The sequence below is a fragment of the Burkholderia sp. 22PA0099 genome (genome assembly GCF_047497165.1).
Taxonomy (GTDB): domain Bacteria; phylum Pseudomonadota; class Gammaproteobacteria; order Burkholderiales; family Burkholderiaceae; genus Burkholderia.
The window spans coordinates 2,860,608-2,975,950 of record NZ_CP163164.1 but is presented as its reverse complement, the minus strand read 5'-3'; the positions used below and the strand labels follow the sequence as shown (position 1 = coordinate 2,975,950).

At 67.0% G+C, this 115,343-nt stretch carries 77 protein-coding genes and 1 pseudogene (2 of these 78 cut by a window edge); 46 read left to right on the top strand and 32 right to left on the bottom strand.

Features of this window, described 5'->3' with window-relative positions; genetic code table 11:
* From shiA to AB4851_RS13065, 6 genes are all read left to right on the top strand, one after another.
* On the top strand, positions 1 to 1,134 hold the 3' portion of the coding sequence (gene shiA / locus AB4851_RS13090; protein ID WP_414439243.1) for a shikimate transporter. It extends 183 nt beyond the left edge of the window; the window shows 1,134 of its 1,317 coding nt (coding positions 184–1,317); its start codon lies beyond the left edge, outside the window; its stop codon occupies positions 1,132 to 1,134.
* Positions 1,135 to 1,219: 85 nt separating this feature from the next.
* Entirely contained in the window at positions 1,220 to 1,990 is a 771-nt protein-coding gene (locus AB4851_RS13085) for an IclR family transcriptional regulator C-terminal domain-containing protein (protein ID WP_414439244.1), read from the top strand.
* A gap of 65 nt (positions 1,991 to 2,055) precedes the next feature.
* Positions 2,056 to 3,540, top strand: a complete 1,485-nt coding sequence (locus tag AB4851_RS13080; protein ID WP_414447557.1) for a PLP-dependent aminotransferase family protein — start codon at positions 2,056 to 2,058, stop codon at positions 3,538 to 3,540.
* Between the two features lie 290 nt (positions 3,541 to 3,830).
* Entirely contained in the window at positions 3,831 to 4,859 is a 1,029-nt protein-coding gene (locus AB4851_RS13075) for a diguanylate cyclase domain-containing protein (protein WP_414447556.1), read from the top strand.
* A 152-nt stretch (positions 4,860 to 5,011) separates the two neighbouring features.
* Complete coding sequence (locus tag AB4851_RS13070; RefSeq protein ID WP_414447555.1) at positions 5,012 to 5,410, top strand: RebB family R body protein; 399 nt, start codon at positions 5,012 to 5,014, stop codon at positions 5,408 to 5,410.
* A 46-nt stretch (positions 5,411 to 5,456) separates the two neighbouring features.
* On the top strand, positions 5,457 to 6,497 hold the full coding sequence (locus tag AB4851_RS13065; protein ID WP_414447554.1) for a hypothetical protein: 1,041 nt from the start codon (positions 5,457 to 5,459) through the stop codon (positions 6,495 to 6,497).
* Between the two features lie 51 nt (positions 6,498 to 6,548).
* On the opposite strand, the gene pelG is transcribed toward AB4851_RS13065, so the two are convergent.
* The 7 genes from pelG to AB4851_RS13030 all read right to left on the bottom strand — a co-directional run bounded on the left by pelG (position 6,549) and on the right by AB4851_RS13030 (position 19,848).
* The gene (gene pelG, locus AB4851_RS13060; RefSeq protein ID WP_414439249.1) at positions 6,549 to 7,919 is read right to left on the bottom strand and encodes an exopolysaccharide Pel transporter PelG; all 1,371 of its coding nucleotides are present in this window, start codon (positions 7,917 to 7,919) and stop codon (positions 6,549 to 6,551) included.
* Between the two features lie 15 nt (positions 7,920 to 7,934).
* Positions 7,935 to 9,509: a GT4 family glycosyltransferase PelF gene (gene pelF / locus AB4851_RS13055; protein WP_414447553.1), complete on the bottom strand. Its 1,575-nt coding sequence runs from the start codon at positions 9,507 to 9,509 to the stop codon at positions 7,935 to 7,937.
* Positions 9,510 to 9,517: 8 nt separating this feature from the next.
* Positions 9,518 to 10,708, bottom strand: a complete 1,191-nt coding sequence (locus tag AB4851_RS13050; RefSeq protein WP_414447552.1) for a sugar ABC transporter permease — start codon at positions 10,706 to 10,708, stop codon at positions 9,518 to 9,520.
* A complete protein-coding gene (locus tag AB4851_RS13045) occupies positions 10,695 to 12,188 on the bottom strand; it encodes a PelD GGDEF domain-containing protein (protein ID WP_414447551.1) in 1,494 nt (497 codons plus the stop codon). The genes AB4851_RS13050 and AB4851_RS13045 overlap by 14 nt, the downstream gene beginning before the upstream one ends.
* Before the next feature lie 77 nt (positions 12,189 to 12,265).
* A complete protein-coding gene (locus tag AB4851_RS13040) occupies positions 12,266 to 12,817 on the bottom strand; it encodes a penicillin-binding protein activator LpoB (RefSeq protein WP_414439253.1) in 552 nt (183 codons plus the stop codon).
* A 22-nt stretch (positions 12,818 to 12,839) separates the two neighbouring features.
* On the bottom strand, positions 12,840 to 16,916 hold the full coding sequence (locus AB4851_RS13035) for a tetratricopeptide repeat protein (RefSeq protein ID WP_414447550.1): 4,077 nt from the start codon (positions 16,914 to 16,916) through the stop codon (positions 12,840 to 12,842).
* Entirely contained in the window at positions 16,891 to 19,848 is a 2,958-nt protein-coding gene (locus tag AB4851_RS13030; RefSeq protein ID WP_414447549.1) for a bifunctional glycoside hydrolase 114/ polysaccharide deacetylase family protein, read from the bottom strand. The genes AB4851_RS13035 and AB4851_RS13030 overlap by 26 nt, the downstream gene beginning before the upstream one ends.
* A gap of 501 nt (positions 19,849 to 20,349) precedes the next feature.
* Here AB4851_RS13030 and AB4851_RS13025 point away from each other — a divergent pair.
* Entirely contained in the window at positions 20,350 to 20,787 is a 438-nt protein-coding gene (locus tag AB4851_RS13025) for a carboxymuconolactone decarboxylase family protein (protein ID WP_414447548.1), read from the top strand.
* A 107-nt stretch (positions 20,788 to 20,894) separates the two neighbouring features.
* On the opposite strand, the gene AB4851_RS13020 is transcribed toward AB4851_RS13025, so the two are convergent.
* The gene (locus AB4851_RS13020; protein ID WP_414447547.1) at positions 20,895 to 21,842 is read right to left on the bottom strand and encodes an aldo/keto reductase; all 948 of its coding nucleotides are present in this window, start codon (positions 21,840 to 21,842) and stop codon (positions 20,895 to 20,897) included.
* Positions 21,843 to 22,277: 435 nt separating this feature from the next.
* Between AB4851_RS13020 and AB4851_RS13015 the strand changes: the two genes are divergently transcribed.
* Positions 22,278 to 23,765, top strand: coding sequence for a PLP-dependent aminotransferase family protein (locus tag AB4851_RS13015; protein WP_414447546.1), 1,488 nt, complete (start codon positions 22,278 to 22,280; stop codon positions 23,763 to 23,765).
* Positions 23,766 to 23,843: 78 nt separating this feature from the next.
* On the opposite strand, the gene AB4851_RS13010 is transcribed toward AB4851_RS13015, so the two are convergent.
* Complete coding sequence (locus AB4851_RS13010; protein WP_414447545.1) at positions 23,844 to 24,263, bottom strand: DUF1842 domain-containing protein; 420 nt, start codon at positions 24,261 to 24,263, stop codon at positions 23,844 to 23,846.
* A 318-nt stretch (positions 24,264 to 24,581) separates the two neighbouring features.
* Here AB4851_RS13010 and AB4851_RS13005 point away from each other — a divergent pair, with 318 nt between their 5' ends.
* On the top strand, positions 24,582 to 25,865 hold the full coding sequence (locus AB4851_RS13005; protein ID WP_414447544.1) for an acyl-CoA dehydrogenase family protein: 1,284 nt from the start codon (positions 24,582 to 24,584) through the stop codon (positions 25,863 to 25,865).
* Here the strand turns inward: AB4851_RS13005 and AB4851_RS13000 are convergent, their stop codons facing one another.
* The 5 genes from AB4851_RS13000 to AB4851_RS12980 all read right to left on the bottom strand — a co-directional run bounded on the left by AB4851_RS13000 (position 25,866) and on the right by AB4851_RS12980 (position 32,536).
* Complete coding sequence (locus AB4851_RS13000) at positions 25,866 to 26,414, bottom strand: hypothetical protein (RefSeq protein ID WP_414447543.1); 549 nt, start codon at positions 26,412 to 26,414, stop codon at positions 25,866 to 25,868. It abuts the gene before it with no gap.
* Positions 26,415 to 26,591: 177 nt separating this feature from the next.
* On the bottom strand, positions 26,592 to 29,105 hold the full coding sequence (locus tag AB4851_RS12995; protein WP_414447542.1) for an ATP-dependent DNA helicase: 2,514 nt from the start codon (positions 29,103 to 29,105) through the stop codon (positions 26,592 to 26,594).
* The gene (locus AB4851_RS12990) at positions 29,102 to 30,772 is read right to left on the bottom strand and encodes a VRR-NUC domain-containing protein (RefSeq protein WP_414447541.1); all 1,671 of its coding nucleotides are present in this window, start codon (positions 30,770 to 30,772) and stop codon (positions 29,102 to 29,104) included. The genes AB4851_RS12995 and AB4851_RS12990 overlap by 4 nt, the downstream gene beginning before the upstream one ends.
* Before the next feature lie 398 nt (positions 30,773 to 31,170).
* Entirely contained in the window at positions 31,171 to 31,938 is a 768-nt protein-coding gene (cobF, locus tag AB4851_RS12985; RefSeq protein WP_414447540.1) for a precorrin-6A synthase (deacetylating), read from the bottom strand.
* Positions 31,939 to 31,975: 37 nt separating this feature from the next.
* Positions 31,976 to 32,536 carry a hypothetical protein gene (locus AB4851_RS12980; protein WP_414447539.1) on the bottom strand — a complete coding sequence of 187 codons (561 nt, stop codon included), beginning with the start codon at positions 32,534 to 32,536 and terminating at the stop codon, positions 31,976 to 31,978.
* A gap of 208 nt (positions 32,537 to 32,744) precedes the next feature.
* Between AB4851_RS12980 and AB4851_RS12975 the strand changes: the two genes are divergently transcribed.
* Positions 32,745 to 33,224: a 2,4'-dihydroxyacetophenone dioxygenase family protein gene (locus AB4851_RS12975; RefSeq protein WP_414447538.1), complete on the top strand. Its 480-nt coding sequence runs from the start codon at positions 32,745 to 32,747 to the stop codon at positions 33,222 to 33,224.
* Positions 33,225 to 33,266: 42 nt separating this feature from the next.
* Here AB4851_RS12975 and AB4851_RS12970 read toward each other — a convergent pair whose 3' ends face one another.
* A complete protein-coding gene (locus tag AB4851_RS12970) occupies positions 33,267 to 34,913 on the bottom strand; it encodes an acyl-CoA synthetase (protein WP_414447537.1) in 1,647 nt (548 codons plus the stop codon).
* A gap of 352 nt (positions 34,914 to 35,265) precedes the next feature.
* On the opposite strand from AB4851_RS12970, the gene AB4851_RS12965 reads away from it, so the two are divergent.
* The 13 genes from AB4851_RS12965 (at position 35,266) to AB4851_RS12905 (ending at position 51,894) form a co-directional block, all read left to right on the top strand.
* Positions 35,266 to 38,508, top strand: a complete 3,243-nt coding sequence (locus AB4851_RS12965) for an efflux RND transporter permease subunit (protein ID WP_414447536.1) — start codon at positions 35,266 to 35,268, stop codon at positions 38,506 to 38,508.
* 31 nt (positions 38,509 to 38,539) lie between these two features.
* Positions 38,540 to 39,928 (top strand): efflux RND transporter periplasmic adaptor subunit, encoded by a 1,389-nt coding sequence (locus AB4851_RS12960; protein ID WP_414447535.1) that lies wholly within the window; start codon positions 38,540 to 38,542, stop codon positions 39,926 to 39,928.
* Between the two features lie 125 nt (positions 39,929 to 40,053).
* Positions 40,054 to 41,493, top strand: a complete 1,440-nt coding sequence (locus tag AB4851_RS12955) for an efflux transporter outer membrane subunit (protein WP_414449183.1) — start codon at positions 40,054 to 40,056, stop codon at positions 41,491 to 41,493.
* The gene (locus AB4851_RS12950; protein ID WP_414447534.1) at positions 41,490 to 42,185 is read left to right on the top strand and encodes a heavy metal response regulator transcription factor; all 696 of its coding nucleotides are present in this window, start codon (positions 41,490 to 41,492) and stop codon (positions 42,183 to 42,185) included. The genes AB4851_RS12955 and AB4851_RS12950 overlap by 4 nt, the downstream gene beginning before the upstream one ends.
* 8 nt (positions 42,186 to 42,193) lie before the next feature.
* A complete protein-coding gene (locus AB4851_RS12945) occupies positions 42,194 to 43,630 on the top strand; it encodes a heavy metal sensor histidine kinase (protein ID WP_414447533.1) in 1,437 nt (478 codons plus the stop codon).
* A gap of 535 nt (positions 43,631 to 44,165) precedes the next feature.
* Positions 44,166 to 44,531, top strand: coding sequence for a hypothetical protein (locus AB4851_RS12940; protein WP_414447532.1), 366 nt, complete (start codon positions 44,166 to 44,168; stop codon positions 44,529 to 44,531).
* Positions 44,532 to 44,570: 39 nt separating this feature from the next.
* Positions 44,571 to 45,062: a hypothetical protein gene (locus AB4851_RS12935; RefSeq protein WP_414447531.1), complete on the top strand. Its 492-nt coding sequence runs from the start codon at positions 44,571 to 44,573 to the stop codon at positions 45,060 to 45,062.
* Positions 45,059 to 45,724 carry a hypothetical protein gene (locus AB4851_RS12930; RefSeq protein WP_414447530.1) on the top strand — a complete coding sequence of 222 codons (666 nt, stop codon included), beginning with the start codon at positions 45,059 to 45,061 and terminating at the stop codon, positions 45,722 to 45,724. The genes AB4851_RS12935 and AB4851_RS12930 overlap by 4 nt, the downstream gene beginning before the upstream one ends.
* A 23-nt stretch (positions 45,725 to 45,747) precedes the next feature.
* On the top strand, positions 45,748 to 47,184 hold the full coding sequence (locus AB4851_RS12925; RefSeq protein WP_414447529.1) for a cell wall anchor protein: 1,437 nt from the start codon (positions 45,748 to 45,750) through the stop codon (positions 47,182 to 47,184).
* Positions 47,185 to 47,299: 115 nt separating this feature from the next.
* Positions 47,300 to 48,013, top strand: a complete 714-nt coding sequence (locus AB4851_RS12920; protein WP_414447528.1) for a C39 family peptidase — start codon at positions 47,300 to 47,302, stop codon at positions 48,011 to 48,013.
* A 6-nt stretch (positions 48,014 to 48,019) separates the two neighbouring features.
* Positions 48,020 to 48,850, top strand: a complete 831-nt coding sequence (locus AB4851_RS12915; RefSeq protein ID WP_414439279.1) for a peptidase C39 — start codon at positions 48,020 to 48,022, stop codon at positions 48,848 to 48,850.
* A 168-nt stretch (positions 48,851 to 49,018) separates the two neighbouring features.
* On the top strand, positions 49,019 to 50,422 hold the full coding sequence (locus tag AB4851_RS12910) for a hypothetical protein (protein ID WP_414447527.1): 1,404 nt from the start codon (positions 49,019 to 49,021) through the stop codon (positions 50,420 to 50,422).
* A gap of 20 nt (positions 50,423 to 50,442) precedes the next feature.
* Positions 50,443 to 51,894, top strand: a complete 1,452-nt coding sequence (locus AB4851_RS12905) for a sigma 54-interacting transcriptional regulator (RefSeq protein ID WP_414447526.1) — start codon at positions 50,443 to 50,445, stop codon at positions 51,892 to 51,894.
* A 260-nt stretch (positions 51,895 to 52,154) separates the two neighbouring features.
* Here AB4851_RS12905 and pcaQ read toward each other — a convergent pair whose 3' ends face one another.
* The gene (gene pcaQ / locus AB4851_RS12900) at positions 52,155 to 53,144 is read right to left on the bottom strand and encodes a pca operon transcription factor PcaQ (protein WP_414447525.1); all 990 of its coding nucleotides are present in this window, start codon (positions 53,142 to 53,144) and stop codon (positions 52,155 to 52,157) included.
* A 105-nt stretch (positions 53,145 to 53,249) separates the two neighbouring features.
* On the opposite strand from pcaQ, the gene pcaH reads away from it, so the two are divergent.
* Positions 53,250 to 53,954: a protocatechuate 3,4-dioxygenase subunit beta gene (pcaH, locus tag AB4851_RS12895; protein ID WP_414439282.1), complete on the top strand. Its 705-nt coding sequence runs from the start codon at positions 53,250 to 53,252 to the stop codon at positions 53,952 to 53,954.
* A gap of 2 nt (positions 53,955 to 53,956) precedes the next feature.
* Positions 53,957 to 54,547, top strand: coding sequence for a protocatechuate 3,4-dioxygenase subunit alpha (gene pcaG / locus AB4851_RS12890; RefSeq protein WP_414447524.1), 591 nt, complete (start codon positions 53,957 to 53,959; stop codon positions 54,545 to 54,547).
* 120 nt (positions 54,548 to 54,667) lie between these two features.
* Here the strand turns inward: pcaG and AB4851_RS12885 are convergent, their stop codons facing one another.
* A complete protein-coding gene (locus AB4851_RS12885) occupies positions 54,668 to 54,961 on the bottom strand; it encodes a hypothetical protein (RefSeq protein ID WP_414447523.1) in 294 nt (97 codons plus the stop codon).
* A 46-nt stretch (positions 54,962 to 55,007) separates the two neighbouring features.
* Positions 55,008 to 55,895, bottom strand: a complete 888-nt coding sequence (locus tag AB4851_RS12880; RefSeq protein WP_414447522.1) for a LysR family transcriptional regulator — start codon at positions 55,893 to 55,895, stop codon at positions 55,008 to 55,010.
* A 174-nt stretch (positions 55,896 to 56,069) separates the two neighbouring features.
* On the opposite strand from AB4851_RS12880, the gene AB4851_RS12875 reads away from it, so the two are divergent.
* The 3 genes and pseudogenes from AB4851_RS12875 to AB4851_RS12865 form a co-directional block, all read left to right on the top strand.
* Positions 56,070 to 57,602, top strand: a complete 1,533-nt coding sequence (locus tag AB4851_RS12875; protein WP_414447521.1) for an MFS transporter — start codon at positions 56,070 to 56,072, stop codon at positions 57,600 to 57,602.
* A complete protein-coding gene (locus AB4851_RS12870; RefSeq protein ID WP_414447520.1) occupies positions 57,599 to 57,877 on the top strand; it encodes a hypothetical protein in 279 nt (92 codons plus the stop codon). Before AB4851_RS12875 ends, AB4851_RS12870 begins: the two co-directional genes overlap by 4 nt.
* Before the next feature lie 41 nt (positions 57,878 to 57,918).
* Positions 57,919 to 58,011: pseudogene (locus tag AB4851_RS12865) on the top strand (LLM class flavin-dependent oxidoreductase); the annotation flags it as partial.
* Between the two features lie 182 nt (positions 58,012 to 58,193).
* Here AB4851_RS12865 and AB4851_RS12860 read toward each other — a convergent pair.
* Entirely contained in the window at positions 58,194 to 59,366 is a 1,173-nt protein-coding gene (locus tag AB4851_RS12860; RefSeq protein ID WP_414447519.1) for a serine hydrolase domain-containing protein, read from the bottom strand.
* A 177-nt stretch (positions 59,367 to 59,543) separates the two neighbouring features.
* Between AB4851_RS12860 and AB4851_RS12855 the strand changes: the two genes are divergently transcribed.
* The 3 genes from AB4851_RS12855 to AB4851_RS12845 all read left to right on the top strand — a co-directional run bounded on the left by AB4851_RS12855 (position 59,544) and on the right by AB4851_RS12845 (position 62,305).
* Positions 59,544 to 59,870, top strand: a complete 327-nt coding sequence (locus tag AB4851_RS12855; protein WP_414447518.1) for a hypothetical protein — start codon at positions 59,544 to 59,546, stop codon at positions 59,868 to 59,870.
* Positions 59,871 to 59,985: 115 nt separating this feature from the next.
* On the top strand, positions 59,986 to 61,593 hold the full coding sequence (locus AB4851_RS12850; RefSeq protein WP_414447517.1) for an NYN domain-containing protein: 1,608 nt from the start codon (positions 59,986 to 59,988) through the stop codon (positions 61,591 to 61,593).
* A 13-nt stretch (positions 61,594 to 61,606) separates the two neighbouring features.
* Entirely contained in the window at positions 61,607 to 62,305 is a 699-nt protein-coding gene (locus tag AB4851_RS12845) for a hypothetical protein (protein WP_414447516.1), read from the top strand.
* Between the two features lie 19 nt (positions 62,306 to 62,324).
* Here AB4851_RS12845 and AB4851_RS12840 read toward each other — a convergent pair whose 3' ends face one another.
* The 3 genes from AB4851_RS12840 to AB4851_RS12830 form a co-directional block, all read right to left on the bottom strand.
* On the bottom strand, positions 62,325 to 63,491 hold the full coding sequence (locus AB4851_RS12840) for a putative zinc-binding metallopeptidase (protein WP_414447515.1): 1,167 nt from the start codon (positions 63,489 to 63,491) through the stop codon (positions 62,325 to 62,327).
* Between the two features lie 66 nt (positions 63,492 to 63,557).
* Positions 63,558 to 64,781: a DUF2252 family protein gene (locus AB4851_RS12835; protein ID WP_414447514.1), complete on the bottom strand. Its 1,224-nt coding sequence runs from the start codon at positions 64,779 to 64,781 to the stop codon at positions 63,558 to 63,560.
* A 136-nt stretch (positions 64,782 to 64,917) separates the two neighbouring features.
* Positions 64,918 to 65,118, bottom strand: a complete 201-nt coding sequence (locus tag AB4851_RS12830) for a hypothetical protein (RefSeq protein ID WP_414447513.1) — start codon at positions 65,116 to 65,118, stop codon at positions 64,918 to 64,920.
* 81 nt (positions 65,119 to 65,199) lie between these two features.
* On the opposite strand from AB4851_RS12830, the gene AB4851_RS12825 reads away from it, so the two are divergent.
* The 5 genes from AB4851_RS12825 to AB4851_RS12805 are packed head-to-tail and all read left to right on the top strand — an operon-like array spanning position 65,200 to position 70,659.
* On the top strand, positions 65,200 to 65,643 hold the full coding sequence (locus tag AB4851_RS12825) for a MarR family winged helix-turn-helix transcriptional regulator (protein ID WP_414439290.1): 444 nt from the start codon (positions 65,200 to 65,202) through the stop codon (positions 65,641 to 65,643).
* Entirely contained in the window at positions 65,643 to 67,826 is a 2,184-nt protein-coding gene (locus AB4851_RS12820) for an FUSC family protein (protein ID WP_414447512.1), read from the top strand. The genes AB4851_RS12825 and AB4851_RS12820 overlap by 1 nt, the downstream gene beginning before the upstream one ends.
* Before the next feature lie 31 nt (positions 67,827 to 67,857).
* Complete coding sequence (locus AB4851_RS12815) at positions 67,858 to 68,070, top strand: DUF1656 domain-containing protein (RefSeq protein ID WP_414447511.1); 213 nt, start codon at positions 67,858 to 67,860, stop codon at positions 68,068 to 68,070.
* A 7-nt stretch (positions 68,071 to 68,077) separates the two neighbouring features.
* On the top strand, positions 68,078 to 69,154 hold the full coding sequence (locus AB4851_RS12810) for an efflux RND transporter periplasmic adaptor subunit (protein ID WP_414449182.1): 1,077 nt from the start codon (positions 68,078 to 68,080) through the stop codon (positions 69,152 to 69,154).
* Positions 69,151 to 70,659 carry an efflux transporter outer membrane subunit gene (locus tag AB4851_RS12805; protein ID WP_414447510.1) on the top strand — a complete coding sequence of 503 codons (1,509 nt, stop codon included), beginning with the start codon at positions 69,151 to 69,153 and terminating at the stop codon, positions 70,657 to 70,659. The genes AB4851_RS12810 and AB4851_RS12805 overlap by 4 nt, the downstream gene beginning before the upstream one ends.
* A gap of 45 nt (positions 70,660 to 70,704) precedes the next feature.
* Here the strand turns inward: AB4851_RS12805 and AB4851_RS12800 are convergent, their stop codons facing one another.
* The 7 genes from AB4851_RS12800 to AB4851_RS12770 form a co-directional block, all read right to left on the bottom strand.
* Complete coding sequence (locus AB4851_RS12800; protein WP_414447509.1) at positions 70,705 to 71,457, bottom strand: LuxR C-terminal-related transcriptional regulator; 753 nt, start codon at positions 71,455 to 71,457, stop codon at positions 70,705 to 70,707.
* A 337-nt stretch (positions 71,458 to 71,794) separates the two neighbouring features.
* Positions 71,795 to 72,700 (bottom strand): hypothetical protein, encoded by a 906-nt coding sequence (locus tag AB4851_RS12795; RefSeq protein ID WP_414447508.1) that lies wholly within the window; start codon positions 72,698 to 72,700, stop codon positions 71,795 to 71,797.
* A 68-nt stretch (positions 72,701 to 72,768) separates the two neighbouring features.
* Positions 72,769 to 74,211 carry a TolC family protein gene (locus AB4851_RS12790; protein WP_414447507.1) on the bottom strand — a complete coding sequence of 481 codons (1,443 nt, stop codon included), beginning with the start codon at positions 74,209 to 74,211 and terminating at the stop codon, positions 72,769 to 72,771.
* A 1-nt stretch (position 74,212) separates the two neighbouring features.
* Positions 74,213 to 75,466 carry an HlyD family type I secretion periplasmic adaptor subunit gene (locus AB4851_RS12785; RefSeq protein WP_414447506.1) on the bottom strand — a complete coding sequence of 418 codons (1,254 nt, stop codon included), beginning with the start codon at positions 75,464 to 75,466 and terminating at the stop codon, positions 74,213 to 74,215.
* Positions 75,463 to 77,790 (bottom strand): type I secretion system permease/ATPase, encoded by a 2,328-nt coding sequence (locus AB4851_RS12780; RefSeq protein WP_414447505.1) that lies wholly within the window; start codon positions 77,788 to 77,790, stop codon positions 75,463 to 75,465. Before AB4851_RS12780 ends, AB4851_RS12785 begins: the two co-directional genes overlap by 4 nt.
* Before the next feature lie 252 nt (positions 77,791 to 78,042).
* Positions 78,043 to 78,750 (bottom strand): OmpA family protein, encoded by a 708-nt coding sequence (locus tag AB4851_RS12775; protein WP_414447504.1) that lies wholly within the window; start codon positions 78,748 to 78,750, stop codon positions 78,043 to 78,045.
* Positions 78,751 to 78,905: 155 nt separating this feature from the next.
* Positions 78,906 to 94,706 carry a YadA-like family protein gene (locus AB4851_RS12770; protein WP_414447503.1) on the bottom strand — a complete coding sequence of 5,267 codons (15,801 nt, stop codon included), beginning with the start codon at positions 94,704 to 94,706 and terminating at the stop codon, positions 78,906 to 78,908.
* Positions 94,707 to 95,593: 887 nt separating this feature from the next.
* Between AB4851_RS12770 and AB4851_RS12765 the strand changes: the two genes are divergently transcribed.
* The 3 genes from AB4851_RS12765 to AB4851_RS12755 all read left to right on the top strand — a co-directional run bounded on the left by AB4851_RS12765 (position 95,594) and on the right by AB4851_RS12755 (position 98,489).
* On the top strand, positions 95,594 to 96,562 hold the full coding sequence (locus AB4851_RS12765; protein WP_414447502.1) for a helix-turn-helix transcriptional regulator: 969 nt from the start codon (positions 95,594 to 95,596) through the stop codon (positions 96,560 to 96,562).
* Between the two features lie 165 nt (positions 96,563 to 96,727).
* The gene (locus AB4851_RS12760) at positions 96,728 to 97,450 is read left to right on the top strand and encodes a fumarylacetoacetate hydrolase family protein (protein ID WP_414447501.1); all 723 of its coding nucleotides are present in this window, start codon (positions 96,728 to 96,730) and stop codon (positions 97,448 to 97,450) included.
* 169 nt (positions 97,451 to 97,619) lie between these two features.
* Positions 97,620 to 98,489, top strand: a complete 870-nt coding sequence (locus tag AB4851_RS12755) for a lysostaphin resistance A-like protein (RefSeq protein ID WP_414447500.1) — start codon at positions 97,620 to 97,622, stop codon at positions 98,487 to 98,489.
* 1 nt (position 98,490) lies between these two features.
* Here AB4851_RS12755 and AB4851_RS12750 read toward each other — a convergent pair whose 3' ends face one another.
* Positions 98,491 to 99,156, bottom strand: coding sequence for a MarC family protein (locus AB4851_RS12750; protein ID WP_414447499.1), 666 nt, complete (start codon positions 99,154 to 99,156; stop codon positions 98,491 to 98,493).
* A gap of 213 nt (positions 99,157 to 99,369) precedes the next feature.
* Between AB4851_RS12750 and AB4851_RS12745 the strand changes: the two genes are divergently transcribed.
* Positions 99,370 to 100,458: a calcium:proton antiporter gene (locus tag AB4851_RS12745; RefSeq protein ID WP_414447498.1), complete on the top strand. Its 1,089-nt coding sequence runs from the start codon at positions 99,370 to 99,372 to the stop codon at positions 100,456 to 100,458.
* Between the two features lie 52 nt (positions 100,459 to 100,510).
* Here the strand turns inward: AB4851_RS12745 and AB4851_RS12740 are convergent, their stop codons facing one another.
* Entirely contained in the window at positions 100,511 to 101,467 is a 957-nt protein-coding gene (locus tag AB4851_RS12740; protein WP_414447497.1) for a LysR family transcriptional regulator, read from the bottom strand.
* Between the two features lie 393 nt (positions 101,468 to 101,860).
* Between AB4851_RS12740 and AB4851_RS12735 the strand changes: the two genes are divergently transcribed.
* The 5 genes from AB4851_RS12735 (at position 101,861) to AB4851_RS12715 (ending at position 107,700) form a co-directional block, all read left to right on the top strand.
* Positions 101,861 to 103,003, top strand: a complete 1,143-nt coding sequence (locus AB4851_RS12735) for an HPP family protein (protein ID WP_414447496.1) — start codon at positions 101,861 to 101,863, stop codon at positions 103,001 to 103,003.
* A gap of 121 nt (positions 103,004 to 103,124) precedes the next feature.
* Complete coding sequence (locus tag AB4851_RS12730; RefSeq protein ID WP_414447495.1) at positions 103,125 to 103,538, top strand: MarR family winged helix-turn-helix transcriptional regulator; 414 nt, start codon at positions 103,125 to 103,127, stop codon at positions 103,536 to 103,538.
* A gap of 25 nt (positions 103,539 to 103,563) precedes the next feature.
* Complete coding sequence (locus AB4851_RS12725; RefSeq protein ID WP_414447494.1) at positions 103,564 to 105,348, top strand: chloride channel protein; 1,785 nt, start codon at positions 103,564 to 103,566, stop codon at positions 105,346 to 105,348.
* A 451-nt stretch (positions 105,349 to 105,799) separates the two neighbouring features.
* The gene (locus tag AB4851_RS12720) at positions 105,800 to 106,150 is read left to right on the top strand and encodes a hypothetical protein (protein ID WP_414447493.1); all 351 of its coding nucleotides are present in this window, start codon (positions 105,800 to 105,802) and stop codon (positions 106,148 to 106,150) included.
* Positions 106,151 to 106,398: 248 nt separating this feature from the next.
* Positions 106,399 to 107,700 carry a UDP-N-acetylglucosamine 1-carboxyvinyltransferase gene (locus AB4851_RS12715; RefSeq protein ID WP_414447492.1) on the top strand — a complete coding sequence of 434 codons (1,302 nt, stop codon included), beginning with the start codon at positions 106,399 to 106,401 and terminating at the stop codon, positions 107,698 to 107,700.
* A 128-nt stretch (positions 107,701 to 107,828) separates the two neighbouring features.
* Here the strand turns inward: AB4851_RS12715 and AB4851_RS12710 are convergent, their stop codons facing one another.
* Entirely contained in the window at positions 107,829 to 108,935 is a 1,107-nt protein-coding gene (locus AB4851_RS12710) for a porin (protein WP_414439310.1), read from the bottom strand.
* A 504-nt stretch (positions 108,936 to 109,439) separates the two neighbouring features.
* Here AB4851_RS12710 and AB4851_RS12705 point away from each other — a divergent pair.
* Positions 109,440 to 115,343, top strand: the 5' portion of a protein-coding gene (locus tag AB4851_RS12705) for an MG2 domain-containing protein (protein ID WP_414447491.1). Its footprint extends 207 nt past the window's final position; only the first 5,904 of its 6,111 coding nucleotides appear in the window; its start codon is at positions 109,440 to 109,442; its stop codon lies beyond the right edge, outside the window.

Genomic DNA, 115,343 nt, shown 5'->3' with positions numbered 1-115,343 from the left:
GGCACGCTCGCCGCGTTCGCCACGTTCGGCGTGGGCTTCCTGTTCCGCCCGCTCGGCGGCGTGGTGTTCGGCCACTACGGCGACCGGCTCGGCCGCAAGAAGATGCTGGTCATCACGGTGATGATGATGGGCCTGTCGACGGTGGCGATCGGCCTGCTGCCGACGTTCGCGTCGATCGGCTGGTGGGCGCCGGTGCTGCTGGTCGCGATGCGCGCGCTGCAAGGCTTCGCGGTGGGCGGCGAATGGGGCGGCGCGGCGCTGATGGCGGTGGAAAGTGCGCCGCAGAAGAAGAAGGCGTTCTACAGCAGCGGCGTGCAGGTCGGCTACGGCGTGGGGCTGGTGCTGGCCACCGGCATCGTGTCGATCCTGAGCCACACGCTCGGCGACGACGCGTTCCGCGCCTGGGGCTGGCGCATTCCGTTCCTGGCCAGCGTGGTGCTGGTGCTGATCGGCCTGTGGGTGCGCGCCAGCATGGACGAATCGCAGGAGTTCGTGCAGAAGGTCGAGAAGACCGGCCACAAGCTCAAGATGCCGGTGCTCGAGGCGCTGACGCGTCACCCGAAGGCGTTCCTGTTCATCATCGCGCTGCGCCTGGCCGAGCTGTTCACGATGTACATCGTGACCGCGTTCGCTTTGAGCTACTCCACCACCAACCTGCACATGTCGCGCGAGCTGTTCCTGAACATCGGCCTGCTGGTCGGCGCGATCAGTTGCGTGACGATCCCCTGCTTCGCCTGGCTCGCCGACCGCTTCGGCCTGCGCCGCATCTACATCATCGGCGCGCTGATCGGCCTGGCCGCCGCCGTGCCGTTCTTCGTGGCGCTGGAAGCGCGCTCGACGGTGTGGATCGTGATCTTCGCGGTAATGCTGGCGAACATCGCGCACGACATGGTGGTCAGCGTGCAGCAGCCGCTGTTCACCGAGCTGTTCGGCGCCGAATACCGCTACAGCGGCGCGGGCGTCGGCTACCAGTTCGCCAGCGTGGTGGGCGGCGGGTTCACGCCGTTCATCGCGGTGGGCCTGGTCAGCCTCGCGAGCGGCTCGTGGCACCTGGTGGCCGGCTATCTGGCGCTCGGCTGCCTGATCTCGGTGATCGTCGCGGCCCGGATGCGGATTGCACCGGCGGCGTCCTGAGGCGCCCGTCCGCCGGGCGGCGCGCGGTGCCATGCCTCGCGCCGCCGCCCGCTTCAGCCCGGCCTTCCGGCCCGTTTGACCTGCGATGAAGAAAACCCCACTCGACAAGCGCGACTGGATCGCCGGCCTCGAAAAAGGCCTGATGATCCTCGAAGCGTTCGACAGCGAACACGCGCGCATGACGCCCACCCAGGCGGCCGCGCGCACCGGCCTCACGCGCACCGCCGCGCGCCGCTATCTGCTCACGCTCGAATCGCTCGGCTACGTGTATACCGACGGCCGGCTCTACGGCCTCACGCCGCGCGTGCTGCGGGTGGGCTGGTCGTACTTCGATTCGGCGCGGCTGCCGCGCACCGTCCAGCCGTATCTACAGCAACTGAGCGCGACGCTCAACGAATCGGCCTACGTCAGCGTGCTCGACGACTGGGAACTGGTGGTGATCGCGCGCAACGGCGTGTCGCGCGTGATGACCACCGGTTTCGTGCTCGGCGCGCGCGTGCCGGCGCCGCTGGCCTCGGCCGGCGTGGTGCTGCTCGGCCACCGGCACACGCCCGAGGATGTGGCCGCGTGGCTCGACGCCACCGAGCTGCCGCCCTACACGCCGCACACGCTGACCAATAAAAGCCGCCTCCAGCAACTGATCGCGCAGGCGCGCGACGACGGCTACGCGCTGATCGAGCAGCAGTTGCAGGTGGGCGTGCGCGGCATCGCGGTGCCGCTGAAGAACCGCCAGGGCGAAGTCGTGGCGGCCTTGAGCACCAACATGCCGATCGGCAACGAAACACCCGAGGCGGCGCTCGCGCGCGCCTTGCCGCCGTTGCAGGAAACCGCGCTGGCGATGTTGAACGTGCTCTGAGCGCGCCGTCGCCGGCGGCAGGCGTGCCAGAATGTGCCGTCTCCCACCCCGCAGGACCGCCGCGCTTGGATCTCCAGCTCAGTCTCCACGGCCGTCGCGATCTCGCCGGCCAGCTCTACCGTCAACTGCACGCGGCGATCGTCGGCGGGCGGCTCGCGGCCGGCACGCGGCTGCCGTCCACGCGCGATCTCGCGCAGCAACTGGGCGTGTCGCGCAAGACCACGCTCGATGTCTACGAACGGCTCGCCAGCGAAGGCTATCTGGAGACGCGCGCCGGGCACGGCACGTTCGTCGCGTCGGGTTTCGCGCCGCCGGACGACGCGCTCGACGCACTCGATGCGCCCGACGCCAGGCGCGCCGCCCGCGATCCGCTTCCCGACCCCGCCGATCTCCCGCAGCTTCCCGCCCGCGCCCATGAAGTGTGGTCGCGCGTGCCCGTCGATCTGGCGATGCCGATCTCCACGCCGCCGCTCGCGTTCGATTTCCGTGGCGGCATCACCGACAAGACGCGCTTTCCGTGGGGCGACTGGCGGCGCTCGCTGAACCACGCGATCCGCGCGCAATCGCGCGGCAGCGGCGAATATCGCGACGCGGCCGGCGACCCGAACCTGCGCGTGGGGATCGCGCGCTACGTGGGCTTCAGCCGCGCGATCGCGTGCAGTTGGCAGGACGTGGTGGTGACCAACGGCGCGCAACAGGCGCTCGACCTGCTCGCGCGCACGCTGGTCGGCCCCGGCGACGTGGTGGCCGTCGAGGAGCCCGGCTATCCGCCCGCCCGCGCCGCGTTCGAGGCGCTCGGCGCCACGGTGATCGGCGTGCCGGTGGACGCGCAGGGGCTGATCGTCGAGCAACTGCCCGACGCGGCGCGCTTCGTCTACGCCACGCCGTCGCATCAGTTCCCGCTCGGCATGCCGATGAGCCTGGCGCGCCGCGTCGCGCTGCTCGACTGGGCGCGCCGCCGCGACGCGGTGGTGCTGGAGGACGACTACGACTGCGAATTCCGCTTTGACGGCCGCCCGCTCGAACCGCTCAAGAGCCTCGACCGCGACGGCCGCGTGGCCTATGTCGGCACGTTCTCGAAGACCTTGTTTCCCGAGTTGCGGATCGGCTATGCGATCGCGCCGCGCCCGCTGATCGCGCCGCTGCTGAAGGTCAAGCAGATCGCCGACTGGCATTCGGGCACGCTGATGCAGGCCGCGCTCGCGCACTTCATGCTCGACGGCGCGTTCGGCCGGCACCTGCGGCGCATGGCGCGCGAATACGCGTTGCGGCGCGCGCGCATCGCGGCCTGGCTCGACGGCGAACTCGCGCCGTGGTTCGCGCCGGTGGCGGCGTCGGCCGGCATCCACGTAGCCGCGCCGTTTCGCGCCGCGCTCGACGAGGCGCGCTTGCTGGCCGCCGCGCGCGAGGCGTCGATCGCGTTGATCGGGCTGTCGGCGTTCCACGCACACATCCCGGCCGTGCCGGGCGTGCTGTTCGGCTATGGCGGCATCGATGCGCCGCATATCGATACCGCGATGGCGACGCTCGCGCGGCTGGTGAAGGTCTGAAGCCAACGCTGAAAACCGCGCCCCATCGCCGCGTCCTGCCCTGACGAATACGCGCGCCGAGCGCGCCGAAACCCCGCAGCTTACAGCCCTCGCGCGACGCGCAAGGCAGGCGTAAGCCCGTCACACAAATTCACGCGCAGGCCCTCTCCCGGCCGCCGGAATTTGCTTTATCCTTGCGCGCAAGCGCGGCCCGGCCGGACCCGGCACGCGCGATCGAACCGGTTCAATCCGATGCCCGCGCGTCCCGAGCCCGAGCCGCCGCGCATGCGTCTTCCGTGCAGGACATCCCCGTGTCGCTCCAGCCCCCGTCTTTCGCTCCCTCCGCCGAAACCCTGCTCGAGATCGTTCGCTCGCAAACCGAGATCGCCAAGCTCGGCCTCGACCTCGGCGGCGTGATGGCCTATGTCGCCGAACGCGGCCGGCACCTGACGCACGCGCAAAGCGCCGTGGTCGAACTGGCCGAACAGGACGACATGGTCTATCGCGCCACCGCCGGCCTTGCGACCGACCTGCTGGGGATGCGCCTGAAGCGCGCCGGCAGCCTGTCGGGCCTGTGCGTGCAGACGGGCGAGATCCTGCGCTGCGACGATTCCGAACTCGACGAGCGCGTGGACCGCGAGGCCTGCCGCCGCGTCGGCCTGCGCTCGATGCTGGTCACGCCGCTGCGCCACCTCGATACGACGGTGGGCGTGCTCAAGGTGATGTCGCCGGAAATCGGCAAGTTCGGCGAGGCCGACATCCAGGTGCTGCAACTGATGTCGGAGCTGATCGCGGCCGCGATGTTCCACGCGGCGCGCAGCGAAACCAACGAGCTGTACGTGCGCGCCACCCACGACGCGCTGACCGGGCTGCCGAACCGCGCGCTGTTCTACGACCGTCTGCGCCAGGCCGTGCAACTGGCCCAGCATTCGGAAGGCGCGCTCGGCATCCTGAACCTCGACCTCGACGGCCTGAAGCCGATCAACGACCACTACGGCCATCGCGCCGGCGACGCGGCGATCCGCGAGGCGGCCGCGCGCATCGCGCGTTCGGTGCGGCGCTCGGATACGGTCGCGCGCGTGGGCGGCGACGAGTTCGGCGTGATCCTGCCCGGCATCGCCGGCCGCTCCGACGCGCAAAGCCAGAGCGAGCGGATGACCGAAATGGTGGCCGAGCCGTTCGAGTTCGAGGGGCAGCAGCTCGATCTCGGCGTGAGCGTCGGCATCGCGATCCTGCCCGAGGACGGCGTGGAAATGACCGGCCTGATCGACCGCGCCGATCAGGCGATGTACGCCACCAAGCGGCAACGCAAATCGGGCGGCGGCCAGGGCGAGCGCTGAACGCCGGGCCGCGCGGCGAAGCGCGGCGCGTCGTCATACGAATGCGGTGGCGCGCCGGCGGCGGCCGTGTCACCATCGCCGCACGATTGCGCAGCCGCGCGATCGCACGACAGCGACGATCCACCGTCCGGCCCCGCGCCAAAGGAGCGAGCATGGCATTCCCCACCGCCGTCAACAATCAGATCACCGACGCCGTCACGCAGGCCAACGTCAAGGTGCTCGGCGACGCGCCGGCCCTGGCGCTCGACAATTTGTCCCCCGCCACCTCGCAGGCGCTCTCCAACGCCATCCACAACGCCACCAGCGTGCCGAATGTGAACGTCAAGGTGCTCCGCGACCTGCATGGTGTGAGCCTGGACGATCTGTCGCCGGGCCAGTCGCAGGCGCTCTCGAACGCCGTGCATAACGCCACCACCGCGCAGCAACAGGGCAACGTAGTCGCCCAGGCCACCACCGTTCAGGGCGTGGTCACGCTCTACGCGCTCGATACGGCCTCACACGGCGTGGATACGCGCTACCTGCTCCTCGTGCATCCGACGCACGGCATCTGAACGCTCGCCCGCGCCTCAGCCCATCCTCTCATCGCAGGAACCCGACATGCCCCTGACTCTTGCCGGCCGCCGTATTCTCGACACCTCGAACCTGTCCGAGGCCGCACGGCTCACGCTCTCGCTCATCGAAGGCGGCACCGCCTGGTTCGCCTGGGCCGTGGCCGCGCCGAACGCGCGCTACGACTTCGCCGACGAAACCCAGCTCGTGGCCGCCGTGCAGCAAGGCCTGCATGCCGCGCCGCTGGCGCTGCTGCCCGCGCTGCGCCTGCTCGTGAATCCGATCAAGCTGCTGTCGCTGAGCGCCCACGACCTGCGCGTGCTGGCCGCTGGCGAAGCGTCCGGCGCGGCGCCCGAGGCGCTCGAGCGCGCCCGCGCGCTGCTCGACGCCCACCAGTTGCTCACGCAAGACGCGCTGGCCGCCGGCACCGATTTCCTCGCGCAACTGGGCGTGGACGGCGCGCCGCTGTTCCAGGCCGTCGATCTCGACGGCCGCCTCGCGCTGGCCGTGCTGGCCGGCATGGACGAAGTCGCCCGTCACCCCGAATTCGTGCAGCACGAGGCCGCCGCGTTCGCGGTGGCCAACGCGCGCACGGCGCTCGAATTCGCCGACCTGTTCCGCTTCTATCTGGATAGCACCGAGCGCCTCGGCAACCCGGCGGCCCATGCCGCGCAGCGCCGCGAGGCGGCTCAAGCGGCGCTCGACCACCTCTACCCGGCGCTGTTCGGCGCGCTCGACTGCCCGCAGGTGACCGGCCTGCCCGCGCCGTTCGAGGTGGCCCAGGTGGTGCGCAATTGGGTGGCGTCGGGCCGCGCGCTCGGCTTCGTGCGGCTCTCGCGCGGCGCGTTGCAGGTGGCGCGTCACGGCGGCTATCGCGGCGAACAGGGCGAGCAGGCGCAACAGCTCGTCGCGCGCTATCTGGCGGACGCGACGGCGTTTCTGATGGAATCGGAAGTGTCCAGCGGCGTGCTGGGCCAGGACGGCGGCACCTGCTCGTACCCGATCGGGCGCGACGGCCGCCATGCCGTGGTGCAACTGAGCCACGGCGGTCTGATCTCGCTGGCCACCTACCAGGCGGCCGGCGTCTGAACGGCAGGCGGTGTGCGGCGGCCGGGCGTCAGCCGCGCCGCCGCGCCATGCTCATTGCAGCATGAACGTTTCGTACTCCAGCGTTTCGAGCTTGCGGTCGAGCCAGTAGAGGCTCGCCAGCATCACCACGAACAGCGCGCCCGCGAAACCGTAGCCGTAGGTGGCCGGGTTCGCGTTCAGCGTGAACGCCGTCAGCAGCACGTTGAGCGCCACGAAGCCGCCCACCAGCCACATCACGATGCGCCGCTTGTCGAGGTAGAAGAACACGTTGAGGATGCCCATGAACACCACCTGCATGCTGGCGGCGATCACGTCGATATAGAGCAGCGGCAGGTACAGCGACGGGATGTGCAGCCACTGCAGCAACGTAGGCGCGGCGGCGAACAGGATCAGCGCGGCCATGCCCTGGATCTTCAGGATTTCCCACACGCCCTCGCGCAGCGCTTCCACCATCGCGCGCTGCATCCGCTCGATATGCTGGAGCGAGGCGCCCTCGCGCACGGCCTCGTAGAACGCGTCGTAGTACTCGACGAAATCGGTCTCGATGCGCAGCAGGAACACCGCCATGCCCGGGATGATCGCCAGGTACGCGAGGAACACCGGAATGTCGTAGATGATCGACGCGCGCAACGGCCCGATCACCGGCTGGCCGGTGCCCGCCGAGTACCAGAACATGAACTTGTCGATCCAGATGCCGAGGTTGTACAGGAACCCGATCAGCATCAGCGACGGGTAACGGTAGCGCTTCTCGAAGATCTCGAACGAGATGAAGCGGTCGCTGTCGAAATCGCGGTAGATCAGCCCGAGCAGGCCGCACAGCAGCAGCGTCTGGCCGATCACGAAGCCCGCCAGCAGGCCGCTCAGGCCGAAGCGTTCGAGCCCGAGCGCGGCCAGCGTGGTGACCGCATAGCCCACCGCGAACACCACGATGATCGCCACGTAGCGCTTCATGCCCGACAGAAAGATGGTGGCGATCCAGATGTTGCTCATCACCACGAAGCCGGCCAGCATCAGCATGCGGTAGCCGGCCGTCTGGCCGCCGAACGCGAACAGCGTGACCAGCGCGCCGATCACGGCCGAGGCGGCCGTCACCACCAGCATCACGGCGTGAAAGTTCGGCAGCACCAGGTCGCGGCGCTTCTCGAACAGGCGGTCCGACGTGAAGCGCGTGTACCAGAGCTGCAACGGCCCGGTCAGCACCAGCGATACCGCGATGAGATAGGTCACCGACACCTGGAACTGCGTGACGGCCCCCGTCGGCGTGACGAACGGCACGCTGAGCACGCCGATCAGCAAGATCCCGACGATCGACAGCACCCACGGCCCCGCGCCGATCAACCCCGCATAGGTATAGGCCTGCATCATGCCCGTCAGCGTGTTGCGACGGAGCATCTTGCGCAGTTCGAATCCGATTCCGGCCATGGTTCGCGGCCTCCTTCAGTGCATCGGGCAGGCCAGCGGCCCGCCCGCGGCCGGCTGCGCCGGCGCCGCGATCAGGCGCTGGTACAGCGTGCGGTACGAACCGATCATCTGGTCCTGCGTGTAATAGCGCTCGACGCGCGCCATCCCGGCGCGCTGCGCGGCGTGCCAGTTGTCGTCCTCGAACAGGTCGAGCGCGGCCTCGGCCAGCGCGCGCGGGTCGGCGATCTGCACCACGCGGCCCGCCGCGCCCAGCGCGGCATCCTCGCCGGGCAGGCCCTCGATCAACTGGCGGCACGAGCCGACATCGGTGGTCACCGACGGCACGCCCGCCGCGAAGCCTTCGAGCACCACCAGCGGCAATGCTTCGGAGATCGAACTGAGCACCAGCATCCCGCACTTCGGCAGCAGTTCGTCGATCTTCTGGAAGCCGAGGAACTTGACCTTGTCCTTCAGGCCCAGGCTGTCCACCAGCGCGCGGCATTCCTGCGCGTAGGCCAGATCCTCGTCTTCCGGGCCGGCGATCCATGCCTCGGCGTCCGGCATGCGGCGCAGCACGGTCAGCATCGCGCGAATGAAGGTCTTGATGTCCTTGATGGGCACCACGCGGCCGATCAGGCACAGCGTTTTCGGCACCGCGGCCGCGCGCTTCTCGCGCAGCGACGCGAGGCGCGCGAGGTTCACGCCGTTCGGGATCGTGCCGGTGCGTTCGGCCGGCGCGCCGTCGACGATCTGGCGCTGCCGGTTGCCTTCGTACAGCGCGATGATGTCGCTCGACGCGTCGTAGCACGCGCGGCCCAGCGCCTGGAAGAAGCGCACCCACAGATCGCGGAAATAGCCGACCTGCGACACGTCGCGCTCGAAGATGCTGCGGTTGTCGCGGATCCACTCGCTCTGGAACAGGTCGATCTTGCGTTCCTTGGTGTAGATGCCGTGTTCGGACACCAGCAGCGGGCGGCCCGTGCGGTAATGCGCGAGCGCGCCGAGAAAGCCGGCGTAACCGGTGGACACCGTATGCAGCACCTTGCCGGCAGGCAGCGCTTCGGCGATCCGCGCCAGTTGCCAGAGCGGCTTGTGCATGATCCGCACGGTCCAGAAGTAATCGACGAACGACGGATCGGTGCAGTGCTTGCGGTACTGGTCGGTCAGGTATTCCCAGGCTTCCTTCGAATACAGGAACGCGTCCTCGCTCAGTGCGCCGCCCGGCTTCAGGTCGGCCAGCATGTCCTTGAGCAGTTGCGCGCCCATCGTGCGCATCGCCGGGTTGCGCATGCTTTCGTGCAGCGCGGCCGAACGGGCGAACGCCTCGGGGTCGCCGCTCATCTTCTTGACCAGCGGCGGCGGCGCGAAATCGTAGAGGTAATGATTCTCCAGATGCACCACGTTGTCGGGCAGCGCGTAGTGCTGCCTGGTGTAGTCCTGCGGGCGGCTGCCGAGGAAGCACAACGCGAAGCTGTGCTCCGGGAACGCCCGGATCATCTGGTTGACCCAGCTCGACACGCCGCCGCTCACATACGGAAACGTGCCTTCGAGCAGCAGCAGCACGTCGGCGGAGGCGGCGCGCGGCAGCGCGGTCGGGGGCGGTGTCGTCATGGCTGAACTCATTCGCGGGAGGCGCTGACCGCAGCCGCGTCGGGCTCCGGCTGCCAGAAATCGAGGGCGGCCTGCAGCGTCGGCGTGACGGCGTGACGGTCCATCGCGCCGAGCAGGCCGTGCACGCGCACGAAATCGCGGCGCAGGTAGGCCGCTTCGGCCAGGTAAGGCAGCATCCGGTCGCGCGGGAAGCCGCTGTCGATGGCGCGTTCGAGCATCGCGTCGGCCGCGTCGAGGTCGCGCCGCAGCAGCGCGAGACGGCCGCGCAGGCGCCACAGCGCGGCGTCGCCCGGCGCGAGCGCCAGCGCGGCTTCGGCGAAGCGGTCGGCTTGCGCGATCGCGTTGTCGTACACGTCGCCCGTCACCAGTTGTTGATAGATCAGCTCGCCGTACAGCTCGGCCAGCGTCTTGAGGATGCGGGCGCGTTCGGTCGAATCGAGCGAGGCCGCGCCCGCGCCGTCGAGCGCGCTGCGCTCGGCCGTGATGCGCTGGGTCAGCGCCTTTTCCTTGCTTTCGAGGCTGCCGTAGGCCAGCAGGCGGATGTCGTCGAGCGGATCGGCGAGCATTTCCTGCAGGATCGGCGAGATCGTGCGCACCGGCAGCGATTGCATCGCCAGCAGCGCGGTCATGCGGAAATCCACGCTGGCATCCGCGTTGCGCAGTTCGGCCTTCAGGCGTGCGCCGCGTCCGTAGGACACCGAGCCGATCAGGTATTCGGCGAACTCCGGCTCTTCCACCGAGGTGACCGGCAGGTTGGTGCGATTGGCCGGCAGCACGCGCGCCAGCGCGAACGCGCCGAGCGCACAGACAATCCCGCCGAACGGCACCGCGAAATTGAAGAAGCCGAGCAGCACCACGCCCGGCCAGCGCGCCGGACGCAGCCGGCGCGGCAGCAGGCGCACCGAGCCGGCGGTGGCAAACACGGCCGCCACCAGCAGGATCAGCAGGCAGGTGACGAACAGCGGCGTGTTGACGCGCGAGGACGCGGCCACGGCGGCGGCGTCGGCCGGCAGCCCGCCGAGCCAGAGCGCCGACAGGTCGGGCACGCTGCGCAGGCTGGTCAGGCACGCATAGGCCTGCAGCGCGAGTGCGATCAGCAGCGCGATGACGGCCAGCAGCGCGCCGAGCGCACCGCCGTCGCGCCGCGCCGGGGCCGGGCCGGCCTCGCCGGCCGGGAGGCGCGGGTCAGCCGGCGACACCACAATGCTCCATCAGCTTGACCAGCGGACGCATCGGGTCCTGGGCCGGCACGTTCATCGAATACACCGCCACGTGCGCGCTCTCGAAATCCACACCGAACTGCGCGCGCAGGTTGTCCTCGATGCGCAGCAGATAGCCGTCCGCACCGCTGTTGCCCGACAGCGGCATCAGCGTCAGCACGGCGCGATGGCTCGGCGTGACGATTTCCCATTGCGAGTCGAGCGCGCGGCGCGTGCGCACCACGTGCTCGCACAGCGCGGCGCTGCGTTCGTCGTTCTCGAACACCAGCGTGACCACCGACGACAGCACGCGCGAATCGCGGCGCAAATGCACCAGCCGCGCATAGTCGAGCGCGAAACGGTGCGGACAGTCGGGGAACGCCGCCAGCATCTCGCGCGTGACTTCGGCATGGCGCACGCCGTCCGCGTAGAAGTTGCACAGCACCAGCAGGAACTGCAGGTTGTCGCGCGTCAGCGCCAGGAACGGCATGCGTTCGATCGCCACCAGCCCGACCGGCTCGCCCTTGACGTCGAGCAGCGGCACGCAGGCCAGATAGCGGCTGCCGATCGAGGCCGGCGTGGCGTGCGCCTGCGCGTCGACGTGCACCAGATGGCGCGTGTCGATCGCCTCGCGCACCAGCGGGTCGTGCACGTCGAGCGGTTGCGCGCCGCCCACCGAGGCCGCCACTTCGGCGGCCGGGCCGCCATGGCGCCAGGCGTGCACGCTAGCCACTTCGAGCTGCACCGCCTGCGCGGCCGAATCGAGGAAGGCCTGCGCGCCGCGCAGCGCCACGTCGCCCTGCTCCGGCGGCGTGGGCAACTGGTCGAACACCACCGTGCGCAGCCGCGCCAGCGAATCGCGCAGCGTGGCCGGACGACTCAGCAGATCCTGCTCCAGGCGCTCGTGCGAGAGCCGCAGCATGAACTGGTTGCGCGTCAGGATCGACAGGCGCTCCGACAGATAATCGTGTGCGATCCGGTTCTGCCGCAGCCGCGACATCCAGATATCGCCGAACTGGCCGGTCAGCAGCGTCAGGAAGAAGCCGCCGAAGAAGAAGCCGATCGGGAACGGCTTCACATGCGCGACGTCGCCCGCGAACACGGCCGACGCCCCGCCGGCCAGGGGCAGGCTTGGCGCCACCGGCACCGACGGATACAGCACGTACCAGGCCGCCAGCACCACGAAGCCCGACACCAGCCCGAATACCGAGCCGTAGCGCAGCGAGATGATCACCGGCACCAGCCAGATCCAGCCGAAGCCGGAGTGGATCAACAGCGGGTCCTCGGCCATGAATGCACGGCACAGGCCCACCGCAACCAGCGTGACCACCAGCGTCTCGATCAGCGCGACCACGCGCCGGCGCGTGCTGCCGTCCGGCGGCGCGATCAGCGTGTTCCACCATGCGGCCACGCCGGTCGAACGAACGGTGCGCGACTGCCGCGAACCGCCCGGGTCCGGTCCCCTTGCCTGCGTATTCATGCCCACCGCCTGATCGATGTCGATGTCGGATTCATCGCGCCTGCCTTCTGATTCGTCACGTCCGTGCTACCCCGGATTCAACGGGCGAGCGGCGAGAGCAGATCGCGCTCGAGCTTCTGCGCCACGCCCGACACGGCGTCGCGGCTCCAGCCGGTGCGGCTGCCGGTGCCGGTCCAGACGATCTTGCCGGTCTGCACGTCGATCACGTCGAAGCTCAGGCCGACGGCCGGTTCGCCGTCCACGCCCACCTTGTAGCGCCATTCGTTGACCGAGCCGGTCAGCGCGAAGCGGATGTTCTGCTGGCGCGCCCAGTTCAGCGCGTTCTGCTGCGCGTCCGGCTTGGCCGGATCGAACAGCGTTTCGTCGTCGCCGCCACCCGGATACGGCACCACGTTCTGGTAGCCGTAGGTGCGCAGCAGGCTTTGCGCGATCGAGCCCGCACGTTGGCCGGCCTGCGGCGTTTCCGTGTGGTTGGCGATCGGCAGGACGGTCCAGGCGTCGCCCTTGGACGCGGGCACTGCCGCGCTGCGGTCGACCACCGCGCAACCGCCAAGCGCGGCAACGGCGAGCGTGGCGGCGCAGACCAGCGCGGCCGCCCGGAAGCGCCGCGATGCGTGGTTCGTGTTCATGCGTTTCTCCTGAGAATTGCGTTCAATACAGCCAGCGATATCGCGCGCCGATTTCCTTGACGGACGTCGAACTGTTCGACGACGCCCCTTGATACAGCCCATACAGCAAAGCCTGATCCCCGCCGAACACGCTGCCGGCCAGGCCGACCTGGACCTGCCCCGTCCAGCCCGCGCGCGAATCGCGCACCGGCCCGGCCGAGAACATCGGCCGCCAGCCCTTCGCATAGTTCTCGTTCGGATCGTCGCCGAACGAGAACAGCAGCGCACCCTGCGTGAAGGTCTGCGGCATGAACGACGCGGCGGTGGCGGGCGAACCGTCCGGCAGGATCTGTGCGAGCCGGCCGCTGACCGCCGCATTGGCGGTGCTGTACTGGCCATGCGTGAACACCGCGCGGATCGTGTAATCAGGGTAGTCGGCCTTGATCTTGTAGCCGGCCGTCAACTCGACCAGATGGCCGTTGCCCAGGAAGGTGCGGTCCTGGCCGTGGAAGCGCGAGTATTCGTAGCGGCCGCTGCCGAACCAGTGCGGATCGAGCTGGTAGCTGAGGCCGACCGACGCCAGATCCTTGACGCCGCCCACCGTCAGTTGCGTGCTTTCGGTCGCGTCCTGGTTGTAGCCGACCGCGTAGCTCAGGGTCAGCTTCGAGTTCAGGCGCGTGCGGCCCTCGACGCGAGCGGTCGTGATGTTGCGCAGCGCCTCGCGGCGGCCGACCGTGACGGTTTCGTCGTCGTACTGGCCGGTGTGCTTGTACATCGCCTCCAGCACGCGGTCCTGGCTCGGGATGTTCGGCAGCGTCGACGAATCGGACGACTGCTCGCGCTGGCGATAGCCGAGCCGCACGCTCTGCGTGTCGGTCAGCCGCGCGCCGATCGAGGCGCGTTGCTCATTGAAGTGCAGCGCGCCCTGATTGCTGTAGCGCGTGGCGACTTCCACCGATTGCGCGCTCTTCATGGCCGTCTCGCGCAACTGCTGCTGCATCACGTCGTCGTTCGGCGTGTTGATCAGCGATTGATACGCGCTCGATTGCGCGTCGGTCAGGCGGCCCGTCAGCACCTGCGCGTCCACCCGGTTCTGGCGCGGGATCAGGTCGGGCAAGGTGTCGAGCAGACGGTTCAGCGTGTTGACGTCGCCGTCGTCGATCGCCAGTTGCGCCTCGGCGTACACCGGGCGGCTGTTGCGGTCGATGAACAGCTTGGTCAGCCAGGCGTGTTCGAGATCGGGCTCCTGCTGCGCCTGCGCCCACGACACGGCGGCCTCGCGCGCGATGGCCGACACCACGCGCTGCTCGCGGCGGATCGCCTGCTGCTTGACCGGCGGCAGCATCGCGAAATCGCCGAGTTGCGATTGATACGGCGTGCCCTGCTCGGCCTCGTCGCCGGCCGCGTCGGCGCGCAGCATCTGGATCAGCACGGCGCGCGACGCATCGCCGGTGCCGAACTGGGTGGTGAGCGAGACGAAGCGGCCCGCCAGATCCTCGCGCTCGGCGTCCGGCAGCGGCGCGGCCTGCGGATCGCGGCGGCGGCGCGCCAGTTCGATCCAGGTCGACTTGCGCAGTTGCCACGCCTCGTCGGCGCGGCCTTCCAGTTCGAGCGCATCGGCGAACGTGAGACGCCAGAGCGGGTCCTGACGGTTCGCGTCGGCCTGCTTGCGCAGGTAATGCAGCGCCTGGCGGCCATCGCCGAGCCGCAGCGCCGAGGCGATCATCGGCGGCCAGAGCGGCGCGTCCGTCTCGGCGCGGGTCGAGTAGCGGCGCATCGTGTCGCGCAATTGCGCCTCGGTGCCGCGGTCGTTCAGATACCAGAGCCAGGTGACCTGCGCTTCGGTGCTGTCCGGCGCGAGCGCCAGGGCGCGCTGCACGTCGCGCGCCACGTCGTCCTGGCGGCCGGCATCGCGCTCGTACTGCGCACGCGCCAGCAGGAACGGTGCCGATTGCTCGGCCACCGCCAGTTGCTCCGGGCTCAACGAGGCGAGCAGCGGGCCGATCCGGCCGCGCGCATGCGCGCGTTCGTAGTAATACAGCGCCTGCGTCAGCATCCGCACGTTGCCGGTCTGGCGATAGCCGAATTCGGCCAGCCGCGCGGCATCGATCGGCGAATCGTCGTAGAAGCCGATCATCGATTCGAGATCGTCGCGGTTGGCCTGGCCGCCCGCCAGCAGCGCGCGATAGCCCGCGCCGGTATCCCGTTGCTGCTGGGTGGTGGTGCCGAGCATCGCGTAAAAGCGCCAGAAATCCTGGTCAGCCGGCTTCGCGCTGGACTTGGCCGCATTCATCGCGGCAAGCGCCGCGTCGAAACGCGTGCGCGTGTAAAGCATGGTGGCGATCTTCAGCGCGTAGGCCGGGTTCGGGCCGTCGTCGCGTTCGAGATCCTGCCAGGTGCGCAGCGCCAGGTCGTCGTCGCCCTTGCGCTCGGCCACCCGGGCGTAGCGTTCGCGCACCAATTGGCCGATCGGCCCCTTGAAGCGCGCCTGCAGGAAGCGCAGCGCGCCGTCCGGGTCGGCGTTCAATTCGTAGGCGGTCACCGCGGCATCGATGCGCTTGATGTCGCCCGGCGCGACATCGGCCTGATACAGCGTCAGCGCCAGCATCGCGCGCTGGTCGTTGACGCCCGGCGCGAGGCGTGCCACCTGCTGCCAGGCACGCGCGTCGCCGCGCGACTGCGCGAGCGCGAGGTAGTTGGCCAACGCCACGTCGGGGTGGTGATTCCATTCCGCGACCTGCGCGAGCCGCTCGTGCCAGCTCGCCGAACCCGGATCGCGGGCCTGCGCCTGACGCGCCACGCGCTCGGCGCCGGCCACGTCGCCGGCGGCGAGGAACACGCGGTAGGCCAGATCGAAATCCGATTGGCCGGCCTTTTGCTGGACCTCCGGCTCGGCGGCTTGAGCCTGGCTCGCCTGTGTCGGGGCTGCGGCCTGCGAGGCAGGGGCCGAATCCGGCGCGATCGTGCCCGAGGCGACACGGCCGTTCGACGGCGCGGCGATCCGCACCAGATGGACGGTGTCGCCGGCACGCAGCGCCGCGTCGCGCAGGCTCGGCCGGGCGCGCGGCGCGGCCGGTTGCAGCCACGCGGCGCGCAACCAGGTGCCCTGCGCGTTGTGTTGTTCGACCAGCGTGCCCGCCGCGGCCAGTGCCCGTGCGTCGGCTTTCGCGCGCGCGCCGCGGCGGTCGGCCGGTACGGCATGCAGGCTCGCGGCCCGCACGTCGGGCGCCGCATGGCGCAAGCCCGGTGCGTCCGGGCGCCCGGCGTCGCCGAGCACCTGCAGCAGGCGCGTCACGTATTGCGCGGCGAGATCCGGCCGGCCGGCGGCCAGCGCTACGTTCGACAGGAAACGCAGCGTATCGGGATCGCTGGCGAGACTGCCGACATGCGCCTGGGCCGCGCTCATCGCGCCCTGCATGTCGTTGCCCGCCTGCAGCGCCTTGACGCCGGAGATGAAGGCGCTGCGGCGCGCGGCGCGCGTGGTGGCGCGCGCCTGTACCGTGAACCAGGCGTCGGCCGCCTCGCGGTAGTTCTGTCCGCCCAGCCGGGTGGCTGCGAGCTCGGCGAGCCACGCGTCGGCATGCGCCGTGTCGCGTTGCGCCAGTTGCGTGTAATAGCGACCGGCCAGCGCGTTGTCCCCGAGGCCGCGCGCCTGACGCGCAAGGGCCGTCAGGGCTTCGAGATCCCAAGGGTGGTCCACCGCCTGCGCAAGCAGCGCGTCGAGTTCGCGAATCCGCGCCGGCCGGGCCGGATCGTTCGGCTTCAGCGAATAGAGATTGCGCTGCGCGATCGAAATGCGGATCGCCAGGGCGTTCAGGCGTGCCGCTGCGTCGTGCGAGGCGTCGAGCCGGTCGATCATGCGCATCACGTCGGTGCTGCGGCCGCCGCGCAGGTACGCGCGCGTCAGCGCCGTCTGCACGTCGGCGTTGTTCGGTTCGATACGCAGCCAGGCTTCCAGGTACGCGATCGACAGGCTGTCCGTGCCGGCCAGCGCCGGCGCGTCGAGCTTGCCGCGCGGATAGGCGAGCAGCAGCATCGCGCCCACCAGCGCACCGACGGCGATAACGGCAGGCAGCGGGAAAAACCGCTGGCGGTCAGAGGTCGCAGGCGACGTCAACATGCAGGTTCGAAGGATCGGAGGAAACGGGTTGACGGGTCACGCGGCAGGCGCCTGCATTGGCGAGCCGGAACTGCGGCGCGATCAGCGAATGCAGGTCGAACGAGAAGCCGCGCGGCGTGCGCTCGAAGTGGTTCAGCACGCCGTTGGCGTCGGCCAGGTACGGCACGCGCGGCGCACGCGCGGCATCGATCACGCTGAAGCGCGCCTCGCTGCCCGTCAGGTGCACATAGGTGCCGCCGGGGCCGGGCGTGTAACCGGCCACGCCGGTGGCGGTACGCAAGTCGGGCGCCTTGCCGACCGGCAGCCGCACGGTACGCAGGCGGCCCGCGTCGCGCACCACCCAGGCGTCGCCGTCGCGCGCCACGCTCACGTCGAGCCAATCGAGCACCTTGCGCGCGTAATCGCTCGAAAACACCGGCGTGACGGGCTGCGCCAGCACGGTCTTGAAGATTTCCTGCAGCGCCTTCACGCCCGCGAGCTTGGTGCCCGAGAACATGTGGTAGTAGATGTCCATCGGCTTGAAGCGGATCGGCGCGTCGGTCAGCGCGAAGGTTTCGAGCACGCGATTGAAGCCGTAATACGGGCCGTGCCAGAGGTCGGTGTACAGCTCCTCGTTCTGGTTCGGCGCGAACACCTGGAAGTAGTCGTCCTTGTTCACGCCCAGCGGCGCGATGCCGGTCCAGCTCGGATAGGTCTTGGTGATCACGGTGTCGCCACCGTTCAGGTTCAGCACGCCGGCCCGATAGGCGGCCTTCAGCACCGGCGCGGGCACCTGGCAATCGCCGCTCCACAACACCATCTTCACCGGCTTGTTGGCGGGCGCGATCTTGCTGTCGATGTAGGAGATCGAGCCGCCGATTTCGCGATCGATGCTGAACTTGTAGCCGGGAATGTTGATCGACAGCCCGCTCGTGTTGTCCTGGTCGCCCGCGCCTTCGGCCGGCGCGTCGTCGTCCGACACGCCCAACCCCGTGACCCGCATCCATTGCAGCGGGTGCGTATAGGTATGGGTGGCCACCTCGACGTTCGGCAGCTCGAAAATCTTCCGGCCCAGCTCGCGCAGGTGCGCCGCGAACCCGCGGAACGGGCCGGCGTCGGTCACCTCGCCTTCGATCAGCGAGACGGTGGTCGGCATGCCGGAATCGCGCAGCAAGCGATACAGCGTGTCGCCCGAATAGGCCGGCAAGGCTTGCGTGTTCGGCATGTCGGGCGTCGAATACTCGGCGCGCGAGGCGAAGCCGTCGCCGTCGATATGCGACATCAGCAGGCGGCGGCCGTTTTCGGTGGTGGTGTCGGGCACCGGCATGTCGCTCGGCAGGCGCAGCGCGGCGCGCAGGAATTCGAGCGGCTGGGCGACCCAGCGCGCCTGATTGACGGCCGCCAGCGAATACACGCCGAACGGCCGCATCACGTAGCCGCCCCACGGCGTGATCGCCGCGCCGTCGATTTCGAAACGGCCCGAGCGCAGGCGCAGCAGCGAGCGGCTGTGCGGGCCGGCGCGCACCGCCGTGTAGTCGCGCGGATCGGGCGTCGGCTTCATCTCGAAGCCCATCAGCTTCGGATCGAACGATTCCACGTCGAGGCGGCCCTTGTCGGGCGCACCGTCCACCATCGTCAGGTCGAGCTTGGCGGCGAGCTTCCCGTCCATTTGCGTGCCGAACGACGTGAACACGGCGATCGGCATGTGCGCGTCCACCTGCGCTTCGAGCCAGGCGCGATAGGCCGCGCCACGCGGCACGTCGTTGTTGAGCCACAGCACGATGCCCGCGTAGCGGTCCGACAGCGGGCCGGCCGGCAGGTCGCCGCGTGCATCGACGTAATCGACCTGATAACCGAGATAGTTGAGCGGCATCGCCAGATAACGCACGCCCGGCGACACGTTGAGGTCCGTGCGCGGCGGCGGGTCCTGCAACACCAGAATGCGGCGACGCATCGGCTGGACCGCGCCCACGCCCATCGTCACGAGTGCGCCGTCGGTCACGTACGGCACCAGGCCATCGGCACGGATGCGATCGATCGAATCGCGCGCGCAGTTTTGGTCGCCCGGTGCGCAGTAGTCGATCGAGATCACCGGCAGCTTGTATTGCGAGCGGATCGTGCGAGCCTGGCCGAGCAGCCAGTCGCGATCGGCCTGCGGCACCGGCTGATAGCGCTGCTGCGCCTGGTTCCAGCCGTGATACAGCGATTCGAACGCCACCGCGTACACCTGGTCGTGCACTTGCGGCAGGATTTCGAAGCCGCGGTTCAGGATCAGCTTGACCGTGGGGTATTTCGCGCGGATCGCGCGGATCACGGCCACCATGCCGGCTTCCTGGCGCGCACGCGCCTCGGGCGTGGTGGCGGCGAGTTGATAGGAATCGAGCGTGTCGAGGAAGAAGCCGCGGTAGCCCTTCTCCCACAGCGGACGAATCACGCGATCGACGAAGAACGCCGGCCATTCGGGCTGGCTCTGGTCGATCACGCGCGAAGCCCAGGTGGCGTTGCTGCCGGCGAACCAGCTCTTCGGGATGTCCTTGTAGTAATCGCGCGACGGCAGCACTTCGCCCACGCTCGCGTAGGCGAACCATGTGGTGTGCGGCAGTGGGTGCATCAGCGGATCGAAGCCGCTATCGGGCTCGACCACGGCCGCATCGTAGGCGGACAGCAATTCGACGGGCGGGCGCTTGCCGTAGAACAGGGCAAACGACGGCTGCGCGCCGTTCGTGCCATTCATGCCGGCCGAAGCCCCCTGCTGCTCGGCGGCTTGAGACGCTTGCGGCGCCTGACTCGCGTCGTCGGCCAGCGCGACCGGCGCAACGGCCGCCGCCGAGGCCAACAGCGCAACCGCGCCGAGCCAGCGGCGGCAGGCCCGGGCAGCCTTGCGTGCCAGCAGGCCAAAAGCGGCGCGGTGGGTCGATACGCGGATATCGAAAGGGCGTCGGCGGTTCGTCATCGATTTCTGTGCGTCGAATGGCGGGCGATGGATCATGACACGCCACGACCGGACCGCCCCCTTTTTTAGATAGGCCGATTCTAGCCAAAGAATGTGTTAACGCAAATCCTTAGACTTGCAAACGTTACAGTCGCGACACAATGTTCGATGCGCTTTCGCTATTGATGCGAAACCTGTGTCAGTCGGGCGTTTTACAGCGATCAATTCACGAAAATGAATGCAATCTCCGCAATGGCATTTCGCACGACCGTTCTGCAACAACGTTTCGCAAAATCCACTATTCGGGATGAATCATTTCGATGAACGTGCCGCGCCGGTTTGGCAGCTTTCGTCCCTGCGGATGACACGATCCAGTCGATCGGGCAGATGGCATGGCGTCCGGCCGGCCTGTTTTAGTGGCTACCTGAAAATTCCAGAAATTGGACATTTTTCATAGCCACCGACACCTCTACTCTGTGTTCACCGCGCCACCACGCGCCCTCACCCAACACGGAGTTCACCATGTCGTCCCGCCTCGATTTCTACCAAGCCAACCCGCCCGCCATCAAGGCCATGCTCGCGCTCGAAGCGCATATCGAACGCTGCGCGCTCGACCACGCGCTGCTCGAACTGGTGCGCCTGCGGGCCTCGCAGATCAACGGCTGCGCCTATTGCGTGGACATGCACACCGCCGATGCGCGCAAGAACGGCGAAACCGAGCGCCGGCTCGCCACCGTGGTGGTCTGGCGCGAATCGCCGTTCTTCACCGAACGCGAGCGCGCCGCGCTCGAATGGACCGAGGCGCTGACGCTGGTGTCGCACGAGCATGTGCCCGACGCCGTCTGGCAGGCCGTGCGCCCGCATTTCAGCGACGCCGAACTGGTCGACCTGACGCTGCTGGTCGGCGCGATCAATGCGTGGAACCGTTTCGCGGTGGCGTTCCGCAAGCTGCCGGCCTGAGCGGCGACACGCCTATGTAAACAGGCGAGAAAAGCAGCGGCCCGGGCACATCGTGCACCGGGCCGCTTGGTGTTGCGCCGGCGGCAATGCCGGCGCGCATCGGGCGCTCAGGCGGCGCTGGCCTCGTCGAGCTGGCGTACGTCGTCGGCGCTCAGGTTCAGGCGGATCGCTTCGCCGAGCGCCTTCAGTTGATCGAGCGAAGTGGCACTGGCGATCGGCGCGGTGATGCTGGGCCGGGCGATCTGCCAGGCCAGCGCCACCGAGGCGGGCGTCGCGCCGTGCCGCTCGGCCACGGCGTCGAGCGCATCGAGAATCCGCAGGCCGCGCGGGTTCAGGTATTTATCGATGCGCGCGCCGCGCTTGCTCTTGCCGAAATCGGCCTGGCTGCGGTACTTGCCGCTTAGGAAGCCGCTGGCCAGCGCGTAATAGTTGACCACGCCGAGCTTCAGATCCTCGACGACCGGTTCGAGATCGCGTTCGTAATCGGCGCGGTCGTACAGGTTGTACTCGGGCTGGATCACCTGATAGGCCGGCAGGCCGTCGCGACGGCTGATCTCGGCCGCCTCGCGCAGCCGCGCGCCGCTGTAGTTCGACGCACCGATGATCCGCACCTTGCCCGCATCGACCAGCGTGCGGTACGCGCCCAGCGTTTCTTCCAGCGAGGCCGAATCGGCGAAATCGCGGTGCGAGAAATACAGGTCGATGTAATCGGTCTGGAGGCGGCGCAGCGAATCGTCGACGGCCTTCAGGATGTTCTCGCGCGACAGCCCGGCACGCGCTTCGAGCATGCCCACCTTGGTCGCAAGCACGAAGCGTTCGCGCTTGCCCGAACGCTTGAACCACTTGCCGAGGATCGTTTCCGATTCGCCGCCCTGGTTGCCGGGCACCCAGGCCGAATAGACGTCGGCGGTATCGATGAAGTTGATGCCCGTGTCTTCGAGCGCGTCGAGCAGCGAAAACGACGTGGCTTCGTCGGCGGTCCAGCCGAACACGTTGCCGCCGAACATCAGCGGCGACACCTGGATATCCGAACTGCCGAGCGAGCGGGTTGCCATAGCGGGTTTCCTCCGGGGGGATGTGGGACGCGCCGCGTGATGGGGGTGAAAGCGGCGCGAGGGATGTCGATGCGCGTCATGCTAGTGCGACGGATCGACGCGACCAACCGATTAAACCTGAAAAGGAAAGGGCTTGCGCTGGGAAGGGGTGGCACCTGGTTGGCGTTCGCCGGGTGTGGCTCGCGCGGGACGATGTGTTTCGGCTTGGTCGGCTTGGTCGGCTTGGTCGGCTTGGTCGGCTTGGGCGCGCTGCGCCGGTCGGACCATCGCCCTGGCCGTTCGGCCGACTGTTCGGCCATCGATCGATCCCCTACAATCGCCGTCCTGCCTTCCTTGCATCGAGCGCCCCGCCATGTTCCGACTTCCCGCCTCCCTCGCCCGCCGCCCGCCTCGCGCGCGCGCCGTGGGCCGTGCAGGCGGCGCGAGGCGCGCACGATGACGCGCCGCACCGGCACGGCCGCCCCCGGCACGCGCTACGAAGCGCTCGCGCACGCGCTGGCCGACGAAATCCGCTCGGGCAACGTGGCCGTGGGCGCACGGCTGCCGTCGCTGCGCCAGATCATCGCGCAGCACGGCGTCAGCCAGTCGACCGTGTTCCGCGCCTACTACCTGCTGGAAGAATGGGGCTTGATCCGCGCCCGCGAGCGCTCGGGCTATTTCGTCGCGCCGGGCGCGCGGCTGGCCGCCATCCCGGCCCAGGCAGCCCAGGCGACAGCCGATGCCGCGCATCCGCCGTCCACGCGGGTGGACATCAGCGAACTGGTGTTCTCCGTGCTCGACGCCGTCAAGCGCCCCGACATCGCGCCGCTCGGCTCGGCGTTCCCCTCCCCGGCGCTGTTCCCGCTGCCGCGCCTCGCCAAATCGCTGGCCAGCGCCGCGCGCGAGCTCGATCCGTGGAGCACCGTGGTCGATCTGCCGCCCGGCAACGAGGCCTTGCGCCGCCAGATCGCGCTGCGCTATCTCGGGCTCGGCATCGCGCAGCCGCTCGACGAGATCGTCGTGACCAACGGTGCGCTCGAAGCGCTGAACCTGTGCCTGATGGCCGTCACGCGCCCCGGCGACGTGGTGGCCGTGGAAGCGCCCGGCTTCTACGCCGCGTTGCAGGCGATCGAGCGGCTCGACCTGCGCGCCGTGGAGATTCCCGTCGATCCGGTCACGGGCCTCGATCTCGATGCATTGACCGAAGCGCTCGCGCGCCATCCGATCCGCGCCTGCTGGTTCATGACGAGCTTCCAGAACCCCACCGGGGCGCTGCTGGCCGAGGCGCGCAAGCGCGCGCTGGTGGAACTGCTGGCGCGCCATCAGGTGCCGCTGATCGAGGACGACGTGTACGGCGAGCTGTATTTCGGCCCGCGCGCGCCGCTGCCCGCGCGCGCGTTCGACCGGCACGGCCTCGTCATGCATTGCAGTTCGTTCTCGAAAACGCTCGCGCCCGGCTACCGCATCGGCTGGGCCTCGGCCGGGCGCTTCGCGGCGCGCGTGCAGCGCCTGAAGCTGATGACCACCCTCTCGGCCAGCATCCCCGTGCAGGCCGGCCTGGCCGATTACCTCGAACACGGCGGCTACGACCGCCATCTGCGCAAGCTGCGCGGCGCGCTCGAAACCCAGCTCGACGCGATGGCCCGCGCGATCGCACGCTGGCTGCCGCGCGAGGTGCGCTGGACCCGCCCGCAAGGCGGTTATTTCGTATGGATCGAATTACCGGACGAGATCGATGCGATGGCGCTGCATGCGCGTGCGCTGGCACTCGGCGTGGGTCTTGCGCCGGGGCCGATCTTTTCAGCCTCGCATGCGTTCGCGAATTGCATTCGCGTGAATTTCGGCCATCCGTGGAGCGATGAAATCGAACGGGCGATTCGCACGCTGGGGGAATTGCTGAATGATCCGGCGGTGCGGCGGGGCGAAACTAATTCGCGCGATTAATCGCCACGCCTTAAACACTTGAATAAATAAAACCCGCCCGATCATGTCGGGCGGGTTTATTACAAAATTAATACGTGCTCAGGCAGCGCGTTCGCTGTTTTGCAGCAGCCATTGCACGGCGACATCCTGATCTTCGATGCGATGCACGGTATCGCCGAGCACGTACGTGTAGGACGCCTTGCCGGTCTTGCCCCAGATGCCGTCGAGCTGGATCACCAGTTCCGTGACATGCGGCGCGCCCAGCAGCGGCGGAATCGCCGAGCCTTGCAGCGCGTACACCTGCTTGGCTTCGCCCAGGCCCAGCGCGTGCACCGAGCCATTGAACGCCGTTTCGTTATGCAGCGGCGGGTTGGTGGCCTGGGTCAGCACGCCGTGGCCGGTGACCTTGCTGCTGGTTTGCGGCACCGTGAGAATCGCCTTCAGCAGCAGGCCGCCCGGAAGGCCCAGCTTGCCGATCGTGAAATTGCCAGTGTGATTGAACGGATAGATTTCTGCCATGTCGTTCCCCATACGTGATTGAAAATACAGTTTTCATTATGTTTCTACATCTTCGAATGCATTCGAAGACGGCGCAAAATTAACATGCGGTTTTTCGGAGCGTCAATCACAAACTTACAATGTTTATTTTTATATCGAATCAGCGCCAGATAAGGCACCTAAGATTAATTAAAATGAAAACCAACGTGCCGCGCATTATTTTTATTGCCTCTTAGCTATCCTTCTTCATGGAATATCGATTCGCAAACTCGTTCGTTGCCAGTGGTATGCACGGCTTCGTATAACTTGATTTCGATCCACCAGCGAGGACAACACGCCATGCCGCACACCGCCGACCGCCCGACCCTCTCCACCGGCACCGATTACGACGCGCTCGCCGCGCGCTTTCGCCCCGTGTTCGCGCGCATCGCCGAAGGTGCCGCCGAGCGCGACCGAACCCGCACGCTCCCGGTCGAGCCGATCCGCTGGCTGCGCGAGGCGGCCTTCGGCTCGGTGCGCGTGCCCACTGACGCAGGCGGTTCGGGTGCGTCGCTGCCGCAACTGTTCCGGCTGCTGACCGAGCTGGCCGCCGCCGATTCGAACCTGCCGCAGGCGCTGCGCGGCCATTTCGCGTTCGTCGAGGATTGGCTCAACGCCGCGCCTGGCGAGGCGCGCGACGTCTGGCTGGCGCGTTTCGTCGCCGGCGAGCTGGCCGGCAACGCCTGGAGCGAGATCGGCGAAGCCGTGATCGGCGAGGCTGGCACCAAGGTGCACCGGCGCGACGGCGAATGGGTGGTGGACGGCGAGAAGTTCTACACCACCGGCAGCCTGTATGCGGACTGGATCGACGTCTACGCGCAGCGCGCCGAGGACGGCCTGCCGGTGATCGCGGCCGTGGCCGCCAAACAGCCCGGCGTCGAGATCGCCGACGACTGGGACGGCTTCGGCCAGCGCACCACCGCCAGCGGCACGGCGCGCTTCAAGGGCGCGCGCGTCGATCCGCACGGCTTGATCCCGTTCTCGCAGCGTTTCCGCTACCAGACCGCGTTCTACCAGTTGTTCCATCTGGCGACGCTGGCCGGCATCGCGCGCGCCGCCGAACGCGACACGGCGCGGCTGGTGCGCGAGCGCCGCCGCGTCTACAGCCACGGCGCGGCCGCGCGCGCCGCCGACGATCCGCAGATCCTTCAGGTGGTGGGCGAAGTGGCGTCGTGGGCCTACGCGGCCGAGGCGATCGCGGTGCGCGCGGCCGAACCGGCCCAGCGCGCCTACGAGTTGCACGACGGCGCGGATACGCCGGCCGAGCACGCAGCCAACGTCGACGCGGAACTGGAGTCGGCACAAGGCCAGGTGGTAATCAGCGAGCTGGCGCAGCGGGCCGGCTCGCATCTGTTCAACGCGCTCGGGGCGTCGGCCACGCGCGAAGCCGCCGCGCTCGACCGGCACTGGCGCAATGCGCGCACGGTGTCGTCACACAATCCGGTGATCTACAAGGCGCGGATCGTCGGGGATCGGTCGGTCAACGGCACGGAGCCGGTTTTCGTGTGGAAGATCGGGATCCCGGCGGAAGCGGCAGCAGCAGAGGGCCACGCAGGAAAGGCCGAGGAACACGCAACCGTCTGATCAGGGCCTTGCTGCCGTTGCGGCGTGTATCGGTGGGCGGCCGACAAGCATCTCCAGCCGCAGGATGGTGCCGTAAAGGTAGCTCACCCTGACCACTTCCCCTGCCCTGATCGGGCCGCCGTGCGAGGCGGTGTTGCTAAATCCGCCGGTCGGCTGGTAATCGGAATACGAAAAACACGTACCGTCGACGCAAAAACGTTCGAGTGCGTGCCCTCCGTATGGCATCGGCATAAATTCCGTGACCGGCCCTTCGACCTGCTGCACCTTGCCATGCGCGAGCGCACTGGCGAAAACCTGCTGACGCCGTTCGGCTGCATGATCATCCAGCAACACCATCACAGCGCACGCTGCCATCACGAACGGCGCGCACAGGGCAATCCATTCCTTCGGCGATGCAATCGAGATCGACTTGAGCCTCGGCCACAGCAGCGGCCGGGTGCGGTCCGTCAAATCGAAAAGCACCAGCAACAGGACCGAAGCGACGAGCACACCCGCAATCCAGGGAGCGAGCCAAACGCCGTTCGGCGCAGCAACTTCATATACCACCACGAACCGATCCGTCACAATGCGCTGCCCCCGTGCTCGGCACGATCTAATCCGGCAATCGCGATGATCAAATGGCCGGCATGTCTTTTTGTTCGGTGCACTCGGGTATCGACATCCTGCCTGCGCACCGCGGGCATATTGGAACACAGGTCGTCGCGATCGATGCCCCGCCGCGCCGCCTCAATCGATCCGCCACCATTTCGGCAGCAGCCGCTGCACCTCGCGCCGCCGATAACGGTCATCGATCAGGTGCACGACGCCCTCGTCGCGCTCGGTGCGGATCACGCGGCCGGCGGCTTGCACCACTTTCTGCACGCCCGGAAACAGATACATGTAGTCGTAGCCGCTGCCGAAGCGCGCATCGAGCGCGCGCCGCATCTGCTCGTTGACCGGGTTGACCTGCGGCAGCCCGAGCGTGGCGATGAACGCGCCGATCAGCTTGTCGCCCACCAGATCGATGCCTTCCGCGAACGCGCCGCCCAGCACGGCGAAGCCCACCCCCCGCCCGCCGTCGTGGAACCGCGCGAGAAACGCGTCGCGCGCGGCCTCGTCCATGCCGCGTTCCTGCATCCACACGGGCACGTCGGGATGGCGCTCGCGCATCAGTTCGACGACGCGCCGCAGGTAATCGAAGCTGCTCAGGAAGCCCAGATAGTTGCCGGGTCGCTCCGCGTATTGCCGCGCGATCAGTTCGACGATCGGCGCCAGCGAGCTGTCGCGGTCGCGCCAGCGCGTCGAGACATGCCCGGCCACGCGCACGGCCAGTTGCTCGGCGCGGAACGGCCCGTCGACGTCGAGCGACGGCGTGGCGTCCGGCAGCCCGAGCGTGTCGAGATAGAAATGGAACGGCGTCAGCGTGCCCGAGAACAGCACGGTGGCGCGCGCGAGCGCATGGCGCGGCGCGAGGAAATCGGCGGGAATCACGTTGCGCACGCACAGCACCGATTTGGCCTTGCCGCCACGCGAGCCGCGCACGCGCGCCGCCTCGCCCTCCACCAGCGTGGAATCGAAGATCGAATGGGTGTCGAACTGCTCGGCCAGATTGACGAAGTGCATCGCGTCGAACGCGAACTGCAGCACCTGCGGCTCGATCGACAGCGGCACGTCGGCCATCAGTTCGCTGACGCGGCCGATAAAGCGTTGCGCGGCCAGCAGCAGCGCCTGCGGCACCTTGTCGTGCACGAGGTAGCTTTCGGTCTGCTCGCGGTTCAGCGCGTTCCACTCGCGGTTCAGCCGTTCGAGCGGCGCGGCCAGCGCGGGCGTGGCGCGGCGCTTGGCGTCGGCCATGACGAACTGGTCGAGCGTCGCGCTGTACATGCCGCGCGCGCGGTCGAGCAGGTTGTGGGCCTCGTCGACCAGCACGCCGACCCGCCACTGATTCTGCACCGCCAGCGAGTGCAGCAGCGCGCTGCCGTCGTAGTAGTAGTTGTAGTCGCCGACGATCACGTCGCTCCAGCGCGCCAACTCTTGTGCGAGGTAGTACGGGCAGATGTCGTGGGCGAGCGCGACCTCGCGCACCGTCGCGCGGTCGAGCCGGTAGCGGGCCAGCGCGTCGGTGCGCGCGCCGTCGAGGCGGTCGAAGAAGCCGCGCGCGAGCGGGCACGATTCGCCGTGGCAGGCGCGGTCGGGGTGTTCGCAGGCCTTGTCGCGGGCGACCAGTTCGAGCGTGCGGAGCGGGAGGATGGGGGCTTCGGTGACGGTGGCTGCGGTTGCGGCGGCTGCGGCCTCCGGCCGGGATGCGGCTTCGGTCGCGGCCGGAGCATGCGCTTCGGCTTGTTTGACGGTTACGGTGGCTTGGGCTGCTTGGGCTGCTTCAGTGGCTTCGGCAGCTTCGGTGACTTCGGTGACTTCGGTGGCTTCAGCGGATTCAGCAGCTTCGGCCGCTTCACCGACCGAACCCGCCTGCACTGCCGCCGCCCGGTGCGCGCCGCGCAGCAGTTCCAGCGCGTCGAGCGCGAGCGCGCGGCCCGGCGTCTTGGCGGTCAGGAACAGCACGCGGTCGAGATAGCCGTCGCCGCACGCCCGCAGCATCGGGAACAGCGTGCCGACGGTCTTGCCGATGCCGGTGGGCGCCTGCGCGAGCAGCGCGCGGCCGTCGCGCGCCGCGCGATAGACGTCGGCCGCCAGCGCGCGCTGGCCGCTGCGAAACGCGCCGTGCGGAAACGGCAGCACGCGCAGCGCGGCGTCGCGCGCCTCGCGATGCGCAGCCTCGCTGGCGGCGAACACGGCGAAGCGCTCGCATTGCGATTCGAACCAGTCGCGCAGCGAATCCGCGCTGTGCGTCTCGGTCAGCACCGATTCGCGCTGCGAATCGACGTCGTAATAGACGATCGCCACCGTCAGGTTCGCCAGGTCGCGCATCTTGCAGAGCAGATGCCCGTAGACGCGCGCCTGCGCCCAATGCAGCGCGCGGTGGTTGGCCGGCATGCGGTTCAGGTCGCCGCGATAGGTCTTGATTTCCTCCAGACGGTTCAGCGCCGGATCGTAGCCGTCGGCGCGACCGCGCACGCTGACGCCGCCGTGCTCGCCGGTCAGCGCGATCTCGCGTTCGTAACCGTCGTCGCGACGCGACGTGACGATGCCGTGCCCGACGATGCCTTCCTGCGACGACGGAGCAGGCGTGAAACGCAGGTCGAGATCGCCGGCTTTCGCGGTGAACTCACACATCGCGCGCACGGCGACGGTGTAGTTCATGCGCAGCGCTCCTGCGCGGCGGGTTCGGCCCATTCGACGTCGATCACGCGCACCGGCACGCCGTGCGCGACGCAGTAGTCGAGCCAGCGGATCTGGTTGTCCTGGAGCCGGTCGCCCGGCCCTTTCACCTCGATCAGTTCGTAGCGGCGCTCGCCCGGCCAGAAGCGGATCAGGTCGGGCAGCCCGGAGCGGTTGATGCGCAGGTCGTCGAGCAGGCGCTCGAAACAGCGGCGCAGATGGCGCGGATCGATGCAGTCGAGCGCGAGCGCCAGCAGCGCGTCGTCGAGCGCGCCCCAGAACACGAACGGCGATTGCAGCCCGGCCTTCTCGCGATAGCGGCGCACGATGGTGTCGCGATACGCGCCGGTATCGAGTTCGGCCAGGCTCGCGTCGAGTTGCGCGGCGCGTCGCAACCGGAAATCGGGCGCGTGCAGATCGGCCGGGCCACGCTGGAACGGGTGAAAGAACGCGCCGGGCACGGCCGCGAACACCGCATCCCAGCACAGCAATCCGAACAACGAATTGATCAGCGTGTTCTCGACGTAATAAACGATCGCGCCGTCGCCGCTCAGGTGCGCGCCCACCGCCGTTTCGACCGAATGCGATCGGTCCGGCACCGCCAGCACCAGCGTCTCGCGTGCGGCCGGCGCGGCGGCCATTGCCCGCGCGCCGGGCCGGCCGGCACGCCGCAGCAGGCGAGGCATCATCCGCGCGATGCGCTGCCGCTCCTCCTCGTTTTCCGGTTGCGCGGCGGCCGTTTCGGCCAGCGCCAGCGCGTCGGCGTCGCGGCCGCAGCGCTCCAGCACGCGCACCTGGCGGTGGCGGCTGCCGGGCCACGCGCTCGCGCCGTAGGCCGCCAGCGCGCCGGCCCAATCCTCGCGACGCTCGCATGCGTTGCCGATCTGGTGCAGCAGCTTGGCGCGGCGCGTGCCGAGCCAGGGCTGCGGGCAATCGATCGCGTTGACGTGGCTTGTCAGCGTGTCGAGCGGCATGGCTTCGGGCCACACATCGAGCGCGTCGCGCAAGACGAACAGCGCGAGATACGCATCGACGTCGGCGCGTTGCTGGAACGCGCGCGAAGACGGCGCCAATTCGACACGTTCGTACTGGAACACGCCGAGATCGGCCAGCACGAATTCCGACCAGTCCTGATGGAGATTGCCGAAGAACATCAGCCGCAGCCGGTCGCACAGCGCGCCGACGCGCACTTCCAGCACGCGATCGCCGGTGGCGGGCAGCCAGGCCTCGAACGCCTGTTCGGCGCTGTGTTCAGCGCGTAGCGCGTCGAGCCATTCGGCCTTGCGCGCGCCCTTCGGCGCGGCGAAGCGCTGGCTCAGTTCCGGGCGCGTTGCAAGCGCGAACACGCCGTCGAGCGTCAACGCGGGCGCTGCGTCGACCCAGCCGAGCGCCACCAGCGGCGCGGCGGCGGCCGGCGTCGCGCCGATCTCGTCGTAGGCCAGCTTGCTTTCGCGGAAATACGGGCCGCTGCGCATCAGCATGCGCACGAGCAGCGCGCGCGATGGCTGCGGCAAGGCTGCGAATGCTTCCAGGAAGCCGAGTTCGGCGGCGTCGAACAGATCGTCGTAGCGGGCGGCAAGCCAGGCCAGGGCGCGCTCGAAATTGTCGAGGTAGTAGAAGGCGTACGGGGTGGGGACGACGGGGGGCACGGGGTTCGGGTGGAGCTTCGTGTCAGACGGTGCATCGGCTGCGGTGACGGCCAATAAGGGCTGGATCAGGGCATCCAGGCGGCCGAAGCACACAGCATAGCGTGCGGCCCAGATCCTGACACGCGATTCCTCGGTGCCGACCGTCGAGCCGTGAGCTTGCTATTTGTCACCGAATCGATGCACGTCATTCCGCCCGCGCCCGCACCGATTTGCTTAAAAATGAGCGCTGCCTGGCCCGTTACCGGATTTCGCCCGCGACATGGACGATTCACGCCGCCCGCTGCTTGCCGCCGCGGCTGACTCGGTGCCCCGGGCCGCGAGTCAGCGTCGTGGCCGAAGCTGTTCGCAGGCGGGGCAAGGAAAAATCGCCGGTTCAGCCGAGACGTGCGCCGCCCGCGTCAGTCCCCCGACGGCACGCGCCGCTTCAACAAATACGTATCCATGATCCACCCATGCCGCGCCCGCGCCTCGGCCCGCACCCGTACGATCTCGTCCTTCGTGTCGGCCAGCGGCCCCGCCAGCAAAATCTCATCCGGCGTACCAACATACGCGCCCCAATAAATATCCACCTCATCCTCCACCCGCTCGAACGCATTGCGCGCATCGAGCATCACCACCACGCTGTCCGCCTCCTCGGGCAAACGCGCCGGCAGCGTGCGGCCGTTGACGATCGCCACGCCGCGACCGATCTCGTTGAGCGGCACGCGGTGCCGCGCGGCCAGCGCCTGCACGCTGCTGATGCCGGGGATCACCTCGTAATCGATTTCGTGCCGGCCGCCCGCCGCGATCGCGCCGACGATCCGCATCGTGCTGTCGTAGAGCGCCGGGTCGCCCCACACGAGGAACGCGCCGCATTGGCCGTCGCGCAGTTCGTCGCCGATCAACCGCTCGAACAGTTGCTGCTTGTCGCGATTCAGCGCCGCGACCGCGTCGGCGTAGCTGTCGCCGTCCGGGCCGCGCTCGGGGCTGGCGGCCTCCACCACGCGATAACCGCCGTCGGGCCGATGGCGCGCCAGCATCGCGTGGCGCAGCGCAACCAGCGTCGCCTTGGCCGGGCCTTTGTCCATGACGAAGAACACGTCGGCGCGGCGCATCGCGTCGACGGCCTGCAAGGTCAGATGATCGGGATCGCCGCTGCCGATACCGATGACGAGAATGCGCTTCATGGGCGGCTCCGAAGTGGCTGAGGCGGAAACGCGCAGTCTAAACGGTCCGGGGCGCCGGTTTGCCGGCCGACGGCAGCGACACCGGCGAGCGGCGCTCGCGCGGCGCAACGAACTCGCGCGGGCCGGCCCCGGCCAGTTCGAAATAGACGGCCGCGCCGGCGCGCAGGTCGACGATGCGGAACGCACCCCACGGGTTGAAGACCACGCCGTGCGAGATCAGGTCGATCCGCTTCGAGCCGTCGCGGTAGCACAGCGTGGTAGCGTCGTGCAACTCGGGCACGGTCCAGCCGGCAAGGCCGGCGCGCGCCATCGCGGCGAGGATCGCGTCGCGCGCCGCATCGGCCGAATCGGGCAGCGGCGCGATGCGCGACAGCTCGGTGCGCAACCGCCCGAGCCGTTCGACCGTTTCGCCACGACGCGCCGTCACCGCGCCGCGCGGGCGATGGGTGTCGGCGGCCAACGTTTTCAGCGCGGCGATCCGGCCGCCCGGCGCGCCCGCAGCGTCAGCGCCGCGCGCTTGCGTCATGCTCGACGACGCACCGTCCGGCAAGGACGGCGCATCGGCGGCAGGCAGGCGAAGGGATGGGATTCGGGTCATCGGTCGGGCTGGCGCGGCAACGGCCGGCCGCGCCGACCACCGGCGGGCGGCATTGCCGCGTGCCCCTGTATAACGCCGAACGCGCCGCGAGGCGCCGGCCGATCCGAACCGGCAGCGCGCAGCACGAAGCGGCGGCGGCAACAGGAAGCGCAGCGCGGCCGCTCTGCGATAATCGCGGCTCCCGCTCTCCCTCCCCGTCGATACCGCCATGACCGAAGCCGCCGCCGCCTTGCCGCCGATCCACTGCCTGCAACACGACGACCTGCCGTGGCTGCCGATGGCCGACGCGCTGCCGGGCCTGGCGATCAAGTACCTCCATATCGATGCGGCCCGCGACGAGCTGACGGTGCTGCTGCGCATGCCGGTCGGCACGACGCTGCCGCGCCATCGTCACGAGGGCACGGTGTTCGTCTATACGCTGGAAGGCGAATGGCGCTACCGCGAATACGATTGGATCGCGCGCGCCGGCAGCACGGTGCTGGAGCCGGCCGGCTCGGTGCACACGCCGGAAACGGTCGCCTCGCCGACCGGCAACGTGATCACGTTCAACGTGATGCGCGGCGATCTGGTGCTGCTCGACGACGCGGGCCGCGACGTGGCCCGCGAGAACTGTCGCGTCGCGCTGCTGCGTCAGCGCCGCCATGCACGCACCGCGCCCGACGCGGCGGCGCCGTTCGTCACGCGCTGATCCGGCGCGGCGCGCCGCAACAGCCGGACACGCCGCCCGCGCTCAATCCCCCGCCACGTCGATCGCCGCATCCGAACGCAACTGCGTGCGCAACTGGAATTTCTGGATCTTGCCGGTCGAGGTTTTCGGCAGCTCGCCAAAACGCACCGCCTTCGGCATCTTGTAGCCGGCCAACAACGCGCGGCAATGCGCGAGGATCTCCTCCTCGGTGGCCGTCATGCCCTCGCGCAACTCGACGAACGCGCACGGCACCTCGCCCCATTTCGGATCGGGCAGCGCCACCACGGCCGCCACCGCCACGGCCGGATGCCGATACAGCACGTCCTCCAGCTCGATGCTCGAAATGTTCTCGCCGCCGGAAATGATGATGTCCTTGCGGCGATCCTTGATGCGGATATAGCCGTCCGGCATCAGCACGCCGAGATCGCCGGTATGGAACCAGCCGCCGGCGAACGCTTCGTCGGTGGCGCGCGGGTTCTTCAGATAGCCCTTCATGCAGATGTTGCCGCGAAACATGATCTCGCCGAGCGTCTCGCCGTCGGCCGGCACCGGCGTCATGGTGTCCGGATCGAGCACGGTCGCGCCGGCCTGCAGGTGGTAGCGCACGCCCTGGCGCGCCGTCAGGCGCGCCACCTCCTCGTCGGGCAACGCGGCCCAGCCGTCCTGCACGGCGCACACGGTGGCCGGCCCGTATACCTCGGTCAATCCGTATACATGGGTCAGTGCGAAGCCGATCGACTTCATCCGCGCGATCACGGCCGGCGCGGGCGCGGCGCCCGCCACCTGCGCCTGCACCACGTGATCGATGCCCGCGCGCCATTCGGCCGGCGCATTGGCCAGCGTGCTGTGCACGATCGGCGCGCCGCTGTAGTGGGTGACGCCCTCGCGGCGGATCAGGTCGAACACGGTGCGCGCGTCGAACTTGCGCAGGCAGACGTTGACGCCCGCGCGCGCCGCCACGGCCCACGGGAAGCACCAGCCGTTGCAATGGAACATCGGCAGCGTCCACAGGTAGATCGCGTGCTTGGGCATGTCCCATTCCAACAGATTGGACAGCGCGGCCAGATAGGCGCCGCGATGGTGATACACCACGCCCTTCGGATCGCCGGTGGTGCCCGACGTGTAGTTCAGCGCGATGGCGTCCCATTCGTCGGCAGGCGGTGACCACGGCGTGTTCGGGTCGCCGCCCGCGATGAACGCCTCGTAGTCGGTCGCGCCGGCGAAGCTGGCGGGGTCGGCCGGCATCGCGTCGGCCACGCTGACGATCCGCAGCCCCGGCAGCTCCTCGGCCGCGCGCCGCGCGACTTCGGCATATTCGGTATCGACGATCAGCAGCTTCGCCTCGCCATGACGCAGCACGAACAGCACCGACGCCGCGTCGAGCCGCGTGTTGATCGCGTTGAGCACCGCGCCGGTCATCGGCACGCCGAAGTGCGCGTCGAGCATCGGCGGGATGTTCGGCAACAGCGCGGCCACCGTGTCGCCGCGCCGGATGCCGGCCTGCGTCAGCGCGCCGGCCAGGCGGCGGGCGCGCGCATAGGCTTCGGCCCAGGTATAGCGCTGCGCGCCGTGCACCACGGCGAGCCGGTCGCCGTACACCTCGGCCGCGCGCGCGATGAAATCGGTCGGCGTGAGCGGCACGTAGTTCGCGTCGCGCCGGCCCAGCCCATCCTCGAACAACTGCGTCATGACTGCGTCTCCCGCGGGCTCGGCCCGCTCGTTATCGGCGATATCGGCCGGTTTCGAAATGTGTCAGGCTACTCGGCGCATTGTGGGGCGTCCGTCATGGAAACGACAGGCTCGCGCCAGACCAACCCACGTTATCCCTGAGATCGCTAACCCTGACCCCATGACCGCCGCCGCCCGCCCAGCCGCCACCCGCCTGCCCCACGGCCCCGCGCGGCCTGGCTGCCCGCCGATCGCGCCCGCCGCTTCCTGACAATTCAGCCATCCTGGCGTCAGGAAAGCGCCCCGGCCACCTGACTATCATCCAGTCCCGACCTTACACCCCACCCTCCGAGCCGCCCCCCCGCCTGCCTCCATGTGGATCGTCAATCTCGCGCTGCGCCGCCCGTACACGTTCATCGTGATGGCCATCATGATCCTGCTCGCGACGCCGCTGGCGCTGGTCAGGACGCCCACCGACGTGCTGCCCTCGATCGATATCCCGGTCATCAGCGTGATCTGGAATTACAGCGGCTTCTCGGCGCGCGACATGGCCGAGCGCATCACCTCGGTCCATGAACGCACGCTGACCACCACCGTCAGCAATATCGAGCACATCGAATCGCAGACGCTGCCCGGCATCGCCATCGTCAAGGTGTTCCTGCAACCGGGTGCGAATACCCAGACTGCGATCGCACAGACGGTCTCGTCGGCCCAGTCGATCGTGCGGCAGATGCCGCCCGGCGCCACGCCGCCGCTCGTGATCAGCTATTCGGCGTCGAGCATTCCGGTGCTGCAACTGGGGCTGTCGAGCTCGTCGCTGAGCGAGGAATCGCTGGCCGACATCGCGCTGAACTTCCTGCGCCCGCAACTGATCACGGTGCGCGGCGTGCAGATCCCCTATCCGTACGGCGGGCGCACCCGCGTGATCTCGGTCGACCTCGACATGCAGGCGCTGATGGCCAAGGGCCTGACGCCGTCCGACATCGTCAATGCGGTGGGGGTGCAGAACCTGATCCTGCCCACCGGCACCGCCAAGATCGGGCCGACCGAATATCGCGTCGGCACCAACGCCTCGCCCGACTCGGTGGCCGAGCTGAACCGCCTGCCGGTGCGCACCCAGAACGGCGCGACCATCTATCTGGCGGACGTGGCGCACGTGCGCGACGGCTTCTCGCCGCAAACCAACATCGTGCGCAAGGACGGCCAGCGCGGCGTGCTGGTGTCGATCATGAAGACGGGTGACGCGTCCACGCTGCAGGTGGTGAACGCGCTGAAGACGCTGCTGCCGAGCGTCGAGGCCACGCTGCCGGCCGACCTGAAGATCAGTTCGCTGTTCGATCAGTCGGTGTTCGTGAAGGCGGCGGTGCAGGGGGTGATCCACGAGGCGCTGATCGCGGCGCTGCTGACGGCGATGATGATCCTGCTGTTCCTCGGCAACTGGCGCAGCACGCTGATCATCGCGATCTCGATCCCGCTGTCGATCTTCACGTCGATCCTGGCGCTGGCCGCGCTGGGCCAGACCATCAACATCATGACGCTCGGCGGGCTGGCGCTCGCGGTCGGGATTCTGGTGGACGACGCCACAGTGACGATCGAGAACATCGAGCGCCACCTGCACCTGGGCACCGGGCTGCGCCAGGCGATCCTCGACGGCGCGGGCGAGATCGCGGTGCCGGCGCTGGTGTCCACGCTGTGCATCTGCATCGTGTTCGTGCCGATGTTCTTCCTGACCGGCGTGGCGCGCTACCTGTTCGTGCCGCTGGCCGAGGCGGTGGTGTTCGCGATGCTGGCCTCCTACGTGCTGTCGCGCACGCTGGTGCCGACCATGGCGATGCTGCTGTTCCGGCGCGACGCGGCCCATGCGCCGGCCGCGCACGGCGCCGATGGCGCCGATGGAGCCAACAGCGCCAACGCCACGGCCGCCGACGCGACGCATGCGCCGGCCCGCCGCCCGTCGCGTTTCGCGCGCATCCATCACGGCTTCGACCGCGCGTTCGAGCGCCTGCGCGCCGGCTATATCGTGCTGCTCGGCATGCTGATCGTGCGCCGCCGCGCGGCCGCCATCGCGTTCCTCGGCTTCTGCGTGCTGTCCACGGGCCTGATCTTCGTGCTGGGCCGCGATTTCTTCCCGAGCGTCGACGCCGGCAACATCCGCCTGCACATGCGCGCGCAAACGGGCATCCGCATCGAGGAAACCGCGCGGCTGGCCGATCAGGTCGAGAAGGTGGTGCGCGAGGTGGTGCCGGCCGACCAGCTCGAAACCATCGTCGACAACCTCGGCCTGCCGTCGAGCGGCATCAACCTGTCGTACAGCAACGCCGGCACGATCGGCACGCTGGACGGCGAGATCATGATCGCGCTGAAGGAAGGCCACCCGCCGGCGAACGGCTATGTCGAGACGCTGCGCCGCGTGCTGCCCGAGCGCTTCCCGGGCGTGGAGTTCTTCTTCCAGCCGTCCGACATCGTCACGCAGATCCTCAACTTCGGCCAGCCGGCCGCGATCGACGTGCAATTGCAGGGCAACGACACCAGCTCGAACATGGCGATCGCGAGCCGCCTGCTCAAGCGCGTGCGCACCGTGCCGGGCGCGGTGGACGCGCACATCCTGCAGCGCATCGACGAGCCGACGCTGACGGCCTACATGGATCGCACGCGGATGCAGGAGTTGAACCTGTCGGCGCAGAACGTCGCGCAGAACATGCTGATCTCGCTGGCCGGCACCTCGCAGACCACGCCGACGTTCTGGGTCAATCCGCAAACCGGCGTGCAATACCCGCTGACGATCCAGACGCCGCAATACCAGATCCACTCGGTCGGCGACCTGCTCAGTACGCCGATCGCGGCCTCGGGTGCGCCCGGCACGCCGTACCAGTTGCTGGCCAACCTGGCCGAGTTGAAGCGCGGCGTCGATCCGGCGGTGGTCACGCACTACAACATCCGTCCGGTGACGGACCTGTACGTCAGCGTGGACGGGCGCGACCTCGGCGGCGTGGCGTCCGACATCGACGGGATCGTCAGCGAGGCCCGCAAGACGCTGCCGCGCGGCACCACCATCACGCTGCGCGGCCAGGTGGACACCATGCGCAGCTCGTATTTCGGGCTCGGCGCGGGCGTGGCGATGGCGATCGTGCTGGTGTATCTGCTGATCGTCGTGAACTTCCAGTCGTGGATCGACCCGCTGATCATCATCAGCGCGATGCCGGCGGCGCTGGCGGGCATCGCCTGGATGCTGTTCGTGACGGGCACCCACCTGAGCGTGCCGGCGCTGACCGGCGCGATCATGACGGTGGGCGTGGCCACCGCGAACTCGATCCTGGTGGTGTCGTTCGCGCGGCAGCGGCTCGATGCCGGCGTGCCGGCGCTGTCGGCCGCGCTCGAGGCGGGCGCGACGCGAATCCGCCCGGTCATGATGACCGCGCTGGCCATGATCATCGGCATGATCCCGATGGCGCTCGGGCTGGGCGAAGGCGCGGAGCAGAACGCCCCGCTCGGCCGCGCCGTGATCGGCGGGCTGCTGTTCGCCACCGTTTCGACGCTGTTTTTCGTCCCGCTGGTGTTCGCGGGCGTGCATCATCGCCTGGCGAAACGGCGCGCGCATCGCGCCGAAGCGTCCTGACCCCTGGATTCGTTTTAGACCGGTTGAACTCATGGAAGAGAAACGTCATAGCGCCGTCGGGCTGCACGTCGAGGAATCGGGGCTGGACCTGCCCGCCCGCACCGCCGTGCGCCGGCGCACCAAGCTCGCGCTGATCGTGACCGGCGTGGTGCTGGCCGTGCTGGCGGCGCGCACGCTGGTGGCCGATTACTTCAATCACGGCAAGCTCGACAAGCTGGCCGAACAGAACGCGCGCCAGTACGTCATGGTGGTCACGCCGAGCCCGGCGACCGGCGACACGCGGCTGGCGCTGCCAGGCTCGCTGCGCGGCTATGTGGAAGCGCCGATCTACGCACGCGCGAGCGGCTACGTGGCGCGCTGGGACGTGGATATCGGCACGCATGTGAAGGCCGGCCAGGTGCTGGCCGAGCTCGATACGCCGGAAGTCGACCAGGAATTCGCGCAGGCGGTGGCGCAGCGCCAGCAGGTGCAATCGTCGCAGGCGCTGGCCCGCACCTCGTTCGACCGCGCGCAGCAACTGCGCCAGCGCGACGCCGTCTCGCAGCAGGAACTCGACGACCGCCAGGGCGCCTTCAATCAGGCCGTCGCGAACCTGGCCGCGGCCGAGGCGAACGTGCGCCGCCTGACCGAGCTGAAGGGCTTCCAGAAGATCGTCGCGCCGGTGGACGGGGTGGTCACGCAGCGCAATATCGACGTGGGCGACCTGATCAACGCGGGCAACAGCGGCACCGGGCGCGCGCTGTTCATGGTCACGCAGGCGGACCGGCTGCGGCTCTACGTGCGCGTGCCGCAAACCTACGCGCAGCAGATCAGGATCGGCCAGCACGTGGCCGTCACGCAAACCGAGCTGCCGGGCCAGACCTTCGACGGCACCGTCACGCACACCGCGCGCGCCATCGACGTGGCCACCCGCACGCTGCAGATCGAGATCACGCTGCCCAACCAGGACGGCCGCCTGCTGCCGGGCGCCTACGTAAAGGCGACGCTGCCGATGGCGGCGGTCGGCACGCTGACGGTGCCCGCCAACACGCTGCTGTTCCGCGCCGAAGGGCCGACGCTGGCCGTGGTGGACGCCAACGGCCGGGTCACGCTGCGGCCGGTGCGGATCGCCCGCACGCTCGGCAAGTCGCTGGAACTCGACGAAGGCATCGAGGCGGGTGATCGGATCGTGCTGAATCCGAGCGATTCGCTGGCGAACGGCGACTTGGTGGTGGTGAAGGGAACGGTGGCCGGGAGCGGCAAGGCGGCTTCGTCGGCGGCCGCCGGTTCGGGTGCTTCGGGTGCTTCGGGTGCTTCGGGTGCTTCGGGTGCTTCGGGTGCTTCGGGCGCTTCGGGTGCTTCCGGTGCTTCCGGTGCTTCCGGTGCTTCGAACGTTTCGGGCGTTTCGAATGCTGCGACTGCTTCAGGGGCCGGAGCGTGAACGCCGTGCTTCGCACTTCGGGCCGGCTCGCGCGCGTCGCATCGGCGCGTGCGCTGGATGGCGATTCGCCGCCATCGCCGCACAAGCGCCAACGGTTTTCAGCCCCCCTCGCCCGCCGCGCCGCCCTGACCGCCCTCGCCGCCACGTCCCCCCTGTGGCTGGCCGCCTGCACGGTCGGCCCCGATTACCATCGCCCGGCCGTCGACACGCCCGACACCTGGCAAACGCCGGCCGACGACACCTACTGGCAACGCGCCCGCCCGTCCCACGCGGCGCTCACGCCCGACTGGTGGACCGTGTTCGACGATTCGCTGCTGAACCAGCTCGAAACGCAGGCACTGGCCGCCAACCAGACGCTGGCCGCCGCCGCCGCCCACTACGCGCAGGCCCGCGCCACGCTGGCCTCGACCTCGGCCGCGCAACTGCCGGCGATCGGCCTGAACACCGGTGCGAGCCGTTCGCGGATCTCGGCCGACCGCCCGCTGACCAACTACGCGCAGACCAACCACTCGACGGTCCAGAACGACACGCAGTTCGGCGCCGCGGCCAGCTACGAACTCGACCTGTTCGGCCGCATCCGCCGCACCGTGGAGGCCGCGCAGGCCGGCGCCGAGCAATCCGCCGACGATCTCGCCAATGCCCGCCTCGTGCTGACGGCCGATCTCGCGACTGCCTACCTGTCGCTGCGCGAAACCGATGCCGAGATCGACGTCCTGAGCCGCTCGGTGGCGCTGCAGCAGAAAGCGCTCGATTTCGTCAGCGCGCAGCATGAACTGGGCGCGGTATCGGGGCTCGATCTGCTCCAGCAGCGCGCCCAGCTCGACGCGACGAAAACCCAGGCGCAACTGCTGCGCAACACGCGGCAACAATACGAGCACGCGATCGCCACGCTGACCGGCACGCCCGCACCGTCGTTCTCGATCGCGCCCCGCGTGCAGCCGCTGAACGCGCCCGCGCTGCCGCCGGGCCTGCCGAGCGAGGTGTTGCAGCGCCGGCCCGACGTGGCGTCGGCCGAGCGTGCGATGGCCGCCGCCAACGCGCAGATCGGCGTGGCGCGCGCCGCGTACTTTCCGCGCCTGACGCTGTCGCCCGACATCGGCTGGGAAGCCACCCGCTTCGCCAGCTTGTTCTCGGTGCCGTCGCTGGTCTGGTCGGTGGGGGCGTCGGTGTCGCAGCCGATCTTCTCGGGTGGCCGGCTCAAGGCCGGCGTGGATTACGCGCAGGCCGGCTACGCGGCCGCGCAGGCCAATTACCGCCAAACCGTGCTGACCGCGTTCCAGGAAGTGCAGAACGCCGTCACCGGCCTGTCGACGCTCGACGAGGCCAGCCGCCGCGCACGCGCCGGCGTGGACGATTCGCGCCAGCTCGTCTCGCTCGCGCGCGACCGCTATGCGGGCGGCCTGACCGCCTACATCGACGTGATCAGCGCGCAACAGCAGTTGCTCACCAGCGAGCGCCAGGAGGTGCAGATTCGTGGTCAACGGGCCGCGCTGGTGGTATATCTCGCAAAAGCGCTCGGCGGCGGCTGGTCCGCCTCCGAGCCAGCCAACGGGAAATCCGAATGAAAGTATTGATCGTCGAAGACGAACCGAAGGTCGTCGATTACCTGAGAAGCGGGCTGTCGGAAGAAGGCTGGGTGGTGGATATCGCCACCGACGGCGAGGACGGCGCCTGGAAAGCGGTCGAATACGACTACGACGTGGTGGTGCTCGACGTCATGCTGCCGAAGATCGACGGCTTCGGCGTGCTGCGCGCGCTGCGTGCGCAGAAGGACACCCCGGTCATCATGCTGACCGCGCGCGACCGCGTGGACGACCGCGTGCGCGGCCTGCGCGGCGGTGCCGACGACTACCTGACCAAGCCGTTCTCGTTCCTCGAACTGATCGAACGCCTGCGCGCGCTGACGCGCCGCGCGCGCGTGCAGGAATCGACGCTGATCTCGATCGGCGACCTGCGGGTGGACCTGATCAGCCGCCGCGCCTCGCGCAACGGCATCCGCCTCGATCTGACCGCGCAGGAATTCCAGTTGCTCGGCGTGCTGGCGCGCCGGCGCGGCGAGGTGCTGTCGAAGACGACCATCACGGAACTCGTGTGGGACGTCAATTTCGACAGCAATGCGAACGTGGTGGAAACCGCCATCAAGCGCCTGCGCGCCAAGCTGGACGGCCCGTATTCCGACAAGCTGCTGCATACCATCCGCGGGATGGGCTACGTGCTCGAAGTGCGCGACGAGCCGGAAGCCGACCTGCGTCGCTGAGGGCTGCCATGAAACGCTCGATCTCGATGCGTCTGTCGGTGATGTTCGCCATCACCTCGTTGCTGGTGTTCTCGCTGGTGGGCATCGGCCTGTTCGCGATGATGGAACGGCAACTGTTCGCCGAACTGCGCGCGACGCTGGAAACCCGCGCCAAGGTGGCCGAGATGATCCTCTCGCATGCGAGCACCCCGGCGCGCTGGCACATCACCCAGGAAAAACTGACCGACCTGCAACCGCTCGACGGCTCGACGCGCTATATCGTCACCAGCCCCGATCCGGCCTACACGCTCGGCAAGCCGGTGGAAGGCACGCCGGTGGACGTGCCGGTGGGCGAGTTCGACCTGAAGCATGTGGAGGGCAGCAGCTACAACGTGATGACGCGCACCACCACGATCGCGGCGAACGGCACGCATCCCGAGCTGACGCTGATCGTGGCCACCGCCTGCGACCGCACCCAGAAGATGCTGCGCTTCATCGCGCTGACGCTGGCGGCGCTGATCGGCGCGGCCACCGTGGTGTCGCTGCTGTTGAGCCGCGCCGTGACGCGCTTCGGGCTGGAGCCGCTCGCGCAACTGTCGAAGGAAGCGGCGGCGTTGAGCCCCGCGAACCGCAAGCAACGGCTGCAGACCGACGCGCTGCCGAGCGAGCTGCACGAGCTGGCCAGTTCGTTCAACGGCGCGCTGGAGCGGATCGAGCTGGCCTACGACCGGCTCGAATCGTTCAACGCCGACGTCGCGCACGAGCTGCGCACGCCGGTCAGCATCCTGATCGGCCAGACCCAGGTGGCGCTGACCTCGCGCGAGCGCACGGTCGAGCGCATGCAGCAGACGCTGCAATCGAACCTCGAGGAATTCGAGCGGCTGCGCGTGATCGTCAACGACATGCTGTTCCTGTCGCGCAGCGATCGCGGCGAGCGCGCGACCAACCTCAGCGACGTGTCGCTGGCGAACGAGGTGGCGCGCATGCTCGACTTCCTCGAGTTCTCGCTGGAAGACGCGCAACTGCGCGCCGAGCTGTCGGGCGATGCGCGCGCGAGCGTCGATACCTCGCTGTTCGGCCGCGCCATGACCAATCTGCTGATCAATGCGATCCAGCACTCGCGGCCCGGCGATGCGATCCGCGTGACGATCCGTGCGACCGGCGAGCAGGTCGAGATCGCCGTCGCCAACCCCGGCGCTTCGCTCGATCCGACCAAGCGCGCGCATATGTTCGAGCGCTTCTACCGGCTCGAGGAAGCCCGCACCAACAGCAACGAGAATCACGGGCTGGGGTTGTCGATCGTCAAGGCCGTCGCCGACATGCATGGCGGCGCGGTGTTCGTGAGCTGCGACGACGGCTGGAACACGTTCGGCTTCTCGGTGCCCGCCAAGCCGCCGGCGATGCCGCCCGAACAACGGGCCGTCATCAAGACCATGCCGCACAAGGCGACACTGCGCCCTTCCTGATCGCCGGTTGACGCGGCCGGCTCGTTCGATCACGAGCCGGCCGCCGTTCACGGTCCTTTACCGTTCTCCCGTTGCTTTCTTTCGCCGTGCGCGCCGCCGCGCCGTGTCGTCTCGCGTTCGCTACACGGCGCGCGCCCGATACGTCGATTCGCACCTTCAGGCCACCTGCTCCGCATCGTTTCTTAACAGTGGTTCCGGCCTGATACGTTCGCGCGACACCGGCCCGGACCGGTGCCGCTCGATGGCCGCCTCACGGCCGATCCGCGTCCGGCCCGCCAGCGCTTGCGTTCCGTACGGTTCGCCACGCTCGGCATGCGGCATCGCTCAGGGTATTTCCCGTGCCACGCGAACCGCGATTCCACGTCGTTCACGCGAAGCTTGTCGGCCGTGAACGAGGCCGTGTTTCAAGGCTGATACGTTTTCGTTCTCCTTACAGCCCGCAGGCCCTGGTGCGCGCAAGACAATCGAGCAGGGGCGTGCCTTTTGCGACGTTGGCACGCTCCTCGCTGTATGTCTTGCACACCGGAGACCTGCGATGTCGAACCTGCCCCGCCACCTCTGCCTGAATGTTGCCGCCGCGTTGATCGCCGCGGCGAGCCTGTCCGCCGTGCACGCCCAGGTGCTGCCGGCGGTGGCGGCGATCGAATTCGCCGCGACGGATCTGCCGCTGGCCGGCCCGCGCGACGTGTCGCTCGACGAAACGACCCTGGCCGCCCAACGCGGCCGCGCCGCCGGCATGACGATGATGGTGTCGGCCTCGCCGATGCAACTGGCTGCCGCGCGCAACGGCGTCACCCTGTGGGACGAACTCGCGCCGCCGGCCCTGCCGTCGCCGCTGCCGGTCCCGGCCGATGCGCCGCGCCCGATGCAGGGCAACAGCCTCAGCCTGACGCGCCGTTGAAGCCCCTCAGTTGAAACCCGATACGCCAAGGATGCCGACATGAATCCGCTCTGTTTTCCGTTCGTCGCTCCGCTCGCCGCGCTTGGCGCCGCCGGCGCGATCGTCGGCGCCGCGAGCACGGCCCACGCGCAACAGGCGCCGCAGAACCCCGGCGACCTGATCGTACTGCGCGACGTGACGCCACGCATCGCGTATCGCCCGGTGCCGGTCGACCAGGACCCGGTGCGCGTGCGCGCCACCACGTTCCCGGCCAACACGTTCAATCCGATGATGGGCACGCTGGCGTCCGACCTCGATCTGACCAATGCGCGCGGCTCGCTCGGCATCGCCAGCGGCAACGTGGCCAACACCAGCGCGACGGTGGCCGCCGTCACCCAGGTGCTGACGGCCGACCTGGCCGGCCCGCTCGGGCGCGGCGCAGGCGGCGTGAGCATCCCGACCTCAGGCATCACGACCATCGGCGGCACGATCTCGACCACCATCACCGGGGCGATCTCGCCGCTCGTGACGGCGCTGGGAGCCATCAAATGAGCCGCCGCCCCCGTCACGCACCGGCATCGAAAGATTGTTTCGTCATGCGAATGATATTTGCGCATCGGGCGTGCTGGCTGCCGGCGCTCGCGTTGCTTGCCGCAGCCTCCGTTCAGGCGCAATCGACGGCGCAGGTGGCCGGCGTCGCGACGATCGGCGCCAACGCGGCGCGCGATATCAGCGGCGTGCTCAAGATCAACGAGACGGTGGGTGCCGGCAATGCGCAAGCGAACCAGTTGGCGATCGGCATCGGCACCGCGGCGGGCGCGAATCTTTCGTCGCTGCAGGCGGCCACCAGCGTGGCGCGCACCGGCGACACGGCGGCCCGCATCGAGGGCGGCGCGTTGTCGAATCTGTCGGGTGCGGTGATGGTGAATCAAAGCGCGGGCAGCGCGAATCTACAGCGCAACAGCATGGCCATCGGCACGCTGGGCGCAGGGATCGAAGCCGTTTCGGATACCGAACTGTCCGAAACGGCTTCGAAGGCCGGAGGCCTGGGAATACCGGCGGGGGGCCGGGGAATGCGGGAGGTGTCGATTAGCGGCGACGCTTTCAAGCATATCAGCGGAATCGTGCAAGTCAACCAGACAGCCGGCGCCGGTAACACCACGGCAAACAGTTTTGTGCTCCGTCCCCCGGCGGGCACGCTTTTTATCAACTAGCCACTTCCGTATCGGAGCGCATCATGAAACGCACTGTCATTGCAGCCGCGGTTCTCGTCTCGGTTGCCGGATCGGCCCAAGCGGCCGACGCATTCCTCTACAACGTTACCGGGGTCACCGAGGCTGTCGGCATCTTCGGTTTTGTCGGACTGTACGGCGCCGTCGGCGTGTCGAGCAGCGCCGGCGCGGTGATCAACAACAACCAGACGGTGTCGTTGAATCACGTGTCGCTGGAGCCGCTGTATCAGAGCTATACGACGGGCTCGGTGACGACGTCGGTGGATAACGTGTCGGCCACGAGAAGCAACGTGGGCTCTTCGTATCACGGTCAATTCCAGTCGTCGTCGCACGACGCGTCGTACACGGCGCAATCGTCCCGATCGATGTCTCGCGACAGCAGTGGTTGGGTGGCTGGCGGGTCGTACAGCACGGCATCCTTGCAACAAAGCGCCACCGCGAATCAGTCGTCCAGCCTGCACCAATCGGGCAACTCGGGTGGCTCGGCCTTCATCGTCGGCGGCGCAGCCGGCGCCTCGGGCAGCAGCCAGAGCACTCAAATCGGCGGCTACTTCCTGCCCGGCCTGTTCAGCTTCACGGCAGGCGGCAGCGCTTCGCAAAGCCAGAGCGGCTATATCGTCGGTGGCGCCGGCGCCGCCTGGGGCGCGTCGTCATCGGCCAACGCTTCCAGCGCCTCGCATCAACATGCTGATGCAAGCGCCTCGCGGACAAGCTCGTCATACGGCAACGCGTGGGGCGCGTCCTCCATGCAAAGCGAATCGCAATCGGCTGCAAGCGGTTCGATTTCCACGCAACAGGATTCGCTGACAGGCCGCTCGGACATCTGGGGCTTCAACAACACCTATAGCTCACAGCGCACCGAAACCTCCGGCAGCGTCACCGCCGTCACCGACACCCGCACCGCCGGCACGCTCACCGCCACCACCGGCACCAATGCCGCCACCGGCGTCAAGGGCAACCTCGGCCTCAACATCGCGATGGGCATCGACAACGCGCAAAGCAACGACGTGTCGCTGGCCTCGGTCGATGTCGGCAACGTGTTCGGCAATGCGCAGATCTTCAGCAACCAGGCGTCGTCGGGCCGCGCCCGCATCGACAACTTCGTGCTGAACGCGTCGATCGGCGACGGTTCGCTGGCAGGCGTGTCGGGCAACGTCGGCGTCAACGTCGCCTCGGGCATCGGCAACGTGCAGAACAACAGCCTGGCAGGTTCGACGACAACGGTCGATGCCGGCCGCGCACGCACGGTTGCGATGATCGCCACGGACGACAACACGCAAGTGGCCAGCGCACAGATCAACGGCCGCTTCGTCGGCACCGCGATGCTCGGCGCGAACACCCTCACGGGTGCAACCGGCAACATCGGCGTGAACATCGCCGGCGGCGCGGGCAACCTGCAGCACAACGGCCTCGCGATCGCGGCGCTCAACAGCGGCCATTGACCGCTTCGGCGGCCTCGCGCGCCGCAGGACCAGCGGCGCGCGAGGCCCGAGAGCACGCATGGCGGGACGCAACAGCAAGACACAAGGCAACAAGGCAGTACCGGGGGAGACACCCATGACATCGACACGCCTTCACTGGCCGGCCCGGCTCGCAGCCCTCTGCGCATGCTGGGCTTTCGGCCCGTTCACGAACGCTCAGGCCTCGGGCATCGATGCCCTGCCGTTCGCCGGCGTGCCCGTGCACAAGACATTGAAATCGATGTACGACCTGCGCCATCGCGACATCGTCGGCCAGCAGTTCGACTTCAGTTGCGGCTCGGCCGCCCTCGCCACGCTGCTGAAGTACGGCTACGGCATCGACATCCCCGAAGCCGACATGATCCAGCGGATGATGGCCTTCTCCACGCCCGAAGTGGTCGTGCGTCACGGCTTCTCGATGCTCGACATGAAGAAGTTCGTCGAGACGCTCGGGCTGCGCGGGCGCGGCTTCCGGGTCGGCCTCGATGCGCTCTACGCCCTGCAGATCCCCGTCATCGTGCTGATGAACATCGAAGGCTACGAGCACTTCGTGATCGTCAAGCGCGCCGCCGACGGCCGGGTCTTTATCGCCGATCCCGCGCTCGGCAACCGCATCCTGCTCGAACAGGATTTCGCCAAGACCTGGAACGGCCTGGTGTTCGCGGTTGTGGGCAAACCGTTCATGGAGGATTCCCCGCTGCTGCAGCACAACGACTCGCTGGCGCTCCGGTTGCGCGAACAGGCGCTCACCACCGGCTCCGCCGCGATCCCGTTCGTCGAGTACGGCTTGATCAAGGCAGACCTGTTCTGACCCATCATGAATCGCTCACTCTCATTCCTGCGCGGCGCGGCTTGTGCGGCCGCCTGCGCACTCACCGGCAGCGCCGCCTCGGCCGCCTCGCCCGCCGGCATGCAGATGCCGTTCGCGGGCGACGCGCTGGCCCCGGCCGCGCTGCCGATCGTTGCGGTGGACGACGACGTGCTGGCCCGTCAAACCGGCAAGTTCGCCGATGCGACGATGGTGTCCGGCTTCGTCGTCAACCTGCTCTCGCAATGGCAGTTGCCGAATGGCGCGCTCGCGATCGCCCAGGGATCGCTGAACGTCGTCGCCAACGGCGCCAACCAGTTGTCGGCCCAGGTGCAGACGGCCGCCGCCGTGGTGGCGGGCGACCCGTCGCGCGCCAACGGCACCGATCCGAATGCCGTCGCGTCGGGCGGCCAGACGATTCGCGTCAACGGCGTGTCGCAGGTCACGCAAGTGGCCGGCAACGGCAACACCGGCAGCAACGCGATGACGATCGACTTCGGCCCGAACCTCGGCACGGCGTCCACCATGCTGCCCGGCGCGAGCGGCTCGCCGAGCGCCTCGGCGGCCAGCGCCGACGGCACGATCCGCGCCAGCATCGGGTTCGGCGCGAACGGCGTGATGCTCGCGCTGAACACGCCGGCCGGCGTCGCGAGCCAGATCATCGCGCCCGCCGCCGCGCGGGCCGGCGCCGTCGCCCAGTTGCTGCAGGTGGCCGGCAACCAGCAACTCGTCTCCAACCAGCTCCAGCTTCAGTTGCGCACGCAACAGATGTCGGGCGGCGCGCTGCGCCAGGCCGGCATCCTGCAGGCGCTGCAAGCCGGCTTCGCCGCAAGGAGATGACGCGCGGCCCGCACACCGCAGCCCCATAACCACGGCGCCCGCGCCCTTGCACGCGACGGGACGCCGATACGGCAGCAGAACGCGCCGTTCCTTTGCCGCCGGGCGGGTTGACCCGGCGAGCGGCGCGAAACCGAATGTCACGTTTCGAATAACACCGGGGGTTAGACCATGCAGATCGATTTCTCGCCGCGCCATCCGCTCGCGGCCATTCCCGCTGCCGTGCTGCTGCTGGCGATCGCCAGCAGCGCCCAGGCCCAGGCGCTCGCCAACCAGTCGGTCGAGGACCGGCTCAACGCGCTGATGCAGCTCGTCGACGCGCAGCAACGCAAGATCCAGTCGCTCGAACGTCATGTGGTCGACCTGGAGATGCAGCAACGCGGGCGCGGGCTGTCCGACCCGCCGGCCGAAGCCGCGAATGGGGGCAACGGCGGCGCCACCGTGCTCGCGCAATACACGCCGCTCTCGCCCGCGCCCGGCGACGGTACCGGCACGGCCACCGGCGTGCCGGTCTCGCCGCCCGTGTCGGGCTCGGCGGGCACCGGCACCCGCAGCGGCGCGAACGCCGCGGCCACCACCGGCACGATCGGCACCGAGAACCGCGCGGCCGAACCCACTCGCACCGAAGCCGAAAACGCCGTGGTGCAACGCGAGCACGCCCCGCTGTTCGATCACAAGCTGACGATCGACTGGGGCATCAGCGACACCTACTACGATCGCCGCCAGTTGCAGCTCTCCGGATTCCTCGCGCTCGACGCGATCTTCCTCGGCAACCTGAACCTCGGCCAGACCAAATCGCACCAGTTGACGAGCGACGTCGACATCCGCTACGGCCTGACCAGCCGCATCAACGTGGATGTGGACGTGCCGTACGTGTACCGCACCAGCAACTTCATCGTCGGCGGCGCGGGCGGCGCGTCCAGCTCGCTGTCGGATGCGAGCGGCACCTCGCACGCGCTCGGCGACGTCAACTTCGGGATCTACTACCAGTTCCTGAAGGAAACCCAGAACCTGCCCGACGTGGTCGGCAGCCTGCGCGTGAAGACGCCGTCCGGCGCCTCGCCGTTCGGCATCAAGCTGCGCCAGATCGACCCGAACAACACCAACCTCGTCGCGCCCGACACGCTGCCCACCGGCACCGGCTTCTGGAGCATCACGGCCGGCATGTCGGTGCTGAAGACCTACGACCCGATCGTGCTGTTCGGCAGCCTGTCGTACACCTACAACGTGGCGCGCTCGTTCGACGACATTTCGTCGGTGGTCGGCCAGACGCAGCCGGCCAAGGTCAAGCTCGGCGACATCGTGCAGATCGGCGGCGGCGTGGCGCTGGCCTTCTCGGAACGCGATTCGGCCAGCATCGCCTACACGCTGGCGTTCGAGCCGGAAACCAAGACCAAGGCCCCCGGCGACGTCTGGCAGAAGGTGCCGGGCAGCCAGACCACCGCGTCGACCCTGAGCTTCGGCCTCAATCACGTCTTCAACAAGCACCTGACGATGAATGCGTCGGTCGCCGTCGGCCTCACGCCGGACGCGCCGAACTTCGTGGTCGGCGTGCGTTTCCCGTACACGTTCTGATCGCCGCGACGGAGCCCATCGTGCAAGAATCCCGCGTCCCGCCCGCCGTCATCGCCGCCGATTTCTCGCGTCGCCGCCGTGCCGCCGATACCCTGTCCGACGCTGCCGCGCCGGCCGCCCCGCGCACGCTCGTCTATCTCGCCCGCCAGCCCGACGCGGTGCTGGCCGCGTTCCTGTCGCAGCACGGTTGGCGCGTCGTGCGCTTTGCCTCGCCGCTCGAATTCGCGCGCAAGCCGGCCGCGGTCGAACCGCAAGCCGGCCTGCTCGACCTGCGCGGCTTCTCGACGGCCGAGCTCGCCGCGTTCGATGCCGCGCTGCGCCGCCCCGCCACCGGCTGGGTCGCGCTGGCCGATGCCGCGCGCTTCGACGAGCCCGAGGTGCGCCGACTGGTGCGTCAGTACTGCAGCAGCTTCGTCGCCGACGACGCGCCGCCCGCCACGCTCGACCTGCTCGCGCGCCAGGCCTGCGCGATGGCCGGCCTCGCCGAGCGCGAGCCCGGCGCCGACGCGCGAGCCCGGGACGCCGGTGACGACGAGATGGTCGGCACCTGCGAGGCGATGCAGCAGTTGTTCCGCACCATCCGCAAGGTCGCGAACACCGACGCGACGGTGTTCATCTCCGGCGAATCGGGCACCGGCAAGGAGCTGACCGCGTTGGCGATCCACGAACGCTCGACGCGCCGCAACGCGCCGTTCGTGCCGATCAACTGCGGTGCGATTCCGCCCGCGCTGCTGCAATCGGAGCTGTTCGGCTACGAGCGCGGCGCGTTCACCGGCGCGACCCAGCGCAAGATCGGCCGGATCGAGGCTGCGCAGGGCGGCACCTTGTTCCTCGACGAGATCGGCGACATGCCGCACGAAAGCCAGGCCAGCCTGCTGCGCTTCCTGCAGGAAGGCCGCATCGAGCGGCTCGGCGGGCGCGAATCGGTGCCGGTGGATGTGCGCGTGCTGTCGGCCACCCATGTCGATCTGGAAGCGGCGATGCGCGAGGGGCGCTTCCGGGCGGACCTGTTCCACCGGCTGTGCGTGCTGCGCATCGACGAGCCGCCGCTGCGCGCGCGCGGCAGCGACATCGAGGTGCTGGCGCGCCATATCCTGCAACGCTTCAGCGCCGACGGCGGCGGCCGAATCCGCGGCTTCTCGCCGTGCGCGATCGAGGCGATGTACCGCTACGCGTGGCCCGGCAACGTGCGCGAGCTGATCAACCGGATTCGCCGCGCGATGGTGATGGCCGAGCATCCGGTGCTGTCGGCCGACGATCTCGATCTCGGGGACGACGCGTCACACCCGTTGCCCACGCTCGCCGGCACGCTGGAAGCCGCCGAGCACCAGGCGCTCGACGCCGCACTGCGGCGGCACGGCGACGACGTGGCGGCAGCCGCCGCCGCGCTCGATGTCGCACCGGCCGAGCTGATGGCCTTGTTGAATCGGCATCGGATCGATCTGGCATCCGGCGCGGCGCTGGAAAACTGAGGAAACCGGCACGCGGCGACGAGGCTGGTGAGCAGGTCGTGCCGCATCCGCCGAAGCCGGCCGGGGTGCCATTACCCCCGAGGCGGCGCCGCAGAGGAAACCGGCACGCGGCAGCGAGGCTAGCGAGCAGGTCGCGCCGCATCCGCCGAAGCCGGCCGGGGCGCCATTACCCCCGAGGCGGCACCGCAGAGGAAACCGACACGCGGCGACGAGGCCGATGAGCAGGTCGCGCCGCATCCGCGAAGCCGGCCGGGGTGCCATTACCCCCGATGCGACGGCGAACCGCGCCGGCGCCGTGCCGGCGTGCGCCGGGCGTGCGCACCGGCGAACCGGTCGCGCGCCACGTTGCGCACCGCGTCGATCAGGGCCTGCGCGGCCGGCGACGGCCGGGCGTCGGTGCGCAGGATCAGGCCGACCAGCTCGTCCGCGCCGTCGGCCGGCAGCGGCAGCCGCACCAGCGTCCCGCCGGCCAGATCGTATTCGGCCGCGTAGCGCGGCACGAACCACACCGCATCGTTTTCAAGCGCGAGCGCGCGGCCCACCGACACCGACAGCACCTCCACGAACGTATCGAGCGCCGGTGCGTTGCAGGCCGCCAGCATCTGCTCGGCCGACTGCCGGATCAGCGTGCCGTACGGCGGCACCACCACCGGGAAGCGGCCCAGCTCGCCGGCCGGCGCCGGGTGGCTCGCGAGCGGATGACCGGCGCGCACCAGCGCCACCAGCGGCTCGTTGTACAACTGCTCGAACGACAGGCCGACCATCCGTTCCGGCTCCGACAGCCGCCCGACCGCGCACTCGATCTCGCCCGATTTCAGGCGTTCGAGCAGCCGCGCATTGGCGTCGGTGGCGATCCGCACGATCATGCGCGGCATGCGCGCCGTCAGCGCCTTCATGACGGCCGGCGCGAGCGAGGCTGCCACGGTCGGCAGCATGCCGATCTCCAGCGTGGCCGCCACGCCGCCGCTCTCCCCGGCCAGCAGGCCTACGCCCTGGCGCAGCGCCATCACGCTGGCGCTCGCATGGGGCAGGAACAACTGCCCCTCGCGGGTGGGCTGCGCACCCTGCCGGCCGCGCTCGAACAACTTCACGCCAAGGATCGATTCCAGCTCGGCGATCGTCTTGGACACCGCCGGCTGCGTGATCGACAGGCTTTCGGCGGCCTTCTGCACGCCGCCAAGCTGCGCGACCGCCAGGAAGCATTGCAGATGCCGGAACTTGACCCGGCCGTCGGCGATACGATTGACCATAACGGTTGGTTATACGAGATGGGAAAAAACGTCATTTTGCATAACTTTCCGGATTGGTTAAAGTTCGGCGTCATGCCCTCATCAATACAGACAGGAGACACCGCGATGGACGACTCCATCCTCAGCCCGCGCGACTGGCCGTCGCATCCCGCCTACGTTCACCCCGAGTACCGTTCGTCCGTCAAGCGCGGCCCGACGCGGCCGCTGATTCCGCTGAAGGAAAAGCTGCGCAACCAGTACGTGCCGGTGTATGGCGCGGAAGACCTCGGTGCGCTCGACCACGACCTGACGCGCAACGCCGTGAAGAACGGCGAGCCGCTCGGCGAGCGCATCGTCGTGACGGGCCGCGTGCTCGACGAAGGCGGCAAGCCGGTGCGCAACACGCTGGTCGAAGTGTGGCAGGCGAACGCCGCCGGCCGCTATGTCCACAAGGCCGACCAGCACGACGCGCCGCTCGACCCGAACTTCCTCGGCGCAGGCCGCTGCCTGACCGACGATCAGGGCCGCTACCGCTTCCTGACGATCAAGCCCGGCGCATACCCGTGGGGCAACCATCCGAACGCCTGGCGCCCGAACCACATCCATTTCTCGCTGTTCGGCGATTATTTCGGCTCGCGCCTCGTCACGCAGATGTACTTCCCCGGCGATCCGCTGCTGCAATACGACCCGATCTATCAAGGCACGCCGGAAGACGCGCGCGAGCGCCTGGTCTCGAGCTTCTCGCTCGACGTCACCCAGGAAGGCTATGCGCTCGGCTACGAGTTCGACATCGTGCTGCGCGGCCGCGACGCCACCCCGATGGAGCGCTGATCATGACGACGCTGAAACAATCCCCTTCGCAGACGGTCGGCCCGTACTTCGCCTACGGCCTGTGCCCGCAGCAGTACAACTTCGACATGAAGAGCCTGTTCCCGACTGATATCGCCGAGCCGCACGCGGCCGGCGAGCAGATCGTGCTGATCGGCCAGGTGTTCGACGGCGACGGCAAGACGATCCTCGACGCCATGCTCGAATTCACACAGGTCGATGCGGCCGGCAAGTATCCGGCGTCGCGCGCCGAGATCGCGGCCAGCGGCTTCACGGGCTTTTCGCGGATCGGCACGGGCACCGACGCCCAGCACCGCTTCGTGGTACGCACCGTCAAGCCGGGCGCGACCGATGCCGGTGCGCCGCACATCGACGTGGCGGTGTTGATGCGCGGCGTGCTCACGCATGCGTTTACGCGGATCTATTTCGACGACGAGACGGCGGCCAACGCGGCCGACCCGGTGCTCGGCAGCGTGCCGGCCGCGCGCCGCGACACGCTGCTGGCGCGCCGCGAGGTGCAGGCGAACGGCGTGGTGGCCTATCGCTTCGACATCCGCATGCAGGGCGAGCAGGAAACGGTGTTTTTCGATCTGTAAGTTCGGATCGGATCACGAAAAAAAAGCCGAGGGACGCGATGTCCCTCGGCTTTTTATTTCAGGATGACGCCAGCATCGCACTTCGCTGGACTACGCCACAACCCGATACAGCAGTTTGATTCAGGATTGAGGCAAGTTCGGCCTATGCCGGTGCTTTCTGAAACTTGCCCCGACTTCGCTTCTATTGGCGCCAGCGGTGGCCACCGGGTTGAACATCGCCGGCTTCAACCGAGGCATCGCGCCAGGTTCGCTGCTGGGCGGGACGAGCCGGGAAGCGATGGGGCTGACCAGTACCGCCTGGGTCGGTGCGGTGGCCGTGGGCCTGGGGATCGCCCGGATGCTGTGGCAGATGTGGCAGACGCCAGCACGTTGCATCGACGTGTCGGGATAGGCGCACGCGATGAACATCGGCATGGGTTTTCTCGAGGCGAGCGCAGCAGTTGGCGCGACTCCATCCCGATCAGGGCTTGAAAAGCTCCGCGCCCATGAAATCGATGAATGCGCGCAGCTTCGGTGCCAGGTGCTTGCTCGACGGCCAGAGCATGCGGAAGGTGCCCCGATGCTGGTTGAAGTTCTCCAGCACCGTCACCAGTTCGCCCGCCGCGATCGCCTCGCGCACCATGAAATCCGGCAGACAGGCGATTCCGAGGCCGGCGCGGGCGACGTGAAGCAGGGCCTCGGTGGTGTTGCATACCATCGACGCCGAGAGGCTGGGTTCCGCCTCGCCTGGCGGCAGACGCAAGGGCCACGGCTCGAATTTGCCGGTGCTCGGGAATTTGTGTTGCAGGCAGGCATGACCCGCAAGCTCAGAAGGCACGCGCGGCGTGCCGCGCGTCGCGAAATACCGGGGCGCGCCGACCAGCAGCAGCTTGAAGGTGCCCAGCGGGCGAGACATGAGGCGCGAGTCCGCCGGCTCTCCGGTGCGGATGACGGCATCGAAGCCTTCTTCGATCACATCGACCATCCGATCCGAGACATCCACGTCCATTTCGATGGCCGGATAGCGATGCATGAAGGCCGTCAGCGCCGGCATAACCAGGCCGCTGACCAGCGGCAGGCTCACGCGCAGCTTGCCTTGGGGAGCCTGGCGGGTTTCCGACAGTTCCAGCTCCGCCGCCTCGACCTCGCACAGGATGCGCCGGCACCGCTCCAGAAACAGCGCCCCTTCGGCCGTCAGCGTGATGCTGCGTGTACTGCGGTGGAACAGGCGCACGCCCAGCCGCTCCTCAAGCCTCGCCACACTCTTGCCCACGGCGGAGGACGAGATGCCCAGCACGCGCCCGGCCTCCGAAAAGCTGCGGGCTTCCGCCGCTTGCACGAAGAACCCGATGCCGTTGAGGGAATCCATTGCGCCGCTCATCTAAGAAAATTTGTCCGATATGCTCGGAACCTTAGCCTATTTTTCTTAATGGTGTGCGCGCCTACGCTGACGACTGCACAGGTTGGATGCGGCTGTCTTGGCTTTCGAGATATGGCTTTGGCGTCTGCCTGTCCCTTCACGGACTCTCTGCGGACGTTTTTCATGGCACAAACCTTGGCCGCCACACGCGGCACCACTGGCCGCGATTGGCTGCAACTGCTCGCCACCTGCCTCACCGGCATCCTGATCCCGTTGTGCTTCACCGGCCCGGCCGTCGTGCTGCCTTCCATCAGCCAGGAACTGGGCGGAACGGCGATGCAACTGAACTGGGTAGTCAACGGCTACATCCTGACCTACGGCAGCGCCATGATGGCGGCTGGCAGCCTGACCGACACCTACGGCCGCAAGCGCGTGTGGCTGGTCGGCCTGGCGCTGTTCGCGCTGGCGACGTTCGCGATCCCGCTGGCGCCGACGGTCGGCTGGATTGACGGACTGCGTCTGCTGCAAGGGCTGGGCGGCGCGGCCGCCTTCGCGGGCGCCATATCCTCATTGGCGCAGACCTTCCACGGCCTCATCCGCACGCGGGTGTTCAGCCTGCTCGGCACCACGTTCGGCATCGGCCTGGCCTTCGGGCCGCTGGCGGCGGGCGAGCTGGTGGAGCTGGCCGGCTGGCGCTGGGTGTTTCTGGCCACGGCGCTGATCGGGGTGGCCGGCTTCGTCATGGTGTGGGCCAGCGCCACGGAATCCCGCGATCCGCAGGCTACCGGCCTGGACTGGCCGGGCGCCATCAGCTTCACCGCTGCGCTCGCCTTGTTCACCTCCGGCATCCTGCTGGCACCGGAACAAGGCTGGCGCAGCGCCGCGGTCATTGGGCCGCTGCTGGCGGCGGCCGTGCTGTTCGCGGCCTTCGTGCGTATCGAGCGGCGCGTGGCCCGCCCGATGCTCGATCTGTCGCTGTTCGGTCGTGCACGTTTCGTCGGCGTACAGGTGCTGGCCGCGTCGCCGGCCTTCTTCTTCGTCACGCTGATCGTGATGCTGCCGGGCCGCTTCATCGGCATCGACGGGCTGGGTGCGCGCGACGCGGGGCAAATGATGATTGCCCTGGCAGCGCCGCTGCTGGTGGTGCCATTCCTGGCCGCATTGCTGTCACGTTGGTTCACCGCCGGCGTGCTGTCCGGCGTCGGGCTGCTGTTGGTAGCGGTCGGGTTGGTTTGGCTGGCACAGGTGCTGGCCGGCGGCGCCGGCACTGCGCTGGTGGGGCCGCTGGCACTGATCGGCATTGGCATCGGCCTTCCCTGGGGGCTGATGGACGGTATGGCCGTGAGCGTGGTGGAGAAGGAACGCGCGGGCATGGCAACCGGAATCTTCAACTGCGTGCGCGTCTCGGCTGACGGCATCGCCATCGCGATAACCGGCGCATTGCTGGCGCTCCTGATCCAGGGCGGGTTGCTTGGCGCCTTGGGCATGGCTGATCCGTCCGTAGTGATCGAGGCAGCCAACCGTGTCGCGCTAGGCGATCTGGCGCAGGCCAACGCCCTCCTCACCGGAGAGCGCGCGTTGCTGCTGGCGAGCTACGACCATGCATTCCGCCGGGTCTTGTACGTCCTGGCCGCTGCATCCGCATTGACCGCATTGCTGGCATTCGCCTTGCTCGGCCGCTCGCGCGCGCATGAAGAAACGGGAGCGGCGGCATGAACTCAGCCGGCACAGGTTCCTTGCCCGTCGACCTTGCACGGCACCGGGCCTATGCACGGATCTTTCAGCCGGGACGGCTCACCGACGGTCTCATCGCCCCATTGGAAGGCCGCCCGGATTCCCCTGCGCCCACGCGCGGGGAGCATGCGGCCCTGGCTCGCCAAGCTGATGACGCACTCGGTTTCGCGGCGAGCTGGCTGCGCGATGTGCCGTTCCTCGCCTCCAGTGTCGGAGACGTGGGACACATCCACGATCCGATGATCTATGTCGGCTGACGGCCGCGATCACCCAACACATCGCCATCGGTACGTCGGGCATGGTGATGACCTTGCGCGATCCCCTGCCAGTTGCCAAGCAGGCGGCCAGCGTCGATCAGCTTTCCGGCGGCCGGCCGCTGCCGGGATTGTCCACCGGCGACCGGGCAACGGAGTACCCGGCATTGGCCCAGCCCCACGACCACCGCGTCCGCATGCAGGGCAAGCGGGAAACGGTGTTGTTCGATCTGTCGGTCCGGATCGGATCAAGAAAAAGCCGAGGCACGCGATGTCCCTCGGTTTTCTTTATTGCTTTTTTTATTGCCGCGCGGCCCGCTCAGCCCGCGTACACGGCGTCGCGCAGTTCGATCGTCAAAGGCCCCGACATCCCTTCGTACGCCGTATTGGTCAGCAGCAGCACCGTCAGGCCGGCCGCGCGATCGACGAACCACGAATGGCCGTACACGCCGCCCCACTGCAAGGTGCCCGCGCCCTGCGGCGAGCCGGCTGCCGCCGGATCGAGCAGCACCGCACTCAGGTAGCCGAAGCCCCAGCCCGGCCCGCGCGATTCGGACGCCTCGCCGGCCTGATCGGTGCGCGCCGCCTCGGCCAGCGCGTCGGGCAGGAAGCCGTCGCCGGCGCGGATCGCCTCCAGCGCGCGCAGCACGTCGTCGGCCGAACCGTACATGCCGGCGCCGCCCGACGGATAGGCGCCGGGCGTGAACACCCGCGACGGCGCGAAGCGCACCACCGCGCCATGGCCTTCGGGCAGCGGCACGTCGAGGTTGTCGGTCATCCGCACCGGCTCGGCTGCGCCGTCGTGGTAAGGCGTCGCGAAACGCTCGGGCGTGCTCGACACGAAGCCGCAATCGCGCAGGCCGAGCGGCTCGCCGACCAGGGCCGCGACCGCCCGTTCGAGCGGCAGCCCGGTCGCGCGTTCGACCACGGCGCCGAGCACATCGATCGCCAGCGAATACTGCCAGGCGCTGCCGGGCGCAAAGGCGAGCGGCGCGAGCGCAAGCCGGCGCAGGTTGTCGGCGAGATCGAAATCGCGCAGATCGATGCCGTCGGAAATGCCGAGCCGGTCGTACACCGAGCCGGGGCCTTCGAGCAGCCAGTAGCCGAGGCCGGACGTATGCGTGAGCAGATGATGGAGCGTGATGGTCGGCTCGGTGCCGTCGGCCAGCTTCGGCCGGAACTCGGGCAACCAGCGCGTGACGGGCGCATCGAGCGCCAGTTCGCCGCCCGCGACGAGCCGCAGCACCGCGAGCGCGACGATCGGCTTGCTGACCGAGGCGAGCCGGAACAGCGTGTCCTCGCGCATCGGGCGCCGCGCCTCGCGGTCGGCCAGGCCGTGCGCGCGGCGGTACCGCACCGCGCCGTGTTGCGCGACGACGGCCACCGCGCCCACCACGCGGCGCTCGCGCAGCGCGCGCTCGAATACGGCGTCGAGCCGGCCGGCAAGCGCATCGGCATCAAGAACGGCGGGCGGGGCGGGGGCGATCGTCATGGTGTGGGTTCCGGTGGCGAAAGGCTCGATTCTAGACAGGCGCGCGCCGGCTTGCAGCCGTCTATCGTCGCCCGCGGCGCGTCAAGCCGAAACGTACCTTGCTTGCGTTGGCCCCCGCCCGGCCGATAGAGTCACGGTTCCGGCGCTTCGCCGCCCTCGCTTGCGCGTTTCACCGTCATGCCCGCCACCGCCACCTTTCCCGTCTCGTCCTTCACCGATCTGCTGGCGCTCGGCGTGCTCGCCCTGCTCTGGCTGTTCGGTCTGATCTGGGCCGGCTGGCAGGCCTGGCACGCCACGCGCGGGCGGCTGTATTGGGTGGCCTGCCTCGCGCTGATCGTCGCCGGCTCGGTGGCGCTCGCCATCGCCCATCCCGATTCGCCCGACAGCGGCGAGATGCCCTCCGGCTTCGCGCTCGGCGTGCTGGTCACGTTCGCCGGCCTGGCCGCGACCTCGGCCGGTTGTGCCTGGCAGGCGATCCGCAGGCTGCGCGATCCGCGCGCCTGAGCAGGCCGCCCCGCCCGCCGCGCATTCGGCAAATTCCGTCGGCGTCACGCAGAGCCGCTATCATGTCCGCACTTTCAGCGCTCGCCGCCATGGCGAGCCTTCGGTTGGAGAACACATGGCCTTGCCTCAGGACAGCGTCAACATGGCGCTCTTTTGCGACTTCGAAAATATCGCGCTCGGTGTGCGCGATACGAAGTTCGAAAAATTCGACATCAAGCCGGTGCTCGAAAAGCTGCTGCTCAAGGGCAGCATCGTCGTCAAGAAGGCCTATTGCGACTGGGATCGCTACAAAACCTTCAAAGGGGCGATGCACGAAGCCTCCTTCGAATTGATCGAGATCCCGCATGTTCGGCAATCGGGCAAGAACTCGGCCGACATCCGGCTGGTGGTCGATGCGCTCGACCTCTGCTACACGAAATCGCACGTCGACACGTTCGTGATCATCAGCGGCGACTCCGATTTCTCGCCGCTCGTCTCCAAGCTGCGCGAGAACGCCAAGCGCGTGATCGGCGTGGGCGTGAAGAACTCGACCTCGGACCTGCTGGTCGCGAACTGCGACGAATTCATCTTCTACGACGATCTCGCCCGCGAGCTGCAACGCGCGCAGGCCAAGCTCGATTCGCGCGCCGCAGCCGACAGCGGCAAGCGCGCGGCCGACGACAAGCAGCGCAAGCCGGATGCCGATGCGCGCAAGCTCGAGGCGATCACGATCGCCGTCGAGACCTTCGACGCGCTGGCCTCGGAGCGCAGCGACAGCGGCAAGATCTGGGCGTCGGTGCTGAAAAGCGCGATCAAGCGCCGCAAGCCGGGCTTCAACGAGACGTACTACGGCTTCCGCGCGTTCGGCAACCTGCTCGAGGAAGCGCAGGCACACGGGCTGCTCGAAGTGGGCCGCGACGAGAAGTCGGGCACCTATGTGTCGCGTCCGTCGCAGGCGGGCGCCGCCGATCCGGTGTTCGACGTCGAGACGTCGAAGGCCGGCGAGGAGGCCACTACGGCCACTACGGCCGACACGCCCGCCGCCGAGGCGCCGAAGCATGGCGCGGGACGCCGCAAGGAACAGCGCGGCAACAAGCACGCGAAGGATCACGCACCGCAACGCGACGAGCGACGCGGCGATGCGGAACCGACCGTGCCAGCCAATCTGGCCAATCAGGCCGCCACCGCGCCGGCGGAAACCCGTCACGGCGAACCGAAGCCGCGCCATGAAAACCGCCGCGGCAAGCCGCGCGACGAAGCCAGGCAAGGCCGGGGCCGCGGTTCGCGCAAGCCCGAGCAGATGCCGCTGATCGAGGATGCCCATGGCGGAGAGCACGCCGCCGTGGCGCCGGTGCCGGCCGTGGTGGACAGCACGCCCGTCGCGTTCGATGAACCGGTGAGCCGTTTCGCGGGCGAAACCGAGGCAGCAATGGCGCCGGCGCCCGCCGAGCGGGCCGAGGCGGAAGCCGAGGCCGATGCCGCGCCGGCCGCCAAGACAGCAACCGGCAAGGCGAAGAAGGCCCCGGCCCGCGCCCGCAAGACGGCGTCCAAGAAAACCGCCGCCGCGCCGGCAACGGAAGCGGCCGTTGAAGCGGCCGAACCGGCTTCGGCCACCGCCGCGCCGGCCGCCGATCTGCTCGGCGACCAAGCGGCCGCCCCGGCCCGCAAAACCGCCGCCAAGCGGGCTCGCGCCCCCCGTGCGCGCCGTCCACGCGGCGCAGCCGGTTCCGCCGACGAGTCCTGACGCGCCGGCCGCGATGCGTGCGCCCGATTCCGCCACGCTCGACGCGCTGCGCGACGGCTGCGATGCCTGTTTCGGCACGCCGGCCGTCTGGCCGCACATCGAGCGGGCGTATCGGGAGCCGCAGCGCTTCTATCACACGCTCGCGCATCTGGCCGAGCTGTTCGCGCATCTCGCCCCGTATCGGGGCGTACCGCATTGGAAGGCGATCGAGCTGGCAGTGTGGGCACACGACGTGGTCTACGCCACCACGCTGCCCGACCACGTCGAGAACGAACCACGCAGCGCGCGCTGGCTCGACGAGATCACAGCCGCGCACTGCCCGCCGGCCTGGCTCGGCGAGCATGCACCGGCCATCGGCTTCGCGCACGAACTGGTGATCGCCACCCAGGCGCACCGGCTGCCCGACGCCTGGCAAGCCGATCCGGACCGCCGGCACGCCGCGGCCCTGTTCCTCGACGCCGACCTCGCGATCCTCGCCGCGCCGCCCGAGCGGCTCAACACCTACGACCGCGACATCGCGCGCGAATGGGGCCAGGCGCCCGATGCGCCATCGGCGGCATTCCGCAACGGGCGCCGCCATGCGCTCAGGCAATTGCGCGAACAAGCGCCGCTGTTCCTCTCCACCGAATTCGCGCCACTGACGGCGCTCGCCCACGCCAATCTGGACGCATTGATCGAGCGCTACGCCGCGCCGCCGGCCGCCGACGCCTGAGCGGCGACGCCAGCGCAACTCAAGCGGCGGCCCCGTCGCCCGGCTTCGTCTCGTCCTTGGCAGCCCCCGCGCCCTCGTCCGTCGCCTCCTCGCTGCCTGCCGCCCGCGCACCGCCGCCATCGTCCGGCGCGGCATCGCGCGCCGCCGCGATCACGTGATGAACGAAGCGCAGCTTCGCAACGACCGCGGGCGACAGCGCGAACGGATACGCGTCGGGCACGCCCATGCTGCGATTCAGGCTGTTCAGCGCATAGGTCAGCGGGAACCAGCGTCGCATCAGGTTGCCGAACGACGCTTCGTCGACGGAAGTCTGGTCGTCGAGGCGCGGCAGGCTCTCGTCGTCGGGATCGAGCACCAGCCCGCAGGCATTGGCCGTATCGAGCGTATCGACGATATGCAGGTAATGCGCCCAGGTCTCGGCCCAGTCTTCCCAAGGGTGCATCGTCGCGTATTCACTGACATAGCTGTCTTCCCAGCCCGGCGGCGCGCCGTTCTGGTAATGCGAATCAAGCGCGGCCTGGTAATCGGCGCGCTCGTCGCCGAAACGCTCGCGGAACGGCTCGATCCAGTGCCTGCCCGCCACCAGCCGGTCGAAATAGTAATGGCCAATCTCGTGCCGGAAGTGCCCCACCAGCGTGCGGTACGGCTCGTGCATCTGGGCGCGCACGCGTTCGCGCTCGGCGTCGTCGGCCTCGGCCAGATTGAGCGTGACGAGGCCGTTGGCGTGCCCCGTCATGACCGGCTCGGTCTCGGTGGCCGCCTTGAACGCGAAGCTCATGCCGCCCGGCCGTGACTGCCGCGATTCGATCGGCAGCCCGAGCATCGTCAACGTATAGATCAGGCGCCGCTTGGCAACCTCGGTGCGATACCAGAGCGGCCGGTTCGCCGGATTCGACAGATCGGGGATGGTTTCCGTCAGCGCGCACGACGGGCAGAACGCCGCGTCGGATTCGGCCGGCACCATCCAGTTGCACACGTCCTCGGCCGAATAGTTCTGGCACGGGCGGTACAGCTTGTCCTTGGCGTCGCGGTGCAGGCTGCGCCAGTTGCCCGACGCGGCGTCCACCTCGAACGCGCCCACCTCGCCGATCTCGGGCAGATAGCCAAGCGGCGAGCCGCAACGCTCGCAGCGCACGTTCTCGAAAAACACCAATTGACCGCAGTTGTCGCAATGAAACGTTTTCATTCGTCCTCGCCTGGGTGTCGCCTGCCGATTGTCCGTCGATGATGTTCGCGGCTTGCCCGACGCCGTTCAGCGCGCCGCCGCACCTTGCGCCGCGACGCGCCGGCAATGTTCGAGATAGCCGACTTCATGGTTGCCCATCAATTCGATCACGCTGCGCCACAACCAGAACGGCGCGTCGATCGTCTTCGAGCGCGCGCGGCTCAGTTCCGCGAGCCAGCGCTTGCGCGTGTCCGTATCCATCTGCCGTGCATGGGCGAGGCCGACCACATGCGCCAGGTAGCGCGCGATGCGCAGCGCCTCGGCCTCGTCGACGTTGCCGATTTCGAGCTTCAGGTCGGCCGGCAGCAGCTCGCGGACAATCACCGAACGCTCCGACAGCGTGGCCGCGCACATCCGGTTGCCGAGATACGGCGACAGGTGCCGCGCCCCCTCCACCACGCGCTTGCCGTTGTCGCGCGGCATTTCGGCGTCGCGATAGCGCGGCGCCAGCGCCTTGGTCCCTTCCTTGATGTCGATCAGACACAAATCGTCGCCGCCGGAGGCCGCGCCGTCCACGTCGAGCAACACCGCGTAACGCAGCCGCCCGAGCGAGCTGCAGCCCTTGACCCAATAGGCCGCGTCGAGCAGTTCGACGTGCTCGGTCGGCCGGTTGCCGCGCAGGCATATCGCCAGTTCGGCGATGGCCGGCGTGTCGACCAGCGAGGCGATGCCGTTCGATTCGGCTTTCGACAACGGCCAGAACCGCTTGCCGAGCGGCAGCACCGGCTTGACGCCCATCAGCCGCTCGCGCGCCAGATGCTTCCAGGTACGCGTCAGCGCGTCGCGCATCACGATGCGCACCACGTCCGGCTTGGGCACCGCACGCTTGCGCTTGCCGCCCATCAACGCATGCGTATAGCCCTCGTACACCTGCTCGATGACCCGCGCCGTGACGATGCCGGGCAGGTCGGAACTGCGCGCCGACGTCGCCAGCGACAAGCTGAGCCGAATCAGGTCATGCACGGGATTGCCGATCACCGTCTGATCGAGATCGCGGATCTGGATCTCGATCTCGCCGGCATCGTTGGCGACCGGGCCGAGGTTGCCGGTATGGCAATCGCCGCAAATCCAGATTGCCGGCCCTTCCGGCAGCGTGCCGACCTTGGCGTTGGCCAGCCATTCGTAATAACGCGCGGTATTGCCGCGCACGTAGGCGTGCACCGAGCGCGCCATCTTGCGGTTGCGGCGGACCACCAGCTTGCCGGCGCGCTGGCGCGGGCGGACGTAATTGACCTCGGGTGCGCTTTTCACGTTCTTGCCTTGGACGGATCGGGAGATCGGACGCGGCGGCCATATCGAAGGCGCGCCGCGCAATCTCGAAATATAAGCACATCCGACCCGATTCGAAATGGACGCAACGCTCGGGATGCGGCGCAACAGAGGCGATTCATCCAATCGGCACCTCGATTTCAGACCTGGGGGCCACAACATTCTCGCCGCCGATCATGCACCGCAGCACGAATCGTGCCTCGACCGGCTCCGCGCACGCACTTCGTCGACCGATCCTCGCGTCGCCGAACGACACGGCCATGACATCGACGTGACGCCGCGTGCCCGACTCCTTCGCTAAATCGATGCGGATCAGCAACCATGGCCTCGCCCGATTCGTAAAGCGTTTAACTCAAACCGATAGTTTGCTATCGAATGGAATTCCGATATGATCCGGCGCATGTCGAATCTCCATACGCTCCGCATGGCCGTCAGCAGCACGCTCGTCACCGCCGCCCGCAAGTGGCGGCGCACCAGCGACACCGTCCTGACCGCCTATCACGTGTCCGAAGCCTGCGCCACGCCGCTGCTGATCGCCGGCCGGCTCGGCGAGGCGGTCCGCCAGGTGACGCTCGCCGAACACGTGGGCATCGAGGGGCCCTCGCTGGTCCGGCTGCTCGACCAGCTCTGCGCGGCGGGCCTCGCGCGCCGCGACGAGGACCCCGACGACCGTCGCGCCAAAACCGTCACGCTGACCGACGAAGGCCGCGCCGTCACGGCCCGGATGGAAGACGACCTGCGCGCGCTGCGGGCCCGCGTGCTGAAATCGGTCAGCCGCGAGGACCTCGAAACGACCCTGCGCGTGCTCAACGCGTTCAGCGAGGCCGGCGAGCGGACCGCGTAATGACTTACCCGTCGATTCGCGACTGGCTGTTCTCGGTCAAGACCTTCGCGGCGTCGATGCTGGCGCTCTACCTCGGTTTGATCTTCCAGTTGCCGCGCCCGTACTGGGCGATGGCCACCGTCTATATCGTTTCGAACCCGTTCGTCGGCGCGACGCGCTCGAAGGCGCTCTATCGCGCGCTCGGCACGGCGCTCGGCGCGTCGGCCGCGATCCTCCTTGTGCCGCCGTTCGTCGAGACGCCGTTCCTGTTCAGCGTGGTCGTCGCGCTCTGGACGGGCACGCTGCTTTACCTGGCGATGTCGGATCGCACCGCGCGCAGCTACGTGTTCATGCTGGCCGGCTATACGATGCCGCTGATCGCGCTGCCGACCGTGACCGACCCGACCACCGTGTTCGACGTGGCGATCACGCGGACCGAGGAAATCCTGCTCGGTATCGTCTGCGCAAGCGTGGTGGGCAGCGCCGTGCTGCCGAACCGGCTCGCGCCCACGCTGATCGAGCGCGCCGACGCCTGGTTCCGCGACGCCGCGTTCTACGGCCGCGAAACGCTGTCGGGCCATCTGGCCGGCAAGACGCTGTCGGGCTGCCGCCAGCGGCTGGCAATGACGCTCGCGGCGCTCGAATTCCTGTTGAGCCAGCTCGGCTACGACCACGCTCACCCACGCGTGATGGCGCGCGCGCAGGCGCTGCACGGCCGCATGCAATTGTTCCTGCCGATGATGTCGGCGCTGGCCGATCCGCTGATCGCGCTGATGCGCGAGCTGAAGGAACTGCCGGCCGACCTGGAGGCGCTGCTGGCCGAGGCCGCGCAATGGTTCGACGCGCCGCTGCCCGCGCCGGACGACACCACCGGCTCGGTCAGCGACCCGCAGGCCGACCGGCTGCGCGCCCGCATCGTGGCGCTGCAGCCATCGGGCGACGCGATGGTCAGCTGGGACGGTGCGCTGCTGTCGAACGCGCTGTGGCGGCTGCGGCAGATGATCGACATCTGGCAGGATTGCCGCTCGCTGCGCGCGTTGATCGCCAACGAATCGGGCGTCTGGCAGCCGCGCTACCGGCATTGGCGGCTCGGCGGCACCGATCGCTACTTCGACCGCGGCATGATGCTGTTCTCCACCCTGAGCGCGGGCGGCGCGATCGTGCTGGCGTGCTGGCTGTGGATCGAGTCGGGCTGGAACGACGGCGCGGGCGCCGTCACGCTGGCCGCCGTGGCCTGCTGCTTCTTCGCCGCACTCGACGAGCCGGCGCCGATGGTGTTCCGGTTTTTCGCGGCCACCTGCGCGAGCGTGGTGTTCGCCGGGCTCTATCTGTTCGTGGTGCTGCCGCACGTGCACGATTTCCCGATGCTGGTGGTGATGTTCGCCGCGCCGTTCATCCTGGTCGGCACGCTGATCCCGCGCCCGCAGTTCAACCTCGTGACGATGCTGGTGGCGGTCAACACGGCCACCTTCATCAGCATTCAGGATGCCTATTCGGCCGATTTCCTCGTATTCCTGAACACCAATATCGCCGGCGTGGCCGGCCTGCTGTACGCGTTCGTCTGGACCCGCGCGACACGCCCGTTCGGCGCGGAGCTGGCCGCGCGCCGGCTGCTGCGCTCCAGTTGGGAGGACGTCGCGAAATCGGCGTCGCGGCAGCCGATCGTCGATCAACGCAACCACGCCGCGCGGATGCTCGACCGCGTCACGCAATTGCTGCCGCGCCTGAAGGCTTCCGACGATCATCGCCATCCGTCGATCGAAAGCTTTCGCGACCTGCGCGTGGCGTTGAACGCGCTCGACCTGCACCGCTCGCTGCGCCGCCTCGACGGCGACGTGCCGGCCGCGATCGACCGCGTGCTGGCCGGCGTGACCGCCCATTACACGGCCTGCGTCGAGGCGAACGCGCGGCAACCGGCGTCGCCGGGCCTGCTCGCCTCGATCGACGATGCGCTCGACGCCGTGGCGATCCGCCATCTGATCGGCGCGAAACAAGCACCGGCCGGCGACCCGGCGCAAAGCGGTGTCGCCACCGCTGCCGCCCCAGTGGCGCCCGACTCGCCCGCCGCCGTGCCGCGCGCAGACCGCCCGGCCGCCGCGCTGCAACGCGGCCTGCGCGACGCGCTGCATGCGCTGGTCGGCATTCGCCTGTCGCTGAACCCCGCGTTGATGCAGCCGCTGCCGCCACCGCCGCCCCGCTCCTGACCGACACCATGCAGAACACCACAACGCAATCATGATCGGCGAAATCGACATCTTCGGCGTGTTCGTTCCGGCACCGCTGGTGCTGATGCTGATCGCCTATCTCATCAACATCGTCGTGCGCACGCTGCTGACGCGCACCGGCATCTACCGCTTCGTCTGGCACCGGTCGATCTTCGATCTCGGCATCTATGTCTTCATCCTGGCCGGCGTCGTGATCGCCTCCTACCATTTCGTGGCTACCTAACGTGAACGTGAAAAGAACCTGGTTTTCCGCAGGGCAGATCCTGCTGACGCTGATCGTCGTCGTCATTGCGGTTCTCGTGCTCTGGCGCATCGTCGACTACTACATGTTTTCGCCGTGGACGCGAGACGGGCACGTGCGTGCCGACGTGATCCAGGTCGCGCCGGACGTGTCCGGCCTGATCACCGACGTGCGCGTGGCCGACAATCAGGCCGTCAAGCAAGGCCAGGTGCTGTTCGTGATCGACCGGGCCCGCTACGAACTGGCGGTACGGCTGGCCGAGGCGACGCTCGAACAGCGGCGCGCCACGCTGGCCCAGGCCAGACGCGAATACGCGCGCAACCTGAAGCTCGGCAACCTGGTGGCGAGCGAGCAACTCGAAGAAAGCCGCACACGTGTCGATCAGGGCGACGCGGCCCTGGCCGATGCGCAGGTCAACGTCGATACCGCGAGGCTGAACCAGCATCGCACCACCATCATCAGCCCCGTGGACGGCTACCTGAACGATCGCGCGCCGCGCGTCGGCGAATACGTGACGGCCGGGCGCGCCGTGCTGTCGGTGGTCGATCAGCACTCGTTCCGGGTGGATGGCTACTTCGAGGAAACCAAGCTGAACGGCATTCATATCGGCCAGCCGGTCGATATCCGCGTGATGGGCGAGCCGCGGCCGCTGCGCGGGCATGTGCAGAGCATCGTCGCCGCGATCGAAGATCGCGACCGCTCGCAGAGCACGAACCTGCTGCCCAACGTCAATCCGGCGTTCAGCTGGGTGCGGCTGGCCCAGCGGATTCCGGTGCGCGTCTCGCTCGACGAGGTGCCCGACGATTTCCGCATGATCGCGGGGCGTACGGCGACGGTGGCGATGGTGTCGCCGGATGTGAAGCGGGATCGGAATGCGGTTTCGGGTGCTTCGGGTGCTTCGGGTGCTTCGGGTGCTTCGGGTGCTTCGGGTGCTTCGGGTGCTTCGGGTGCTTCGGGCGCTTCGGGTGCTTCGGGTGCTTCGGGTGCTTCGGGTGCTTCGGGTGCTTCGGCGGGCACCGTCCCTGCGTCGGGTGCGGCATCCGCCGCCAACGGAGCCTCGCGATGAGCACGCGAGCCTATCGCCGCGCGGCCGCGCTGACGCCGCTCGCGGTGGCCGCCCTGACGCTGGCGGCCTGCACGACCGTCGGCCCGAACTATCAGGTGCCCAAGCAAGCGCTCGTCAACGCGCCGCTGGCCGATGCCCCGCTCGATGGCGCGGGCGACGGCAGCTCGCTCGTGTCGAACGGCGACGTGCCGGTGAAATGGTGGCGGCTCTACGACGACACGGTGCTGGACAGCCTCGTCGAGCAGGCCCTGCAATCGAACACGAACCTGCGCGTCGCAGCGGCGAACCTCGCACGTGCGCGCGCGACGCAGGCCGAGGCGAATGCACAAGGCGGTTTTTCGGGCGGCTTCGCGGGCGGCGCCCAACGCGCCCAGGAATCGGCCGAACAATACCTGCTGACCGAGAAGCTGCCGGTGGTCAACGAAGGCGCGTTCAACATCAACGTGTCGTACGAATTCGACCTGTTCGGCAAGCTTCGCCGCGGCGTCGAGGCCGCGCGCGCCGACACGGACGCCGTCAAGGCGGCCGGCGACCTGGCGCGCATCACCGTGGTGGCCGACGTCGTGCGCGCGTATGTGGAATCGTGCTCGGCCGGCGAGGAACTCGACATCGCCAGGCATTCGCTCGACCTGCAACAGCAGCGCGTGACGCTGTCGAGGCGGCTGCGCGACGCCGGGCGAGGCAGCCAGACGGCTGTGACGCAGGGCACCACGCAGGTGCGCACGCTGGCCGCCGACATTCCGCGCTTCGAAGGCCGCCGCAAGGTCGCGCAGTATCAGTTGGCCGCGTTGCTCGCGCGCTCGCCGGACAGCCTGCCGGCCGCCGCATTGACCTGCAGGACGCTGCCGCAACTGAAGCAGGCGATCCCGGTCGGCAACGGTGCGGCCTTGTTGCGCCGCCGGCCCGACGTGCGCGAAGCCGAGCGCAAGCTGGCCGGCGCGACGGCACGGATCGGCGTGGCGATAGGTGCGATGTATCCGACCGTCAGCTTCGGCGCATCGGTCGGCACGACGGGGGTTTTCGGTGACTTGCTCGGCCCGACCACCAACCGCTGGTCGTTCGGCCCGTTGATCAACTGGACGTTCCCGGCCAACGGGCAGCGCGCGCGCGTGCAGGAGGCCGAAGCGGCAACCGGCGGCGCACTCGCGCAATTCGACGGCGTCGTGCTGAACGCGCTGCGCGAGACGCAATCGAGCCTCGCCACCTACGCCGCCGACACCCAGCGCGCCGATGCGCTGCGCACCGCGTATCAATCGGCGCGCGATTCGGCCGATGAAACGCACCGGCTGTATGCCGTGGGGCGCGAGTCATTCCTGTCGGATCTCGACGCAACCCGCACGCTGACCAGCGTGCGCGCACAGGTCGCCGCCGCCGAAGGTGTGGTGGCGGCCGATCAGGTGAGATTGTTCCTGGCGCTCGGCGGTGGTTGGGAAACCGACGCGGCAAGCCAACCCGGCACGCCGGCGAGTGGTGCCGCAACATCAGCCACGTCGGCAAGGGAATAAAGCGAGACGGGTGCGCAATGCGTGACTGCGCGCCCGGATTGATGTTTACAGCAGTTTTTCGATACGTCGCGACAATTCGATTTCATTGCTCACACCGAGCTTGCGCATCGCGTTGCGCTTCTGTGCGCTGATGGTTTTGTGGCTGCGATGCGTGGAGTGCGCAATCTGCTTGATTGTCAAGCCTTCGGACCACATGCGCACCACTTCCAGCTCGCGCGTGCTGAGGCATTGCACCGACGCGCGCGCCCGGCTGTCGAATACCGATTCGTAACGCTCCAGCAAATAGCGCTGCATGACGATATCGAAGTGCGTACCATCGCCGGCCAGCTTGCGAACGATGTCGGCCAAACGGCTGAATTCGCTGCCGCCCTTGTACAGAAAACCGTCCACGCCACCGTGTTCAAGCGCGCGCGCAATGATCTCGTAATGTTCGCGCGAGGACGTGACCAATATTTTCAGACGCGGATGCGCGGCACGAAGTTGTTCGATCAGGGACAACCCCTCGATGCCCTCCTCTTCGCCCAGTTGATAGTCGAAGATCAGCACGTCGCATGCGATTTCGTCGAGTGCCGTGACGAGCTGATCGGCCGAATTCACAAGCGCAATCAGCTCGATGTCGATGCATGTGTCGAGCAGCGACTTGATGCCGATCAGTGTGATCGGATGCGCATCGGCAGCCATCACGCGAATCGATGCGGCGCCCCCCCCGGCATCGGTGTTGGCACGGCTGTCGTACATCATGGGTTGTCCTGTGTGAGCGTTTCGGCTCTTGTGCCGTTTGCGGTGCCGCAGAGGCACTCATGCACATCGAACCGTGACCATCGCGCGGCACCCGACGGCACCGCCTCGCTCAACACATGAAGCGACACGCCGGCACGACCGGGAGACAACAACCCGCGGAGATCAAAACGATGGAAATCTTCGGCCGCCATGCGCGGTGTGAATCGACGTGCATGGCGGCCTGATGACGATTTCTCGCCACTGCCTTCGCATCGGGCAAGTCGAAAGTATATCGACCATGCCCCTCACATCCTGACATCATCCATACAAATACAGCCATATTCGTCGGGCAACTGTAATGTCGCGTCGTCGAGAACTGGCCTGACCGTCACATGTCGCTTGAACAGTGAAACCCTCAGCGCTCGGTCAGCCGAACCTGATCGTGCAACAGAAATACGGCATTGGCGGGAACGCGCGCCGATGCGACAGCGTGCGTGCGAGCCGCCGCATCCTGCCGTGCCAGTTCGTCACGCAGCGCGCGAATGGCATCGTTACTCGCCCAATCGTCGCTCTTGCGTGCACGCTTGACGGAAGAGATCGAGCGATGCGTGGCGAGCTTCATCGGCCCGTGCTGACGGGTATGGTGCGTCGGCGCAGGCTTGCGGCTCTTGGTGGCCATGATCGGCGCCGGTTTGCCACTCTTGGCCTTCACGGACGGCGGCCGATGGACGATACGCCGCGCCATCGGCGTGGACACCGACTTCGTGCCCCGTGCCGCGCGCTTTGCGGCCGGCACTGCCGGCGCAGGATGCACAACGTGAACGACCGGCACAGAACGAGCTGCCGCCGGAGCGGGCACGGTGCCGATGATCTGATGCACCGATTGCATCGGTGTCTGTCGTATGACCATCGAAGGCGCATAAGCCGATTGAGCGCTGTCCCACACCATCGGATGCCGTATCGCGCTATCCGCGAACATGATGCCCAACATCGAAATCGCGGCGCATACCCCGATCAACATCTGGCAACAGGCCAACGCAATGGCCCGAAATGACCGGCGGACACGCCTGGGCCTGACGGCACTCCATGCATTGTTGTCGGTGCCGAACGCCGATGCGGCAAGCCGCCGCCTCCCGGTACCGTAGCGCTCATGCCATCGTCCCGGCACGTGCGCGTTCGGCGTGCCGGGCAACCGGCTTGTGCTCCGCAAGAAATCACTCATCAACGCGCCCTGGCGCGTTCCATACGGCGGCGGCAAGTAGCCGGCAACAGGCGGGGATACGACAAACCGAAATGGAATCACGAAGACAGCCGACGACATGATTTGCTCCTCCTTTATGTGAACTGCCTGCGCCGGGCCGATGGTAAAACGGCAGCAGAGCCCCTTGATCAGGCTGCCACGCCGTCGCGCAGCCATCGCATCAGAACGCCGGCTGATGCATAGCTTTGCAACGTCGCGGCATATCCCTCGAACCGGTAGGCGATTTCATTGACACGGTTGTTGTAATAGTCGTTCTCCGCGATCAGCACATCGAGCAGCGAACGCTTGCCGAGGTGATACCACTGATCGTAGAACGCTTGACGCACTTGGTCCGACTCCACGGAAAGCGCGCGATACTGTTCCGACTGCGCGGCATAGGTGCGCGCATTGTGCTCCGACGTACGCAACTGATATTCGAGATCGAGACGCGTCTGGTCGGCTTGTCGATGGCTCGCAATGGCCCGGTAGGACGCGGCTTCGCTCGCGGCGGTGGACGCCCCGCCGTTGAAGGCGCTCCAGGTGAGCGTCAACATCGTCTGCCACGGCATCCGCCGGCCCAGCACGTCGCGGCCGGTATTGGTACTGACCACCCAATCGAGTTGCGGCTTCGCGGAGGCCTTCACGGCATCGCGATTCAGATCGGCGGCGTTCGCCTCGGCGCGCGCCTGAAGCAAACGCGGATTCTCGTCGAGCGAAGACATCAACGCATCGAGCCGCTGTGGCTGCAATGGCCAGGTGGAAGCAACAGGCACCGGTACCGGCCTTGTACCGACCAGCTTGCGCAGGTTCAATTCGGCGTCGCGGCATTTGGACAGCGCGGAATCGCGGCTCGCGATGGCCTGCAACAGCCGCGCTCTTGCCTGCGTCAGCTCGCTGCCGCGCCCGCGATCCACGGCGACAATCGATTCGAGCATGGCGACGAGGCGCGTCATCCGATCGACGAACCGCTGGCTCAACGCCGCCACGTTGCGCTGCTTGGCGAGCTCGACAAGCGTACTCGACACCTGATATGCCGAATTCTCGATTTGTGCAACGTATCGTTCCTGGTTCGCCACCGCAGATTCGCTGCGGCTACCGATCGTCTTGCTGGTGCGCCCCCAGTCAAACAACATGGTGCGCAAATTCACGCTGACCGAATTGCCCGGGTTGTAAGTGGAGCCCGCATTCGAACCGAACTGGGCATCGCGCGTCTGGCCGGTCAACTGCAATTGCGGCCAGCGCGCGCCCTTTGCCTGATCGACATCGGATTGCGCGGCCTGATATTCGGCGTACATCTGCCGTACTGTCGGATTCAAGTCAACGGCGGCTTCGGTCGCCGCGTAGAGGACGCCACGCAGATCCGCCTCGGTTGCGGGAGCGACATCGATGTCCCGCGTTGCATCCATCGACTGCGGCAGCGCGGGCATCGGCTCGCAGTGCCGGGCCGCATCGATTGCCGCACCCGGTTCCTGAGAGGCGGCCGCATGACATATCGAGGCAAGGGCATGCGGCGCCGGCAGGGCGAGCAACGAGACAACAGCTAGCGCGAAGCCATGCCGGCGAGCGACGCGCCGGTAATCAGACACGTTCATTTCAGCGCTCCCGGAAAGCCTCACGGGCCTTGAAAATAGGTTTCAGCAAGTAATCGAGAATGGATTTCTCGCCGGTTCGGATATCGACCGTCGCCTGCATGCCCGGCAGAATCGGCAGATTCTTGCCGCCGGCATCGAGCGTCGTCGCGTCCGTTTCGATCATCACCCGGTAGTAGGTCGCATCGGGTCGGCCGGCGACGGCCTTCTGCTCGTCGCGCAGGGTGTCGGGGCCAATGCTGACGATCTGGCCGTCAATGCCACCATAGATGCCGAAGTCGTACGCCGACAACTTCACGAGCGCCGGCAACCCGGCTCTCAGGAATGCCACGTCCGATGGCTTGATCCGTACCTCGACCAGCAGCCGGCCGTCGAGCGGCGCGATCTCCATGATGTGTTCGCCGGACTGCACGACGCCGCCCGCCGTATGCATGCGGATATTTTTCACGATGCCGTTCATCGGCGACACGACTTCGGTGCGCGCAAGCACACCTGCGCGTCCGGCCAGTACCTCGGAAGTCTGTGCCAGCTCGGATTCGCGTCGCAGCAGTTCGTCGTTCGCGTCGGACCGGAAGCGGTTCTCGACATCGGCGATCTGCGAATCGATGTCGGTTTCCTGGCGCCGCATCCGCAGAATTTCGACTTCGGAAATCAGCCCCTTGGCCGACAGCGGCTCGGACATCGCGATCTCGCGACGCACCAGCGCCTGGCTCTTCTTCAGCGCGGCGACTCGCTGATCGACCGCCAGACGCCGCGTGCGATAGGCGGCCGTTTCCTGGGCAACGACGCTCGGCTCACGCCTGATCTCTTCGGGAAACACCAGCGCCCGACCTGATATTTCCGCCTTCAGCCGGACGATGCCGGCCTTCAGGTCGACCGCCTTCGCGCGCAGTTCGCGGTAGCTCGATTCGGCCGATGTCGGATCGATCTTCGCAAGCAGTTGCCCTTTTTCGACCTCCTGCCCCTCGTGTACCGGCACGTCGCGGACGATACCGCTCTCCAGCACCTGAATGACCTGTTCCCGGCTCGGCGACACGATCGTACCTTCGCCGCGCGTGACTTCTTCGACACGCGAGAAGTGCGCCCAGACGAGGCCGAGCACCAATACCGCGGCAATCAGATACAGCACGGCCTGCGCGCCGGCCGACGAGCGAACCAGCATTGCCTCACGCAGGTCGTTCATGAACACCGAATCGGCTGCGACGAGACGCGGGGCGGTTTTGCTTCGGCGCGAGCGCAATAGCGGATTTCTGATCATGACGCCTCCTTGCTCGGTGCGGCTGCAGCGCTGCCCGCCTCGGCATCCGCTTCGGCCACCGGCTCGCGCGGCGCTGCCGGCGGCGCCGATGCCGCTGGGCGGCTGGCCTGCCTGGCAGCCGGTTGACCCGATAGCGCAGCCAGCACCTTTTCTTTCGGGCCGTCCGCGACGATCCGGCCTTGGTCGACGATCACAAGCCGATCGACCAGCGGCAACAGCGACATTCGATGCGTCACGACGACCAGCGTCTGACCAGCGGATGCCATTCGCAGATGCGCGATGAACTGCTGCTCGGTCTGGGAATCCATCGCGCTGGTCGGCTCATCGAGCAGCAACGTTCGCGGACGGTTGATGAGGCTTCGGGCGAGCGCCACGAGCTGCCGCTGCCCGCCCGACAACTCGCCGCCATGCTCGCCGACCTGCAGGTTGATGCCGAGCGGATGCGCCGCCACCAGCGTGTCCAGCCCCGTCATACGCAATACGTGCAGCAACTCCTCCGCGGTCGCGCCGGGGCGGCCGATCGTCAGGTTCTCGCGCAGCGAGCCGTAGAAAAGCCGGCTGTCCTGCCCGACATAGCCGAACGCCGCACGCCAGTCGGCTGGCGAGATCTGGCCCGCATCGAGGCCATCGGCAAACAGCTTGCCGGCGGTCGGTTGATACAGGCGTGCGATCATCCGCAGCAATGTGGATTTGCCGCTGCCAACCCGTCCGAGTATCGCGACGCGCTCCCCTGCCTTGATCTCGATCGACACGTCCTGCAACACGGCCGGATTGGACTGCTTGATCTTCGACGGATACGCGAATTCCACCTTGTCGAGCTTCACGTGTCCGCTTAACACGGGGTTGCCAAGATAAGCTTGATCCGTATCGTGATCGACCGGCATCGCCATCAGCTCGTTCAGCGAACGCAGCGCCGCCCGTGCTTGCTGAAAACGCAACGCCAGTCCCATTACCTGGCTCAGCGGCGCCGTGACACGCCCGGCCAACATCACCGAGCCGATCAGTGCCCCCTGCGTGAGCTTGCCTTCGCCGATCAGGTAGACGCCGATAACGATCAGCACCACTGTCTGAATCTGCTGCAGAAATGCGACGATGCAAGTTGCAAGGCTCGACAGATGACGCGACTTCATCGACGATTCGGCCGTCTTGGCACTGCAGTTGTTCCAACGATGGCGCATCACGCCCTCTCCGCCAACGGCCTTCAGCGTCTCCAGCCCCTCGATCGATTCGATCAACACGCCCTGCTTCAGCGACGCTTCACGCAAGTTCTCGCGCATCGCCCGCGCGAGCGGCCACTGCACGATCACGCCGACGCCGACGATCAACGGAATCATCAGCAACGGAACCCAACCGAGCGGGCCGCCGACCGCGAAGATCACGCCGACGAACAGCAGCACGAAGGGTAGATCCGACAGTGCGGACAAGGTGGCCGACGTCGCGAAATCACGTACCGATTCGAATTCGCGCAGACGATTCGCAAACGAGCCGGCCGATGCCGGCCGATTCTCCATCTGGATCGACATCGCTTGCCGGAACAGCAGGCTGCCAAGGACGAGATCGGCTTTCTTGCCCGCCGTGTCCAGCACATGCGCGCGAACGTGACGAGAGATCGCCTCCATCGTCATCGCGATGGTCACGCCGATCGCGAGCGACCATAACGTCACATAGGCCTGTGTCGGCACGACGCGGTCATATACGTTCATCGTGAAAAACACACTGGCCAGGCCGAGCACGTTGATCAGGAATGCGCCAAGCGCCGCGCTCGAGTAATAGCGACGGTATGACCACAGCGTGCGCAACAGCCAATGACCGACCGGCTCCGGCGCCTGCTGGCCGGCGCGATTGTCGACACGCGCGGCCGGCTTCGCCAGGATTGCGTAGCCGGAATAGGTTTCGGCGATCTCCGACTCGTCGTATTCGACTGGCGATGTCCCCATTTCGGGGATCACGACGCGATACCGGACCGCGTTTTCCACGCGCTCCCCGTTTTCTACCTTGTCGCATCGTCCGAGCAGAATGGCTGCTCGGCCGTCGCGCAATAACAGCAGCGCCGGCATCAACGCATCGGGCAACTGCGACAGGCGCCGCATGATCACACGCGCGGCAAATCCGGCGTTCGTCAGCGATTCGACCGCCAACGACGGCAGGAGCCGCTCCTGCATGGCCAGCCCTCGCGTCAGCATTTCGTGGCTAAGGGGAATTCGATGATGCGCACACATCCACGCGAGAGCGTCGAGCAAGCTGTCGCTCGTGACGGTCAATGCCGGCATGATGGCGTTGGCGGCCTCCGATCTGGCCGCTTCAGGTGTCGTTTCTGCCTGCATGATTCAATACTTTTTGGACAACCTGGACGAAAATCCGGATCGCATGAACCACGAACCGATTTGATTCAAACGCATCGTCCACTCTGCGCTGAACAGTACCTATTCGATTCTGGCGTGGACAAACGGCGTTTAGCCTGTTTGCGCAGCAAGAGCCCATCGCGAACCGGTTACCCGCGTCGCGATGGGCAGTGTTGAACCGTCACGAGCCAGGCACGCAACGGTTCATCGAAGGCAACAGCCTTCGACCTGCTACTACTTTTCGATTTGTATTTCGACGCGGCGATTCAGCGCGCGCCCTTCCGCCGTAGTGTTCGATGCAACCGGTTCAGCAGCACCGACACCTCGAGCAGAGAACAGTTGCGCGTTCAACCCGGCAGTCCGCAGGTAGCTCACAACCGACAGTGCGCGTTCCTGGGACAGTTTCAGATTGTGAGCGGCCGGTCCGGTCGAATCGGTATGGCCAAGCACGGTGACTCGGCTGAACGCATTGCCGCGGTTGGCCTGGACGAAGCTGTCGAGGCGGGCCCGTGCGTTCGGCATCAGCACGGCGCTGTCGAACGCGAAGTTTGCGCCGCCCTGCAGCAGCACTTCGCGCTTCACAACCGGCGGCGGGGGCGGCGGCGGGGGCGGCGGTGCCGGACGAGCAACAGGAGCCGGCTTCGGTGCACCGCAGGTGAAGGTCAGTTCGCGAGGATCCAGTTTTGCTTCGTTGTGGGCGACGCCGTCGATCGCTTGCAACACCGTGATGCCTTTATCCTCGCAGAACTTATTGGCGGCAGATTCGCATTGCCGGGTACTGGACAACAAGCCGCCGCATGTCACACGGAATGCTGCGCCGGGCTTATTGGGCAGATTCACTGCGTGGATGCTGTAAGTCGGTCCGGATTGCGTTGCGCAAGCGCCGAGAAGCAAGCTCGTGGCCGCAACCAGGCCACCAAGCCAAAAAGTGGAAATCTTCATGATTAGAATGGCCCGCCGGAGCGGGCAAAGAAAATGGACGAATGGAGTGAAACGCTAATTGAGCGAAGGGGCACTGCCCCGGAACGCGCACGACTGGCGAAGTTCCGGGAGCAGTGTGAGCAAGGCGTCAAGAAAGCACCTTGCCCATCCAGCAATTACCACTGATACGACGCGCCCACGCCGAACGTGTTACCGCCACTCGCCAGGCCGACACCAGCACGGAGCTTCAGGTTTTCCGTGATACGGGCTTCACCACCCAGCGCCACGGCCTGATAACCCTTGTACGATGCACCGGCAACGCCGAACGACAGGTTCTTGCCCGGATCGACGCCCGGAATCATCGTCAGCGCAGTGGCTGCCGCGATACCCGAGTAGGCGTTCTTGGACAGATCGTTGATCTGGCCGCGCATGCCGCCCATGGCACGATCCATCTGCCCCTTGTTGACCGCATCGGTGGCATTCACACCGTCCGCAATGTTGACGATCCGGCGCTCTTCGCCTGCCGCGCCGACCGACACGGTATTGGCCTCGTTCGCCACCGAGCCTTTGCCCAGCGCCACCGAGTTTTCAGCGCCGCTGCCAACCTTCGCGCCTTCGCCGATCGCCGTACCGCCGCTCGACTTGACCTGCGTACCGGAGCCCATCGCCGTGCCGTCGTTGACGCCATCGGATACACGCGAACCGGAACCCACGGCGACGTTGCCGTTGCCATTGCCCGCATTCGCGGCGACAACATCGCCCTTCTCCGCAGCATGACCACCGGTGCCGCTGATCAGGTCGTTGTTCGCACTGCCCCCCCCCGGCTCGCCAGGGATCGTCACTGCGCCCAGTCGGTCGTCGAGGTCATCGACACGATCCGACAGCGCCGACAACTGGCCGTAGTTGACGGCATCGTACGTGGTGGTGCCATCAGCAACGTTGGTCAAATGTACCGGCCCTGCCGACTGACCGTTGCCCAGCGTTACCGAACCGAAGTTGATGGTTTTGTCCGCATTCCGATCGTAGGCAACCATACCTGCCATATTTGCCACATCGCCGATGTTGCCCTGGATGTCCTTGACGCGGCCATCGATGTCCGTCAGCGCATCCCCGACGTTGTGATACGTATTGCCACCGATATCGTAGGTCGGCGCCACGACCGCTCCGGTCGTCGGATCGATCTTCGCACCCCCACCGAACGCATCGGTCACGCCGGACAGTTGGCTGACATTGACGGCATCGGTAGCGGCGATACCTGCCGCGACGTTATGCAGACCGACTGCCGTGTCGACCTTGCCGAACGTCACCGAGCTGTAGTCCGGATTGCCGTCCTTACCTTGGTCGTACGTCACGGCGGCGAGCGTCTTGCCACCATCGCCGATCAGGCCGGCAGACTTCATCTGCGATACGTTCACTGCATCCTTGTCGGCCACGCCATCGGCAACATTCGACAACGTCGTGCCGTTGGCACCGGCAAGCGTCACCTTGGACTGGTTCGAATCGGCATCGTATGTCACCGCCGACAGTGCCTTGCCGTCGTCTCCGATCAGGCCAGCATCCTTCAGCTGCGAAACGTTCACCGCGTCCATGTCGGCAGCACCCGCCTTCACGTTCGACAGCGTCGTGCCATCCTTGCCGGCCAACGACACCTTGTCCTTCTCGGGACCGTCGTACGTCACCGCCGCAAGCGCCTTGCCGTCGTCGCCGATCAAACCCGACGACTTCAGCTGCGAAACGTTCACCGCATCCTTGTCATCAACGCCCGCGTTCACGTTCTTCAGCGTCGTGCCTGCCGTTCCAGCCAACGTCACCGTGTCCTTCTCGGGACCGTCGTACGTCACTGCGGCAAGCGCCTTGCCACCGTCGCCAATCAGGCCGGCATCCTTCAACTGCGAAACGTTGACCGCGTCCTTTTCATCAACGCCGGCGTTCACGTTCTTCAGCGTCGTGCCGTCCTTGTCCAGCGTTACCGACGCGTAATTCGCCTTGCCGTCCTTGTCCTGGTCGTACAACACCGCAGCGCGCGACTTGCCATCGTCGCCGATCAGACCCGACGACTTCAGTTGCGACACGTTCACCGCGTCCATGTCGGCAGCACCTGCCTTCACGTTCGACAGCGTCGTGCCATCCTTGCCAGCCAACGACACCTTGTCCTTTTCGGGACCGTCGTACGTCACCGCCGCAAGCGACTTGCCGTCGTCGCCGATCAGGCCGGCATCCTTCAGTTGCGAAACGTTTACCGCGTCCTTTTCGTCAACGCCTGCGTTCACGTTCTTCAGCGTCGTGCCGTCCTTGCCAGCCAAAGTCACCTTATCCTTCTCGGGACCGTCGTACGTCACTGCGGCAAGCGCCTTGCCGTCGTCGCCGATCAGGCCGGCACCCTTCAGCTGCGAAACGTTCACCGCGTCCTTGTCATCAACGCCTGCGTTCACGTTCTTCAGCGTCGTGCCGTCCTTGTCCAGCGTTACCGACGCGTAATTCGCGTTGCCGTCCTTGTCCTGGTCGTACAACACCGCAGCACGCGACTTGCCATCGTCACCGATCAGACCCGACGACTTCAGTTGCGACACGTTCACCGCGTCCATGTCGGCAGCACCTGCCTTCACGTTCGACAGCGTCGTGCCGTCCTTGCCGGCCAACGACACCTTGTCCTTCTCGGGGCCGTCGTACGTCACCGCCGCAAGCGCCTTGCCGTCGTCGCCGATCAGGCCGGCATCCTTCAGTTGCGACACGTTCACCGCATCCTTGTCGGCCTTACCTGCATTCACGTTCGACAGCGTCGTACCATCCTTACCCGTCAGCGTGACCTTGTCCTGCTTGGTGGTGTCGTACACCACGCCGTTCGGATCCGTGCCGCTCGCCAGCTTCGCCGTCGCTTCCAGCGCATCCCCCACGTTGTCGTATAAGCCATCGCCGACCTTGTACTCCGGCGCCTTGATCTTGCCGTCCGACCCGACTGCCGCTTTGCCGCCCAGCGCATCCGTCACGCCCGTCAGTTGCGACACGTTCACCGCATCGGTTCCTGCCGTGCCTGCCGCCACGTTGTGCAGACCCACCGGCACACCGGTCTTGCCCAGCGTTACCGACGCGTAATTCGCCTTGCCGTCCTTGTCCTGGTCGTACAACACCGCAGCACGCGACTTGCCGTCGTCGCCGATCAAGCCCGACGACTTCAGTTGCGAAACATTCACTGCGTCCATGTCGGCAGCACCTGCCTTCACGTTCGACAGCGTCGTGCCGCTCGTTCCAGCCAACGTCACCTTGTCCTTCTCGGGACCGTCGTACGTCACTGCCGCAACCGACTTGCCGTCGTCACCAATCAGGCCGGCGTCCTTCAACTGCGAAACGTTCACCGCGTCCTTGTCATCAACGCCTGCGTTCACGTTCTTCAGCGTCGTGCCATCCTTGTTCAGCGTTATCGACGCGTAATTCGCGTTGCCGTCCTTGTCCTGGTCGTACAACACCGCAGCGCGCGACTTGCCATCGTCACCGATCAAGCCCGACGACTTCAGTTGCGACACGTTCACCGCGTCCTTGTCGGCCGTACCTGCGTTCACGTTCGACAACGTCGTGCCAGTCGTTCCAGCGAACGTCACCTTGTCCTTCGCGGGACCGTCGTACGTCACTGCCGCAAGCGCCTTGCCGTCGTCGCCGATCAGGCCGGCATCCTTCAACTGCGAAACGTTTACCGCGTCCTTGTCGGCCTTACCTGCATTCACGTTCGACAACGTCGTGCCGCTCGTTCCAGCCAACGTCACCTTGTCCTTCTCCGGACCGTCGTACGTCACTGCCGCAAGCGCCTTGCCGCCATCGCCGATCAGGCCGGCATCTTTCAGCTGCGAAACGTTCACCGCGTCCTTTGCATCAACGCCCGCGTTCACGTTCTTCAGCGTCGTGCCATTTTTATCCAACGTTACCGACGCGTAATTCGCCTTGCCGTCCTTGTCCTGGTCGTACAACACCGCAGCGCGCGACTTGCCGTCGTCGCCGATCAAGCCCGACGACTTCAGTTGTGACACGTTCACCGCGTCCATGTCGGCAGCACCTGCCTTCACGTTCGACAGCGTCGTGCCGCTCGTTCCAGCCAACGTCACCTTGTCCTTCTCGGGACCGTCGTACGTCACCGCCGCAAGCAACTTGCCGTCGTCGCCAATCAGGCCGGCATCCTTCAGCTGCGAAACGTTCACCGCATCCTTGTCGGCCTTACCTGCATTCACGTTCGACAACGTCGTACCGGTCTTGCCCGCCAGCGTCACCTTGTCCTTCTCGGGACCGTCGTACGTCACTGCCGCAAGCGCCTTGCCGTCGCCGCCGATCAGGCCGGCATCCTTCAACTGCGAAACGTTCACCGCATCCTTGTCGGCCTTACCTGCATTCACGTTCGACAGCGTCGTCCCGGTCGCTCCAGCCAACGTCACCTTGTCCTTCGCCGGACCGTCGTACGTCACCGCAGCAAGCGCCTTGCCGTCGTCGCCGATCAGGCCAGCACCCTTCAACTGCGAAACGTTCACCGCGTCCTTGTCATCAACGCCTGCGTTCACGTTCTTCAGCGTCGTGCCGTCCTTGCCAGCCAACGTAACGGTGGCCTTGTCGGAACCCGCGTCGTAATGCACCGCGTTCTCATCCGCCGTTTCCGCCGCTGCCTTCAGCGCATCACCCACGTTGTCATAGTCCTTCTTTCCAATCGTGTACGTCGGTGCCTTGATCTTGCCGTCAGCCCCAACCGCGGCTTCGCCACCCAGCGCATCCGTCACGCCCGTCAGTTGCGACACGTTCACCGCATCGGTTCCTGCCGTGCCTGCCGCCACGTTGTGCAGACCCACCGGCACGCCGGTCTTGCCCAGCGTTACCGACGCGTAATTCGCCTTGCCGTTCTTGTCCTGGTCGTACAACACCGCAGCGCGCGACTTGCCATCGTCACCGATCAAGCCCGACGACTTCAGTTGCGAAACGTTCACCGCGTCCATGTCGGCAGCACCTGCCTTCACGTTCGACAGCGTCGTGCCGCTCGTTCCAGCCAACGTCACCTTGTCCTTCTCGATACCGTCGTACGTCACTGCCGCAAGCGCCTTGCCGCCATCGCCGATCAGGCCGGCATCCTTCAGCTGCGAAACGTTCACCGCGTCTTTGTCATCAACGCCTGCGTTCACGTTCTTCAGCGTCGTGCCCGTCGTTCCAGCCAACGTCACCTTATCCTTCTCGATACCGTCGTACGTCACCGCGGCGCGCGACTTGCCGTCGTCACCGATCAGGCCGGCATCCTTCAGCTGCGACACGTTCACCGCGTCTTTGTCGGCCTTACCTGCATTCACGTTCGACAGCGTCGTGCCGGTCTTGCCCGCCAACGTCACCTTGTCCTTCGCGGGACCGTCGTACGTCACCGCGGCAAGCGCCTTGCCGTCGTCGCCGATCAGGCCAGCACCCTTCAACTGCGAAACGTTCACCGCGTCCTTGTCATCAACGCCTGCGTTCACGTTCTTCAGCGTCGTGCCGTCCTTGCCAGCCAACGTAACGGTGGCCTTGTCGGAACCCGCGTCGTAATGCACCGCGTTATCGTCCGCCGTTTCCGCCGCCGCCTTCAGCGCATCACCCACGTTGTCGTAGTTCTTCTTTCCAATCGTGTACGTCGGTGCCTTGATCTTGCCGTCAGCCCCAACCGCGGCTTCGCCGCCCAGCGCATCCGTCACGCCCGTCAGTTGCGACACGTTCACCGCGTCGGTTCCTGCCGTGCCTGCCGCCACGTTGTGCAGACCTACCGGCACGCCGGTCTTGCCCAGCGTTACCGACGCGTAATTCGCCTTGCCGTCCTTGTCCTGGTCGTACAACACCGCAGCACGCGACTTGCCGTCATCGCCGATCAAGCCCGACGACTTCAGTTGCGAAACGTTCACCGCGTCCATGTCGGTAGCACCTGCCTTCACGTTCGACAGCGTCGTGCCGCTCGTTCCAGCCAACGTCACCTTGTCCTTGTCCGGACCGTCGTACGTCACTGCCGCAACCGACTTGCCGTCGTCGCCGATCAAGCCGGCATCCTTCAGTTGCGATACGTTCACCGCATCCTTGTCGGCCTTACCTGCATTCACGTTCGACAGCGTCGTGCCGGTCTTGCCCGCCAACGTCACCTTGTCCTTCTCGGGACCGTCGTACGTCACCGCGGCAAGCGCCTTGCCGTCGCCACCGATCAGGCCGGCATCCTTCAACTGCGACACGTTTACCGCATCCTTGTCGGCCTTACCTGCATTTACGTTCGACAGCGTCGTGCCGTCCTTGCCAGCCAACGTCACCTTGTCATGCTTGCTGCTGTCGTAGATCACGCCGTTCGGATCGGTGCCATTCGCCAGCTTCGCCGTCGCTTCGAGCGCGTCTCCCACGTTGTCGAAGGTGTCATCGCCAATCTTGTACGTCGGCGCCTTGATCTTGCCGTCAGCCCCAACCGCGGCTTCGCCGCCCAGCGCATCCGTCACGCCCGTCAGTTGCGACACGTTCACCGCGTCGGTTCCTGCCGTGCCTGCCGCCACGTTGTGCAGACCCACCGGCACACCGGTCTTGCCCAGCGTTACCGACGCGTAATTCGCCTTGCCGTTCTTGTCCTGGTCGTACAACACCGCAGCACGCGACTTGCCGTCGTCGCCGATCAAGCCCGACGACTTCAGTTGCGACACGTTCACTGCGTCCATGTCGGCAGCACCCGCCTTCACGTTCGACAGCGTCGTACCGCTCGTTCCAGCCAACGTCACCTTGTCCTTCTCGATACCGTCGTACGTCACGGCCGCAAGCGCCTTGCCGCCATCGCCGATCAGGCCGGCATCCTTCAGTTGCGATACGTTCACCGCATCCTTGTCGGCCTTACCTGCATTCACGTTCGACAGCGTCGTGCCGGTCTTGCCCGCCAACGTCACCTTGTCCTTCTCGGGACCGTCGTACGTCACCGCGGCAAGCGCCTTGCCGTCGCCACCGATCAGGCCGGCATCCTTCAACTGCGACACGTTTACCGCATCCTTGTCGGCCTTACCTGCATTTACGTTCGACAGCGTCGTGCCGTCCTTGCCAGCCAACGTCACCTTGTCATGCTTGCTGCTGTCGTAGATCACGCCGTTCGGATCGGTGCCATTCGCCAGCTTCGCCGTCGCTTCGAGCGCGTCTCCCACGTTGTCGAAGGTGTCATCGCCAATCTTGTACGTCGGCGCCTTGATCTTGCCGTCAGCCCCAACCGCGGCTTCGCCGCCCAGCGCATCCGTCACGCCCGTCAGTTGCGACACGTTCACCGCGTCGGTTCCTGCCGTGCCTGCCGCCACGTTGTGCAGACCCACCGGCACACCGGTCTTGCCCAGCGTTACCGACGCGTAATTCGCCTTGCCGTTCTTGTCCTGGTCGTACAACACCGCAGCACGCGACTTGCCGTCGTCGCCGATCAAGCCCGACGACTTCAGTTGCGACACGTTCACTGCGTCCATGTCGGCAGCACCCGCCTTCACGTTCGACAGCGTCGTACCGCTCGTTCCAGCCAACGTCACCTTGTCCTTCTCGATACCGTCGTACGTCACGGCCGCAAGCGCCTTGCCGCCATCGCCGATCAGGCCGGCATCCTTCAACTGCGAAACGTTCACCGCGTCTTTGTCATCAACGCCTGCGTTCACGTTCTTCAGCGTCGTGCCCGTCGTTCCAGCCAACGTCACCTTATCCTTCTCGATACCGTCGTACGTCACCGCGGCGCGCGACTTGCCGTCGTCACCGATCAGGCCAGCATCCTTCAGCTGCGACACGTTCACCGCGTCTTTGTCGGCCTTACCTGCATTCACGTTCGACAGCGTCGTGCCGTCCTTGCCAGCCAACGTCACCTTGTCATGCTTGCTGCTGTCGTAGATCACGCCGTTCGGATCGGTGCCACTCGCCAGCTTCGCCGTCGCTTCGAGCGCGTCTCCCACATTGTCGAAGGTGTCATCGCCAATCTTGTACGTCGGCGCCGTGATCTTGCCGTCAGCCCCAACCGCGGCTTCGCCACCCAGCGCATCCGTCACGCCCGTCAGTTGCGACACGTTCACCGCATCGGTTCCTGCCGTGCCTGCCGCCACGTTGTGCAGACCCACCGGCACACCGGTCTTGCCCAGCGTTACCGACGCGTAATTCGCCTTGCCGTTCTTGTCCTGGTCGTACAACACCGCAGCGCGCGACTTGCCATCGTCACCGATCAAGCCCGACGACTTCAGTTGCGAAACGTTCACCGCGTCCATGTCGGCAGCACCTGCCTTCACGTTCGACAGCGTCGTGCCGCTCGTTCCAGCCAACGTCACCTTGTCCTTGTCCGGACCGTCGTACGTCACGGCCGCAAGCGACTTGCCGTCGTCGCCGATCAAGCCGGCATCCTTCAGTTGCGACACGTTCACCGCATCCTTGTCGGCCTTACCTGCATTCACGTTCGACAGCGTCGTGCCGGTCTTGCCCGCCAGCGTCACCTTGTCCTTATCGGGACCGTCGTACGTCACCGCCGCAAGCGACTTGCCGTCGTCACCGATCAGGCCGGCATCCTTCAACTGCGACACGTTCACCGCATCCTTGTCGGCCTTACCTGCATTCACGTTCGACAACGTCGTACCGGTCTTGCCCGCCAGCGTCACCTTGTCCTTCGCGGGACCATCGTACGTCACCGCAGCAAGCGCCTTGCCGTCGTCGCCGATCAGGCCAGCACCCTTCAACTGCGACACGTTCACCGCGTCCTTGTCATCAACGCCTGCGTTCACGTTCTTCAGCGTCGTGCCCGTCGCTCCAGCCAACGTGACCGTGCCCTGGCTCGAATCCTTGTCGTAGAGAACCGCATCGATGTCCGGTCCGCCACCACCGCTCGCGGCCGCGGCCTTCAATGCATCGCCAACGTTGTGGTACGTCTTTCCGCCCAACTCATACGTCGGCGCCTTGATCTTGCCGTCAGGCCCGACCGCGGCTTCGCCGCCCAGCGCGTCCGTCACGCCCGTCAGCTGCGACACGTTCACCGCATCAGTCGGCGCCGTGCCGGCTGCCACATTGATGATCTGGCGCTGCACCGATTTTGATCCAATCGACAGCGCGTTTCCACGATCGGCGACCGAGTCGGAACCAAGGGCAACGCCGTTGAGATTTCCTCCTTTCACAACCGCGTCTGCGCCCAACGCGATACCACCGGTGACGCCAATCTCCACCGCCGAATTCGTACCGATAGCCACACCATCGGTAGCTCTTGCTCGCGATTGCGCCGTGCGACCGATCGCGATCGATCCGTCTCCAATCGCCTGCGCATCCTCCGAACCAAGTGCCAGGGAATAATCGCCATTGGCGGAAACCCGCTCCGTACCAATCGCTACGGCATAGTTGGCGCCGGTCACGACATTGTTGCCGATGGCAACGGCGTCATGCTTCTTGATCAGAGTCTGCGCTCCAACACCAAATGCAACCGAGTTGTCACCGTAAGCCGCCGTACCAATACCTACCGATACAGTGTCGCTACCATCGCTGGTGCTAGAGATCCCCATGGCCAGTGCAGAGCCACTCAAATTTGGTGCGACATACGCAACATTTTCCGAAGTGGAGACCGGCCCGCCATCAGCCACGATGAAGCCAGTCTTCGGTTCGAGGGCTGCTGCGCGCGACTGCGGGAGGAAACTTCGCGCTTTCTGACTTACCGTACTCATCGCATCATGAAGTTGCTTCAGGTTCACGGCATCGGTGTCGTCCGTGCCCGCTGCGACATTAACGATACGGCGCTCTCCCCCGGTACTGCCTACCGCGAACGTGTTGGCTTCCAATGCCGCCGAGCCATATCCAACCGCTACCGAGTTTTTCCCGTTCGCGCGCGAACCCGTGCCGATTGCAACGGTATTCTCCGTACGTGCGCTGGCGGCACTGCCGATCGCAACTGAATCGGCTCCCGATGCTATGGCCTGACTGCCCGTCGACTTGACCTTGATGTACTTCATTTCCAGCGAACCGTCTTTCAGACCGTCCCTGATCTCGTCCGTGGCGTCGTTCAACTGACCGACATTCACGGCATCCGTGTCGGCAACGCCCGTCGCGATATTCTTCAATGCAACCGGGCTGCTGGCTTTCTTGGTACCCAGCGTAACGGCCGACTTGTTCTTGTCGTCGTACTGAACGGCATTTTCATCGGTGCCACCACCACTGCCGGTAGCGGCAGCCGCTGCGATCGCATCGCCCACGTTGTCGTACGTTTTGTCGCCGACCTTGTATGCCGGCGCCGTGATCTTGCCATCCGCACCGACGCCGGCTGCACCGCCAAGCGAATCCGCCACGCTCGACGCCAGCCCGAACAGTTGCGAGCCATTCACTGCGTCGGTGCTCGAAACCGAGATCGCGCCGGCCTTGACGTTGGTCAGCGTCGTGCCGGTCTTGCCACCCTTCAGCGAGACCTTGCCCTTCGTCGCGTCGTCATAGACGACGGCCAACGATTCGCCCGTCGATGGGTCGATCACGCCGCCGTCCTTCAGCGAATCCTTCAGATCGCCGATGTCCTTGTTCGTCGCGAACAACTGCGAACCCACCACGGCTTCCGTGCTTTTTTCCGTCAACGCGCCGGCCTTCACGTTCGACAACGTCGTGCCTGCCGTTCCAGCGAACGTCACCTTGTCCTTCGCGGGGCCGTCGTACGTCACCGCAGCGATCGCCTTGCCGTCGTCGCCAATCAGGCCAGCCCCCTTCAACTGCGAAACGTTCACCGCGTCCTTGTCGTCGACACCCGCATTCACGTTCTTCAGCGTCGTGCCCGAACTACCCTTCAGCGTGACCTTGCCCTTGCTGGCATCGTCATACGTCACGGCCGACAAGGCAGCGCCATCGTCGCCGATCAACCCGGTCGACTTCAGTTGGCCCACGTTCACCGCGTCCATGTCGGCCTTGCCGGCCTTCACGTTCGACAGCGTCGTGCCGGCCGCACCGCCGGCCAGAGTCGCCTTGTCCTTTTTATCGCTGTCGTACGTTACGGCAACCGAGACCTTGCCGTCATCGCCCACCAAGCCGCTATCTTTCAAATTTTTGTTCGTGGCGAACAATTGAGCACCGTTGACTGCGTCCGTGCTCGTTTCCGTCAGCGCGCCGGCCTTCACGTTCGACAGCGTCGTGCCACTCGCTCCAGCCAACGTCACCTTGTCCTTCGCGGGACCGTCGTACGTCACCGCAGCGACCGCCTTGCCGTCGTCGCCGATCAGGCCAGCACCCTTCAACTGCGACACGTTCACCGCGTCCTTGTCATCGACACCCGCGTTCACGTTCTTCAGCGTCGTGCCCGAACTACCCTTCAGCGTGACCTTGCCCTTGCTGGCATCGTCATACGTCACGGCCGACAAGGCAGCGCCATCGTCGCCGATCAACCCGGTCGACTTCAGTTGGCCCACGTTCACCGCGTCCATGTCGGCCTTACCGGCCTTCACGTTCGACAGCGTCGTGCCGGCCGCACCGCCGGCCAGAGTCGCCTTGTCCTTTTTATCGCTGTCGTACGTCACGGCAACCGAAACCTTGCCGTCATCGCCCACCAAGCCGCTATCTTTCAAATTTTTGTTCGTGGCGAACAATTGAGCACCGTTGACTGCGTCCGTGCTCGTTTCTGTCAGCGCGCCGGCCTTCACGTTCGACAGCGTCGTGCCGCTCGCTCCAGCCAACGTCACCTTGTCCTTCGCGGGACCGTCGTACGTCACCGCAGCGACCGCCTTGCCGTCATCACCGATCAGGCCAGCACCCTTCAACTGCGACACGTTCACCGCGTCCTTGTCGTCGACACCCGCGTTCACGTTCTTCAGCGTCGTGCCGGTCTTGCCAGCCAACGTCACCTTGTCATGCTTGCTGCTGTCGTAGATCACACCGTTCGGATCGGTGCCGCCGGCCAGCTTCGCCGTCGCTTCGAGCGCGTCTCCCACGTTGTCGAAGTGGTCATCGCCGACCTTGTACGACGGTGCCTTGACCTTGCCGTCAGCCCCAACCGCGGCTTCACCACCCAGCGCATCCGTCACACCCTTCAGTTGCGACACGTTCACCGCATCGGTTGCAGTCGTACCTGCCGCCACGTTGTGCAGACCCACCGGGCCACCGGCCTTGCCCAGCGTTACCGACGCGTAATTCGCGTTGCCGTCCTTATCCTGGTCGTACAACACCGCAGCACGCGACTTGCCGTCGTCGCCGATCAAGCCCGTCGACTTCAGTTGCGACACGTTCACCGCGTCCATGTCGGCAGCGCCTGCCTTCACGTTCGACAACGTCGTCCCGGTCTTGCCGCCCTTCAGCGACACCTTGTCTTTCTTATCGCTGTCGTACGTCACAGCAACCAAGGCTGCGCCGTCATCGCCCACCAAGCCGCTGTCCTTCAGCGAATCCTGCAGATCGCCGACGTTTTTGTTCGTCGCGAACAACTGCGAACCGTTCACGGCTTCGGTGCTGTTCGCCGTCAGCGCACCCGCCTTCACGTTCGACAACGTCGTACCCCCGGTGCCGCCAAGCGTGACATTGCCCTTGCTCTCGTCGTCGTACGTCACGGCCGACAAGGCCGCGCCGTCTTCGTCGATCAGACCCGACGACTTCAGTTGGGATACGTTGACCGCGTCCATGTCGGCCTTGCCGGCCTTCACGTTGCTCAGCGTCGTGCCGGTCTTGCCGCCCTTCAGCGACACCTGGTCTTTTTTATCGCTGTCGTACGTCACGGCAACCGAGACCGTACCGTCCTCGCCCACCAAGCCGCTTTCCTTCAGCGAATCCTGCAGATCGCCAACATTCTGGTTCGTCGCGAACAGTTGCGAACCGTTCACGGCTTCGGTGCTTTTCGCCGTCAGCGCACCCGCCTTCACGTTCGACAACGTCGTACCCCCAGTCCCGCCGAGCGTGACCTTCCCCTTGCTTTCGTCGTCGTACGTCACGGCCGACAAGGCCGCGCCGTCGTCGCCGATCAGGCCTGACGATTTCAGTTGGGATACGTTCACCGCGTCCATGTCGGCCTTGCCGGCCTTCACGTTGCTCAACGTCGTGCCGGTCTTGCCGCCCTTCAGCGACACCTGGTCTTTTTTATCGCTGTCGTACGTCACGGCAACCGAGACCGTACCGTCCTCGCCCACCAAGCCGCTTTCCTTAAGCGAATCCTGCAGATCGCCAACGTTCTGGTTCGTCGCGAACAGTTGCGAACCGTTCACGGCTTCGGTGCTTTTCGCTGTCAGCGCACCCGCCTTCACGTTCGACAACGTCGTACCCCCGGTGCCGCCAAGCGAGACCTTGCCCTTGCTCTCGTCGTCGTACGTCACGGCCGACAAGGCCGCGCCGTCTTCGCCGATCAGGCCTGACGATTTCAGTTGGGATACGTTCACCGCGTCCATGTCGGCCGTGCCGGCCTTCACATTGCTCAACGTCGTGCCGGTCTTGCCGCCCTTCAGCGACGCCTTGCCCTTGGTCGCGTCGTCATAGACGACAGCCAACGACTCGCCCGTCGTCGGATCGATCACGCCGCCGTCCTTCAGGGAATCCTTCAGGTCGCCAATGTCCTTGTTCGTCGCGAACAACTGCGAGCCCACTACGGCTTCCGTGCTTTTTTCCGTCAGCGCGCCGGCCTTCACGTTCGACAACGTCGTGCCCGATGCACCGCCACCCAATGTGACCTTGCCCTTGCTGCTATCGTCATATGTCACCGCCGACAAGGCAGCGCCATCGTCGCCGATCAAGCCGGTCGACTTCAGTTGGCCCATGTTGACTGCGTCCATGTCGGCCTTACCGGCCTTCACATTCGACAACGTCGTGCCGGTCTTGCCCGCCAATGTTGCCTTGTCCTTCTCGGGACCGTCGTACGTCACCGCAGCAAGCGCCTTGCCGTCGTCGCCGATCAGGCCAGCACCCTTCAGCTGCGACACGTTCACCGCGTCCTTGTCATCGACACCTGCGTTCACGTTCTTCAGCGTCGTGCCCGCACTACCCTTCAGCGAAACCTTGCTCTTGGTCGCGTCGTCATAGACGACGGCCAACGACTTGCCCGTCGTCGGGTCGATCACGCCGCCGTCCTTCAGGGAATCCTTCAGGTCGCCAATGTCCTTGTTCGTCGCGAACAGCTGCGAACCCACCACGGCTTCCGTGCTTTTTTCCGTCAGCGCGCCAGCCTTCACGTTCGACAACGTCGTGCCCGATGCACCGCCACCAAATGTGACCTTGCCCTTGCTGCTATCGTCATACGTCACCGCCGACAAAGCAGCGCCATCGTCGCCGATCAAGCCGGTCGACTTCAGTTGGCCCATGTTGACTGCGTCCATGTCGGCCTTGCCGGCCTTCACGTTCGACAGCGTCGTGCCGGCCGCACCGCCGCCCAGAGTCACCTTGTCCTTTTTGTCGCTGTCGTACGTCACGGCAACCGAGACCTTGCCGTCATCGCCAACCAAGCCGCTGTCCTTCAAATTTTTGTTCGTCGCGAACAATTGAGCACCGTTGACGGCTTCCGTGCTTTTTTCCGTCAGCGCGCCAGCCTTCACGTTCGACAACGTCGTGCCCGATGCACCGCCACCCAACGTGACCTTGCCCTTGCTGCTATCGTCATACGTCACCGCCGACAAGGCAGCGCCATCGTCGCCGATCAACCCGGTCGACTTCAGTTGGCCCATGTTCACCGCGTCCATGTCGGCCTTGCCGGCCTTCACGTTCGACAGCGTCGTGCCGGCCGCACCGCCGGCCAGAGTCACCTTGTCTTTTTTATCGCTGTCGTACGTCACGGCGGCCAAGACCTTGCCGTCGTCGCCCACCAATCCGCTGTCCGCCAACTTTTTATTCGTTGCGAACAATTGAGCACCGTTGACTGCGTCCGTGCTCGTTTCCGTCAGCGCGCCGGCCTTCACATTCTTCAGTGCGACCGGTTGTTGCACGCCAGCACCGCCCAGCGTGACCGAATCCTTCGCTTTCGAGTCGTACTGGACACTTCCTTCGCCGCCCTGCGATGCCGCGGCGACCAAGGCGTCGCCAACGTTCGAATAATCCGTGCCGTTGATCGTGTACTTCGGCGCCTTGACGTTGCCGTCCTTATCGATATCCGCGCCGCCGCCGAAGACCTTCGTCACGTCCTGCAACTGCTCGACGTTCACCGCGTCGGTCCCGCCGGAGCCACGTGCGACGTTGATGATCTGGCGCTCCATACCTTCCGCGCCGATCGATACCGCCATATCCCGGTCTGCGACGGAATAGGCACCGATCGCGATGCTCTCGTCCGCCGTTGCCGACGCCTCGGAGCCGATCGCCATCGAATCGTCTCCCGAGGCGGCGGCCATGCTGCCGATCGCGGTGGCATTGGACCCCGAAGCGTTTGCCGTGGGGCCGATTGCGAGCGCACCGCTGGCACTCGCGACGGCTGCACCACCCAGTGCATAGGATCGAATACCACTCGCCCTCGCCGCATTGCCCAATGCGAGCGAGGATTTGCCGTCCGCTTTGGCACCCGAACCGAGGGCAACCGCGCCGACGTCGCCCATCGCGCTTGCCCCGGCGCCAAGCGCGACACCGTCGCCTGCCGCCTTCGTGCCGCCGCCGATCGCTATTGCGCCGCCCAGCCCGCTCGCCGCCGCGCTCGCGCGCGCGTTGCTGCCGATCGCAATCGACTGTTCGCCCTCGGCCAATGCCTTGCTGCCGACCGCGATGGACTTTGCCCCCGTGGCAGACGCAATATCGTTGCCGCTCGGATCCGCATCGATCTTCACGTACTTGCTGTTGTCGGTCGCCAGCGCGCGCGTAGAAGGCAGTTCGTGCTGATCGGGGACCGCATCGCCCTTCGCATCCTCGAGTGCGCGCTCGGTTTCCTGTGACGTATCGTCGGTCGCGTCGTTCGGCATGGCAAAGGCGGAACCCATCGACGCAGCGACGAGCGCAGCAGCCACGGCTACCCGCTTTTTGGCGGACGTGGTGGACTTGCTACGCCCGCGCGCTGTTTCCGGTACCGCGCACCAAACACTGGTGGATACGTTCCATACAACTCGATACGTCTTGTTCATGCGAAAACTCCCCTTCTAGTAAGCCTATTTCGCCAATTCGCCGGAAGTCAGCTCCGGCAACGAGCAAATGGAAATGCGATTGGATTGTCGACGCGACAACGTATGCCAAAATGGCATCACATGCGCCTGTAGGATGAGAGCGGCCCGATCGTCAAATAATTGACCCAACAGCTTTGATATACCTGCGGCACATCAAGCGAATCGAAGAAGCAACGGCAGCGATGCATGACATGCGCAACCGGGAAGGCCAAGAAACCGTCGCGACGGTTCAACGATGATAACGACTGAGGCTTTGCGCATCGGCCGCCGATATGGAATCGCGAATGACACGGGAGCACACGGCTCTGAAAAGCATGCAGCGAAAAAACCAACGTTACGAAGAGTGGCCGTACACCCCTGGAGAGACAGGCTCTGAGATACCGCCATCTACTTAGGACATGCCGAAAATCGATCGACCCAAGAAAAATAAAAGAAAACAGATTGTTCTTAAATCAATGAAAGATGACGAATCTACCCATATCCCGAAACATATGGAGTCAGAGTATAGGGATGTGAAAACAGACCGGCTATAAGATTCATCTCAATTTATTGGGATAGATTTGATTAAAGCCAAAAATATGGATAGCCTCGCCCACCAAACCCAATAAAAATCAGCTTCCTTGCGCTCCCCCAACAAACCGTCGGGAATAATGAGTAGCCAAAAATCCAGGCCACCTGGATGCGGGCCGATGCGGCATCGGCCCCGCCTGCCGTCGGCCCGACCGTCGGCACAACGGATTCCTCGCCTTTTCATGCCACCATTGCGGCAGAATCGCGATGATTTCGGTCAAAACGCCGCATCCGCTGTACCATCCGGGCTCGATCCGCACGACCCTGCTTTATCCGCCATGCCAGCCACTCCGCAGCCGCGCACCTACGCCATGCCCGAGCGCAGCGACCGCCTCGATTTCTATATCCGCGACCAGACCACGCGGCAGGCGATCACCGAGCCGCACCGGCATGCGTACTTTCAGATCCAGTTCAACCTGGGCGGCGATACCGAGCAACGCATCGGCGGCGTCACGCGGCCGTTTCCGCGCGGCGCGCTCGCGTTCATCCTGCCGTTTCGCGAACACCTGATTCCCCATCCGCCGGGCGCGCATTTCATCGTCATCAACTTCTCGCAGCCGTTCCTGCGCACCGATCTCGACGTCGATCCGCTCGATCTCGACGACGTGCCGGTGCAGCGCGTGCCCGAGCTCGCGCCGTTCCGCTTCCAGGAGCGGCTCGATTACATCCTGACCGGCGATGCGTTCGACGATGCGCGCCGGATCGCCCAGCGCATGCTCGACGCCAACCGCGAGCGCACGTTCGGCTCGGTCACGCTGCTGCGCGGCCATCTGCTCCAGTTGATCGGGCTGGTCAGCACCCAATATGCCGGCGCGCTCGATCGGCTCGCGCACAGCCACGGCGCACAAAAGGCCGGCCGCCGCGATGCGCTGGCGCGTGTCATGCGCCACATTCGGGCGAACCTGACGAGCGGCGAGCTGACGCTGACGAACACCGCCGAAGCCGCGTTCCTGTCGCCGAACTACCTCGCGCACCTGCTGCGCAAGGAAACCGGCAACACGTTCACCGAACTCGTGACGGAACGCCGGATCGCCCTTGCGCAGTCGCTGCTCGCCCACACCACGCGGCGCATCGCCGATATCGCGCACGATGTCGGATTCCGCGACGAAGGATACTTTTCGCGGCGGTTCCGGGCCTGCGTCGGCATGTCACCGAAGGAATACCGGGAGGCCAACGGCGACGAGGGAAAACCGCTGCAGACTGCCACTGCCTTGCCGGAAGCCGTCGAGGCGCCGAAGCCGGACTGAACGGCATCGGCCGGACGGTCGATTGGCGAACAGAAACCCGGGCAGCGTAATTTTGTCCAGAATGTCGACAACTGCGTCGCATCGCGGTACGGGCGCGCTTGTTATCGTTGACCCATGCCGCATTCACGCGGCTTTCCTCGACCCTTCAAGCCAACGAGTTCCGCCATGACCGATCGTTCCGCAGATTTCGTCGTCCCGCTCCCGGTGCCCGCCAGCGTCGCCGTCGCCGGCTCCACCGCCCGCTTCCCGCTGCGCCGCGTGTTTTGCGTCGGCCGCAACTATGCCGAGCACGCCCGCGAAATGGGGGCCGATCCGACCCGCGAGCCGCCGTTCTTCTTCGCCAAGCCCGCCGACGCCGTGATCCCGGCCGAAGGCACGGTGCCCTATCCGACGCTGACTTCGGACCTGCATCATGAAATCGAACTGGTGATCGCGGTCGGCAAGGGCGGCAGCCATATCGCCGCGGCGCAGGCGCTCGGCCATATCTGGGGCTACGGCGTGGGCGTCGACCTGACGCGCCGCGATCTGCAGGCCGAAGCCAAGAAGCTTGGCCGGCCGTGGGATTGGGCGAAGGGTTTCGATGCGTCCGGCCCGGTCTCGCCGCTGTACGCCGCCGCCGACATCGGTCACCCGCAGACCGGCCGCATCTGGCTGGCCGTGAACGGTGAAACGCGCCAGCAAGGCGATCTCGCCGACCTGATCTGGCCGATCGCCGACATCATTGCCTATGTGTCACAGGCGATCGAGTTGCAGCCGGGCGACCTGATCTTCACCGGCACGCCGGCCGGCGTGGGCGCGCTTCAGCCGGGCGACCGCGTGTCGGGCGGCGTGGATGGCGTGGCCACGTTCGAATTCACGATCGGCGCGAAACCCCAGGCCACAGCCTGAGCGCCCCTCGTCCCGGCTCTCCGCCGGGACAGCCGCGCGCAGTCCATCGCTCTGCGCGCGGCCTCGACGCCTCGAAGCACCCGCCACCAGCCCGCTCGCCGCGCGGTTCGCGGCAGAAAACGCCGCTCCCGCACTATGATGTGAGCCCGCGCGACTTCTCCCTTCAGAAATGTCCGATTTCCCGACGACGATGCTGCTGCCCTGGGCGGCAATCTTCGCCGCCGCGCTGCTGGCGTGGTGCCCCCGGCTCAGGTTCGCGAGCCTGATTCTCGGTTTGCTCGGTTATGGCTCGGCGTTCGTGCTCGGTCTGCTCACGCCGCCGGCCTTCGCGTCGCTGGCGGGGCTCGGCATCGCCGCCTACGCCATCGCGCCGGGCCGCGCGTGGCCGCTGCGGATCGCGGCCGGCGTCCTGTACACCCTGCTCGGGGGCACGCTGCTGCTGCATCTGGCGCCGGGCTTTCATAACCTGCGGGTGTTGCACGGCGTGCCAATCACGCCCGACGCCGTGCCGTTCACGATGTATTTGAATGCAGACAAGGCGCTGATCGGCCTCTGGCTGCTGTGGGTGCTGCCCTCGGCCGTCCGGCCGGCGCGCTGGGTCAAGGCCGCGCCGATCGGCGCGGCCGCCGCCGCAGGCGTATTGCTGATCAGCCTGCCGATCGCCTTCGCCGCCGGCGCGGTAAGCTTCGCGCCAAAATGGCCCACCTTCGGCTGGCTGTGGCTGCTCAACAATCTGCTGATCGTCGCGCTGGCCGAGGAAGCGTTGTTCCGGGGCTGGATCCAGCGCGGGTTGGGAATCGGGCTCGCCCGGGTGGGTGGCGGCCAGTGGATGGCGGTGGCGATCGCGGCACTGTTATTCGGTGCCGCTCACGCCTCGGGCGGCATCGTGCTGGTGGGCCTGGCGACACTGGCCGGCATCGGCTATGGCCTTGCCTACCGGTTCGGCGGCCTGCGCGCGGCCTGGCTCGCGCACGCGAGCTTCGATGTGATCCATTTCGCGCTGTTCACCTATCCGCTGCGTGCGATGCACGGCGGCTGACTCATTTCATCTGATCGGCCAGCGGTTGCAGGAACGCCGAGAAGCCGGTCAGCATGATCTGCACGCCCACGCACAACAACAGAAACGCCGACACGCGCTGCGCAACCTTGGTGCCCTCGACGCCGAGGTAACGCGCCAGCACTTCGGCACGGCTGTAGGTCTGCCAGATCACCAGCGCGACCAGCGCCGACACGGCCACCGAGACGATGCTCGACAGCAGGAATTCCGACAGCTTGTGGGTACGGTTCGCGTTCAGCGCGATGGCCGTGGCGATCGAGCCGGGGCCGACCGTCAGCGGGATCGTCAACGGAAAGAACGCGCGCGCCATCACGTTGCGCGGATCGATCGGCTTGATGGCGTCGGTGCTCGGCACGTCGGGCGCGTTCAGCATCTGCCAGCCCGACACGGCCACCGCGAAGCCGCCGCCGATCCGCAGCGCTTCCATCGAAATTCCGAAGAAATGCAACACCGGCGTGCCGAGGAAGAACGCCACCAGCAGCACGATGAAGGCGTTGATGGCCACCTTGCGTGCCAGCACTGCCCGCTGCCGTTCGGTGAGCGAATCGGTGCGTTCGAGGAACAGAAAGGCGATGCCGAAGGGATTGATGATGCCCATCAGGCCGGTGAAGCCGAACAGGATTTCAGAAATCAGACGGTCGATGATCATCGCGTGAAGAAGGGTGAACGAGGTTCGGAATCGGGGCCGGCGCCATTGTAGTGCAGCGCTTCGCGCCTGAATCGCCCCGTTGAACGAAACATTCCGCCATCGCTCCCGGACCTCGTCAAGGCGACCAATCGGCTTATGTCTTTCGCAGGGCCCGACCACAGCGACCCGCCTGCTAGAATCGTCCTCGCCCTCACCCTGACCACAGGATTCCCGATGCCGCACTCCTCGAACGCCTTGCCCCGCTGGACCCTCTGGGCGCCGCTCGCCGCCTGGGTCGTGCTGGGGCTGTCGCGCGTGATCTCGGTCGACGGCGGATTCACGCTCGTCTTCGTTGCAGCCGCGCTGGCCGGCGCGGTGTTCGCGGCGGTCCACCACGCCGAGGTCATCGCGCATCGCGTCGGCGAGCCGTTCGGCACGCTGGTGCTCGCGATCGCCGTCACGGTCATCGAAGTCGCGCTGATCGTCTCGGTGATGCTGTCATCCGGCCCGGAGAAAGCCGGCCTCGCGCGCGACACGGTGTTCGCGGCGGTGATGATCGTCTGCAACGGGATCGTCGGGCTGTGCCTGCTGGTGGGCGGCTGGAAGCACGGCGAACAGGATTTCCAGGGGCGCGGCGCGAGCAAGGCGCTGGCCGTGCTGGCCTCGCTGGCGGTGCTGTCGCTGGTCATGCCGAACTACCTGAGCGCCGCGCCCGGCCCGCAACTCTCCACCTCGCAACTGGCGTTCGCGGGCGTGTCGTCGCTCGTGCTGTACGGCGTGTTCGTGTTCGTGCAGACGGTGCGCCACCGCGATTACTTCCTGGTGGCCGACAGCGCAGACGAATCCGTGCACGCGGTGCCGCCGAGCCGCAACGTGGCGCTGATCAGCATGATTTTTCTGTTCGTCGCGCTGGTGGCGGTGGTGCTGCTGGCGAAGCTGCTGTCGCCGGCCGTCGAGCGCGGCGTGGCGCAGTTGGGCGCGCCGGAGGCGGCGGTGGGCATCGTCATCGCGGCGCTGGTGCTGCTGCCCGAAGGGCTGGCCGCGGTGGGCGCGGCGCGTGCCAACCGCTTGCAGACCAGCCTCAATCTCGCGCTCGGCTCCGCGCTGGCCAGCATCGGCCTGACCATCCCGACCGTGGCCGCGGTATTCGTGTGGACCGGCCAGCCGCTCACGCTCGGCGTCGGCCCGATGGAAACCGCGCTGCTCTCGCTGACGCTGCTGGTCAGCACGCTGACGCTCAGCACCGGGCGTACCACGGTGCTGCAGGGCGTGGTGCACCTTTCGATATTCGCGGCCTACCTGTTCCTGTCGATCACGCACTGAACGCGCGGGGCCTCGGGGCAACGCGCGCGCGGCGAAAGCCATGCTCGGAAGTTCAGGCGCCTGCCGCCACCGGGCTGGCGAGCCGTTCGAGTTCGACGAGATCGTTGGCCAGCGCCGGCGTGAGCGTCGTGCGCAGGTGGTCGAGGAACGTGCGCGTCTTCGCGTCGAGATAGCGGCGCGACGCATACACGGCAAATACATGGATCGTGTGCAGCCGATAGTTCGGCAGCACACGCACCAGCCGCCCCGAGCGCAGGTCTTCGATCGCCGTGTAGAGCGCGATCGAGCCGATCCCGCGCCCCGAGCGCAACGCCACGGCCAGTGCGTCGGGCACGTTCACCTGGAACGGCGACGCCGGCAATTCATAGCGCAACTCTTCGCCGTCGCCACCTTCGAGGCGCCACTCGCCGCCCGGCGCCGAAGGCGTGTCGAGCCGCAGGCAGACATGCTTGCGCAGGTCGTCGGGCGTCTTCGGCGTGCCGTGGCTCGCCAGATAATCGCGCGACGCAACCAGCACGCTGCAGCTCTCGCCGCAAGTCTGCGCGACGTAACCCGAATCGGGCAACTGCGCCGCCGTCACGATCGAAACGTCATAGCCTTCTTCGACGAGGTTCGGCATGCGCTGCGCGAGCGTCAGATCGACCGACACCTCGGGGTTGTCTTCCTGGTAACGCACCACGGCGGGCACCACATGGCTCTGCCCCAGCCCCGTCATCGCATGAATCCGCATCCGGCCGCTCGGTTTGAGCAGCGCGTTGCGCGCCTCGGCGTTCGCATGATCGATTTCGGCGAGGATCGACTTCGCGCGTTCGAAGTAGCGCTGGCCGCTCTCGGTCATGCCGAGATGGCGCGTCGTGCGGTGCAGCAGGCGCGTTTGAACGTGGGCCTCGAGATTCGAGACGGCGCGTGATACCTGCGCTGTGGTGGCGGCGATTTCCTTGGCAACGGCAGTGAAGCTGCCGGCCTCGACGACGCGCACGAACAGTCGCATGTTTTCGAGCATGTCCATGGGGATTCAGGGAGACGGTGGGTGGCGCAAAATCGCGACGGCGCAGGCCGTGCGGCCCGCTCGGAGAAGACAACCCGACCTCGGCCTTGGCAGCGGGCAGGAGGACGGTATCGCGAGCGGCATGTTTTGGAATTGAATGTGAAGCAACCAGATTGGCGCGAATTGTACGCCTGCTCGCAATACATGGCGTGCCCGATTCATCACGACTTCATACGGTTCGTCTAGCTGCGCGCCTCGCCTTCTGTTACGAAACTTTGCGCCAATCGCACCGAAGCCGAACGTTTTCGTATCAAAACGGAGCAAAGACGCACCGCTTTAGCGCCGATGCACCATGATAAATATCATATTGAGATACAATTCGCGCTCACCCGACTGCCGCCCAACGGTTTCGCCATGTCATCCGTTACCTCGCACCCCCCCGTGTCGACCGCTTCGCGCCTGCGCGCCTGGCTGCTCGGTTTCGCACCGGCACCCGTCACGCTGAGTGCGCGCGAGCGGCTGCGTTCGTGCGTCGGCGCGCTGGTCGGGATCGCCTGCGTGGGGCTCACGATGCGCATGCTGCCCGGCATCCCCGAGGCGATGCCGTTGCTGGTGGCGCCAATGGGCGCGTCGGCGGTGCTGCTGTTCGCGGTGCCGGCCAGCCCGCTCGCGCAGCCGTGGTCGCTGCTGGGCGGCAACCTGGTGGCGGCCACCGTTGGCGTGGCCTGCGCGCGCTGGATTCCGGACCCGATCGGCGCTGCCGCACTGGCGATCGCGCTGGCCGTTGGTGCGATGCTGGCGTTGCGCTGCGTGCATCCGCCGTCGGGCGCGGTGGCGCTGACCGCCGTGGTCGGCGGGCCGGCCGTGCATGCGCTCGGTTTCGGTTTCGTGCTGGAGCCGATCGCCGTGCAATCGGCCGCGTTGCTGCTGGCCGCGATCGTTTATCACGCGCTGACCGGCCACCGCTACCCGCACCGTGCCGCCGCACCACGCGAGGCTCAACAGGCGCCGGCACGTGGCTTCTCGCGCGAGGATCTCGAAGCGGTGCTGAAGCGCCGAACCGAATGGCTCGACGTGTCGACGGACGATCTCGACGCGCTGCTGCGCGAAACCGAGCTGCACGCCTACGCCCGCACCTTCGGCGCGCTCTGCTGCGCGGACATCGCCGCGCACCCCGAAGCCCGCCTGAGCGCCGACACGCGCGCCACCGATGCACTGGCCGCGCTGGACAGGCTCGGCGCCGATGCCCTGCCGGTGGTCGATGCCGCGCAACGCCTGCTCGGCATCGTCACGCGCGACACGCTCACCGTCAGCGGCGCGGCCGATCCCGCCGCCATCGACACGAAACGGGGTCCGGCGCTTGCCGGCCTGCTGAACGTCGACACGCCAACCATCCTGTCGACCGAACCGATCACCGATCTCGTGCCGCTGTTCGCCGAAGCCGGCGAGCCGGTGATCGTGGTGGTGGATGCCGCCGCGCGCCCGGTCGGGCTGGTCACGCAAGCCGATCTGATTGCCGGTTTGTACCGGCGCACACAGGTGCTGACGGCCGCCTGACCGACAACGCAGAGAGAACCCGATGCGTCCTGCCCTGCCCCCGAACGCCGAAATACGACCATTTATATCACGTCATGATATATTCACCGATTCCGCCCGAGACGGGCCATCAGGAATTCCGATGAGCGACACGAACCCCTTGCTGCAGAAGCGCGATTTCGAGCAACTGTCCGACTTCCGTTATCACATGCGGCGCTTCGAACGCTTCTCTGAGCGCGCCGCCCAGAGCGAAGGCGTGACGCCGCTCCAGTACCTGTTGCTGTTGCATATCAAGGGCTTCCCGGCCCGCGAATGGGCCACGATCGGCGAGCTGGCCGAACGGCTGCAAGCCCAGCATCACGGCGTGGTCGCGCTGGTGTCGCGTTGCGAGGCGCTTGGCCTCGTGCAGCGCCGCACCAGCGCAAGCGACCGGCGCCAGGTGGAAGTGCATCTGCTCGAAGCCGGCGAGACCGTGCTGACACGCCTCGCCGCGCTGCATCGTGCCGAACTGAAATCCTTGCGCGGCGCCTTCCAGGTGCCGCAAATCGACTACTGATTCCCTTATCGTCCCGTTGCCCGCCATGCACGCCGCCCCGCACCAGCGCGATTTCGCGCCCAATGTCCGCCTGCCCCGTATCGCCATGCTCGCCGCCGTGATCGGCGTGACCAGCACGCTCGCCGCGGTCGTGCTGCTGAACCTGATCCACCTGTTCACGAACCTGTTCTTCTTCGGCCACGGGTCGTTCGCCGACCGCTCGCCTGCCGGCCATACGCTCGGCGCGTGGGTGATCGGAGTGCCGGTGATCGGCGGGCTGATCGTCGGCATGATCGCGCGCTACGGCTCGGAGAAGATTCGCGGTCACGGCATTCCGGAGGCGATCGAGGCGATCCTGTTCGGCAAGAGCCGGATGTCGCCGAAGGTGGCGGTACTCAAGCCGCTCTCGTCGGGCATCGTGATCGGCAGCGGCGGGCCGTTCGGCGCGGAAGGGCCGATCATCATGACGGGCGGCGCACTCGGTTCGTTGATCGCACAGTGCTTCAAGGTGACGGCGGCCGAGCGCAAGACGCTGCTGGTGGCCGGCGCCGCGGCCGGCATGACGGCCGTGTTCGGCACGCCGGTGGCCGCCGTGCTGCTTGCCGTGGAATTGCTGCTGTTCGAATGGCGTCCGCGCAGTTTCCTGCCGGTCGCGCTGGCCTGCGCGGTGGCCGGCTTCGCGCGTGCCCTGTGCTTCGGCGCCGAGCCCTTGTTCCCGCTGACCACCGCGGCCCCCTCCACCTCGGCGCTCGGCATCTGCCTGCTCGCGGGGCTGCTGTCGGGCGCGTTGGCCAGCGGGCTGTCGGCCGCGCTCTATCGCACCGAGGATGCGTTCGGCAAGCTGCCGCTGCACTGGATGTGGTGGCCCGCGCTCGGCGGCGTCGTGGTGGGCATTGGCGGCTGGCTCGAACCGCGCGCGTTCGGCGTGGGTTACGACGTGATCGGCGACTTGCTGCACGGCCATCTGGCCTTGCAGGTGGTGCTGGCGATCCTGGCCGTGAAGGCGCTGATCTGGGTCGTCGCGCTCGGCTCGGGCACTTCGGGCGGCGTGCTCGCGCCGCTGCTGATGCTCGGCGCGGGGCTCGGCACGGTGATCGGCGCGGTGCTGCCCGGCAACGATCCGGCGCTGTGGCCGCTGGTGTGCATGGCGGCCACGCTCGGCGCCACGCTCGGTGCGCCGCTGACGGCCGTGGTGTTCGCGTTCGGCCTCACGCACGACGCCAACGCGCTGCTGCCGCTGCTGGCGGCCACGCTGGTGGCGCACGGCTTCTCGGCCGTGGTGATGCGGCGCTCGATCATGACCGAGAAAATCGCGCGGCGCGGCTATCACATCTATCGCGAATACGGCGTCGATCCGCTCGAACGCCATCACGTCGCCGACGTCATGACACGCGAGGCGACCACGCTCGACGCCGCCATGACGATCTCCGCGGCGCGCCAGGCCGGCTTTGCCGCCGATCAGCGCCATCGCGCCTATCCGGTGCTGCGCGACGGCGCGTTCGTGACGATGCTCGACCGCGCAACGCTGGAGCGAATCCACGCCGCCGCCGGCCCCGACGCGACGCTCGGCGACGCGTTGCACGGCGCCTCGCGCGGCGCGTACGCGCTGGCCGACGAAACGTGCCGGCTCGTCGCCACCCGGCTGGCAGTACACGAACTGGAGCGACTGCCGGTGCTGACGGACCCGCACACGCGGCAGCTTGCCGGCATCGTGTCGCGCAGCGACCTGGTCAAGCCGGCCTTGCGCCATTTCGACGAGGAACACAAGCGCGAACGCTTTCACGCCATGCGGCCGGCCCGCCCGGCGCGTCGGCTGGTACGCGCGCGCTGAACGGCGGTTTTCGGCACCCGAACACGTCACGCAAATGCGTGCCCGGCCCCGTTTGAAGATGTCACGATTGTCGCGATGTATTTATATGTGCTTGACAGTCGTGTGCCGCATTTTTTGCGATCATGCGTGCAAATGCGACGGGGCCACCGTTCAGCAAGCACACTGCGCCATCGGCCGAAGAGCCGGGGCGTAGGCTGACGGCGGATTTCGCCTTGACCCTCCCGTTGACCGCCTCTCCTCCCTATCCGCCTCGCCAGATCTGCGATCACGGTTCTCTATCTCGGAAACACCTGGATACGTCTCGTCACGTTTCGGCATGCAACTTAACAAACTGTTGCGCACTTCCCGGAACGGATCGGCGAACATGTGATCTGACACTTTCGTAGTCACTACCGGCGCGCTGAGGTACACAAGCGCGCGGTTCGTACCAACGACCGAACAAGGAGATAACGTGAAGAAACTGCTGCCGCTTATCGCACTGACCGTCGCCGCTTCCGCTTTCGCGCAACAGCAACCCCAGTGGACGATCCAGAACGTCGGTCAAAGCCAGAAACCCGCCCAGGAGGTTTCCGCCTGTATCGCGAAGGCCTGGGCCGACAAGTCCCAACAAACCGTGGTCTCGCAGAACGTGCTCGCCAACGGCCAGGCCATGGATGTCTACGTCCCGGGCCAACAGCCGCCTAACGGCGCCGCCGCCCTGGTGCGCCCGGCTCGCTCGGCCGGCTCGGCCACCTGGGTGGGCTTCCGCTCGGTGGGCGATGCCGCCAGCCCGGCCGCTGCCGACCTGAACGCCTGCCTGTAACACGCACGGCGTTCGGGCCGAGCGCCGCTTCGATAGGTCCACGCAAAGCCTGATCGGCGCCCGGCCTCGCTTCAACCTCGCTTCGGCGAGGTTTTTGTTTTATTGGGGTGCGAATTGGATATCACCGCGCCGAATCGCCCCCGCGCTGTCCCACATTCCCTCCCGACCACCCGGTTGCTCGCGCCGCATGACGAAACGGTGGCATGATACGAGCCTTGCGCCATCTTTCATTCCAATCGCGCCGAAATATGTCGAATCTGATCGTTCACGGCGGCACTCCGCTACGCGGGGAAATCACGCCGTCCGCCAATAAAAACGCCGTCCTCCCGATTCTCTGCTCGACCCTGCTGACCGATCAGCCGCTGCGGCTCGTCGGCGTGCCCGACATCACCGACGTGCGCAAGATCCTCGACATCTTCCGCACGCTCGGCAGCGACGTGTCGATGGATTTCGCCAGCGGCGTGCTCGACCTGCATCACCGCGACACGACATTCGATCCGGCCGTGCACCGCCTGCCCGAGGAAATGCGTTCGTCGATCATGCTGGTGCCGCCGCTGCTCGCGCGCTTCGGCGTGGCGCGGCTCGAGAGCGACGTGAAGGGCTGCACGCTCGGCGTGCGCGAGATCGATCCGCACGTCGAGGTGTTCGAGCGCTTCGGCGCCATCATCGAGCGCACCACCGATTCGCTGATCGTGCGCGCGTCCGGCCCGCTGACGGCCAACGATCACTGGCTCGATTACGCGTCGGTCACCACCACCGAGAACTTCGTGCTGTGCGCCACCGCCGCGGCCGGCGTCTCGACGCTGGTCAACGCCGCGTCCGAGCCGCACGTCCAGGAGTTCTGCCACTTCCTCGAATTGCTCGGCGTGCCGATCGAAGGCATCGGCACCTCGCACGTGCGCGTGCAGGGCGGCGGCAAGCTCGGCGGCGGCGAACACCGCTTCGCCGAGGATTTCCACGAAATCGCCACGTTCCTCGCGCTCGGCGCAATCACGGGCGGCGACATCGCCGTGCGCAACAGCGGCCCCGAAATGTTCCCGCTGATCGACCGCACGTTCGCCAAGCTCGGCGTGCAGGTCACGCACGCAAACGGCTGGTCGCGCGCCCAGCGCGACGGCGTGATGCGCGTCAAGAAGCCGTTCACGCAGAACATCCTGACCAAGATCGAGGCCGCGCCGTGGCCGTATCTGCCGGTCGATCTGCTGCCGATCTTCATCGCGCTCGGCGTGAAGTCCGAAGGCAGCGTGATGTTCTGGAACAAGGTGTACGACGGCGCGATGGGCTGGACGGGCGAGCTGTCGAAGTTCGGCGCGCACGTGTTCCAGTCGGACCCGCACCGCCTGATCACGTTCGGCGGCCTGCCGCTGACACCGGCGCGCGTCGAAAGCCCGTACATCATCCGCGTCGCGATCGCGCTGCTGATGGTGGCCGCGAGCATCGAGGGCCGCTCCGAAATCCTCAACGCGCAGCCGATCCGCCGCGCGCATCCGCGCTTCGTCGAGAACCTGCGTTCGGTCGGCGCCAACGTCGAGTGGACCGCCGGCGACTGATCGCCGGGTGCCGAACGGCACATCGCCCGGCCCGCGGCCGAAGCCGCGCCGGGCGATGCGAGTGAAACACGCAAGCAGTTCAATTCACGGCCGGTGCGAACCGGCCGCTTCCTTTTTCCCGCCTTGCCTCAGAAGTTGTGCATGATCCCGACGTAGGCGCCCGTCTGCGATTCGCCCGTCAACGGGTTGGTCGAAGTGGAATCGCGCGTCGAGGCGATCAGGCCGAAGTTCGAATTCCCGCCGTTGCGCATGTAGGCCACCGTTCCGTACAGGAACGTGCGCTTCGACAGGTTGTAGGTGGTGCCGAGCACGTACATGATCGCGTGGCCCGACGGGTCGTGCGTGGCGTCGCCGTTGCCGCTGCCCACCCGAACGTAATAGCCGCCGCCCGTCACGGCCCAGGCCGGCGTGGCCGAGTAGGTCGCGCCGAGCCAGATGTGATCGGCGCGGTCGGCCAGGCCTTGCGGCGTGTCCGGCGCCGAGTAATGCGTGTAGGCGGCCTGGATCTTGAACTTCTGCACGTAGACGTTGGTGCCGACGAAATACTCGCGCGACGCCGTGAAGATGTTGTCCATCTTGCCGTTGTTGTTGCGCAGCTCGTCATAGATGCCGCGCACGTCGAACAGCGCCGAGTGATACGACAGCATGATGCCTTCCGAGCGGCCGAAATCGTTGGCCGGGCCGGTGTTGAAGCTGGTCTGGTTGCCGAACGCGTATTGCCCCTGCACGTCGAAGCCGTTCCACACCGGGCTGTGATACTCGATGTTGTTGCTGGTCTGCTGCCAGTTGCGGCCGCGCACCAGCGATGCCGACGAAAACGCCTGCTGCACGAACGGATCGAATTCCCACACGCCGTCGCTGTCGATGAACAGGTTGCGACCGGCCTGCAGCGTGCCCCACTCGTTGTTCTTCAAGCCCACATAGGCGCGCCGCGAAAACATCCGCCCGCCGCCGGTGGTGCCGTTCATGACCTGGAATGCGGTTTCGAGGTCGAAGATCGTCGAGGTGCCGCCGCCCAGATCTTCCGTGCCCTTCAGGCCGAACATGCTGGTGCCCCAGTCGCCGCCCTCGGCGCTCCAGCGCGTGCTGCTGCCCGTGCCCGACGGGTTCGCGATGTGGTTCAGGTACTCCACGCCGCCGTCGATCCGGCCGTAGAGCGTGACGCTCGACTGCGCGAACGCGGCAGCCGGCATGGCGACGATCAGCGCCGCGATGGAGGTCTTTCGAAGTGTCATATCCCCAGCCTGTTTGTCTCTCAGATTGATTGGCACTTCCGGCGGCCCGTGCGGCGCTGTCGCGCCTGGCACGCGCGGCCAGCCGGAACGTGTTCCGGACGCACGCTGCGGCCGCCGTTCGGGCGGGCAAGTGCGGTGTTCTTGTTGTCGACGACCGGTTCGATCCCTGCACCGCGCATTGCCGCGATGCGTCGCCCACTCGCGAACCGACGGCCGCCGGTTTCACATCCACGCGCCGGGCAGCCGGTTTTCCGGCCTCACCGGGCCGCGCGGACCGGAAATGTACGCGCTTGAGGCGGGCAGGACAATCTCTTTATAGGCGAAGGATTGTTACGGTCTACTGGATAAACCGTACCGATCGCCGGTTTGTCGGGCGTGCACCACAGGGCTTTTCGGTGCAACGCAATCGTGCTAATGCGACAAAAATTGTGACCTGGCACCTGAAAGGGGTCGGTTAGAATCGCAGGCATTCCGAAAAGCATGCCTTCCGAGGGCGGGTCAGCGATGAAGCAGAACACATCAAAAAAAATCGTGTATTGGAGTGCCGCCCTGGCGCTCGCAGCGGGGCTCGGTGCCGGTTTTGGCTGGCCGGCGGACGCGGCGAAAATCGTCAGCGTATCGCCGCAAGGCTCGACGCCCGATGTCCGTCAGGTAGTGATCAAGTTCGATGAACCGATGGTGGCGTTCGGTTCGCCATCGCTGCCGGCCCCGGCGCAAGTCACCTGCGACGATCCGGCCAACTCGAAATACGACGCGGTGTGGAACGACGATCGCACCTGGCTCGCGCAGTTCGCGCAGGATCTGCCCGCATCGGTGCGCTGTACCGTGACGCTGGAGGACAAGCTCCGCTCGAGCGCCGGCCACGACGTGACCGGCCCGCGCCGCTTCACGTTCCAGACCAGCGGTCCCTACCCGTCCGAAATCCGCCCCGGCCGCACCGAGATCGAGGAAGGCCAGCAGTTCGTGCTGAAGCTGACCGGCGCGGCGACCGACGCCTCCGTGCGCGACAACGTCTGGTGCGAAGCCACCGGCATCGGCAACCGCATTCCGGTCAAGCTCGCCGACACCGACACGCGCGCGCAACTGCTCGACCACTTCCACTGGAAGAAGGATGCCGCCCGCGTGCTGACGCTCGGTTGCGCGCAAACCCTGCCGCCCGGCCAGCCGATGCAGCTGGTGTTCGGCGCCGGCGTGAAAGGCCCGAACGGCGTGGCCAACGGCACCGAGAAGCGCTTCGATTTCCGCGTGCGCGAGCCGTTCGCGGCCAACTTCAGTTGCGAGCGCGAAAACGCCAAGGCGGCCTGCACGCCGCTGCGCCCGGTTCGCATCGAATTCAACGCGCCGATCACGCGCGCCAATGCCGAGAAGCTGCGCCTCCAAGGCCCGGATGGCGCGATCGCCCCGACCTTCAAGCCCGACGACAAGGCCGGCGACACGCGCGCCGTCGAATTCGCCGCGCCGCTGCCCGACAACGCCAACCTCACGGTCACGCTGCCCGACGGCCTGACCGACGACAGCGGCCGCCGCCTCGCCAACGCCGACCTGTTCCCGCTGAAAACACGCACCGCAGCCATGCCGCCGCTCGCGAAATTCTCGTCGTCGACGTTCGGCATCATCGAGCGCTACGCCGAGCCCGATTCGCCGGCGCTGGTGCCCGTGACGCTGCGCAACGTGGAAGCCGACCTGAAGATCGCCGGCCTCAACGCCGGCCAGGCCGAGTTCGCCAATATCCGCGTGGAAGACGACAACGCGATCCGCGACTGGATGCGCACGGTCGACCAGCTCGACACCATCGGCATGTCGGTCGGCAGCCTCGACAAGCTGCGACCCGGCCTGTTCGAACACGCCAAACACCCGGTGTTCGTGCCGCCGGCCGAAGGCGAGAAGCCGCCGGTCGGCAAGCAGCGGATCGTCGACGTGCGCTCGCTGTCGCTGCTGGCCGGCGAGCCGCAGCTCCAGCGCCTGACGCTGCCGAAGGCCGATCCGGCCACGCTGCGCCCGTTCGAGGTGGTCGGCGTGCCGATCCCGAAGCCCGGCTTCTACGTGCTCGAACTGGCCTCGCCGGCGCTCGGCCGTTCGCTGATGGCCAAGCCCGGCGCGATGTACGTGCGCACCACCGTGCTGGTCACGAACCTCGGCGTGCATTTCAAGCGCGGCCGCGACAACAGCCTCGTGTGGGTCACCACGCTCGACAAGGGCAAGCCGGTGCCGAACGCGGAGATCCGCGTGTCGGACTGCAACGGCGAAGCGCTCGCCTCGGGCCGCACCGATGCGCAGGGCCTGCTCAAGATCGACGGCCCGCTCGCCGAACTGCATTCGTGCAACTACGAAAGCGGCTTCCGCAACACGTTCGTGTCGGCGCGCGTCAACGACCCCGCAACCGGCCCGGACATGGCGTTCGTCATCGACGACTGGAACCGCGGCATCGAATCGTGGCGCTTCGACGTGCCGACCGATCGCTCGGCGCGCCCGAACGTGGTCGCGCACACCGTGTTCGACCGGATGCTGGTGCGGGCCGGCGAAACGGTGTCGATGAAGCACTACCTGCGCACCGAGATGCTCGACACGCTCGGCTTCCCGAAGCGCTACCCGAACCGCGTGACGATTCGCCACGAAGGCAGCGGCGACACCTACGAGCAGCCGCTCGTGTGGGCCGCCGATCACACGGCCGATTCGAGCATCACGCTGCCGGCCGGCGCCAAGCTCGGCGAATACACCGTCTCGCTCGACTACGGCGGCACCGATGCGGGCGGCCAGCCGGCCGCTTCCGGCCGCGACGATCAGGATGATTCGCACGTCGCCTACGATGCCGGCTCGTTCCGCGTCGAGGCGTTCCGCCTGCCGGTGTTCAAGGGCACGGTGGCCGTGCGCGACGCCAAGACCAGCCCGCTGGTCGGCGCCGGCGAAGCCCCCGTGACGGTGCAGCTCGACTACGTGTCGGGCGGCCCGGCCTCGAACCTGCCGGTGCGCGTGTCGGCGCTGGTGCGCCCCGCCACCCCGGCCTTCGCCGACCGCTACCCCGATTTCTCGTTCAGCCCGTACCGCCCGGAACAGCCCGGCTCGGACGCCGGCGCGAGCGACGATGACGACAGCGACGACAGCAGCGCCGCCAGCTCCGGCCCCGATCCCGACGCGCCGAAACTGGTGGCCGACAAGCTGCCCGTCACGCTCGACCGCAACGGCGCAGGCTCACTCACGCTGAAATCGCTGCCGAAGGTCGATGCGCCGAAGCGCCTGGCGCTCGAAGCGACGTTCGCCGACCCGAACGGCGAGATCCAGACGATCCGCAACGACACCACGCTGTGGCCCGCCGCGCTGGCGGCCGGCATCAAGGCCGGGCACTGGGTGGCGGTAGGCGATTCGGTGCCCGTCACCGCGCTGGCCGTCGATCTGGACGGCAAGCCGCACGCCGGCGCGCAGGTGGAAGTGCACGGCTATGCGCGCATCACGACCTCGTCGCGCAAGCGCATGGTCGGCGGCTTCTACAGCTACGACAACCGCAGCGAAACGCGCGACCTCGGCGCGCTGTGCAGCGGCAAGACCGACGACAAGGGCCGCTTCGCCTGCGACGCCAAGCTCAAGGATGCCGGCGAAGTGTCGCTGGTGGCGGTGGTCAAGGACGGTTCGGACCGCGCCGCGACCGGCAGCACGTCGGTGTGGGTGGTGCGCGAGGACGACCTCTGGTTCGGCGGCAACAACACCGACCGGATCGACCTGATCCCCGAAAAACCGTCGTACGAACCGGGCGAAACGGCGCGCTTCCAGGTACGCATGCCGTTCCGCTTCGCCACGGCGCTGGTGGCTGTCGAACGCTCGGGCGTGATGGAAACGCACGTCGTGCAACTGAACGGGCGCGATCCGACCGTCGAATTGAAGGTGGACAAGACCTGGGGGCCGAACGTCTACGTGTCGGTGCTGGCGCTGCGCGGCCGGCTGCGCGAGGTGCCCTGGTATTCGTTCTTCACGTGGGGCTGGAAGACGCCGGTCGACTGGGCGCATGCGTTCTGGAACGAGGGCCGCCACTACGTGCCGCCTACCCCGCTCGTCGACCTGTCGAAGCCGGCGTTCCGTTACGGGCTGGCCGAGATCAAGGTCGGCACGGCCTCGCATCAGCTCGGCGTGACCGTCACGCCCGATGCGGCCAGCTACCCGGTGCGCGGCACCGCGCACGTCAAGGTGGCGGTGCGCATGCCCGACGGCAAGCCCGCGCCGGCCGGCACGCAGATCGCCGTGGCCGCCGTGGACGACGCGCTGCTCGAACTGATGCCGAACACCAGTTGGGACCTGCTCGGCGCGATGCTGCAACGGCGCGGCTACGGCGTCGAAACCGCCACCGCGCAGATGGAAATCGTCGGGCGCCGCCACTTCGGCCGCAAGGCGGTGCCGGCCGGCGGTGGCGGCGGCACCGCGCCCACCCGCGAGCTGTTCGACACGCTGCTGCTGTGGAATCCGCGCGTGACGCTCGACGCGAACGGCGAAGCCAAACTCGACGTCAAGCTCAACGATGCGCTGACGCGCTTCACGATCGTCGCCGTGGCCTCGGTCGGCGCCGACCGCTTCGGCACCGGCCGCGCCAGCGTGCGCAGCACCCAGGATCTGCAATTGATCTCGGGCCTGCCGCCGCTGGTGCGCGAAGGCGATGCACTGGTCGCGCCGTTCACGCTGCGCAACACCACCTCGCGCGCGATGAAGGTGGTCGTCACGCCGAACGCGCCGGGGCTCGACTTGCCCGCGCAAACCGTGGAGCTGGCCGCCGGCGCCTCGCGCGAGGTGTCGTGGCGCGTGGCCGTGCCGAACGGCGCGGGCGACGCCGGCGGTGCGCTGCCGTGGTCGATCGCCGCCGCCGAGCAAGGCGGCGCACACGCGGCCGACGCGCTGAAGATCACCCAGCGCGTGGTGCCCGCCGTGCCGGTCACGGTGCAGCAGGCCACGCTGACGCAGATCGACGGCAGCTTCTCGTTGCCGATCGCGGCCCCGGCCGATGCGGCCGCCGGCAGCAACGGCATTGCACGCGGCGGCATCTCGGTCGCGCTGCAATCGAAGCTCGCCGACGGCCTGCCCGGCGTGACGCGCTGGTTCCAGCAGTATCCGTATCGCTGCCTCGAACAGCAGACCTCGCGCGCGCTCGGCCTGCATGATCCGGCGATGTGGCAGGCCGTGATCGCGCAGATGCCGGCCTATCTCGACCGCGACGGCCTGGCGGGCTATTTCCCGCTGTCGGCCGACAGCGGCGAGAACGGCAGCACCACGCTGACGGCCTACCTGCTGTCCGCCACCGACGAGGCGGCCAAACTCGACCCGCGCTTCGCCCTGCCCGATGCGCTGCGCACCCAGCTCGAAGCCGGGCTGGCCAGCTACGTGGACGGCCGCATCACGCGCGACACCTGGGCGCCGCGCGAGGATCGCGACCTGCGCAAGCTCGCCGCGCTGGAGGCGCTGTCGCGCCACGACGCCGCGCAGGCGCGCATGCTCGGCTCGATCGCCATCACGCCCGAGCGCTGGCCGACCTCGGCGCTGCTCGACTACTACGCGATCCTGTCGCGCCTGGCGGATATCCCGCAGCGCGACGAGAAACGCGCCCAGGTCGAGCAACTGCTGCGCGCGCGCCTGTCGTATCAAGGCACGCAACTGGTGTTCTCGACCGCGCGCGACGACGATCTCTGGTGGCTGATGACCGGCAACGACAGCAACGCGGCGCGGCTCGCGCTGGCCTTCAACGGCAATCCGGCATGGAAGGACGAGATGCCGCGCATCGTGTCGGGCCTGCTCGCGCTGCAACGCAACGGCGCGTGGCGGACCACCACCTCGAACCTGCTCGGCGAGCTGGCCGTCGAACGCTTCTCGAAGACCTACGAGAACACGCCGGTGACGGGCCAGACGCAGTTGCGGCTCGGCGAGGCGGAGCGTCGAATCGGCTGGGGCGGCGCGGCAGCGGCCGTGGCCGCCTCGGCGCCGGTGCAGGCGTCGGGGGCCAAACTGACGGCACCGTCGAACGTGACGCAGTCGTCAGCCGCCACGCGCAGCGCGCCGGCTCGCACGGCGCTGCTGCCGTGGCCGGCGGCAGCGGCCGGCCACGCGCCGCTCACGCTGTCGCTGACGCAGGACGGAACCGGCAAACCGTGGGCGACGATCCAGAGCCTCGCCGCCGTGCCGCTCAAGCGGCCGGTGGTGTCCGGCTACCGGATCACCAAGACGGTCACGCCGGTCGATCCGGCCGTGAAGGGCGCGCTGACGCGCGGCGACCTGGTGCGCGTGCATCTCGACGTCGATGCGCAAGCCGCGATGACCTGGGTGGTGGTCAACGATCCGGTGCCCGCCGGCGCGACCATCATGGGCTCGGGCCTGGGCCGCGATTCGGCGATCGCCACACAGGGCGAGGCGTCGTCCGATGGCGCCTGGCCGTCGTTC

What these genes read in the sequence shown, in the direction of transcription:
- AB4851_RS12860 (WP_414447519.1), bottom strand. Translation starts at nt 59,366, where the DNA reads ATGACGATCGCCCCCGCCCCGCCCGCCGTTCTTGATGCCGATGCGCTT.
- AB4851_RS13015 (WP_414447546.1), top strand. Translation starts at nt 22,278, where the DNA reads ATGACGCGCCGCACCGGCACGGCCGCCCCCGGCACGCGCTACGAAGCG.
- AB4851_RS12795 (WP_414447508.1), bottom strand. Translation starts at nt 72,700, where the DNA reads ATGTCGTCGGCTGTCTTCGTGATTCCATTTCGGTTTGTCGTATCCCCG.
- AB4851_RS12730 (WP_414447495.1), top strand. Translation starts at nt 103,125, where the DNA reads ATGAGCGACACGAACCCCTTGCTGCAGAAGCGCGATTTCGAGCAACTG.
- AB4851_RS12840 (WP_414447515.1), bottom strand. Translation starts at nt 63,491, where the DNA reads ATGAAAACGTTTCATTGCGACAACTGCGGTCAATTGGTGTTTTTCGAG.
- AB4851_RS12975 (WP_414447538.1), top strand. Translation starts at nt 32,745, where the DNA reads ATGACCGAAGCCGCCGCCGCCTTGCCGCCGATCCACTGCCTGCAACAC.
- AB4851_RS12915 (WP_414439279.1), top strand. Translation starts at nt 48,020, where the DNA reads ATGAATCGCTCACTCTCATTCCTGCGCGGCGCGGCTTGTGCGGCCGCC.
- AB4851_RS13025 (WP_414447548.1), top strand. Translation starts at nt 20,350, where the DNA reads ATGTCGTCCCGCCTCGATTTCTACCAAGCCAACCCGCCCGCCATCAAG.
- AB4851_RS12770 (WP_414447503.1), bottom strand. Translation starts at nt 94,706, where the DNA reads ATGAACAAGACGTATCGAGTTGTATGGAACGTATCCACCAGTGTTTGG.
- AB4851_RS12925 (WP_414447529.1), top strand. Translation starts at nt 45,748, where the DNA reads ATGAAACGCACTGTCATTGCAGCCGCGGTTCTCGTCTCGGTTGCCGGA.
- AB4851_RS12745 (WP_414447498.1), top strand. Translation starts at nt 99,370, where the DNA reads ATGCCGCACTCCTCGAACGCCTTGCCCCGCTGGACCCTCTGGGCGCCG.
- AB4851_RS12950 (WP_414447534.1), top strand. Translation starts at nt 41,490, where the DNA reads ATGAAAGTATTGATCGTCGAAGACGAACCGAAGGTCGTCGATTACCTG.
- AB4851_RS12855 (WP_414447518.1), top strand. Translation starts at nt 59,544, where the DNA reads ATGCCCGCCACCGCCACCTTTCCCGTCTCGTCCTTCACCGATCTGCTG.
- pelG (WP_414439249.1), bottom strand. Translation starts at nt 7,919, where the DNA reads ATGGCCGGAATCGGATTCGAACTGCGCAAGATGCTCCGTCGCAACACG.
- AB4851_RS13030 (WP_414447549.1), bottom strand. Translation starts at nt 19,848, where the DNA reads ATGACGAACCGCCGACGCCCTTTCGATATCCGCGTATCGACCCACCGC.
- AB4851_RS12845 (WP_414447516.1), top strand. Translation starts at nt 61,607, where the DNA reads ATGCGTGCGCCCGATTCCGCCACGCTCGACGCGCTGCGCGACGGCTGC.
- AB4851_RS12960 (WP_414447535.1), top strand. Translation starts at nt 38,540, where the DNA reads ATGGAAGAGAAACGTCATAGCGCCGTCGGGCTGCACGTCGAGGAATCG.
- AB4851_RS12775 (WP_414447504.1), bottom strand. Translation starts at nt 78,750, where the DNA reads ATGAAGATTTCCACTTTTTGGCTTGGTGGCCTGGTTGCGGCCACGAGC.
- AB4851_RS12980 (WP_414447539.1), bottom strand. Translation starts at nt 32,536, where the DNA reads ATGACCCGAATCCCATCCCTTCGCCTGCCTGCCGCCGATGCGCCGTCC.
- AB4851_RS12965 (WP_414447536.1), top strand. Translation starts at nt 35,266, where the DNA reads ATGTGGATCGTCAATCTCGCGCTGCGCCGCCCGTACACGTTCATCGTG.
- AB4851_RS12760 (WP_414447501.1), top strand. Translation starts at nt 96,728, where the DNA reads ATGACCGATCGTTCCGCAGATTTCGTCGTCCCGCTCCCGGTGCCCGCC.
- pcaQ (WP_414447525.1), bottom strand. Translation starts at nt 53,144, where the DNA reads ATGGTCAATCGTATCGCCGACGGCCGGGTCAAGTTCCGGCATCTGCAA.
- AB4851_RS13020 (WP_414447547.1), bottom strand. Translation starts at nt 21,842, where the DNA reads ATGGCAACCCGCTCGCTCGGCAGTTCGGATATCCAGGTGTCGCCGCTG.
- AB4851_RS12910 (WP_414447527.1), top strand. Translation starts at nt 49,019, where the DNA reads ATGCAGATCGATTTCTCGCCGCGCCATCCGCTCGCGGCCATTCCCGCT.
- AB4851_RS12710 (WP_414439310.1), bottom strand. Translation starts at nt 108,935, where the DNA reads ATGACACTTCGAAAGACCTCCATCGCGGCGCTGATCGTCGCCATGCCG.
- AB4851_RS12945 (WP_414447533.1), top strand. Translation starts at nt 42,194, where the DNA reads ATGAAACGCTCGATCTCGATGCGTCTGTCGGTGATGTTCGCCATCACC.
- AB4851_RS12885 (WP_414447523.1), bottom strand. Translation starts at nt 54,961, where the DNA reads ATGCCGATGTTCATCGCGTGCGCCTATCCCGACACGTCGATGCAACGT.
- AB4851_RS12995 (WP_414447542.1), bottom strand. Translation starts at nt 29,105, where the DNA reads ATGAACTACACCGTCGCCGTGCGCGCGATGTGTGAGTTCACCGCGAAA.
- AB4851_RS12935 (WP_414447531.1), top strand. Translation starts at nt 44,571, where the DNA reads ATGAATCCGCTCTGTTTTCCGTTCGTCGCTCCGCTCGCCGCGCTTGGC.
- pcaH (WP_414439282.1), top strand. Translation starts at nt 53,250, where the DNA reads ATGGACGACTCCATCCTCAGCCCGCGCGACTGGCCGTCGCATCCCGCC.
- AB4851_RS12725 (WP_414447494.1), top strand. Translation starts at nt 103,564, where the DNA reads ATGCACGCCGCCCCGCACCAGCGCGATTTCGCGCCCAATGTCCGCCTG.
- AB4851_RS12785 (WP_414447506.1), bottom strand. Translation starts at nt 75,466, where the DNA reads ATGATCAGAAATCCGCTATTGCGCTCGCGCCGAAGCAAAACCGCCCCG.
- AB4851_RS12790 (WP_414447507.1), bottom strand. Translation starts at nt 74,211, where the DNA reads ATGAACGTGTCTGATTACCGGCGCGTCGCTCGCCGGCATGGCTTCGCG.
- AB4851_RS12825 (WP_414439290.1), top strand. Translation starts at nt 65,200, where the DNA reads ATGTCGAATCTCCATACGCTCCGCATGGCCGTCAGCAGCACGCTCGTC.
- AB4851_RS12750 (WP_414447499.1), bottom strand. Translation starts at nt 99,156, where the DNA reads ATGATCATCGACCGTCTGATTTCTGAAATCCTGTTCGGCTTCACCGGC.
- AB4851_RS12880 (WP_414447522.1), bottom strand. Translation starts at nt 55,895, where the DNA reads ATGGATTCCCTCAACGGCATCGGGTTCTTCGTGCAAGCGGCGGAAGCC.
- AB4851_RS12805 (WP_414447510.1), top strand. Translation starts at nt 69,151, where the DNA reads ATGAGCACGCGAGCCTATCGCCGCGCGGCCGCGCTGACGCCGCTCGCG.
- AB4851_RS13070 (WP_414447555.1), top strand. Translation starts at nt 5,012, where the DNA reads ATGGCATTCCCCACCGCCGTCAACAATCAGATCACCGACGCCGTCACG.
- AB4851_RS12755 (WP_414447500.1), top strand. Translation starts at nt 97,620, where the DNA reads ATGTCCGATTTCCCGACGACGATGCTGCTGCCCTGGGCGGCAATCTTC.
- cobF (WP_414447540.1), bottom strand. Translation starts at nt 31,938, where the DNA reads ATGAAGCGCATTCTCGTCATCGGTATCGGCAGCGGCGATCCCGATCAT.
- AB4851_RS12870 (WP_414447520.1), top strand. Translation starts at nt 57,599, where the DNA reads ATGAACTCAGCCGGCACAGGTTCCTTGCCCGTCGACCTTGCACGGCAC.
- AB4851_RS13085 (WP_414439244.1), top strand. Translation starts at nt 1,220, where the DNA reads ATGAAGAAAACCCCACTCGACAAGCGCGACTGGATCGCCGGCCTCGAA.
- AB4851_RS12815 (WP_414447511.1), top strand. Translation starts at nt 67,858, where the DNA reads ATGATCGGCGAAATCGACATCTTCGGCGTGTTCGTTCCGGCACCGCTG.
- AB4851_RS13065 (WP_414447554.1), top strand. Translation starts at nt 5,457, where the DNA reads ATGCCCCTGACTCTTGCCGGCCGCCGTATTCTCGACACCTCGAACCTG.
- AB4851_RS12765 (WP_414447502.1), top strand. Translation starts at nt 95,594, where the DNA reads ATGCCAGCCACTCCGCAGCCGCGCACCTACGCCATGCCCGAGCGCAGC.
- AB4851_RS12920 (WP_414447528.1), top strand. Translation starts at nt 47,300, where the DNA reads ATGACATCGACACGCCTTCACTGGCCGGCCCGGCTCGCAGCCCTCTGC.
- AB4851_RS12740 (WP_414447497.1), bottom strand. Translation starts at nt 101,467, where the DNA reads ATGGACATGCTCGAAAACATGCGACTGTTCGTGCGCGTCGTCGAGGCC.
- AB4851_RS12875 (WP_414447521.1), top strand. Translation starts at nt 56,070, where the DNA reads ATGGCACAAACCTTGGCCGCCACACGCGGCACCACTGGCCGCGATTGG.
- pcaG (WP_414447524.1), top strand. Translation starts at nt 53,957, where the DNA reads ATGACGACGCTGAAACAATCCCCTTCGCAGACGGTCGGCCCGTACTTC.
- AB4851_RS12735 (WP_414447496.1), top strand. Translation starts at nt 101,861, where the DNA reads ATGTCATCCGTTACCTCGCACCCCCCCGTGTCGACCGCTTCGCGCCTG.
- AB4851_RS12940 (WP_414447532.1), top strand. Translation starts at nt 44,166, where the DNA reads ATGTCGAACCTGCCCCGCCACCTCTGCCTGAATGTTGCCGCCGCGTTG.
- AB4851_RS13010 (WP_414447545.1), bottom strand. Translation starts at nt 24,263, where the DNA reads ATGGCAGAAATCTATCCGTTCAATCACACTGGCAATTTCACGATCGGC.
- AB4851_RS13045 (WP_414447551.1), bottom strand. Translation starts at nt 12,188, where the DNA reads ATGAATACGCAGGCAAGGGGACCGGACCCGGGCGGTTCGCGGCAGTCG.
- AB4851_RS13005 (WP_414447544.1), top strand. Translation starts at nt 24,582, where the DNA reads ATGCCGCACACCGCCGACCGCCCGACCCTCTCCACCGGCACCGATTAC.
- AB4851_RS12930 (WP_414447530.1), top strand. Translation starts at nt 45,059, where the DNA reads ATGAGCCGCCGCCCCCGTCACGCACCGGCATCGAAAGATTGTTTCGTC.
- AB4851_RS13035 (WP_414447550.1), bottom strand. Translation starts at nt 16,916, where the DNA reads ATGTTGACGTCGCCTGCGACCTCTGACCGCCAGCGGTTTTTCCCGCTG.
- AB4851_RS12715 (WP_414447492.1), top strand. Translation starts at nt 106,399, where the DNA reads ATGTCGAATCTGATCGTTCACGGCGGCACTCCGCTACGCGGGGAAATC.
- AB4851_RS12820 (WP_414447512.1), top strand. Translation starts at nt 65,643, where the DNA reads ATGACTTACCCGTCGATTCGCGACTGGCTGTTCTCGGTCAAGACCTTC.
- AB4851_RS12850 (WP_414447517.1), top strand. Translation starts at nt 59,986, where the DNA reads ATGGCCTTGCCTCAGGACAGCGTCAACATGGCGCTCTTTTGCGACTTC.
- AB4851_RS12780 (WP_414447505.1), bottom strand. Translation starts at nt 77,790, where the DNA reads ATGCAGGCAGAAACGACACCTGAAGCGGCCAGATCGGAGGCCGCCAAC.
- pelF (WP_414447553.1), bottom strand. Translation starts at nt 9,509, where the DNA reads ATGACGACACCGCCCCCGACCGCGCTGCCGCGCGCCGCCTCCGCCGAC.
- AB4851_RS13040 (WP_414439253.1), bottom strand. Translation starts at nt 12,817, where the DNA reads ATGAACACGAACCACGCATCGCGGCGCTTCCGGGCGGCCGCGCTGGTC.
- AB4851_RS12970 (WP_414447537.1), bottom strand. Translation starts at nt 34,913, where the DNA reads ATGACGCAGTTGTTCGAGGATGGGCTGGGCCGGCGCGACGCGAACTAC.